Raw genomic sequence first — 109,990 nt, 5'->3', positions numbered from 1 at the left:
GATGTCCCGGCCGTCGGTCCACATCAGGCGGTGCAGCAGCACCAGCACGGTCGTGCCGGCGGTGATCAGCGCGGCCGGGACCGCGAGCTGTGCCGTCAGCCAGCGCGCGGGCGTGACGGACTGGGTCCAGGCGAGGGCGGCCGTGCCGCTCTCCAGCTCGCGGGCGACGAGGGTGGCGCCGGCCCAGGCGGCGACGAGGTAGGGCAGGTAGGCGATGGAGTAGGCGGCGAGCTGGACGACCGCTTCGTAGAAGAGCGTCGCGTGGCCGGTCGTGTCCCCGCAGAGCGTGTCCGTGCCGCACGAGGGCGCCAGCAGATACGGCTCTTTGCGCGCGGCGTCCGCACCGGGGCCGTACGCCCACAGCAGGCCGGCCGCGGTCACCGTGACCAGTGCCACCCAGATCCACAGCGCGGCGCCGTGCAGCCGTAGCGCGGTCCAGACCGTGCCGCGTGGGGTGAGCGGGGAGGGGCGCCGGGCGAGGGGACGCGTGGCGGTGGTGGCCGCGGTCATGCGTGCTCCTTGATGGTGACGGCGGTGGTGGCGCCCGTGTACCGCTTCAGCAGGCGGAACGCGACCAGGGCCGCCAGTGCGGTCACGGTGAGAATGAGGGCGGTCGCGGTGAGCTGGAGGGGCCAGTAGTGGGAGAAGGGGTGGGAGTCGGTGTAGTAACTGACGGCGCCGAGGTCGTCGTACAGGTCGCGGCACGCGCTGAACTGGCTGCTGCCGCAGTACGGGTTGTCGATACGGGCGCCGGTGGCGGTGAGGAGACCCTCGTCGACGGTGAGGCCCAGGCTCTTGGGGCCCTCGCCCGAGAGGTCGGTGACGGTCGTCACCGACGGCCACAGGTGGGGCAGCGCCAGGGAGACGACGGCGCGGACGCCCCCCACCCCCACCAGGGTCAGGACGAGCGCGGCCGGGGAGCGGCGCAGCGCCAGCCCGGCGAGGGCGCCCGCGACCAGGCCGAACAGGGCGAAGGCGACCGTGCTCGGGCCGTTGGCGTGGAAGGTGAGGTCGTCGGTCCAGGGCTTGGCGGTGTCGATCTTTCCGTCGCCCTTGGACCACACCAGGTTGTGCAGCAGCACCAGCACGCTGGTGCCGGCGGCGACGAGCGCGGCCGGGAGGGCGAGCTTGGCGGCCAGCCAGCGGGCCGGGGAGATCGACTGGGTCCAGGCGAGCTGCGCGGTGCCGCTCTCCATCTCCCGGCCGGTCAGCGAGGCACCGGCCCAGGCGGCGACGAGGAACGGGACGAGGTTCACCGCGATGCTCATGTACAGCGTGAGCGACTTGTAGGTGAGGATCGCGTCCTGGTCGTAGGTGCAGGCGGACATGCCACAGCCGTTCCACACCAGCCACGCCGAGGCCGCCGCGTCGGTGAGCGGGCCGTAGAGCCACAGCAGCAGGGCTCCGACGACGAGGAGTACACCGGCCCAGACGTACAGCGCGGGGCGGTGCAGCCGCAGCATCACCCGTGTCGTGGCGAAGGGGGTGATGGCGCTCATGCGACGGGCTCCTGGGCGGCGGTGGGGGTGGCGTCGAGGGACAGCGTGGGTGCTTCGGGGCTGCGCAGATGCGCGAGGACCAGCTCCTCCAGGGACGGCCGGGTGCTCTGCCAGCCGTCGGCGAGGGGTCCGTTCGGGCGGACGAGCGCGGTGAGCTGGCGTCCGGTGGTGCGGGACTCGACGACGGTGTGCGGGGCGAGGTCGCCGACCGGACCGGTGAGGAGGGTGTGCGCGGCCAGCAGGTCGTCCAGGTCGCCCGCGAGGCGGACCCGGCCGCCGCCTATCAGGAGCAGGTGGTCGCAGGAGCCCTCCAGGTCGGAGACGACGTGCGAGGACATCACGACCGTGGTGCCGTGTTCGGCGGCCTCGGCCATCAGCGTGCCCATCAGCTCGTGCCGGGCCAGCGGGTCCAGGTCGGCCATCGGCTCGTCCAGGAGCAGCAGTTCGGGCCGCTTGCCGAGCGCGAGGGCGAGCGCCACGCGGGTGCGCTGGCCGCCGGAGAGAGCGCGGATCCTGCTCTTCGGGTCGAGGTCGCCCTTCGCCACGATCCGTTCGGCGACCGAGGCGTCCCAGCGGGCGGGGTTGAGCTCGTGGCCCACGCGGAGCGTGTCGGCGACGGTGAGCTGCGGGTACAGCGGCTTGGCCTGCGCGACGTACGCGATGCGTTCGCGGGCGGCGGCCGGGTGCGTGCCGAGCACGGTCAGGGAGCCTTCGGTGGGGGCGAGCAGTCCGGCCGCGTGGGCCAGCAGCGTCGACTTGCCCGCGCCGTTCGGTCCGACGACGGCGCAGACGCGTCCGGCGGGGAGCCGGAACGTGCACTCGCGCAGTGCCCAGCCGCCGCGTCGCCCGAACCGCTTGCCGAGTCCGGCCGCCTCCAAGGCGGTGTCCGTCATTCCTGGTCTCCCTTGGTGAACTGTTCATCGAGTACGGCGGTGAAGAGTGCTGCCACGTCGTCGCGCTGGAGCCCGGCCTCGCGGGCGCGAACTGCCCACGCGTCCAGTTCGGCGCTCAGGGGTGAGTCGGCCGGGGCGCTGCCCAGCGAACGCTTGACGAAGGTGCCGAGGCCGCGTCGGGCCTCTACCAGACCCTCGCGCTCCAGCTCGCGATAGGCCTTGAGGACGGTGTTCGGGTTGATCGCGGTGGCTTCCACGACCTCGCGGGCCGTGGGGAGTTTGTCCCCCGGCACGAGCAGGCCAAGGCGCAGGGCCTGCTTGGTCTGCTGGACGATCTGGACGTACGTGGCGACACCGCTGCGCCGGTCGATGCGGTACTCCACCACTACGGCAACCACCCTTTCACTAGTTAACTAGTGAAAGGGTGGTCCATGAGGGTGTACGAAGTCAAGTGCGAGATCTTTCGGCGGGCGTGAACCGATCGAGGGGGCTCGTCCGATGAGGGGGCGTGAGGGAAACGAGAAGCGACGGGGAGCTGCTGCGGGCCATCGCGGCGGACGGTGACCGGCGCGCCTTCGAGGAGCTGTACCGGCGCTACGCGCCGTGGCTGACCGCGCGGCTGCGCGGCCGGTGCGCCGACGCCGGGGTCGTCGACGACGTCGTACAGGAGACGTTCCTCGCCGTGTGGCGCGGCACCGCCCGCTACCGCGAGGAGGGTTCCCCCGGAGATGCGGCCGGCTGGCTGTGGCGCATCGGCTCGCGGCGGCTCATCGACACCCTGCGCGGTGACGGTGCGCGCGGGCGGCTGCGGCAGGCGCTGGCCCGCCTTCGGCACCGGGACGAGGTCTCCGCCGAGGAACGTGTCCTGGCCGGCGTCGAGCACGGTGACCTCGCCGGCGCCCTGACCCGGCTCTCGCCCGAACTGCGCGCGGTGCTCCAGGCCACGGTGATCGACGGGCTCACCACCCGGGAAGCGGCCGTCCTGCTCGGCATTCCGCCGGGCACGGTCAAGACGCGGGCACTGCGTGCGCGCAAGCAGTTGCGGGAGGCGCTGGCATGAGCCGTAGCGACATCACCTGGCATGTGCCGGAGGAGGACCTCCGGGCCTACACACAGGGCGAGTTGACCCCGCCCCGGCTCTGGTCCGCCGACACACATCTCGCCTCGTGCGCGCGGTGCCGCGAGGCACTGGCGGCCGTCAGCGATCCGGTCGCGCTGGACGCGGGCTGGGAGCGGCTCGACGCCGAACTGGACGCGCCGCGCCCGGGGTTGGTCGAGTCCCTGCTCGTGCGGTTCGGCGTCGCCGACCACACGGCACGGCTGCTGGCGGCCACACCCGTACTGCGCCGCTCCTGGCTCCTTGCGGTCACCGCCGTGCTCCTGATGACCGTGGCGGCCACCTACTCGGTGGAGGCCGGGGCCACCCCCAAGCTGTTCCTGGCCCTCGCCCCGCTGCTCCCGCTCGCCGGGGTCGCCCTGTCGTACGGGCCCACGCTGGACCCGACGTACGAGATGGCCGTCGTCTCCCCGACGCACGGATTCCGGCTGCTGCTGATCCGTACGGTCGCCGTGCTCACCGTCGGCCTCGGCCTCAACGGGCTCGCCACCCTCGCCCTGCCCACCTACGGGCTGCGCGCGCTGGCCTGGCTGCTGCCCGCGCTCGCCCTCACCGGCACCGGGCTCGCCCTGACGCCCCGCCTCGGTCCCGTCCTCGCGCCTTCGCTGGTCGGCGGCGCGTGGGTCGCGCTGCTCCTTGCGGCACAGGTGACGGCCGCCGAACACGCCACGCTCGCGCCGTTCACGGCGGCCGGACAGGGGATCGCCGGGGCGGTCGCCGCGCTCGCCGTCGCGCTGCTCTATCTCGTACGGGACCGGTTCGACTCGGCGCCCGCGCACGTTCCCTTCTCCGGCGGGGGCGCCGTATGACCGGCGCCTGCACGGACTTCACCGGAGGGGGCGCGACGTGACCGCCCCCTCCGCACATCACTTCTCCGACCGCCTCTCCGACAGGAGCGCCGTACGTATGACGCCCACCGTCTCCGCCTCCGGGCTGACCCTCCGCTACGGCGGAACCTTCGCCCTCGACGATGTCTCGCTGCGCCTGGGCGAGGGGGTCACCGGGCTCCTCGGGCCCAACGGGGCCGGAAAGACCACCCTGTTGAGGGTGCTCGCCACCGCCGTGCCCGCCGACCGCGGGGCCTTCACGGTGCTCGGGCACGACCCGGGTACCGCGGCCGGGCGCCTGGGCCTGCGGCGCGAGCTGGGTTACCTGCCGCAGACCCCGGGGTTCCACGCGGACTTCTCGTCCTTCGAGTTCGTCGACTACGTGGCGATCCTGAAGGAGATGACCGACCGCACGGCCCGGCACCGGGAGGTGCGCCGTGTGCTCGACGCCGTCGACCTGTCCGACGTACGGAGCAAGCGCATCAAGAAGCTGTCCGGCGGTATGCGGCAACGGGTCGCGCTGGCCGCCGCGCTCGTCGGCGACCCCGGTTTCCTCGTCCTCGACGAGCCGACCGTCGGACTCGACCCCGAACAGCGCATGCGCTTCCGGGAGTTGATCGCCCAGGCGGGAGAGGGGCGGACGGTTCTGCTGTCCACCCACCAGACCGAGGACGTCGCGATGCTCTGCCACCGCGTGATCGTCATGGCCCGCGGACGCGTCCGCTTCGAGGGCACCCCGGCCGAACTGACCGCGCGTGCGGCGGGCCGGGTGTGGAGCAGCACGGAACGCGACCCGGCCGCGCGCGCCGGCTGGCGTACCGGCACCGGCTCCTTCCGCAACGTCGGCGACCCGCCCAAGGACGCCGAACTCCTCGAACCGACCCTGGAAGACGGCTACTTGCTGACCTTGGACGGCGACACGGGCGAGAGCGACGAGACCGCGGAGGTGGCCGCATGAGCAGCACGACCGGACTGGTCAAGGAGGCGGCGCCCACGGGGGTGGAGCCGGCCCCGCGGACCGTGCAGCACAGGGCGGCGGCTGTCATCGCCCTCGCCCGCTTCGAGGCACGCCAACTCTTCCTCCACATACCGGTGTTCGCCTTCCTCGTGCTCTATCTCGGCTTCACCGGCTGGGAGTTGTTCAACGGCCGCGAGGGCATGGACGAGTTCCCGGTCCTCCAGGACGTCGACCGGGCGACCCAGTCCGCCCCGCAGCTCCTCGGCGTCGCGCTGCTCATCGTGGTCAACCGGACCGTCCTGCGCTCCCACCGGCGCGGCACCGACCGGCACTTCGACGTTCTGGTCATGGAACCGTGGCGGCGTACGGTGGCACACGCGCTGTCCGTCGTGCCGTACGCGGTGATCACCGCGGGGGTCGTGGCCTTCCAGATCGTCTGGGCCGGGCACAAGCCGGGCGCCGTCGGCCACCCCTCGCTCGCCGAACTGGCCGTGGGGCCGCTGGCGGTGCTCCTGTCCGGCGTCCTCGGCTTGCTGCTCGCGCGGCTGGTCCGGTCCTCGTTCGCCGCCCCGCTCTTCGTCGTCGGCGTGGCCATCCTTCCCGCCCTGCTGTCCTCCGGCACGGAGAGCCCGCGCTGGCAGCAGTGGCTGTCGCCGGTCGTCACCGAGACGGGCGCCGATCCCTTCCCCTCCGAGCTCATCGGCCGCCCGGCCGGCTGGCACGCGCTGTATCTGGTGGGGCTCGTCGGGGTGTTGGCCTGCGCCGCGGTCCTGCTCAGCGGCGGTCGCAGCCGGATCGTGCAGGCGGCCACCGTCGTCGCCCTCGCCGCCACGGCCGCGGGTGTCGCCGGGCAGTCCCAGGGTGACTCGGCCGCCCTGATCGCGGCCCGCACGAAGGCGTCCGTCAGCCCGGAGAAGCTCCAGACGTGCCACGAGTACGGCAGGTCGACGTACTGCACCTTCCCCGAGTGGGATGCCCGCGCCGCCCTCGACTGGTCCCCGGTCGTCGACCGTGTCCAGTCCCTGGCGGGCGGCGCCGCCGGAGGTGAGCGGCTGACCGTACGGCAGCGGATCGACGCCACTTACGGCCTGACCAGCGACTCCGCGCTCGAAGCGTCCACCACACCGGGCACGGTGACCGTCGGCACCCGCTGGGGCGGCAACAGGGTCCCCGAGTTCGCCGTCGGAGTCGCCTCCGTCCTGGTGGCGGGCAGCGAGGCGGCCGCCGGCGAATGGTGCACCGGGGACGCCCGCGCGGTCACCGTCATGTGGCTGGCGCTGGGCGGCGAGTCCGACCCGATGACCGCGTTCCGCAACGTCCGGCTCGACGACAGCATCGAGGGCTCCGCGGTCGTCCTCTCGCCCACGAGCGGCATCTCCATGTCCGCCGAACAGACCCGGATCGTAAGGGAGTTGCTCCAGAAGCCCCGCTACAGCGTCATCCCCAAGGTGAAGTCGCACTGGACGGAGCTCACGTCCCCGGAGACGTCCACGGCCCGGGTGGCCGAACTGCTGGGCGTGCCGGCCGCGTCCAAGGGGTCGGCCGACGCGACGGAGGACGAGCCGTGCGAGTAGCCACTCCCGGGGAGGGCGCGCGGTCCAAGGCGGCCGGCGCCGGTGGACCGCCCACGAGGCGTACGTACGCCGTGATCCGCGCCCTTCTCCACCCCGTGTGGCGCTCCCTGCCCCGCCGGGCCCTCGCGGCCGGTGCCGTCCTGGGGCTGCTGCTCGCCGGCGCCCCGTGGCTGCTGTCGGTCTCCCCTGACAGCTGGCCTGGCCTCGACCTCCTGCGGGCCGCCGCGCTCGCCTTCGGCCTGGGCCTGGCCTTCCTGCTCGACGACCCCGCCCGGCACACCACCGCGGCGGTACCGACCCGGCGCCCGGTGCGCACCGGCCTCCGGGTGGCGTTCGCCGTCCCGTTCGCCGCGCTCTGGTGGACGGCCGCGCTGCTCCTCGTACCGGAGGATGCCCGGCCGCCGCTCGGTGCGGTGACCCTGGAGGCTGCCGCCGTCGCCGCACTCGCCCTGGCCGGTGCGGCCGTGGTGGTGCGGTGCACGGAAGCGGCCGAGCCCGGGATCGCGGTGTCGGGCGTGCTGCTGGGCGCCGGGCTGTCCGCCGCTCTGCTGGTACCGGACCGGTGGGCGCTCGTCGTGCCGGTGGACGATCCGCGCTGGGGCGGCGCCCATGACCGGTGGACGGTGATCCTGGTCGTGGCGGTGGTGGTGGGGGCCGCGTGCTGGGCGGAGCCGCTGCGGCGGCGGACGGCGATGCCCGTCCGCCGTGCGGCACTGGCGCGCGGGCGCTGACATTCACGGCGCTCGCCGGCACGAGGGTTTTTCGCCCCCTCCGCCCCTACCCGTCCCTTGTTCCTGGGGCTCCGCCCCAGACCTCGCTCCTCAAACGCCGGAGGGGCTGGAATTCTTCAGTCCGTCCGGCGTTTGAGGACGAGGCCGTCCAGGCCGAAAGCGGGGGCCTGGGGGCGGTAGCCCCCAGAAACGGGACGGGAAGGGGCGGAGGGGGCGAAAAAGGCCCCGCCCTTGCCCCGGCTCGGGGTCCGTCGACGGTCAGGATTCGCTGCGGTACATCAGGTCCGTCTCGTGGGTGTGGAAGCCGAGCCGCTCGTAGACCGTGACCGCCGGCTTGTTGTCGGCGTCGACGTACAGCATCGCGGTGGGCAGACCCTGCCCGGCGAGGTGGCGGAGCCCGATCGTCGTGAGCGCCCTGCCCAGGCCGCCGCCCTGGGCGCCGGGGCGCACACCGACGACGTAGACCTCGCCGATCTGCTCTTCCGCGTGCACCTTCGTCCAGTGAAAGCCGATCAGTTCGCCGTCGCGGAAGGCGAGGAAGAAGCCGGACGGGTCGAACCACGGCTCGGCCATCCGGTCGTCCAGGTCGCGTTGGGTGAGGGAGCCCTGCTCGGGGTGGTGGGCGAAGGCCTCCGCGTTCACCGCGAGCCAGCCGGCGTCGTCCCGGCCCGGCACGAAGGCGCGGACGTGCACGCCGTCCGGGAGCTTCGGCTCGGGCAGCTCCGGGCCGGTCAACGGGCGCCGCATCTGGCGCAGTTCGCGGAAGAGGGTGAGTCCGAGGACCTGGGCGAGATGCCGGGCGGCGGAGTGCCCGCCGTGTGCCCACACCCGCAGCCGCTTCCCGGACTCGGCGAGCAGGGCGGCGCCCAGCGCCCGGCCGTGCCCGCGCCCGCGGTGCGCCGGGTGGACAACCAGTTCGGCGGCCGGGGCCTCCACCGGGTCGGTGTCCTCCAGCTGCGCATACCCGACCAGTTCGTCCCCGAGGGTCAACAGCAGATGCCGTACGCCCGGACGGGCCCCGCCCTTCAGCTGTAGACGCCCCTGCTCGGACACCGCCTGCTGACCGTCGGTCCCGGCGGCCTCCGTGAGCAGCCTGAGCACGTCCTCGGCCTGGGCCGGGGAGAGCGCCGAGTAGGTCTCGATGGCGCGGGAGAGGCCGGACTGTGCGGTGTCGTCGCTGGTCATGGATATGAGGGTACGGCGAGCCGCCCGGATGGATCGAGAGGCAGCGGCAAATGGATCGAGCGGCAACAGCCCAAGGACCGAGCGGCAACTGCCAGAAGGACCGAGAGGCAACAGACCAAGGACCGAGGGGCCAACAGCCAGAAGGACCGAGCGGCAACAGCCCAAGGACCGAGCGGCAACTGCCAAAGGATCGAGAGGCAAAGGCAACCTGTCTGTAACCACTAAACCCCTGTTGCGCTACGCGCGTTGATTCTAAAGTGCGTGCAAAACCACAGCCGTCCCACAGTGCTCGTGGCCCTCGCGGCTCGCAGGCGCTCTCGGCTCCCACACTTCCCTGGGGGGAACCCATGCCGCCGACTCCCCGGCACAGACGTACGTATCGCATACTCGCGGGCGCCGCGGCCCTGGCCACCGTCGGTGCCCTGGCCGCCGCCCTGCCCGCGAGCGCCGGCCCGGCCCTGGAGAAGTCCGCCGCCCACAAGCCCGGCAGCGGCCGCTACCAGGACGTACAACTGCTCTCCTTCAACGACCTGCACGGCAACCTGGAGCCGCCGTCGGGCTCTTCCGGCCGGGTGACCGAGGTGCAGGAGGACGGCACCACGAAGACCATCGACGCGGGCGGCGTCGAGTATCTCGCCACCCATCTGCGCGAGGCTCGCGAGGGCAACAAGTACTCCATCACGGCCGCCGCCGGTGACATGGTCGGCGCCTCCCCGCTGATCTCGGGGCTCTTTCACGACGAGCCGACCATCGACGCGCTGAACGGCCTCGACCTGGACGTCACCTCCGTCGGCAACCACGAGTTCGACGAGGGCGCCCAGGAGCTGGCCCGCCTCCAGAACGGCGGCTGCCACCCGACGGACGGCTGTTACGACGACAGCGAGGAGTTCGACGGCGCCAACTTCCCCTACCTGGCGGCGAATGTCACCAAGGAGAAGACCGGCAAGCCGCTCCTCAAGCCCTACTGGGTGTGGAAGCAGAACGGCGTCAAGGTCGGCTTCATCGGCGTGACCCTCGAAGGCACCCCGAACATCGTCTCCGCCGAGGGCGTCAAGGGCCTGAAGTTCGGCGACGAGGTCGCCACGATCAACAAGTACGCCAAGGAGCTCCAGAAGCAGGGCGTGCAGTCGATCGTCGCGCTGATCCACGAGGGCGGCGCGCCCGCCTCGACGTCGTACAACTACGACTGCGACAGCCCCGGCGCCGGTGACGGCATCTCCGGGCCGATCGTCGACATCGCCAAGAACGTCACCCCGGCCGTCGACGCGCTGGTCACCGGCCACACCCACCAGGCCTACGCCTGCACGATCAACGACCCCGCGGGCAAGCCCCGCACGGTCACCTCGGCCTCGTCCTTCGGCCGTCTCTACACGGACACCACGCTGACGTACGACCGCTGGACCGGCGACATCGCCCGTACGGCGGTGAAGTCCGCGAACCACGTGGTCACCCGTGACGTGGCGAAGGCCACCGACATGACCGCCCTGATCGACCGGTGGAAGGCGCTCTCCGCCCCGATCGCCTCCCGCCCCATCGGCTACATCGCGGGCGAGATCCCCAGCACCGGCACCGAGTCCCCGCTCGGCGACCTGATCGCCGACGCACAGCTCGCGCACGCCAAGTCCCTCGACCCGGGAGCCGACATCGCGGTGATGAACCCGGGCGGCATCCGCGCCGGGCTCACCTACCCGGCGAGCGGCAGTGAGGGCGACGGGGTGGTGACCTTCGGCGAGGCGTACACGGTCCAGCCGTTCGCCAACACCGTCAACCTGGTCGATCTCACCGGCGCCCAGGTGATCACGGCCCTCCAGCAGCAGGTCAGCGGTCTGAACGAGGCCGCGCCGAAGATCCTGCAGATTTCGGCGGGCCTGACGTACACGCTGGACCTGACGAAGTCGGGCGCGGCGCGCGTGGTGGTGGACTCCGTCAAGCTGAACGGCGCGGCCATCGACCAGGCCGCCACCTACCGCGTCGCGATGAACTCCTTCCTCGCGGGCGGCGGCGACGGCTTCGCCGAGCTCGGCAAGGGCGGAGACGTCCTCGTCGGCAGCGACGACCTCGCCGCGTTCGAGGCGTATCTGACGGCCAACTCGTCGGCCATGGCGCCGTATCCGGTGCCGGCGGCGAACCGGATCACGATCGTGAAGTAGGAATGAAGTAGGAATGAAGAAGGAATGACGTAGAACAGCGAATAGCCGAGTGGGGCCGGTACGCCTGTGCGTACCGGCCCCATTGCTTTACCCTGATGTGCGCTCCGATAAATTCCATGTGAGGCCTGTAATAAACTCTGTGTGAGTTGTTGGTTGGTTCCAAAGCCGAGCTAAGAATTGTTTTCAGATGCAATTCACGGAGGTCTAAGGCGAATTGGTGATTTGCGGGTTTTCTGTCCCGTAGTGTTCTTCTTGTCGAAAGCGAACGAGGCTTCCGGCAGAAGGAATTCACCACACGACATCGCAGCGGAAGAGGAGAACACCATGAGCTTCCACAAGATCACCCCGGTCAAGAAGACCAGCAAGGCTGCCCCCAAGCCCGAGTCGAAGAAGAAGACGGCGAAGAAGGCTCCGAAGCGTCCGGTGGGTCACCAGGACCGCTAGCAGCCGCAACGAGGCGGGGTCACCGGAATGGGTCCGGTGGCCCCGCCTCGGCCATGTTCCGGAAAGGAAAGGGGAGTTGAGCCGACATGCGGGAAGTCCGGGAGGCATTCGCGCGGTTCTGGCCGCTGACGCGCCGCGACCGTAAATGGCTGGCGCTGATCATTTGCTGCGTGATCGTGGCCGCGCTGGCCGAGACGGCCTCGATCCTGATCTTCGCGGATCTCACCGACCATGCGCTGAAGTTCGGCAGGCTCGCCAAGTTCTGGGGACCGGCCGCCACCTGGCTCGGCGTCGCCGTTCTCGGCGCGGTCGTCGGCTACCTCGGCAACTCGCTCGCCGTGTGGACCGCCGAGAGGTTCGTGCTGCGACTGCGCGCGAACGTCTTCCGGCACGTCCAGGACATGCCCCCCGACTTCTTCCAGAAGCACCGCCAGGGCGACCTGGTCGAACGCCTCACCGGCGACGTCGAGGCCATCGAGCAGATGGTGGTGTCCGGCGTCGTCGGCACCGTCTCCGCCGCCTTCTCGGCCGTCTTCTACGCCGCCGCCGCGCTCTGGCTCCGCTGGGACCTCGCCCTCGTCACCTTCCTCCTCGCCCCGCTCTTCCTCGTCGCGGCCCGCCGCTTCGCCGGCCGCATCAAGACGTCCTCCCAGGAGGAGCGCGCCGCCGACGGCGCGATCACCTCCGTCGTCGAGGAGTCCCTCGGCAACGTCGTGCTGACCCAGGCGTACAACCGCCGCGGCGCCGAGGAGAAGCGGCTCGACCGTGAGGCACGCGCCTGGATGCGGGCGTCCGTGCGCGGGGCGCGCGCCAGTGAGATGTACGAGCAGTTCGTCGAGGTCGTCGAGACGCTGTGCGTGCTCGCGGTGATCGGCATGGGCGTCTGGGAGATCGCCCAACGGCGCATGACGCTCGGCCAGTTGCTCGCCTTCGCCGCGTTCCTCGGCTACCTGTATCCGCCGATCCGCAGCCTCGGCCAGCTCGGCCTGACGCTCACCGCCGCGACGGCGGGCGCCGACCGGCTGGCGGAGATCCTGGACACCGAGCCGGCCGTCACCGACCCCGCCGACCCGGTCAGGGCCTGGCCGGTACGCGGCTGGGTCAGCCTGCACAACATCTCCTTCCGCTACCCGGGCGCCGCCCGCGACTCCCTGCACGACGTGACCCTCACCGCCGCACCCGGCGAACTCGTCATCGTCACCGGCCCCAGCGGCGCCGGAAAGTCGACCCTCTCCAAACTCCTCACGCGCTTCTACGACCCCTCCGCGGGCGTGATCTGCCTGGACGGGGTCCCGCTGACCGCCGTACCCCTGGATTTCCTGCGCGAGAACGTCGCGCTGCTGCCCCAGGAGACCCTCATCCTGAACGGCACGATCCGCGAGAACATCGGGTGCGGACGCCCCGGAGCTTCCCCGGCCGACATCGAGCGGGCCGCGGCCGACGCCTTCGCGCACGAGTTCATCAGCGCGCTTCCCGACGGGTACGACACGGAGATCGCACCCGGCACCGCCACCCTCTCCGGCGGCCAGCTCCAGCGCGTCGCCATCGCCCGCGCCATGCTGCGCGGCGCCCCGGTCCTCGTCCTCGACGAGCCCACCACCGGACTCGACTCGGTCGCCGCGCGCCGGGTGGTGCAGCCACTGCGACGCCTGATGGCGGGCCGTACGACCATCATGATCACGCACGACCTGAGCCTCGCCCCCGACGCGGACCGCATTCTCGTCGTGGACGGCGGGCGGCTGGTGGAGGCGGGCACCCACCAGGAGCTGATGGAGCGGGGCGGGGCGTACGCGCGACTGGCCACGCCGAATCTCGGGCAGTCGGCGGTGGAGTCGGCGGTGGCCTCGGGTGCTTCGGTGACGGGATTGGTGGCCTCGGGTGCCTCGGCGCCGGCGCTGGGGGCGTCGGTGACGGTGCCGGGTGACTCGACCCTGGTGCTGGGCCGCTCGGCGCTGGGACTCGGCGGCTATCTGATCCCGAGCGTGCCGCGTGTTCCGCGCCCCCCGCGGGTTCCGAGCGTGCCGGGCCTCTCCGCAGCACCCCGGATGCCTGCCGCGCCGGGCGACGACACCTCAGGGGCTCGCAGCGTGTAGCCCAGCCCCCGCACGGTGTGGAGGAGCCGGGGTCCGCCAGCGCTCTCCATCTTCCGGCGCAGATACATCACGTACACGTCCAGCCTGTTGGACGCCGGCTCGAAGTCGAAGTCCCAGACCGCCTTGAGGATCTTGGCGCGGCTGAGGACCTTGCCCGGGTGCCGGAGCAGGTACTCCAGCAGGCCGAACTCCGTCTTGGTGAGGTCGAGCGGCCGGCCGTCGCGGGTCACCGTGCGGGCCCGCAGGTTCATGGTGAGGTCCGCGAAGGCGAGCCGCTCGCCGGGACGCGGCGCGGCCGGCTTCCGCTGAGGGCTGCGGCGCAGCAACGCCCTTACGCGCGCGAGGAGTTCCTCGGCCGCGAAGGGCTTGGTGAGGTAGTCGTCGGCTCCGTTGTCGAGGGCGACGATGCGGTCGCCGACGGCGCTCCGGCCGGTGATCATCAGGATCGGCACCGTGGACCCGGAGGCCCTGATCCGCCGTGTCGCGGCCAGCCCGTCGAGACCCGGCATGGTGACGTCCATCAACACCAGGTCGGGCAGGCTGTCCTCCGCGGCGACCAGTTCGAGCGCCTCCCTGCCGTCCCCGGCGAGGACGGTCTCGTACCCCTCGAACCTGAGCAGTCTGCCGAGCCCCTCTCGTACGTCCGCGTCGTCATCGGCCAGCAGGATCTTCCGCGCCATCCGCCCAACGTGTAGCGGAGGCCTGTGGGAGAGCTTGGAGAGGGGTGTGGGGAGGCTGGGGGTCATCTTCCCCCTACCGGTGTCGGGCGGCCGCCGGTGTCCGGTCGCCGCGGCACGCTTGGGTGTCGGTCGTCTGTCGGTGGCTTGTTGACGGGGACTGGCACCTTTCCGGAGACGGCCGCCGGAGATCACCGGGCGGACCCGATCCCGAAGGAGCCACCATGCACACGCCTGTCACGATCATCGGCGTCGGACTCGGCGGATGGTCGCGCCCTCGCCGGGCAAGGAGATCTTCGCCCACCGGGAGAGCGGTGACACCTTGCACGCCTACGTGGCACTGTCCCGGCCGCAGGACTGGTTTGCCGCCATCGATTTCACCGATGCCTCCGCCGCCGCTGCGCGGATTGCGCGCGAGTTCGACGGCTGGGCGCCGGAGCTCACCGCGCTGATCACGGACGCCGATGTCCCGCCCGTTCTGCGCCCTCACCACGCTCTGCCGGCCGGGCACCGGTGGGACCGGGTGCCGGGGGTGACCCTGCTCGGTGACGCCGCCCACCTCGCAGCCCCGAACGGCGAAGGCGCCAACCTGGCCGTGCTCGACGGCGCCGAACTCGGCAAGGCCCTCGCCGCCTGCCCTGACGACATGGAGACCGCGCTCACCTAGTACGAACAAGCCATGTTCGCCCGCAGTGCCGAGGCCGTCACTTTCGAGGGCGCGGAGGTTCACGGGATCGACTCCGAGAACAACACAGCCCGGGCCGTGCTCGACATGATCACCGAGCAGAGGCCATGAGCCACTCGGTCACGACAGCTCGGGCGGCGGCATGGACGCTCCCGGCAGCCGTACCGTCGCCACCGTGCCGCCGCCCGCCGCGGGCGTCAGTGAGACCTCGCCGCCCGACTGCTGCACCGTACGCGCGACGATCGAGAGGCCGAGGCCCGAGCCCGGCAGCGCTCGTGCGCTCGGGGAGCGCCAGAAACGGTCGAAGACGTGCGGGAGTTCCTCGGAGGGGATACCCGGGCCGTGGTCCCGGACGGTCAGTTGGCCGTCCAGGAGGGTGACGTCGATCGTGCCGCCCTCGGGGCTGAACTTCACCGCGTTGTCGAGGATGTTCACGATCGCCCGCTCCAGGCCCGACGGTTCCGCCCGTACGTACCAGGGCTGGACGTCCGCCCTGATCGTCAGCTCAGGTCCACGCAGCCGCGCCCTGCGCAGCGCCGCGTCCACCGTCTCCTGCAGCGCGACCACCTGAAGCCGGTCCGCCTGATGCCCCGCGTCAGAACGCGACAGCGTCTGCAAGTCCCCGATCAGCGAGGCCAGTTCGGTCATCTGCGCCGTGACCGACGAGAGCAGCGCCTTGCGGTCCGCCGGGGGAATGGCCCGGCCCGTCTCCTCGCTGCGGGCGAGGAGTTCGATGTTGGTACGGAGGGAGGTGAGGGGGGTGCGGAGTTCGTGACCGGCGTCGGCGATGAGCTGTTGCTGTAGCTCGCGGGAGTTCGCGAGCGACGCGGTCATCGAGTTGAAGGAGCGGGAGAGGCGGGCGATCTCGTCCGCGCTGTCTTCCTCGACCGGGATGCGGATCGAGAGGTCTTCCGTGCGGGCGACGTGTTCCACCGCCTCGGTGAGCTTGTCGACGGGTCGCAGACCCGCGCGGGCGACCGCGAGGCCGGCGGCACCGGCGCCGAGGACCCCCACACCGCTGACCAGGAGGAGTACGAGGGCCAGTTCGTTGAGGGTGGCCTGGGTGCTCTTGAGGGGGACGGCGATGAGCAGTGCGGCGCCGGGGTACAGCTGCCCCTGCCGGACGCCGGGCTGGATGACGGTCAAGGGGACGGTCAGGACGCGTACGGCATTACCGTCGGTGTCGGTGCCGTTGCGAATGATGCCGTCGCCGCTGGTGGTCGCGTTCTTGATGACATCCGTATCGTGGCCGGTCACCTTGACCGTGCCTTCGGAGGTCGCCGACACGCAGGGCGTTCCGTCGTCCTGGACCAGTTGCAGGTAGAAGGTCTTCTTGACGTCGAAGGTGTTGGTGTTCTGCGGCGGAGTCTGGGTGCAGTTCTGAAGCGCACCCTGGACCTGGCTGATCAGCTGGGGCTGAGCTGCCGCTCGCAGATTGTCGTCAACCTGGCCGTAAAGCTTCCCCTGCACGATGAACCAACAGGTGACCGAAACCGCCGCCACCCCAAAAGCCACCGCCGCGGCGACCAGCATCGACAGCCGAGCCCGAAGAGGAAGGGACCGGATCCGGCGTACCACCGATTTCACTCCGCGCCGCCCGACCGCAGGACGTATCCCACACCCCGCACCGTGTGCACGAGGCGCGGCTCGCCGCCCGCCTCGGTCTTGCGGCGGAGGTACATGACGTACACGTCGAGGGAGTTGGAGGACGGCTCGAAGTCGAAGCCCCAGACGGACTTGAGGATCTGCTCGCGGGTGAGGACCTGGCGCGGGTGGGCGAGGAACATCTCCAGGAGAGTGAACTCCGTGCGGGTCAGTTCCACGGCACGCCCCGCGCGGGTGACCTCGCGGGTCGCGAGATCCATACGCAGGTCGCCGAAGGTGAGGGCGTCGTCGTCGGGAACCCCGACCGCGGCGGCGGCGTACGAGCTGCGCCGCAGCAACGCCCGGACGCGGGCGAAGAGTTCGTCGAGCTCGAACGGCTTGACGAGGTAGTCGTCGGCGCCGGCGTCGAGCCCGGTGACGCGGTCGCCGACGGTGTCGCGCGCGGTCAGCATGAGGATGGGGGTGGTGGTGCCCGCTCCGCGCATCCGGCGGGCGGCCGTCAGACCGTCCATCCTCGGCATCTGGATGTCGAGGACGACCAGGTCGGGCTGGTAGGCGGTCGCCTTTTCGAGGGCGTCCGCCCCGTCGACCGCGACCTGGGTGTCGTAGCCCTCGAAGGCGAGGCTGCGCTGGAGTGCTTCGCGCACAGCCGGCTCGTCGTCGACGATCAGGATGCGCTGGGGTTCACGGTCGCCTTCGGCGGGGCTCATGGGCTCGGGTTCCTCAGGTGCGGTGGGACGGGGCCGGTCGCTTTCAGCCTCGCACGTTTCCGGGCTGCGTCGTAGGGCCGAAAAGGATCAGCCCTGCTTACGAGGGATCAGCCTCGTACGACGGTACGGCGGTGGGCGGGAGTCCGGCGGGACCGCGGGGCGGCAGCCGTGGAGACCTCAGGAGCCCGGTTCACCGGAGCGTGCAGCTCGCGGGCGACCGCGAGGGCCAGGCCGAGACCGGCCGGGTCGTCGCCCGCGACGCAGTGCGAAACCTGCTTGATCGAGAGCTGCTTGGCTGAAGCCTGCGTGGTCTGCTTGATCTGCGTGGTCATGTCGAACTCCTTGCTCACTTACGGCCCCGGAGGGGCGTATCAGCTGTCCGAGCCGCCGGCGCGGAGGGTTGCCAGGTCGGACTTGACGGTGTTGATCGGGATGGCGAAGCCGAGGCCGACGCTGCCCGCGCTCGACGAGCTGGTGGCGTCCGCGGCGGAGTACATCGCGGAGTTGATGCCGATGATGTTGCCGTTCATGTCGATGAGGGCGCCGCCGGAGTTGCCCGGGTTGAGGGAGGCGTCCGTCTGGAGCGCCTTGTAGGTCGTCGTGGACGAACCTGTGTCGCCGTTGAACTGCTGGCCGCCGAACTCGAACGGCCACTGGCCGCTGCCGCCGCCGCCCTGCGGCTGGCCCTGGCTCTCGTCCGTGGAGACGGTGACGTCCCGGTTCAGGGCGGAGACGATGCCGCTGGTGACGGTGCCGGTCAGGCCCTCGGGGGAGCCGATCGCGACGACCTCGTCGCCGACCTGGACGCCGTCGGAGTCGCCGAGTGTTGCGATCGTCAGACCGGAGGGCGCGTCGTCCAGCTTGATCAGCGCCAGGTCCTTCGCGCTGTCGGTGCCGACGACGCTCGCGGTGTACGACTTGCCGGTGCTCAACTGCACCTTGATCGTGGAGGCGCCCGAGACGACGTGATTGTTGGTGATGATCTCGCCGCCGGTCGTGATGATCACGCCGGAGCCGGTGGCCTCACCGGCGCTGGAGGAGGCGGTGATCTCGACGATGCTCGGGCTGACCGCCTTGGCGACACCGGCGACGGTGCCCTTGTCGGCGGTCGGCACCACGCTCGTGCTGGTGCTGCTCGACACGGTGTCGTTGCCGGTCAGTTCCTGGATGCCGTACGCGGTGCCGCCCCCGATGGCCGCGGCGACTATCGCGACGGCGGCGAGGAGGGCCAGCGGACCCTTGGCGCGCTTCTTCGAAGTGTGGTGGGTGGTCGGCGCGGGCTCGGCCGTGAGGACGGCGGTGCTCGCCGCGGCCGGCTCGGGGTAGCCGCCGAAGGCGCCCCCGCCCTGGCCGCCGTCGCCGTTCCCGCCGCTGCCACCCTGACCGGAGCCCGGCCATACGGTGGTGCCCGGCTCCACGGTGACGGGCTGTGCCGGCTGGTGCGCCGGCGGGGGCGGCCACTCGGGGTTCACGGGGGAGGAAGCATGCTGCTGCTGGGGGTACGCGGGCTGTTGGCTGCCCTGCACATACCCGGACTCGTCGCCCTGCTGGGGGTGCTCGTACTCGCCGCTGCGGCGGAAGCTCTCGGTCATGTAAAAGAGACTGGCGCCCCATCATGAGAGCTCCCTGAGCACCTGCTGAGAAGCCCGGCAGAAGCTCGTATGCCCGATATAAAGGCGCAGGGGGCCCGGAAAATCAGGGATCCAGGCAGGCGCGCCCTCAGGTGCGCGGGGACCTGCGCGCCCAGCCACAGCGCACCCGCGGTCAAAAACGGCCGCCCCGGCGGGAGCTGTCGGCGGTCAAAGGTCGGCTGCCGCGGTGGAGCGGCTCGCGGTCCAAAAACGGCCGCCCCGGCGGGAGCTGTCGGCGGTCAAGGATCGGCTGCCGCGGCGTAGCGGCTCGCGGTCAAAGATCGGCCGGCCCGGCGGGAGCTGTCGGCGGTCAAAGGTCGGCTGCCGCGGCGGAGCGGCTCGCGGTCCAAAAACGGCCGCCCCGGCGGGAGCTGCTGGCGGTCAAAGATCGACCGGCCCGGCGGGAGCTGCCGGCGGTCAAGGATCGACTGCCGCGGCGGAGCTACTCGCGGTCAAAGATCGACCGGCCCAGCGGGGGAGCTGCCGGCGGTCAAGGATCGACCGGCCCGGCGGAGCTACTCGCAGCCGCAGGACCGCCGTACCACCAACCGCGACGGGAACAACTTGACCCGCTCGCCCCGCGACCCCGCGACCCGCAGACCCTCGTCGAGTACGAGATCGACCGCCGCGCGGGCCATCGCCGTACGGTCGGTCGCGATCGTCGTCATCGGCGGATCCGTCAGCGCCGCTTCCTTGACGTCGTCGAAGCCGACCACCGCCAGCTCGCCCGGCACGTCGATGCGCAGCTCGCGCGCGGCCCGCAGCACGCCGATCGCCTGGTCGTCGGTGGAGCAGAAGATGGCGGGCGGGCGGTCCGGTCCGGCGAGGAGCTGGAGGCCGACCTGGTAGGCGTCGTAGCGGTTGTAGGGCGCCTCGAAGAGCCGGCCCTCCGTGGAGATCCCGGCGTCCTGCATGGCACGCCGCCAGCCCTCGACGTGGTCGGAGACCGGGTCGCCGACCGTCGGGGTCTCCGCGATACCGCCGAGACAGGCGACGTAGTCGTAGCCGTGCTCCAGCAGATGGCGGGTGGCGAGCTGGGCGCCGCCGATGTCGTCCGTGACGACCGCGACGTCGTCGATGGCCTCGGGCCGCTCGTGCAGCAGCACCACACGGGCGTCCCAGGCATCGATCTCGGCGGCAGCGTTGTCATTGAGGGCGTGGCTCACGAGGATCAGCCCGGAGACCCGCATGCCGAGGAAGGCGCGCAGGTAGTGGACCTCGCGCTCCGCGACGTAGTCGGAGTTGCCGACAAGGACCATTTTTCCGCGCTCGGCAGCGGCCTGTTCGACCGCGTGCGCCATCTCCCCGAAGAAGGGCTGGCGTGCGTCCGGCACGATCAGGCCTATGAGCTCGGTTTTCCGCGAGGCCATGGCCTGGGCGACCCGGTCGGGCCGGTACCCCAGCTCCTTGATCGCGGCGAGAACGCGCTCGCGCGTGGCCGGGGCAACCGGCCTCGGTCCGTTGTTGATGACATAGCTGACCACGGCGGTGGAAGTACCCGCCAGCCGCGCCACATCATCCCGAGTTACCTTGGCCACGCGCGGAGTCTACGCGGATGGACCTACCCCTGGGCAGGCCGTACGGCCACTTCCTGTGCCGGAGCTGTGGTCTCCCCGGCGTCGACGGCGTCGAGGTGCGCCGTCTCGTCCGCATCCTCCGGCTTTGGCTGGGCCGCCTTGGCCTTCGCCTCGTCCGTGGTGCGCTCCACCTTCTCCGGTGTAACGAATCGATAACCGACGTTCCGGACGGTCCCGATCAGCGACTCGTGCTCGATGCCGAGCTTCGCGCGCAGCCGTCGTACGTGGACGTCGACCGTCCGCGTACCGCCGAAGTAGTCGTAGCCCCAGACCTCCTGGAGCAGCTGGGCGCGCGTGAAGACACGGCCCGGGTGCTGCGCCAGGTACTTGAGGAGCTCGAACTCCTTGAAGGTCAGGTCGAGGACCCGGCCCTTGAGCTTCGCGCTGTACGTCGCCTCGTCCACGGAGAGATCGCCGTTGCGGATCTCCATCGGGGAGTCGTCGTTGACGATCTGCTGTCGGCCCATGGCCAGTCGCAGCCGGGCTTCGACCTCCGCCGGACCGGCGGTGTCGAGCAGCACGTCGTCGATGCCCCAGTCGGCGGTGACGGCCGCGAGGCCGCCCTCCGTCACGACGAGGATCAGTGGACAGCCCGGTCCCGTCGAGCGCAACAGCTGGCAAAGGCTGCGCACTTGGGGGAGATCCCGGCGTCCGTCGATCAGGATGACGTCGGCACCGGGGGTGTCGACGAGGGCGGGGCCTTCCGCCGGGGCCACTCGCACGTTGTGCAGGAGAAGGCCGAGAGCGGGAAGCACCTCCGTCGACGGCTGAAGGGCATTGGTCAGGAGCAGAAGAGAACTCATCGCGCCCCACCTGCCTGGGTCGTCGTCACAAGGTCATGCACGGTTCGCTTGCCCATAACGTCGGTTCCTCCTCGGTCCCTGCGAGGACGTTTGCGGCACTGCTTGTCACTCGCGTCTCCCGCGCCCCTGGGAGCCGCTATGCGCTCGTGGCCTTCGTACACCTGCGGTTTCCCGCTTCGTATACAACGGTTAAGAATGCACAAAAGGACTCGGGGGCTACTCTGCCCGAGTCCTCTGCCCGTCAGAATAGCCCACATGAGCTCAGGTCCGGCAGGTCAAGTCACGGGATCTTTCCTTCGTCCATCCCTTGAGACGACCCCGCGCACTCCTTTGCGGAAGTTACTGCGGACGGTCGACGGGATCACGATTGATGCGGCGTACGACCCTGGAACGCGGCCATCCGGTGACCTGGCGATCGTCGTCGCGCACGGTTTCACGGGCGATCTGGACCGCCCGCACGTGCGCCGCGCGGCACACGCGCTGTCCCGGAACGCGGCGGTCGTCACCTTCTCATTCCGGGGTCACGGCAGATCCGGCGGCCGCTCCACCGTCGGCGACCGCGAGGTCCACGATCTGGCCGCCGTGGTCGCTTGGGTGCGCGAGCTCGGACATAAGCGGGTCGCGACCGTCGGCTTCTCGATGGGCGGCTCCGTGGTACTGCGGCACGCGGCGCTGTACGGGGCGGCGGCGCAGGAGCAGGGGCAGGGGCACGGGGGGCGTGCGGAAGCGCGTACGGACGCGGTGGTTTCGGTGAGCGCACCGGCCCGCTGGTACTACCGGGGTACGGCCCCCATGCGGCGCGTGCACTGGCTGGTGACCCAGCCGGTCGGCCGCGCCGTCACCCGCTGCTATCTGCATACCCGGATCCACGGCCGCGGCTGGAACCCGGTCCCGGCCTCCCCGGTCGAATCGGTCCCCCTGATCGCACCCACACCCCTACTGATCGTCCACGGGGACAACGACGGTTACTTCCCCGTCGATCACCCCCGGATGCTGGCCGCGGCGGCCGACGGGCACGCCGAACTCTGGCTGGAGCGTGGCATGGGTCACGCGGAACACGCGGCCGATGACGAGCTCCTGGCCCGTATCGGGGAATGGGCCGCCACCCACGCGGGCTAGCCTGATCGTGTTCACAGCGACCGATGACCGACGACCGACCGAGGAAACGTGATGGCAAAGGGCACGGTGCGTTACTGGGCCGCGGCCAAGTCCGCCGCCGGCCTCGCCGAGGAGCCGTACGAGGCCGAGACGCTCGCCGAGGCACTCGACGCGGCCCGCGAGCGACACCCCGGCGAACTCGTCCGCGTGCTGCGGCGATGCTCGTTCCTCATCGACGGTGACCCCGTGGGCACCCGCGGGCATGAGACGGTACGGCTGGCCGAGGGCGGCACGGTCGAGGTGCTCCCGCCGTTCGCAGGAGGGTGACCGAGACGATGAGCAACCAGCCCTACGATCCGCAGTACGAGCCCCCGTACGAGGGCTACGACCCCCACCAGCAGCCCCCGCAGCCCGCGCCGCAGCCCGACTGGCAGCAGCACACCCAGCAGTGGGAGGGGCAGACCTGGGAGACCCAGACCCACGCCCCCGTGGTGTCCGCGCCGGACACCGCGTACCTGCCGCCGCAGGGATACCAGCAGGCGTACGGCACGCCGCAGGGCGACCAGGGACCGTACGGCGTCCCGCAGGGCCAGGGTTACGGGGAGTCGCCGGCGTACGGGTACGGCGCCGCCACACCGGCAGCCCAGCCTCTCCCGCCGGAGGCCGCGGCGGGATGGGCCCGTGAACCGCAGCCCCGACCGCAGCCCGAGGAGTACGCCCCCGCCGCCCACGACGGCCCCGGCTACGGCCCTCCGACCATCACGGGCAACCCCCGCGTCACCGACGCCCAGCGCGCCCGCGCCGAGGGCCGCTCGCCCATCATCGAACCCGGGATCCAGCCCGCCGGGCTCACCGCGCTGCTCGGGCTGCTGCTCTCCGGTACGGCGGCGATGGGGGAGTACGCCCTCTTCGTGCCCCTCGTAGTGCTGCAGGCCGTCACCGCGGCCGGATGGTTCCGGCTGAACGGGATGTGGCCCGCCCGGCAAGGCATCGCGCTGGCGTTCGCGGGCGCGCTGACCGCCGACGTGGCGTTGCTCGCCGCGGGCCGGGAGAACGCGCCCGCCGCGATCCTCGGCACCCTCGGGGTGTGGGTGCTGCTGACCCTCGTGCTCCAGCTGCGCAGTCACGCCGACGCGGACACGCGGATGTCGGGGCTGATGGCGACCGTCGTCTCGGCGGCGCTGGCGATCATCGCGGCCGGGTATCTCGCGGCCGAGCCGGACGCCGTGTCCGTGGGCGCCGTCGCGGTCGCCGTGGCGGTTGTCGCCCGCGCGCTGCCGCTGCCCACGGCGGCCTCCGTGGTGGTGGCGCTGCTGGCCGCCACCGGCTCCGGAATCGCGGTCGGCGGGATGACGGATGTCGGCACGCAGGGCGCCTTCATCGGCCTCGGCGCGGGCGTCTGCGCGCTGGTCGGCCACCGGGTCGCCAGCTACGACTACCCGTCCCGCTTCGTCCACTTCACCGCGGGCGTGGCCCTTCCGCTGGCCGCCGCGGCCCCGGCCGTCTATCTGCTGGGGCGCGCCTTCGCCTGAACCACCTGACAGCCCGGCGCCCCTCCCGAGTCCCGAGAGGACACCCATGCACGAGGAACCGTTCACGGCAGCGGGCGACGACCTCTTCAGAGCAGCGGATGAGGAACCGTCCACGGCAGTGGGTGAGGAACCCTTCACGGCAGTGGGCGAGGAACCCTTCACCGCAGTGGGTGAGGGGCTGGGCTTCGAGCGGTACTGCGCCGAGATCGTTACGCAGACCGGACTCCTCGCTGCCGTCCTCCCCGGCGCGGACCTCGCCGCCGCGGCGCCGACCTGCCCCGGCTGGACCGTCAACCAGCTGGTGCGCCACCTGGGCGGCGGCCAGCGCTGGGCCGAGGAGATCGTCCGCACCCGGGCCGCGCAGCCGCCGCCCGACCTCGACTTCCGTGATCTCTCCCCGTACGCCGGGGAGGACCCGGTGATGCTCGCCGACTGGCTCACCGAGGGCGCCGAGCAGTTCGCGGCGACGCTCCGGGCCGCCGGTCCCGACGCGGACGGGTGGACGCCGCTCCCCAGAGGCCCGCGGGCCCCCTCCTTCTTCGCGCGCCGCATGGCCCATGAGACCGCCCTCCACCGGGCCGACGCGGTCCTGGCGCTCAAGGGCGTCTACACGCTCGCCTCGGAGGTGGCGGCCGACGGCCTCGACGAGTGGATGGAACTGGGCTCGCTGCCCGAGATGCTCGACTTCCACCCGCGACAGCGGGAGCTTCTCGGCCCCGGCCGCACCCTGCGCTTCGAGGCCACCGATGCACGACGGCCGGCCGACGGCGAGGCATCCTGGCTGGTGGATCTGACCGGCGACGTGCTCGCCTGGCGCCGGTCGGCCGAGCCTGCCGCGGTGACGATCCGGGGTCCGCTGCTCGAACTCCTGCTGGCCGTCTACCGCCGCCGCTCCGTGGCCGACGGCGGCCTGGACGTCGAGGGCGACACGGGGCTGCTCGACTTCTGGCTGGATCGGGTGGCGTTCGGCTGAGTTCAGGGCCCTGAGTCCTGAGTCCTGGGTTCTGAGCCCCGAGGCTGGGCTCTGAGCTGGGCTCTGAGCCCGGAGCCTGAGCCCGGAGCCTGAGCCCGGAGCCTGAGCCCGGAGCCTGAGCCCTGGGCTTCTGAGCCCGGAGCCTGAGCCCCGAGCCTGGGCTCTGCGTCCCGAGTCCTGGGCCGTGGCCGCTGCTCGCCATCTCTGTGCGTCGGCTGTGAGACCTGGCCGCCGCCCGTTCGTCACAGTTGATCGACAACCGTTCGAAAGGGCCCCCAATCCGGTGGTCCTTCGGAGTTAGGCTCGGCGTTCGGCGGCCACTCGGCCGTTTCGGGGATCGTCACGGATCGTCGGCACCGGGCCGAGGTTGGGGAAACAGCGAGCATGCGTGCACTGCGAATAATCCTGGTCGTCGCCGTCATCCTGGGCGGTCTGTTCGTCATCGCGGACCGGGTGGCGGTCGGATTCGCGGAGGACGAGGCGGCGGGCCGGATCAAGACCACCGAGGGCCTGGCCAGCACCCCCGACGTGTCCATCGAGGGCTTCCCCTTCCTCACCCAGGCCCTTGGCGGCAAGCTCGACGACGTGAAGATCGGCATCAAGGACTACGAGGCGTCCACGAGCGGCGCGAACGACACGGCCGGCACCATCCGCATCGACGACCTCAACGCCGAGATGCACGGCGTCATCTTCAGCGGCAGCTACAGCACCGCCACCGCCAACACCGCCACCGGCACCGCGACCATCTCGTACGCGGAGCTGCTCAAGGCCGCCGGGTCCGAGACCACGGACGTCACGGCGGGCGTCACCGCCCAGGTCGTCGGCCTCTCCGACGGCGGCAACGGCAAGATCAAGGTTTCCGTCGAGGCGACCGTCTTCGGCACCAAGCTGCCCCAGCCGGTCTCCGTGCTCAGCTCGGTGAGCGTCGAGGGCGACACGGTGAAGGTGCACGCCGACTCCCTGCCGAACCTGGGCGTCGACCTCGCCGAGGACACGGTCCGCTCGGTCACCGACTTCGAGCAGAAGATCGACGACCTGCCCGGCGGTATCCAGCTCGACAAGGTCGAGGCGGCCAAGGGCGGCGTCGACATCTCGGTGAAGGGTTCGGACGTCAGGCTGGTCGGGTAAGAGGGGTCCCGGGCCGGACGCTCCCGGGGCAGGCCTACGGTCCGAAGAGCGAGACGCCCCCGTCCGTCCTGCAGATGGGTGACGGGTGCAGAATGCGCACGGGTGCCCGGAAACCGTACGAACATTGCCCTGGCGATCCATCCTTCCCACATCGCGGACGATCGCGTCTCAGTATTCGACACGCCGGTGACATCCCCGGCCGTCCGTCCCTACGATCGTGGACATGCAGTGCAATTTGAGCGTCCTCCGGTCGAGAGGACAGGCGGATTTCACGAAGCGGCGGGCAGTGGACCTGTGCCGCGTCGCCGCCATGCTCTGTCGCACTTTCTGAGCGGAAGCGTCGTTACTTCCGCGAGCCGGGCCTCTTGACCTCTCGTGTCAGGGCCACCCCTGCGCCGCCCAGCCGCCATCGGCATGACCGCGCACCCCTCTCCTGAACGCCAACGCCCCGCCCCGCCGCAACTGCCCCGGAGGAGAACGAGCATGAGCCGCAGCGACGTCCTGGTAGACGCCGACTGGGTCCAGGAACACCTGGATGACCCCAGCGTGGCCATCGTCGAGGTCGACGAGGACACGTCAGCGTACGAGAAGAACCACATCAAGAACGCCATCCGGATCGACTGGACGAAGGACCTCCAGGACCCGGTCCGCCGTGACTTCATCGACCAGGAGGGCTTCGAGAAGCTCCTGTCGGCGAAGGGCATCGGCAACGACACCCTCGTCGTGCTCTACGGCGGCAACAACAACTGGTTCGCGTCGTACGCCTACTGGTACTTCAAGCTGTACGGCCACGAGAACGTGAAGCTTCTCGACGGCGGCCGCAAGAAGTGGGAGCTCGACTCCCGCGACCTGGTCGTCGAGGTGCCCGAGCGCGCCGCGACCGACTACAAGGCCAAGGCCCAGAACACCGCGATCCGCGCCTTCCGCGACGACGTCGTGGCGGCCATCGGCTCGCAGAACCTGGTCGACGTGCGGTCGCCCGACGAGTTCAGCGGCAAGCTGCTCGCGCCGGCCCACCTGCCGCAGGAGCAGTCGCAGCGTCCGGGCCACGTCCCGTCCGCGCGCAACATCCCGTGGTCGAAGAACGCCAACGACGACGGCACCTTCAGGTCGGACGACGAGCTCAAGGAGCTCTACGCCGAGGAGCAGGTGGACCTCGCCAAGGACACGATCGCGTACTGCCGCATCGGTGAGCGTTCCGCGCTCACCTGGTTCGTGCTGCACGAGCTCCTCGGCGTCGAGAACGTCAAGAACTACGACGGTTCCTGGACCGAGTACGGCTCCCTCGTCGGTGTGCCGATCGAACTCGGCGCCAACAAGTAATTCGGCAAGAACGGCAAGTCAAGGCCTGAAGGACGGAAACGAAATATGTGTGGAGCGAAGGCCGGCGGTCCCGACGCCTCGACGATCAAGCCCGGTGAGACCACGATCCAGGGCCAGGTGACCCGCGACGGCGAGCCCGTCACCGGTTACGTACGCCTGCTGGACTCGACGGGTGAGTTCACCGCGGAGGTCCCGACCTCCGCGACGGGCCAGTTCCGCTTCTATGCGGCGGAGGGCACCTGGACCGTACGGGCCCTGGTCCCCGGAGGCACCGCGGACCGCACGGTCGTCGCCCAGACGGGCGGCCTCGCCGAGGTCGCCATCGCCGTCTGACACCGGCGGCAACTGAAGGGCCGTACTCCGGGCGCCGGGGTACGGCCCTTCGCCGTGCCCGGGCCTACCCTGGACGTATGTACGCACGACGGCGGCGCGTCTACTTCGCCATGATGGGGACGTGCATCGGGCTCTTCGTCCTGGCCTGGGGAGTCGTACGTCTGTGGTCGGTCCCGGTGGCGGTCGGCATGTGCGTGGTGGCCATGGTCATCCCGCCGGTCGCCGCGATGGCCGCCAACCGGCGCGGCCCGGACGACCGGTGGTGGGACGACCCCTCGGGCGACCCCAAGTCCGACGACTGGTGGGACGAGCTGGACGGGAAGAAACGGCGGCGGCCGTGAGGGCGGGGCCTGTCCATCCGGCCATCCGGCCTCGACTATCGGTCATCTGCTGTCTGTCATCTGTCATACGGGGGTACGTGTGAGCGTGAGGCTGTCGACCGTCGCCTTCGAGGCACCCGACGCGCATGCGCTCGCCGGGTTCTACCTGCGGCTCCTGGGCTATGTGGTCCGCGCGGAGGAGCCCGACTGGATGCTGATCGGCCCACCGGAGGGCGGTACCGCGCTCGCGTTCGAGACCTCGCGCGGCTACGTCCCGCCGGTCTGGCCCGCAGGCCCCGGCGACCAGCGCATGATGCTCCACCTCGACATCGAGGTGGACGATCTGGCCGCGGAGACGGCGCGGGCCCTCGCCGAGGGCGCCAGGCTCGCCGACCACCAGCCGCAGGAGGACGTACGCGTCCTCCTCGACCCGGCGGGGCACCCGTTCTGCCTCTGGGTGCGGGAGCAGCCCGCGCCTCAGTAGACGAGCGCCTGCGTCTCCTCCGCCATCGCCTCCTGCACGAACACCTGCGCGCCCGCGATCCGTACGCCGTCGATGACGTCCTTCTCTGAGATGTCCCGCCGGGCCGCGCACTGTGTGCACAGGGTGATGCGGCCGGCCGCCAGGATCGAGTCGATCAGATCGGGCAGCGGCGCCGCATGCGGCAGCTCGAACTCGGCGGCGCGGCCCGGCAGCGCGAACCACGCGGACTCGCCGGTCAGCCACAGGGACACCTCGACACCACTGGCCACGGCCACCGCCGCGACCGTGAACGCCTGCGAGCACCGCTCGGGGGCGTCGGCCCCCGCCGTCACCTTGATCACGAGCTTCTTCGCCATGCCCGAATGGTAGTCGGGTGGTACTCCGAATCGTGATCAACTCCCGTGCAACCCAAGGTATGGACCATCAGTCTCCTGTGAGCGCGGATATGGAATCCGTGCTTCGCCTTCGTGGGGGACGTTGTGGAAGTACCCGAAGTACCCGAAGAACCGGGGGTGTCCGAGGTGCCTGGAGTGCCCGAGACACCCGAGACGACCGAGATATCCGAGATATCCGAGACATCAGAAGTCGTGCCCGTCCCCGGGCGGCGCCGACGCGGTCGTACGACCCTGTTGATCGCCACTGCCGCTGTGCTCGGCCTCGTCGCCGGTACCTGCGCGGGTTTCCTGGTCCAGGCCGACCGCGAGCCCACCAAGCTGCCGTCGCTCTCGCAGCCGGTGCTGGCGCAGGCCAAGGGCGAGGGGCCCGAGCCTCTGTCGGCCGCGCAGGACCGGAAGGTGAAGTCCGACGGCGACCTGCGCAAGCTGCTGCTCACGAAGCCGAAGGGGGCGAAGGACGCGGAATCCGGTGACGACGGCTGGTTGACCATGGCCGACTACGCGGACCAGCTGCTGAGGTCGGGCGAGATGTTCAGCGACCTCGCCGGTGCCGAGTTCCGGCGTGCGGTCGCCACCGGCTGGGACGTGGGCAGCACGTACAGCGTCGAGATCCGGCTCGTGCAGTACCGCCAGGAGCAGAGCCTCGCCGCGGCGGACAGAACCGGCTTCTGGAACGTGGACGGCGCCAGTGAGTGGCCCGTCCCCGGCACGGGCGACGGGATGGCCTACGTCACCAACAAGCCCAAGATCGACCCCGGCTATCTGCCGTTGTACAGCGCGGAGGCGCACGCCTGGCGCGGTGACATCGCCATGGAGATCTGGATCTACGACAGCAAGCCGATCCCCAAGGCGAAGATCATGGACCTGGCCGAGCGGCAGATGGAGCGGCTGTGAACGAGCAACCGACAACTGTGGAGCCGGTGGACTCCGTAGAGCCCTTGGAGCCCCTGGAGCCTGCGGGATCCGATGTGGGATCTGATGCGGGATCCGATGTGGGATCTGACGCGGAAGCCGCTGCTGAATCCGCGCCCGCGAAGAAGCCCGTACGCCGTGGCCGCATCGCCGCCATCGCCGGTTCCGTTCTTCTGGCCGGTGCCGTCGTCGGCGGTGCCGGCTACACCGTCGTGACCGTCCAGGACGCCGACCGTGATGCGGGCGCGCCCACCTGGAAGTTCCCGAAGGCCGCGAAGGACGACGCCAGGGCGGCGAAGGCCGCCTCCGGGCTCGCCGCCATGCTCGTGCCGTACGACGACGTCAGCTGGAGTCGAGGCCCGGATATCGCCGAGTTCGGCGCGGACGTCTCCCTCAGCGGAGGCCAGGCCACCGCCCTGCGCAAGGAGTCGCTCCGCGACCTGCCCCGTTCTCAGCGGCGGGAGCTGGAGAAGCAGATCGACAAAGAGCCCACCAAGGGCATGGTGATGCGCAGCTATCTGAACGCGGAGAGCGCGACCGACTCCGTGCTCGCCGGCGACAGTGCCTACACCGTGAGCATCGTGCTGGCCCAGATGGAGGACCAGGCGACGGTCCGGGACATGTCGACGTTCCAGAACGAGTTTCTCGACGCCCTCGACATCTTCCGCAAGGGACCCGAGATCGAGGGCCACAAGAACGCCCAGTGCTTCCTTCCGCCCAAGGAGGCCGACGACGAGCTCGACATGATGGTCTGCTCCGCCTACGAGGGTGACGTGCTGGTCAGCGCCACCGCGTACGGGGTCAAGCCACTGGACACCAAGGGGGTTGCGGTGCTGCTGCGTACACAGCTCGACCGCATCACGGAGCCGGGGGAGGCGGTATGACCACCGAGCAGGAGCAGAGTGAACAGGCCGGGCGGAGCGAGCAGGTCGAGCCGCCGACATCGGTAGAGCCGCCGACGCCGGTCGAGGATCAGCCGCCGGTTGAGGATCAGCCGCCGGTCGAGGCGCAGGCTTCCCTGCCGCCGATGCCCGAGGCGCCCCCCGTCACCCCGCCCCCCGTGAAGAAGGACCGCCGAGTCCTTCGTGCCGTCCTGCGCTGGACCGCCGCCGTCGTGGTCTTCGCGGCCGTCGGTACGTCGGCGGCGTACGGCATCACGCGGATGGAGCGGGCCGACGTACCGGGGCTGGCGACCGAGCCGGACGGGCGCTGGGAGTACCCGACGATCAGCAAGCCGCCGCTGCCCACCGGCAGCCCGGGGCCGTTCGCCGAGGTGAACACGGCCGGTGCGCACTACGCCGACCTGCGAAAGCTCGTACTCCCGGCTCCGAAGGGCGCGAAGGCCGACGCGGCGCTGCGCGGCGAGGACGGCTGGCTGGCGACGAAGACCTTCCTGGCGGAGTACGCCACGGAGTACGACCGGGAGACCGTCGGGCAGCTGCTGACCGACTACGGGCTGCGGCACATCGCGGCGGGCGGCTGGACCACGCCGGACGGTACGCACACGCGGATCTACCTGCTGCAGTTCGGCACCGCGGCCGTCGCCGACGACTTGGTTTCCAGCGAGTTGGTCAGCTACGACACCCCGATTCACGCGGCGCGTGGCACCGAGGCGGTCACCACGTACACGGAGTTCTCCGAAGACGCCACGGTCGAGGACGTCACGCGGTACTCGTACGTGGAGACCAAGCCCTACGGCCCCGAGCAGGTCCGGCAGGCGTACCTCTCGGCTGCGGACACCATCGCCGTGGTCCTGCAGTCCCGCAAGGGCACCGCGAAGGCCCTGCCGTTCGAGCAGACGGTGGTTCTGCAGAGCCAGCTGCTCGACTGAGCCGCCAGGGTGCACCTCGCAGAGAACGCCGGGCCCCACCCGACTAGAGTGGGGCCCGGCCCTGTACCGCCTTCACCGTGTCACCCGAGGAGCACCCCGTGCTTGAGGCATTCTTCGAAGCCCTGCTCGCCCTTGTCTGCGTCGGCGTCCTCGCCTTCGCCGGGCTGACCGCGAAGAAGCTGTACCAGGGCCAGCGCTGACCACCACGAAGAAAAGCTGCTCATGATCGAGATCCCGTCCGACCTGCACAAGGACCTGCTCCCACTTGCCTTCCTGCTCGGCAACTGGGCAGGCGCGGGTGTCCACGACTTCCCCGGCTCCGAGAAGTGCAACTTCGGGCAGGAGGTCACCTTCACCCATGACGGGCGTGACTTCCTGGAGTACCACTCGCACACCTGGGTGCTCGACGCCGACGGGAACAAGGTCAGGCCCCTTGAGTCCGAGTTCGGCTTCTGGCGGATCGACCCCAGCCGCAAGGTCGAGGCCGTCATGACCCGCGACGACGGTGTCGTCGAGATCTGGTACGGCGACCTGGCCGCCAAGCAGCCGCAGATCGACCTGGTCACGGATGCCGTGGCGCGCACGGCCGCGGCGGGTCCGTACACCGGTGGCAAGCGGCTGTACGGGTACGTGAAGAGCGACCTCATGTGGGTCGGCGAGAAGCAGACCCCCGAGGTCGAGCTGCGCCCCTACATGTCCGCGCACCTGAAGAAGGTCGTCACCCCGGAGGACGTCGAGCGCTGGGCCAAGGCCCTCCCGGACGACATGCCGGACGACGGCATCGCCTTCTTCAAGTAGGCCTCCGAGGCTGCCGACCGGCGGTCTTAAGCATCACAAAGACGAACTTCACGCTGTTCTGATCCGGGTCGGTCACTCTGCTGGTGTGACCGGCCCCACAGCTGTTTCCCGCAGTACCCACGGCGCTCACAGCGCCCCCAGTGCCCCCAGCTCCAAGGTGCTCGTCGTCGACGACGAGTACGGCGTCCGCGAGCAGCTCACGGAAACGTTCCGCCTGGCCGGCTTCGACGTCACCGCCGTCGCCAGTGGTGTCGCCGCGCTGAACACCGCGTACGCCGAGCCGCCCGACCTCGTCGTCCTCGACGTCCGCCTGCCGGACTTCGACAGCCTGGAGGTCGCCCGCATCCTGCGCGACGACGGCCACGACGTCCCGGTGGTCTTCCTTCCCAAGCCCTTCGTCCTCGAGAACATCGTCACGCGCGTGCGGCAGATCCTGACGCCCTAGACCCGGCCTACACTGGGCGGCGTGGTGAGCACCGACTGGAAGAGCGATCTGCGGCAGCGCGGTTACCGGCTGACTCCGCAGCGGCAACTTGTGCTCGAAGCGGTGGACGCGCTGGAGCACGCCACCCCGGACGACATCCTGGTCGAAGTACGCAGAACGGCCTCGGGTGTGAACATCTCGACGGTCTACCGGACGCTGGAGCTCCTCGAGGAGCTCGGCCTGGTCAGCCACGCGCACCTCGGGCACGGCGCGCCGACGTACCACCTGGCCGACCGCCACCACCACATCCACCTGGTGTGCCGGGAGTGCAAGAACGTCATCGAGGCCGACACCAAGATCGCCGCCGAGTTCACCGCGAAGCTCCGCGAGACCTTCGGCTTCGAGACGGACATGAAGCACTTCGCGATCTTCGGTCTCTGCAAGGACTGCTCGCTCAAGAATTCAACTTGATTCTTTCGAAGAATCCCGGCGGCTGCGTCGCGGCAGCCTCGTTTGGTAAGGGCGCGGCGCGCATCGGCGTCGGGCCCGGCGGAGCCGAGCACAAGCTGGCCATGCCGGAGGCGTGAGAATACGCGCATGTGTACCCGCCGTCGCTGATTCGGTGAAGCCTCTCAGGTTGAGAGTGTGGGCTGATCGTCGGACGGTAGGTTCGGGTGCTGTGAAGCTGGTGGTGAGGGTGAAGCCGCTGCCAACGCCCGAGTAGGCGTTGGCACTTGAGGCGACCTTGCACGCCTGCGACGAGGCGGCCAGTTGGCTGTCCGGCCAGGCGTACGGCCATCAGGTGACCTCCCGCGCCCGGCTGCAGGTGATGGCCCACACGGCATTGAAGGCGCGGGGCCTGTCCGCGCAGCCCGCGCTGCATGTGCTGCGCAAGGTCGCCGACGCCTACAGCACGCTGAAGGCGAACCTGAAGGCCGGAAATCTTGGTAAGCCCGGCTCGAAGCGGTACACCAAGGCGACCGGTAAGCCGATCTCCTTCCGTAAGGACGCGGCCCAGCCGTATGACGACCGCTGCCTGTCCTGGCGGACTGCCGACCGGACCGTGTCGCTCTGGACTGTGACCGGCCGGATGAAGAACCTCTCCTTCACCGGCCAGGACGATCAGCTCGCTGTCCTGGCGGCGCACCGCAAGGGCGAGTCGGACCTGCTGTGCCGAGGCGGTCAGTGGTACCTGACCGCTACGTGCGAGATTGACGAGGCGGAGCTGAACGCCCACCCGGCGTCCTTCCTCGATGTGGACCCGGGGATCGTGAACATCGCCTCCACCTCCACCGGCAAGCGTCACTCCGGACGGCATCTCAACCGGCGCCGGGAGACGGACCGGAAGCTGCGCTCCAAGCTGCAGAAGAAGGGCACGAAGTCGGCCGGGCGGCGGGCGAAGAGGCATGCGGGGAAGGAAGCCCGCCGGGCCCGGGACATTAACCACAAGATCAGCAAGAGCATCGTGGCGGAGGCTGAACGCACCGCCCAAGGGATCGCCCTGGAAGACTTGGGCGGGATCCGCTCACGTCGACAAACGCAACCGGCCATCCCAGGCCGTCTTCACCTGCAGGTCCTGCGGTTTCGTTGAGCACGCCGACCTGAACGCGCCCCACAACATTGCCGATCGCGGCTGGATGGCGTGGGTCCGCGGGGCCGAGTCACAGGCCCCTGCCCTCACCCTCATCGCGTGAGAGCTGGACGCAGCCGGGCCTCATCACCACCAGTGATGACCTGAGCAGCAAGCCCGGGGACCTCAGTCCCGGGCAGGTGACTTACCACGTCGTAGGCTAGGCATATGAAGAGCCCTCTGTTGTCCCTGCCCGGCGCCGTCTCCGCCGAGGGTGTGGACGAAGGCGTCGCCGCCCACTACGGAGACCTGTTCCGCGAGCAGCGTGCCCTCGCCGACGGCGCCGGCTTCGTGGACCTCTCGCACCGCGGCGTCGTCACGGTCACCGGAGACGACCGGCTCACCTGGCTGCACCTGCTGCTCACCCAGCATGTGACGGACCTCCCGGTGGGCCTGGCCACCGAAGCGCTGATCCTCTCCGCGCACGGCCACATCGAGCACGCGCTGTACCTCGTCGACGACGGCACCACGACCTGGATCCACGTGGAGCCCGACAGCCAGGACGCGCTGATCGCGTACCTGGAGTCGATGAAGTTCTTCTACCGCGTCGAAGTCGCCGACCGGACGGCCGAGTTCGCGCTCGTGCACCTGCCGGCGGGATCGATCGCCGAGGTCCCGGAGGGCGTCGTCGTACGCGAGACGCCGTACGGACGTGATCTCTTCCTCCCGCGTACGGAACTGGAGTCGTACGCGGAGAAGAGCGGCCCCGCGGCCGGGCTCCTCGCGTACGAGGCCCTGCGCGTCGAGGGCCACCGGCCCCGCCTCGGCTTCGAGACCGACCACCGCACCATCCCGCACGAGCTGGGCTGGATCGACAGTGCGGTGCATCTGCAGAAGGGCTGCTACCGGGGGCAGGAGACCGTCGCCCGGGTACAGAACCTGGGCAAGCCCCCCCGCCGACTCGTCTTCCTCCACCTCGACGGCACCGAGGTCCTCCTCCCGCCGCCCGGCACCGAGTTGCGCCGCGCGGACGAGGGCCCCGACGGCCGCAAGATCGGCGTCATCACCACCTCCGTACGCCACCACGAGCTGGGCCCGATCGCCCTGGCGGTCATCAAGCGGAACGTGCCGCTGGACGCGCCGCTCCTCGCGGACACGACGGCGGCGGCGCAAGAAGTCGTGGTCGAGCCGTAGTGGACAGGTCCTAGATCTCGACGAGGACGGTGAACGGGCCGTCGTTCGTCAGTGAGACGCGCATCTGCGCGCCGAACCGGCCCGTGGCCACCGTCGCGCCCAGGGCGCGGAGTTGGGCGACCACCTCGTCGACCAGGGGCTCGGCGACATCGCCGGGGGCGGCCGCGTTCCAGGTGGGGCGGCGGCCCTTGCGCGCGTCGCCGTACAGCGTGAACTGGCTGATGACCAGCAGCGGCGCGTCGACGTCCGAGCAGGACCGCTCCTCGCTCAGCATGCGAACCGACCAGAGTTTGCGGGCGAGTTGGGCCGCCTTCTCCTTGGAGTCGTCGTGAGTGACCCCGACGAGGACACACAGTCCCTCGCCGCTGATCTCGCCGACCGTCTCGCCCTCGACGACGACGCTCGCGCCGTCCACTCTCTGCACCACCGCACGCATACGGACCATCATGCCGTGCGCGCGGACGGGGGCTCGGTGCGGGCCCTTCGTGTGATTTCCCGGTTCGCCAAACCCCCATCTGGGGCCGATCGGGGGCACTCGGTCACATAGCGACCACTCGGGGTGGCACCATGCGGGGTGTTGCGGTGCATTCATGGGCGCATTCATGGCGCATGCATGGGACGGACCGCGCCGGTCGAGGGGACGGTAGAGGCACATGAGCACACCGATTAGTGGGCAGCCGCCCGGGGTCGTGTCACTGATCCGTACGAGCCCGCGGGCGGGACGGACAGCACAGGTGGCGGGAATGACGGTCCGGCCCCCGGTGCAGCGCACCGACAGCCCGCTGTCCCCGGAGGGTCCCCGGCACGACCTGGTCGTGCTGCGGCTGCCCGAGCTGCGCGTGCTGCGCCGGGACGCCCAGCGGGACGAGGCCGACCTCAGCTATGTGCGGCGGCTGCTCCAGGGGCGCATCGACATCCTGCGGGCCGAGCTGGCGCGCCGCGGGGGACTGCGGGCACCCGGCACGGGGCAGCCGCGGGTGGTCGGTTCCGGGGAGCTGTCGGTCGTCGAGCGGCTCTCGGAGATCCTCACGGACGCGCCCGCCCGGCACCGTTCCTCGGCCCGTCATGTGACCGTGGGCACGCCGCACGGCGAGGAGTACCGGCGACTGGCCTCGGACATGCTCTCCGAGGTGGAACTGTCCGACCTCGACGCCCGTACGGACGAAGAGCTGGGCACGGGAATGGGACGGCTCGTACGGTACGAGCAGCAGGTCTCCCGGCGCCGTCAGCAGCTCCAGCGCACCGCCGACGACTGCAGCGCGGAGATCGCCCGCAGATACCGCGAGGGCGAAGCGCAGATCGACGACCTGCTCGTGTGACGGGGCCCGCCCGTAGACCTTGCCCGAGCCGGAGAGAGTTTTTCGCCCCCCGTCGCCCCCCTTCGCCCCGCTGCACCGGTTTCAGCCCGTCCGGCGTTTGAGGACGAGTGCGTTCAGCGCGATGCGGGGGGTCTGGGGGCGGCAGCCCCCCGGGACAAGGGACGGACAAGGGACGGACAAGGGACGGACAAGGGACGGACAAGGGCGGGCAGGGGCGGAGGGGCGAGAAAAATCCCCGCGACACCCCCACCCCCGTACACCTAGCGTGGCCTCATGACCGACCGCGACGCCATCGATGTACGAGCGATCACCGAGGCCGAGATACCGGACTGGATCCGCGCGCTGAACACGGGCTTCCTACGCTCTCCCGCGGTGGCGGAGGCGGAGATCCGGGACCGGAGTTCGTACATCCTCCCGGAGCGCACCCTCGCCGCGTTCGACGGCGGCCGCTGTGTCGCGACCTTCAGGTCGTTCCCGCAGGAGCTCACCGCGGTGGGCGGCACCCCCCTCCCGGCAGACGCGATCTCGAACGTCACCGTCACCGCCACCCACCGCCGCCGGGGCCTTCTCACTCGCATGATGGCGACGGATCTCGCGGCGGCGAAGGAGCGGGGCGACGTGGTGGCGACCCTGATCGCCGCCGAGTACCCGATCTACGGCCGGTACGGCTTCGGCCCCGCCACCTCCACCGCCGAGTGGACCATCGAGGTACCCAGGACAGGCCTGGACCGGCGCTGGTCGGGCCCGGCCGACGGCGGCCGTATCGACCTCGTCGACGCCGAGGACGTCCGCAAGACCGGCCCCGAACTGCACGAACGGCTCAGGCGAGCGCAGCCCGGCGCGGTCAGCCGCGACGAGCGCTGGTGGCAGATCAACACCGGTGTGCTGCAACTGGACAGCTCGGCGTGGACGGAACCGTTCTACGCCGTGTACCGCTCGGCGGCCGGCGAGGTCGAGGGTCTCGTCTCGTACGAGTCGGACGACACCTGGCACGACAAGCAGCCGCACAACACGGTGGACGTGAACTGGCTGATCGCGGTGACGCCGGCGGCGGAGCGCGCCCTGTGGCAGTACCTCTGCTCGATCGACTGGATCACCAAGGTCAAGACGGGCTGGCGGGCCCCGGACGACCTGCTGGCGCAGTTCCTGCCCGACCCGCGGGCCGCCCGCATCACCACACAGTCGGACTGGCTGTGGGTGCGGATCCTGGATGTCGTACGGGCTCTGGAGGCGCGTACATACGGGGGTACGGGGACGCTGGTGCTGGAGGTGACCGACCGGGACGGGCTGTCGGCCGGGCGGTACCGGCTGGACGCCGGGCCGGACGGGGCGTCCTGTGCGCCGACCACGCAGGATGCCGAACTCACGCTGGGTGTGGGCGAGTTGGCGAGTCTGTGGCTGGGTGACGAGTCGGCGGTGCGGCTCGTGGCGCTGGGCCGGATCCGGAAAGAACGAGCGGGCGCCGGCTCCGTGGCCGACGCCCTGCTGCGAACGTCCAGGCGACCGTGGTGCCCGGACATCTTCTGAACCAGTTGAACCAGTTGAACCAGTGCGGCCGTGCTCCTTGCGCGGGCTCCTTTCCTGCCGGTGGTGGCCGTTGATCCGTAGCTACGAGCTATTCAGTTGTGGTGGTGGGTGGTGCTGACTGACCGAGCTTCCGGCTCCCCTCCAGGGGGAAGCCCAGTCAGCCGGACTGTCCGGACGGTGGCGCCCGATCAGCCGGACTGGGCGAGCAGCATCACGATGATCACAGCTCCGATGCCGCTGAGCATGGTGTTCTTGGCCTTGATGCCGATGGTCAGCGCGACGAACGCGATGATTCCCATCGGCCCGTACTTCCACTGGATGAGCTGTTCGAATCCGATGGCGAGGGCGGCGATTACGAGGGCGACGAGCGGCATGACGGTCCCTCCTTGGGGACGGGGAGGCGAACCTCGGCTGGGAACCGCTGGGAACCGTCCACCTGGTCGACGCTTGCGACTCTGGCGGCCAACCCCCTGGAAGTTTGACCATGTTGCTTAAGTTGGCGACCAACTTATCCATAGTTATCTCCGCGTTGGGTCGACTCATAACCACCTATCCCGTAACTGCCAAAAGATGGCGGGAAGTTGTAGGGTTTGGTTGTGGACCCGGAACACGCCGCGGTCAATGGGCGAGACAGGTCACCACGGCCACTGGCATCGCATCGCGAGGTGGCCGACGAGCTGCGCAGCCGGATCAGGTCCGGTCAGCTGCGGGCCGGTCAGCGCATGCCCACCCAGGCCAAGCTGGCGGACGAGTTCGGCGTAGAGCGTGGGGCCGTACGGCAGGCGCTGCGGATCCTGCAGTCGGAGCAACTGCTCGTCAACTTCTCCAAAGGGAGCCCGGCGACCGTCGCGGATGACCTGGGAAGGGCTCTGACTGGGCCCGGAGCTCCGCCGCAGCCCACCACGGTGGCACTCGGCGCGAGGATAACGGAGGCCTTCGCGGCCCCTCATGTGGAGATCGACGCGCTGTGCCTGACATCGATCTCACTCACCCTCGCCATGGGCGAGCCGCTCCGTCAGATCCACGCCGAGCGAATAAAACCGGCCAGGATCGACGTCCGGGTACTGCTCCCCAGCAGCGATATCCCGCTCGCCTTCCCGACTCCGGTGGATGCGTCGGCCGACGGCGGGATCGGCGACGACCGGCTCCAGCGCAACTGGCTGGCCAACCGCAACGCCCAGGGTCAGGTCCTGCGCCACAACCTGTTCGCGCTGCGTGCCACGCACGGCATCGAGGTCAATGTCACCTTCCGCGCGCTCCCCTTCACGCCGCCCGTGAAGCTGTATCTGCTCAACGGGTCCGAGGCGCTCTTCGCGTACTACACCCTCGCCAAGCGCGAGGAGGAGATCGACCATGTGCACCTGGAGATGTACGACGTCCAGGGCACCCAGTCCATGCTCTTCCCCTTCATGCAGGGGGCCGGGCTGCGGGACACGACCTTCGTCGAGCAGTCCCACCTGTGGTTCAACGCGCTGTGGGAGACCATCAGCTCGGAGCTGCTGCTCACGAGCTGAGGCCTCCTGGGCGGGGGGTTTTCCGGAGCGGATTCATGCGGGTCAGAGGGCGGGGCCCGTGACCATCAGGGCCAGGACGACCGCCCCGATCGAGCTGCAGGTGGGGCTTTTCGCCTTGATCCCGATGGTGAGCAGCAGCAGTCCGACGATGCCCGTGGGGCCGTAGTGCCATTGGACGAGCTGCTCGAAGCCGACGACGAAGACGGCGGAGAGGAGGGCGATGACAGGCATGGTGGTTCCTCCTGCTTCTGGGGGAGGTAAAGAGGGAAGCAAAACGTCCGCCAACTTGGCTAAGTTGGCAACCAACTACCTTAAGTTGTCCCCACTTGGCTGGTACTGATAAACAACTTTCAAACAACTCCCCGTAGATGGATGGGAGTTGTAGCGTTTGGTCGTGACCCAGGAGAACGTGGCAGTGAACGGTGACAGAAGGCTCTCGCCCCAGGAGATCGCCGGCGTCCTGCGGGACCGGATCCGTGCCGGGCACCTCAAGGCGGGCGACCGCCTGCCCACCCAGGCGGAGCTGGCGGACGAGTTCGGCGTCGAGCGCGGCACCGTCCGCCAGGCCCTCAGCTCACTTCAGAGCGACGGGCTGCTCAGCAACACCGGCAGGGGCAGCCCGCCGCGGATCGCGGACGTATCACCCACCCGCGACGAACCCCAGACGACGATGGTGGGCCTCGCGCCGCGCCTCGCCGAGGCGTTCGCGACCCGGCACGTCCGTATAGACGCGGCGTGCCTCACCGCGGAGACTTTGATGCTGGCCCTCGGCGAACCGGTACGCCTGATCCACGAGGGCAGCATCTGCCCGGAGTCGATCGACGTCCGGATCCTGCTGCCCTCCCGGGACATCACCCTGGCGTTCCCGGTCCCGGTCGAGGGCCGCACCGACGACGACGCGGTCCACAGGCGCTGGCTCGCCCAGCGCAACGCCCAGGGTCACGTCCTGCGCCACAACCTGCAGACCCTGCGCCACTCGCACGGCATCGACGTCCATGTGACCTTCCGCGCCCTGCCGTTCACCCCACCGGTGAAGCTGTACCTCCTGAACGAGTCGGAGGCGCTGATCGCGTACTACATGATCACCAGACGCGAGGAGACGGTGGACAGCGGAGGAGTACTCGACATGTACGACACCGTCGGCTCCTCGTCGCTCCTCTTTTCCTTCGAGAAGACGACCGGCCAACGGGACGCCTCGTTCGTGGAGGAATCCCAGAAGTGGTTCAACGCCCTCTGGGAAACCATCACCACGGACCTGACACTCTCCTAGTGACTCCTCATACAGCGCAGACTGAACCGGTGGCGACAGAGACAGAGAACCTGCGGGAAGTGATCGACCGCGCTCGCTTCGTCCTCTTCGACTTCGACGGGCCGATCTGCCGGCTGTTCGCGGGGCATTCGGCGGAGGACGTGGCGAGGAACCTGGTGGAGTGGCTGGAGGAGCAGGGGCTGCGAGGGCTGCTGAGCGAGGAGGAACGGGTCCATCCCGATCCGCATGTCGTGCTGCGCGTGGTCAACAAGCGGCATCCGCACAGCGACCTGGTGGCCGAACTCGAGGAGCTGCTCACCCAGCACGAACTGAAGGCGGTACCGTCCGCCTGGCCCACCGCGTTCGCCGATCCCCTGATACGGACCTGGACCGCCGTCGGCGTCCGCCTCGCGGTAGCCACCAACAACTCCCCCCGCGTGGTGGCCCGTTACCTGGAGAACCGCGGTCTCACCGAGTGCTTCGCCCCCAACGTCTACGGCCGCACCCGCAACCTCGACCACCTCAAGCCCCACCCGCACTGCCTCAACCGCGCCCTGAGCACCCTGGGTGCCGCCCCGTCGGCCGCCCTCATGATCGGCGACACCCCCTCGGACTTCCTCGCCGCCCAGCGCGCCGGGGTTCCGTTCCTGGGCTACGCGCGTAACGGACACAAGGGCGAGCTGCTGCGGGATGCCGGGGCCGAGGACGTGGTGGAGTCGCTGGAGCCGGTTCTGCGGGTGCTGCGCGGCGAACTCTGAGTTCTCGACGCGTTCTCGCTCACAAAGGTGGCGGTCACCATCCGATGAAACGGCTCTGACACGCTACGACTCATCGGGGGAGTAGCGTGCCTCCACTTCCCGCCGACTGGACTCAGAGAGACGGGGCGATGGCGCCCGAAGCACCCGAGACCCCACCGCGTGTCGCAGCTGTGAGTGCTGCCGTCGACGCGGTCGAGGGCCCCCTCAGCGGATACCACCACGAGACGTATGTGTTTCCACTGGCCGCCACGGCGGGACCGGGCTTCCAGGGGCGCTGGAAGTGCCGCGAACCACGCCAGAACCTGCTGTGGTTCGACCGGCGTTGCTTCGAGTCGGAGGAACGCCTGCTGTTCGACCTGCAACGGCGTATCGACGTCATCCCCGAGGTTGCCCGGATGGGTGGCGTGGACCTGCAGCGGTTCATCGAGGGTTCGACGCTGGGCGCGTTGCATCCGTCCGGTCGGGCCGTCCCGGCCCCGCTCTTCGAACAGATCCTTGGCCTGTTCGGTCAGTTGGGCAGCGTCACCGCGTCCATGCTGAGCGTGGAGCGGAGGTGCAAACCGCAGGACCGCGCGGAGGAAGGTGACAGTGCGGCATTCCTCGACAGGCTCATCTGCTTCACCCAGGAGCAGGTGTACGAACGGAATCTGATCGCGTACGAAGGCCTGTTCGCCGGCCTCGGTCTTGATCCAGATGCCTTTCGGCAGCTCAGGAAGAGGGTGGCCGGACTTCGGGACCGGCCCTTCTGTCTCCTCCATGCGGATCTGCATCGCGAGAACTTCATCGTCGGCCCGGACGGGAAACTCTGGGCCATCGACTGGGAGTTGGCGATGTTCGGCGATCCGCTCTACGACCTGGCCACCCATCTGTACCTGATGCGGTATCCGCCGGCGCAGGAACGGTTGATGATCCGGCGATGGTGCGGGATCGTCGAGGAGATCCGGCCGGGCAGTTCACAGGGCTGGTGTGAGGATCTGCCGCGGCTGCTCGACTTCAAGAAGGCTCAGTCGGTGTTCACCGATGTCATCCGGGAGTCGCAAGCCCTGGACGTCCGGGGGGAGCTCGATCACCAACGGCTCCGCCGGGCGGCCTGGAAGCTGCGAGGCGTGCTCACGGCTGCCGCCGAGCCGTTGGGACTGGAGTCCGCTCCCGGCCTGCTGGAGACCGAGGCGGCGTTGGCTCGCTGGCGTAGTGACCAGGCACCTGCCTGAGCTGTTCCGGAGGCCAGGGGCTTAGGGGACCGGCTCCGAGCGTCCGTCCGAGGGCGGGGTGACGTCCTCCGTCGTCGGTCGACGGGCCCCGCTCCGCAGCTGCGCGGAGCGCCGGACGCGGAGCCAGTTCCTCAGGGCCTCGAACGCCCACTGCATCACCAGTGTCATGGCGACCGCGACGGCATTCCACAGTAGTTGAAGGACCATGGACCCCCACCCTTCTTGCCACTTTCAGTGAAGCGATCAACTGGCCGACCAATTGGACTGGTTGCCCTGAATTGGTTTTCCCCGTGCGCGTAGATCCCTTAACTGACAGTCGTGTTGGGCTGGTCACCTGACTGAAATTGGTTTGCCTGTCGTCCGGAAGCGGTACGGTCCATCCGTGAGCGGAGAGGGCGTCGCGGACAGCGGCGGCAGGGAGTTCGAGAGGGTTTCGGACGTGCTGCGGGAACGCCTGGCCGCCGGCGCCTACCCGTTGGGAACGCTGCTGCCACCCCAGCGCTTTCTGGCCGCCGAACTCGGAGTCTCCCGGGACACCGTGCAGCGCGTCCTGAAGGCGCTGCGCAACGAGGGGTGGATCGAGACCCGTCAGGGCAGTGGCTCCAGGGTGATCAAGGCGCAGCGAATCCACTCCTCGGGGACGCGGACCGCGCGCCCCGCGCAAGGAGTGACGCTGCGGTCATTCATCAACGAGGCCTTCGAGGCGCCCGAGGTGACCTTGGACGTCTACACGCTGACCTCGGAATCCCTGGACGCGCACATTCGTATGCAGGCCGAACGCATACGCGACCGGGAGATCTCCCCCCAGCGGATTGCTCTGCGCATGCTGCTGCCGTCCGACGACCTGAGGCTGCCCTACCCGAGTACCAAGGGTGCTCCGGACGATCTGCGCCTACAGGAGCGGCTGCGCGGGATCACGGCGCGGCACTCGGCCTCGCTGAGAAGCGCCCTGCGGGACCTGCGGGTCGACGGCCTGGTCTCCTTCGTCGATGTCGAGATCCGTCATGTGCCCTTGGCGCCGACCTTCAAGCTCTACCTCCTCAACAAAACTGAGGCGCTGCACGGTCCGTACGAAGTGATCGAGCGGACCATCGAGCTGGACGACAGGGAGGAGATCTTGGCGCTGGACGTCCTCGGGCTCGGGGCGACGCTGACGTACCACAGGAAGACTGACGACTCGGAGTCCACGGGAAGCGTCTTCGTCAGCAGCATGCAGTCCTGGTTCGACTCGATTTGGGGCACGCTCGCGGAGTGAGGGAACCGGTCGGCGGGTGCCCATCCCAGGCGTCCCGTACACCTCGGTTATCTCATTGAGACCAACCTGTTCCGGTCTCCGCTCGTGAGAGATCCACGACCCGGCTAAGGTGTGCTCACCTTCACTTCCAGGGGTGGCCATTGGGCGCGTCTCCTGCGCCCGGGCCTGTGCCCAGGGAGCAACGTATCGCCAACGATGCCTACGACACGTTCGTACGGTTGGCGAAACAGCACGGAGTGATGAGCGGCGGCCATCACAACCGGAACCACGTACTGCCACTGACCGAGGCCATGGCGCGCCACGTGAGCCGCGATCCGGGTACCTCGGTGATCGTACGGACGCGCAGGCTGGAAGCGCTTCCGGTGGTCATCCGGACCTGGCGCGAAGTGGACATTCTCCGTGCCGTCGAGGGCACTCTGCCGCATGTACCGCGCTGCGTCGCCAGCCGTGGCCGCACCGCCGTGCACAGCTATGTGGACGGCCTGCCGCTCTCCGCGGTCTGCCCGAACGGCAAGCCTGTGGACACCTTGCTGGTCAAGGCGATGGCAGGTCTGCTGGCGCAGATGTCGAAGGTGCGCAAGGAGGCGTTACCGCCGCTCCCGGACGGATGGCCGCCCAGCAACAAGGACAGCCAAGGGTTCCTGCGTACGCTGGCGCATCTCACCGACCGGCAGATCCGTCGGCCCAATTGGCCTGACTTCGGCGGACTGTTCGCCGCTCTGGGCATCCCCGAGGACGCCCTGGTCCGGCTGGCGGACCGGGTGCCCGTGATGGCCCGCCGCCCGCACAGCCTGCTCCACACCGATCTGCACCGCGACAACATTATCGTCACCTACCGTGGCGACCCGCCCCTGATCTGCGTCGACTGGGAACTCGCGACCTATGGCGACCCGCTGCACGACCTGGCCACCCACCTCGTCCGCATGCGCTATCCGGAATCCCAGTGGGACGAGGTCGTCGATGCCTGGGCGAACGCCGTTCACAGAGTCAGGCCCGCGGCAACGGCCGGCCTCACCAACGATCTCGGTCACTACGTCGCCTTCGAACGCGCGCAGTCCGTGTATCCGGATGTGATACGTGCGGCGAAGTCGCTGGAGGTGTCGCTCGACCAGAAATGCCTGGAGACGGCGACCCACGCGGTGCGCCGTGCGCTGGAGGCAGCGGCCCAGCCGCTGGGTCTCGTCAACATGCCCGACGAGGCCGAGATCGAGCGGGCCCTGCGCCGTTGGCAGATTTCCCGGAGCGAATGGCACGACGACCGGCAGGCCGTCACGGCCATCGGCTGGCAGCCCGACAGAAGGCTGCCCGAGCCTTCCGACTTCCCGCACTCCGCGGTGCTCGACGCCCTGCGTGCGGAGGGCGCGGCGCCGGCCGCTCAGGTGTTCAAAGGCACCGGGCATCTCAACACGGTGGTGCGGGTGCCGGGTGTCGGTTTCCCCGTCATGGTGCGCCGCAAGGTGGCTGCCGTCAGCCGTCGCGAGCCCACGTTCCTCAGTGAGCACGCCGTCCTGCGGGCCATCGAGCGGTCCGGAGCCAAGGTGGCGGCGCCGCGGGTGCTGGCGCTGGGCACCAGCCACACGAACGACCCTTTCGCGATCCACACGTATGTCGGCCCGCACGACAGCGACCAGCCCCCCAGCCATCCTGTGCACGGCCTGCTGCCGCACGAGGCGGACGGACTGGTCGACCAACTCTGGGCTCTGACCTACGTCGACTACCGGCCGTTGGACCCCACCGCGGACGACGTTCGCTTCTTCGACTGGCTGAGTGAGCTACTCGTCCACCTGGTGGACGAGCTGCCCAAGGAGACCCAACACGCGGCTGGTGTGCTGGGGTTGCCCAATGCACAGCGCCTGGAGGAGATGTTGGCCCGTCATCGAGTGACGCCACGCCGGTCGACTTTGCTGCACGGCGATCTGAACCCCTGGAACATGGTGCGACGGGGCGACAAGCTTGCCCTCACCATCATCGACTGGGAAATGGCGATGGTCGGCGACCCTCTGTACGACTTGGTCCGTCACGTGCATCTCACCCCCACGCGTCCCGAGATCCGGGACCGGTTGTTCACTCGGTGGGACCGTTGTCTGCCGGAAGAATGCACCAGGGGCTGGCGGGACGACTGGAGGGTGTACCGCTGGATCGAGCTCGTCCGTTCAGCCTATGTGGACCTCGACCGCCTCGTGACCGGCGACAGTCTGGATGCTCCCAACGTCCGCCGAGCGGTGGGTGCCTACGCCATGACCCTGGCCGCCGCCACGGCGGCGTTGGGGCTTCCAGGTAAAACGATGGTGACCCCCTATCTTGCCCGTGCCCTGCCACGCGGCGACCATGGAGGCCAACGGACAGCCGGGGTCTCCGCGGACATCTGACCTGCCGCCAGGCTTCGGCACGGGGGAGGGGACTGCGGATGTCCGCGGACGAAAGCATGGGCGAGCGCCTGAAGAGGTTCCAGGCTCGCCTTGAGCCGGTGTTCACGCGGATTCTGCTGATGACGATCTTCTTCGTCGGGGTGACCGCCCAGTTTGTGAAGCCGGTAGGAGACGCTCTGGAGGGCAAGGCGTATCTCGGCGGCGCACTGCTCAGCCTGGTCGGCTACGTGCTGTACGACGCGGTGAAGGACCTGGCTGCGTCGCATCGGCTGCCGGCGCGTGTCCAGGTCCAGTCGCGGGAACTGGGCCGGTTCGTGAGCGAGGCGTTCCAGGATCGAAAGGTGGAGATCCGCTTTCTCGGTTACACCGGTGAGACGCTCTACCACGAGCTCCATGCCCGACTTGAGGGGCTCCTCGTCGACCCTGGGCATACCAGGAGCGTCTCCATCAGGGTGCTGATTCCGGACTTCAGGCAGCCGATGACCGTTCCCTCGAGAGTGGGGTCTGACGGCGCACCGCTGGACGACCCGGATTTCCGAAAGCGCCTGGAGCGGCAATGCCAGGAGTACGAGCAGGAACTGTCGGCGATCGCGGAGCGGCTCACCCGGGAGGGGCCAGTGACGGTGGAGTGCGAGTACCGCCTTTACCCCGGCATACCCAGGGACAAGATCTGCCTCTTCAACCAGAAACAGGTGCTGCACGGTCTCTACAACGTGGCCGCCCGGACCGTGCCGCGTAGTCCGGATCCCGCGTTCTACGATCCCAGGGGCTACAGCACCGACCTCAGTGTCTGGGCTCGGGAGGGCAACGACGACGCCAAGGCCGTCGTTGCCACATGGAACAAGCACCTCGACGACCTGTGGAGTCTGGCTGCATTACCGCACTGGCGCCGAGGCGCGGCGGCGTGAGCGGTGCCCAGGCACGGTATTGGCGGAGTGAGGTCTCGATCGCCCTCACACCTCCAACACCACCTTCCCCACCAACCCCCGCCCCTCCACAGCCGCATGCGCATCCCCGGCCCGCTCCAGCGGAAACACCTCGCCGATCACCGGTCGCAGCCGCCCGGCCGCGGCCTCGGCGAGTGCGGTGGAGGTGAAGCGGTGGAGGTCGGTGGGGGTGAACTGGACGTCGGCGATGCCGAAGAGGGTGATGTCCAGGCGGGCGGCCTCGGCCGGGTCGATGGGGGAGAAGCCGCCCGAGGGGGCGCCGTGGGCCGAGAAGCGACCGCCCTTGGCAGTCAACGGGAAGGCCGAGGCGCCGAGTTGGCCGCCGACGCCGTCCAGGACGACATCGGCGGCCGCGACGGATCCGCCGAGGGCGTGCCGGGCGGCCGTGGGCCAGTCGGCGTCGGTGGCATCGATCGCCGCATCTGCCCCCAACTCCCTTACCAGGGCGAGTTTCGCGGCGCCCCGGGCCACTGCCACCACGCGTGCGCCGCGCGCGTGGGCCAGCTGGACAAGGAGCGTGCCCATGCCTCCGGAGGCGCCGAGGACGAGGACGCGGTCGGTGGGGCCGATGCCGGTGAGTTCGATCAGGCCGGTGGCGGTGAGGCCGTCGTGGACCAGGGCCGCGGCCGTGAGGAGGTCGAGGGAGTCCGGTACGACGGAAAGGGCCGAGGTCGCGGCGACGGCCCGCTCCGCGTAGCTGCCGGTCACGGAGGCGGTGACCCGGCGCCCCAGCCACTCGTCGGGGACATCCGCGCCGAGGGCGCTGACCACACCCGATACGCCGCCTCCGGGGACGTACGGCGGTGTCATCGGGAAGTACTCCCGGCCCCAGCCGCTCCGCAGCTGGGCCTCCACGAAGATCGTGTCCGCGTAGGCGACTTCGATCATCACCTCGCCGGGTCCCGGGACCGGGTCAGGGATCTCCACCTGCACGAGAACCTCGGGGCCGCCGAACGCCTTTACCTGCGCTGCTCGCATCGTTCACTCCTGGCAAGAGGGGTAGCAAGAGGGGCAATCAAGAGGGGTAATCAAGAGGGGGTAATACCGCGCAACAGTCTTCAACCTCGAGCTTGGTTGAGGTCAAGGGGTGGATGGTGCCGTGCGTAGGCTCGGGGCATGGCTGAGATCGGGCTCCGGGAGCGCAAGAAGCAGCGGATGTACCAGGAGGTGTCCGACATCGCGATCGGGCTCTTCCTGGAGAAGGGGTTCGATGCCGTGTCCGTCGCCGAGGTGGCGGCTGCCGCCGAGATCTCCAAGCCGACCCTCTTCCGGTACTTCCCGGCCAAGGAGGATCTGGTCCTGCACCGCTTCGCGGATCACGAGTCGGAGGCCGCGCGGGTCGTGGCCGGGCGGGCGGAGGGGCAGTCGGTCGCGGACGCCCTGCTGGAGCACTTCCTGGACGGGCTCCGCCGTCACGACCCCGTGACCGGGCTCAACGATCACCCGAACGTCCTCGCCTTCCATCGGCTGCTCTACGGGACACCGTCGCTGGCGGCACGGGCGTACGCGTACGTCGAGCGTTCCGAGGCGGCGCTCGCCGTGGCCTTGGGCGGCGACCTCGACGCCCGGCTCGCCGCCGGTCAGATCACCGCCGTACGGCGCATCCTCGCCCTGGAGAACTGGCGGCGGATCGCGGAGGGGGAGCGGGTGGCGGACGTGCGGCGGGATGCCGTGGCTGCTGCCCGGCGGGCGTTCGCGGGGCTGCCCGACGTACGACCTTCTGGTGATGCTGAGTAAAGAATATAACTCGGTTACGTTATTCCGCTACCCTGGTTGGAATGACGTCACCCGACCCCGTCCTCGCCCGGCCCCGGACGCTCGCCCGGTCCCTCACCCGTGAACGCGCCTACCACGACACCTGCCGGACGGCCCTCGCCGCCATGGTCGCCGGTGCCGAGGAACATGTCGTCACCGGCGAGGACGTCTCCGCCTCCGGTGCCGACGCCGAAGTGCTCGGCCACCGCCTGCGCGGCAGGGCCAAGGAGATGCGGGAGTTGCCCGAAGGTCCCTTGTTCTTCGGGCGGTTGGACTTCGGGAGCGCGGGTGGGGCGGCCGGCGAGCACGCCGGGCAGAGCTATCACATCGGGCGGCTGCGGATCACCGAGCACCCCTCCGCACCGCCCCTCGTCGTCGACTGGCGGGCCCCGGTCTCCCGCGCCTTCTACCAGGCGAGTGCCCGTGCGCCGCAGGGCGTTGCCGTCCGGCGGCGGTTCGGCTGGGCGCCGGGGAGCACGGGGGACTCCGCGGACCTCACGGGCCTGGAGGACGAGCACATCGGGCAGGCCCACCCCCAGCAGCCGAGCCGCATCCTCGCGGGCGAGATCGAGCGCCCCCGTGTCGGCCCGATGCGCGACATCGCCGCGACCATCCAGCCCGAACAGGACGATCTCGTACGAGGTGATCTCGCGTCCTCGGTCTGTGTGCAGGGCGCCCCTGGCACCGGCAAGACGGCCGTCGGACTGCACCGCGCCGCATACCTCCTCTACACCTACCCGCAGCGCATCCGCCGCGCCGGCCTGCTGATCCTCGGCCCCAACCGCACCTTCCTGTCGTACATTTCGGAGGTCCTGCCCGCGCTCGGCGAGACGGGCGTACGGCAGTCGACCGTCGGGGACGAGATCGCCCGCCATCCGGTCACGGGGGAGGACGACGAACGCGCCGCCGTCGTCAAACACGACGCGCGGATGGCGGAGGTGCTCCGCCGGGCCCTGTACGGACGTGTCGGCGGTCCCGGCTCCGCCAACTCCCTTGCGGTGCTGGACGGTTCGTACCGCTGGCGCGTCCCGGCCGACGGGCTCCGCCGCATCGTGGACGGCGTACGCGCCGAGGAACCCCCGTACGCCGTCGGACGTGAGCGCGTACGGACGCGGGTCGTGGGGTGCATGCGGGAGCAGGCGGAACGGCGCGCCGGACCGCGTACGAACGCCTGGGTGCGGAAGATCTCGCGGGCCAGGCCTGTCAGCGCATACGTCGACGCGGTGTGGCCCAAGGTGCTTCCCGAGGAGGTGCTCGCCGAACTCCTCGCCGATGCGGACGTGTTGGCGGCCGCGGCGGAGGGGCTCCTGGACGCGGACGAGCAGAAGGCGATCCTGTGGGCGAAGCCGCCGCGCTCGTACAAGTCGGCACGCTGGTCGGCCGCCGACCTCGTCCTTCTCGACGAGGTCGCCGGGCTTGTCGAACACCCCGAGGGATACGGCCACTTGGTGATCGACGAGGCCCAGGACCTGTCGCCGATGGAGTGCCGGGCGATCGCGCGCCGGGCGCCGTTCGGGTCGCTGACCGTGCTCGGCGACCTCGCGCAGGGCACGACTCCCTGGGCGGCACGGAGTTGGGACGAACTGCTCACGCATCTGGGCAAGCCGGATGCCGCGGTCGTCCCCCTGACGGTCGGCTTCCGGGTTCCGGCAGCCGTCGTCGGACTCGCCAACCGGCTGCTGGCCCGTCTGGACGTGCGAGTGCCTCCGGCTCAATCATTCCGGACCGACGGGGAGTTGAACGTCCGGCACGTGCCCGACGTCCTTGCCGCGACCGTCGACGCGGTGCACGGAGCGCTCACGCACGAGGGGTCGATCGGCGTGATCGCCGCCGATGCCGATGTCGCATGTGTGCGGGAGGCGCTCCGTGCCGCGGGTGTCGAGACCGCCGGACCCGCTGAACTGGGCGCACGGGTCACGGTGTTGCCCGCCACCCTCGCCAAGGGACTTGAGTACGACCACGTCGTCGCCGTCGAACCCGCGGCCGTCGCGGAGGCGGAGGCGCGGGGGCCGCACCGCGTGTATGTGGTGCTGACGCGGGCGGTGTCGCGGCTGGACGTGGTGCACGCGCGGCCCCTGCCGTGGTGAGCTGTCAGACCGGTTCTTCCACCGGGGTCAGGAGAGGGATCAACTGCTCCTCCTCGTAGGTCAGATGGGCTTCGAGCGCGGCCGTGAGGTGTTCCACCTGGGCGAGTACCCGGCCGGGTTCCGCCTGCTCGGCGGCGGCCAGCACTTCCCGCAGCTGTCCGAGCAGTTCGGCGATCGTCTCGTGCTCCTGGCGCAGGCGGTCGAGGGTCGGGCCGAGTTCGGGGTGGTGGCCGGCGAGCAGTGGGAAGATGCCGAGGTCCTCGCCGGTGTGGTGGTTGTGCAGGCCCTGGCAGAGGGTGAGGCAGTTGACGCGGAGCTGACCGCCCAGCGCGGAACCCGTCTTCTTGAACTCCTCCCGGATAAGGGCGAGTTCGCGTCGGAATGCGTCGTGGACGACCTTCAGACCCTCGGCCATGGATCTCGCGTTCACGTTCGGCGGACCGCCCTGCGCGATGGCGTGGAGGGCTACGACAGGGATCACCCGATCCGTCTTCGCCTGGTACTCGGCCCACCCCGAGTCGGCCTCCACGGCACGGGCGAACGCGACGTCCCGCTCGGCGGGTTCGAGTACGACGGCCTCCGCCTCGTACGTGAAGACGCCGTCCTCGACGGTCACCCGGGGGGTCGCGACGAGATTGCGGAACCAGTCCGGATGTCCGGGTGCGCCACCGGCCGAGGCGATGACGAGAACCCGCTCGCCGCCGTCGGGGTAGTAGCCGACGGGGGTCGTGTGCGGGGTTCCGGTGCGGCGGCCGGTGGTGGTGAGGAGGAGCAGACGGGCTCCCTCGAAATAACCGCCGACCCGTCCGTGGTTGGCCCTGAATTCTTCGATGACCTGTTGATTGAAGGGGTTGGGCATTCGCTGCTTTCTTTTGTTTTTGGGCAGGGGGAATCCCGGGGGTGGGAATGGGTGCAAGGGGATGCACAAAAGCACGCGCTCGCGCGCTCGCGCGTTTACGCGGGCGTGCGGGATTCCGGGCGCCGGGGCGCCCAGGCATGCAGGTGTGGATGAAGTCGCACGAGGATCGCGTACAGGGATCGCCTACAGGAACCGTGTACAGGGATCGCGTGGGATCGTGTACAGGGATCACGTGCGAAGATGTCGTACGAGGATCACGTACGAGAATCGCGTACGGAGATTTCGTACGGGAATCGCGTACGGAGATGTCGTACGAGCACGTCGTACGAGGTAACGGCGGGCGGGGCTCTACCCCGCCCCGGCCTCACTCGGAGGCCGGGTGCCCAACTCGTTCACGGCGCAAGGCCGACCCGGCAGTCATAGGCGTAACCGTAATGCCTGGGCGAGCGCGGAGGCAATACCCAATTCCCTCCCCGCTTCGTCCCCGGCTGATTTCCGGTGCTGCGCGTGGCGATTTTTGTTGCGGCGCCCTGGCCTCGTAGACCTCCCGATCGAAATCGCCATGCGCAAGCACGAAGAGAGGAGAGTTGCATGATGTTCACCGTCGAAGAGCGGGACAGCATCCGAGACCGGCTGCTCGCGCACGCCGAAGCCGACGAGGCCGTCGTCGGTGCCGCGTTCACCGGGTCGCATGCCGTCGGAGTCGGTGACCGCTGGTCGGACACCGATATCGTCCTCGCCGTCCGCGGCGATCTCACCGAAACCCTGAACCGCTGGACGAGTTGGCTCTACGACGAACTCGGCACGCAACACCACTGGGACCTGCAAGTCGGTGCAGGCGCCATCCGCGTCTTCCTCCTGTCCGGGTGGCTTGAGATCGACATGACCTTCGTGCCGGAGGCCGAGTTCGGCCCTCGGGGCCCGCAATGGCGGACGGTCTTCGGCCTGCCGCAACCGCTCGAACCCTTTGCGGACCCCGACCGCAACACCCTGGTCGGACTCGTCTGGCACCATGCCCTCCACGCCGGAATCTGTATCCGACGCAGGCGCTGGTGGCAGGCCGAGCACTGGATCAGTGCCATCCGCGACCACGTGATCACGCTGGCCTGCCTGCGGCTGGGTCACCCCACCGCCTACGCCAAGGGCGCCCACCTGCTGCCCGATGACCTGACAGCACCGCTGGAGACGACCCTCGTCCGCTCACTCGCCGAAGCGGAACTCCACCGCGCGCTGGGCGCAACCATCACCGTGGTGACGGGCGAACTGGAACGAACCGATCCCGCACTCGCTGCACGACTCCGCCCCATGCTCGGGGAACTCCTGGCCGAGTTGAGCGAGCGTCCGCCGAGTCCCGAACAGGGGAGGCAGGGTGATGGTTCACCCGCGGAGCCAAGTCGGCAGGCGCCGTGAAGTCGGTCGCCATGTGCCGGCCGGCCTGGATCGGGGAGCCGCTTGGCTCTCGGGATCTGCTGGGCGAGGCGGTAGTCGTCCGCCTCTTGGATGAGTGCGTGAGGGCGGATCCGGCGCAACGCGGAGAGAACCCGTTGGATCTCGTCGGTCGCCGCGACGGTCGACAGACCGTCGGAGCAGAGCAGGTATCGGTCGTGCGGCTGGGCGTCTTGGAGGCGTATGTCGGGGGTGGCATCGGCTCCTTGGCCCAGGGCTCGTATCAGCAGCGACCGCTGGGGGTGGGAGGCGGCTTCTTCCGGGCTGAGGCGTCCGTCGTCGACCATCGACTGCACCACGGTGTGGTCGTGGGTGATCTGGAACAGCTCCTGGCCGCGTAGAAGGTAGACGCGGGAGTCACCGATGTGGACGAGGGCGAGCTGTGATCCGGTCCAGAGCATTGCGGTGAGTGTCGTACCGGCTTCTTCGGCCGAGGAGCCGGTCCCGGCGACGCCGTGGACTGCCTGCTTGGCCTGGTCGACGGCGTCTTCGAGGACGTTGAGGAGGTTGCCTGCCGGGATGCCGCCGGCTTCGAGGTGCTTGAGCGCCGCAACGGCGGCCGCGCTTGCGGGGGCTCCTGCGCTGCCGAAGCCGTCGGCGACGGCGAGCAGACGGGACCCGGCGTAGGCGGTGTCCTGGTTGCTCTCGCGGACCAGGCCCGTGTCGGAAAGGGCGGCGTAACGGATTCCCAGGGGCTTCGCGGTCGGGGGCATGGCTGGGTCCTTCCAGGTCAGGTGGTCGATGAGGAAGGTGGCCAGGTCCCGCCGTGCGGCGGTGTCGGCTTCGACGTGGGCCCAGAACGCGCGGATCTCCCGGGCCGCCGGGCCTGCCTCCAGCGTGCAGATGCGCTGGATGCGGGCCAGGGGCATTCCCAGGCGGCGGAGCCACGCGACCAGGCGGGCCTGGTCCAGTTGCTCCGGCGCGTAGAGGCGGTAGCCGGTCACCGGGTCGACGCGAGCGGGGGTCAGCAGGCCGAGCTCGTCGTAGAGACGCAGTGCCTTCGGCGACAGCCGGGACGCCTTCGCGAACGCCCGATGGTCAGCAACCCCATGGTCACTCCTCCTCATACCGAGCACGTCGCCCGGCCCCACCGATGCTGTGGCCTCCCCCAAGGTGAAGGTCAACCCGTGCAATTCGGCGATGACTTGTTCGACGACGACGAGGAGGAGGAGGTCGTAGCTGAGGAGCGATCATCTTCGATGGTCCGGTCCGGTCCGGACTGGACTGATCCGGCGGGATATGTCGTTTGTGCGCTGGCGCGGGATGAGCCGTCCACCGGTATGGCCCGTCCACAGCTATGGCCCGTCCACGGGGACGGGCCCGTCCACCGGGATGGTGGACGGGCCGTGAGGTGGTCGGAAGCCGGGTCACCCGGGGTGAGATTCTTCGGCGACCCGGATTGTCACCGCGCATGTGGCAGGCCACTTACCGTGCCAGTGGCGTTCCGACAGTGTTGATCAGTGTTGATCAGTCGGTTCGGGTGGCTGGCGTGGCGGCGCTGACCGCGGTGCAGGGCAGGGTGCCGGCGCGCAGTGCGTGTCCGTCGTCGTTGCTGTCGTCGGACCACACGACCGGCTTGTGGCCGTCGGTGCAGGCCGCCTGCGGTGCGATGGCGAAACCCTCGTTGTTGTAGTTGGGCATGCCGGTAGGGCGGTCATGGACGGCGGTAGCGGTGAACCGGCCCTGCGCGTCGATGTCCAGGGTCGCGGTACGGCCCTCGCAGGTGTCGTCGCAGACGGCCCACAAGTGACCGGTCTCGGGCTCGAATTCGAGGTCCATCACTCCGGGGAAGCCGCTGGAGAACGTGGCGATCCGGGTGTATCCACCGCCGGTCTGGTCCAACGCGTAGGCGTAGACGGTCCCGTTGGCCTCAAGCCCGACGAAGAACAGGCCGCTGCCATGGCCGGGATAGGCGGCCGGGTCGTAGGCGGCGCCGGTGTGCTCGTCGCTGAAGCCGTGTGCGGTGAGGTAGCTGTCCGGGATCCAAGAGATGGCCTCGGGACCGCTGTTGGCCGCTACGGCGGGCAGGTCGGAGGTGAGGTCCCACTCCGCGGACGCGTTGAGGGAGCCGGCCGTGGAAGAGGTGTCGAAGCGGACGACCTCCGGCTTGCTGACGCCGCTGTTGCTGTTGTCTCGCTCGGTGGAGGCGAATATCCCGTCCTGGGTGGAGACCACGCCTTCCGTGTCGGGGTCGCCGCTGCCGGTGCCGAAGTGCAGCGACTTGCCCGCAGACCAGCCGTTGGCCGGGTCGGGGACCCACGTCGCGCCGTTGGGCACCAGGCGGTAGAGCTTGCTCGGGCCGTTGTCCACCGCCCAGAGCACGCTGGGGCTTTCGAAGGAAAGGCCGCTGAGGTTCTCGCCGAAGACGTTCGAGCCGTCGGCGATGCTGACCGCGGCGTCCCCCGGCCACGGGGTGGTTGAGGGCTCACCGCCTCCACCGTCGCTGCTGCCGCAGGCGTTCGCCGCACCCCGGGTCGACGCGGTCGTCGTGGTGAACGCGCCCGTACCATCCGCGCAGCGGCCGTACGTCGTCGTGGCGTGAGCGGTCCAGCTGTAGGAGTCGACCAGCGTGGCGCCGTCGGCCCCGAACAGCCGGGCCGAGTCGGAGCTGCCCAGGCCGAACGAGCTCTCGACGTCCAGCACCAGGTGCGCGCCCGCAGCCAGCGAGGTACCCGACGGGATCTTGTACGAGTGGGAGTCGTCGTTGTCCTTCACGACCCAGTTGGACACATCGGCCGAGGTGGAGCCGGTATTGACCAACTCCACCCAGTCGCCTGGTGTGCCGCCACTCGACTCCACCTCGTTGATCCGCACGGCCGACTGCTCCTGCGCCACGGTTGGCACACAGGACAGACCGAGGGCGAGAAGGGACAGGGCGGCAGTGGTGAGTGCGGCTCTTCCACACCAATGCGTACGCAAAGTAGCCAGTCCTTTGATCGGGGGAACTACCGGCAGGAGGCCGACGAGAACGTCCTCTCCCAGAAGGGTCTGGCACGTTGACGATCATTGCAACGGCCGGAGTGTCATCTCTCTCCCAAATACATCCGGGACGCGTTGGCTGGAACTGACCCTCTTTTTGCGTGGCTTGGAGGCGTAGTAGCGGTGTCCGTACGGGGTACGGAGCGTGAACAGCTGATGTGACGGGGCGGCGGGGGCACTTGGTCCTTGCGTGAAGGAGGCGTGGCGGCAGGCGAAAAGGCCACGGCTGCACCCGACGTCACGAATGCGAACTCGGTAGTCGACTCGGCGATGCGTGAACGAGCGCACCATTCCCGTGCATTGCCAGTCGGACTGAACCACACCGGAATATTTGCCGTGGATCACCGACTCGTTACCGACTCCTTCAAGCCTGAGCGCGGCGACTGAGATCATCGCTTCCGCGGCGGGCCCTCTCGACCTCGGGCCGGCTCTGGTCGTCGGGCACTCGCTCGGCGGATACGCCTCGCCGGAGTTCGCGCGGCGACGCCCGAAGCAGCTGCATGGGCTGGTCCTCGCGGGGGCCAGTGCCTCAACTCGTGGCCCGTGCACAACTCCCTGTCGGTGGGTCGCCGGGCTCGCCCCTCGGCTACCGGCGGACCGGTTGGCCCGGTGGAACGGCCTGGTTGGGCCTGTCTCTTGACTACCGGGGCGAGGCTGGGCGAGGGGCTTTCGGTAAGAGCTGAGTCTCAGGCCGGCGGCTGGGTGAGTTTGGCGGCCACGGCGTCGAGGACCCAGTCCAGGCCGGTCGCGAAGGATGCCTCGGCATCCATGTCCGTGCCGTCGTACACGGCCTTGGCCAGCGTAGGGGAAGCGGCCCGTGGCCAGCATTTTTGTCACATGCGGGCCGGAGGCGCGCTGCCATTGGCGCTTGGACAGGCCCGTGGCGCGCTCGGCCCGCAGGTGCGCGGCCTCGCGCCTGATCGCGCCGGTGAAGTAGGCGCTGACAGTCTCCACGGCGCGCATGACGGTGTCGATGTCGGCGAGGCCGTCGAGGGCGGCCAGCGTGGCCTCGGTCACGGCGAGGCCGTTCGGGCCCAGGGTCGGGCGGCCGCCGAGCAGGTCGGCCAGCCATTCGTGACGGAGAACGGCCTGCCTGGTGCGGTGGGCGAGGATGCGCAGCGCCTCCCGCCAGTCACCGGGCTGCTCCACGGGGAGAATCTCGGCGTGGACCTCGTCCACCATGAGGTCGAACAGCTCCTGCTTGGTGGAGATGTATCCGTACAGCCGCATCGGGCCGGCGTTCAGCCGGGCGGCAACCTTGCGCAACGACACCGCCTCCAGGCCGCCCTCGTCGGCCAGCGCGATGGCGGCGGCGACGATCTGCTCCCGGTCAAGGGGTGGAGTTGGCGTTCGAGTCCGGTGCCGACGGGGTGAGAGCCGACGGTCATGGTGGGCCTGGTCAGCCGAGCTGTCGCGACGGCGTCCTGTATCTGCTCCCGACGGGCCTCGACCGGTCGGCAGCCCACGGTCCCGCACGACAGGGCTGATCACCCGGCGCGTGGACCCCAAGGACAACCGGTACACCCTGACGCCTGACGCCTGACGCCTGACGCCCGACGCCTGCCGGCGAGGCCGCCTCCGCCGAACTCGCACAGATCCACCAGACCTACCAGGAGCAACTGCTCGACGGTATCGCCACGCATGAGCGGGAGGCCGTACTGCGGGCCCTCCGGCGCCGGGACACCAACGTCAACAGCATTGAGCGCGACCACGCGAGCCCATATCCACCAACAGCCCGCAGCGGCCGTCCGCTCATGCCGCCCTTGCCCACCAGGAGAGACTGAGATGACAGACGGCCCCAGAGTCATTGGCCAGCGCATCTACACGGCATTCAATACACGCGATCTTGCAGCGGTCGAGACAATCTTCGCCGCGGACTTCGTGAGCCACCCACTAGGAACAACCGGTCCCGACGCCGTGACGCGGTCCTGGTCCAAGATGATCGCGACCTACCCCGACATACATGTCGTCGTTGAGGACATGCTCGTCGATCGCGATCGAGTCGCCGTACGCTCGACCCTGCACGGGCTCCCGGCAGGTGCCGGAGACCAGCACGCACCCACGATGATGGAGATCTTCCGTGTCCAGGGCGGACGGATCGCCGAGCTGTGGGGACTGTCCAGCCTCACCCGCCCTGGCCGCTGACTGAGAGCTCGTGCCGATTCGCGGCGAGCCTTGGCCTCGCCTGCCGATCGTTTCACTCGACCCGCCCGGTGCCGCGCCAACCCGCCAGCCGAAGCGCAATCATCGGGTCCCGGGTCCCTTCGCGGATCAGATCCGCCGGGACTCGATCAGTCCGCCGATCAGATCCAGCGGGACTGGTCACCTTTGCTGGGAACGGACGATGGTTATCGCTGCGAGTCACACTCGGCCACAGTGGCGTAGCGCACTTTTGCAAGCGGCTGCTTGCAATTGTTAGCAAGGGTGCGGCAGGGTGGAGGCATGACATCGCTCAACGTCGGCAATCTTGGTGAGTATCTCCGTGAGCAGCGGCGCAATGCGCAGCTGTCGCTGCGGCAGCTCGCCGATGCCGCCGGGGTGTCCAATCCGTATCTGAGCCAGATCGAGCGCGGGCTGCGCAAGCCGAGCGCGGAGGTGTTGCAGCAGGTCGCCAAGGCGCTGCGGATCTCCGCCGAGACGCTGTACGTGCGGGCCGGGATCCTCGACGCCGAGCGGGATCGGGACGAGGTGGAGACGCGTGCGGCCATCCTCGCCGATCCCACGCTGAACGAGCGGCAGAAGCAGGTGCTGCTCCAGATCTACGAGTCCTTCCGCAAGGAGAACGGGTTCGAGATCACCCAGGTGGACGAGGGCGATCAAGGTGTTGGCGCCGATGTGCGGCACGCTGACGTGCAGTACGCCGACGTGCACATCGATCAGGACAGTGATCTGGATATTCAGGACAGTGATCTGGATATATCGGATGCCGAGCATCCGCGGAGCGCAGCGGACACCGGCGTCCGTGGCTCCCGTACCACCGACGGCAGTGATGCCGATCCGCAGCAGACCGCCAGTTGACGAGCACGACCAGCAGCATGATCAGTAGCAGGACCCGTACTACGACTTCTAGTACGACTCGTAGTACGACAGCAACACGATCAGCAGCATGAACACCGCACGCAGCACCGCCGACAGGCCGGTCTCGCCGCGGACCACCCAAACCCTCAGCTGAACGCGAATCCGGGAGGACCATCGCATGGCCATCACCGACGACATCCGCAAGGCCGCCACGGACCCGACGCCGCTCTACTTCCTCGCCGGCACCGCCGACCTGGCCGTTCAGCAGGCCAAGAAGGTGCCCGGCATCGTGGAGCAGATCCGTATCGAGGCCCCGGCGCGGATCGAGACGGTCCGTAGCTTCGACCCGAACGCCGCTCAGGAGAAGGCCGCCTCCCGCGCCAAGGAGGCGCAGGAGACGCTCCAGTCCAAGGTGACGGAGTTCGTCAGCACCCTCGACACCGACCTGAAGAAGCTCGGTGAGTCCGCTCAGGATCTCGCCCTGCGCAGCATCGGCGTCGCCGCCGAGTACGCCGTGAAGGCGCGGGAGACGTACGAGAAGGTCGCCGAGCAGGGCGAGCAGGTCGTGAAGACCTGGCGTGGCGAGGCCGCCGAGGAGATCGAGGAGCTGGCCATCGCGGTCGAGCCGAACGCCGAGCCGGTCGAGGCCAAGGCCGCGCCGAAGCCGGTCGCTGTCGTGACCGAGCCCGCCCCGGCCAAGAAGGCCGCGCCGAAGAAGGCTCCGGCCGCCAAGAAGACGACCGCCGCGAAGAAGACCACCCCGCCGGCGAAGTAGGCGGAACCCCGCGACGTACGCGGGAGCTCCGCGAGGTATGCGGAATCCCGCCAAGTCAGCGGGAGTGGGCAGTGGCAGTAAGCGGCCGCGTCAAGCCGACGACAACGGGCCGGGCACTCTCAGAGTTCCCGGCCCGTTCTCCGGGTACGGTGGCGTAGAGACGACTCGAATCGGGCGGTGGGCATTGTGCTGTTGACGGCATTCAGCGGCTTCATGTCGGTGATCTTCCTTGCCATCCTGGCGCTCGCCGTGGTGGCACTCGTGATGGCCGCACTGGCCCGCGACGACGCGTACCGCGCCGCCGACAAGCAGAACAAGATGTTCTGGCTGATCATCCTGGGCATCACGGTGGCCGTGAACCTGCTGGTCCCGATGATTTTCCTGCAGATCGCGGGCCTGGTCGCCACGATCGTCTTCTTCGTGGACGTACGCCCCGCGATCCGCCAGGTCTCCGGCGGTGGCGGTCGCCGCGGCGGAAACAGCAGCGACGGGCCGTACGGCCCCTACAACGGCGGCCGGTAGGCCCCCGTACTAACCGCTCCTACAGGAGTCGGCTCCTGTACGACGGCTGCGGCTGCGGCTACGGCTGCGGTGTGCGGTCCAGCAACAGCACCGCCACGTCGTCCGTCAACTCTCCGCCGTTGAGTTCGCGCACCTCGTTCACCGCCGCGCGCAGGAGCTCCTCGCCCTGGAGTCCCTGGGCGAGCTGGCGGCGGACCATCTCCACCATGCCGTCCTGGCCGAGCCGCTCCTTACCTTCGCCGATGCGGCCCTCGATCAGGCCGTCGGTGTAGAGCATCAGACTCCAGGCACCGCCCAGCTCCACCTGCCGGCGCGGCCAGCGGGCGCCGGGCAGCAGGCCGAGCGCCGGGCCGCCGTTCTCGTACGGCAGCAGTTGGGCGGGTCGGCCCGGGCGGGCGATCAGCGGGGATGGGTGGCCGGCCAGGCAGAGCCCGGCATGGCGGCCGTCCGGCGAGATGTCCACCGTGCAGAGCGTCGCGAAGATCTCCTCGCTGTCGCGCTCGTGCTCCAGGACCTGCTGGAGGGTGGAGAGCAGTTCGTCACCGCACAGCCCCGCGAACGTCAGCGCGCGCCAGGCGATGCGCAGCTCCACGCCCAGCGCCGCCTCGTCGGGCCCGTGCCCGCAGACGTCGCCGATCATCGCGTGCACGGTGCCGTCGGGCGTACGGACCGTGTCGTAGAAGTCGCCGCCGAGCAGGGCGCGGGAGCGGCCGGGGCGGTAGCGCGCGGCGAAGCGGAGCGAGGAGCCCTCCAGGAGTGGTGTGGGCAGCAGCCCCCGCTCCAGGCGGGCGTTCTCCTGTGCGCGCAGCCGGGACTCGGTGAGGCGTCGCTCGGCCTTGTCGGAGCGCTTGCGCTCCACCGCGTACCGGATCGCGCGGCTCAGCAGCCGGGCGTCCAGCTCGTCGCGGAACAGGTAGTCCTGGGCGCCGACACGCACCGCCTCCGCGCCGCGCTCGGCGTCACCGGACGCGGTGAGCGCGAGGACGGCGTGCTGGGGCGCGAGCCGCAGTACGTGCTTGAGCGTGGCCAGCTCGTCGTCGGCCTCGGCTGTCCGGCCCGCGGGCGGCAGTGCGAGGTCGAGGAGAATGCAGTGGACGTCGTCGGTGAGCAGCCGCTCGGCCTCGGTGAGGTTGCGGGCGCTGCGGATCCGGATCGCCTTGCCCGTGGCGTCGAGCATTTCGGGCACGCTGAGTGAACCCGCCGGGTCGTTCTCGATGACCAGCAGGGTCAGGTGAGTCGCGGCGGCCGTGTCGGCAGGGGCCGCGGCGCCGGCCGCCGGTCCCGAGCCGGCGGGGCCGCCGGGTTCGAGTCCGGGTGGGCCGCCGGGTGAGAACGCGTCCGGAGCCGGACCACTCTCCGCGGCCGGGATGGCTCTCTGCCGCGGTACGGGTACGGGCATCGTCTGGGTTCCTTCCCTCCCCCGAGGGCGAGGCGCGGCGAAATGCTCGCACCACCGACCGGGACCATAGCGTCAGCGGGTGCCGAAACGGAATGGTGTGCCGCGCGGGGTCCGGCAAACAGCCACCGTCATATGCCGCATCCTGTAACGCAGTTGGACACGACGGGGCTCCGCGAGGGATGACGAAGGTCACGTCCCCGCGGTTGCGCGGGGAGGGCAACCGTGCGCTGAGTCACGTGGGGCAGGTCACGCCCGGTGGGGCAATTCGGGCAAGTCGCCTCGCGTTGCCTCGCGTGGGCCCGGGCGTGGGGCGGCGGGCCGCTTCGGACTGGTCGAAGCAGGCCCGGTCACGTACGTCCGGTCGCGTACGCCCGGTCGCCTACGCCCGGCGACGTGCGGTAGGCAGCCTCGGCCTGGGCGTGTAGACCCGGCGACGTGCGGTCGGCCACCTTCGGCCCGGACCCGGACACCTGGTCGGGCACGTCCGGCCACGTAAGCCCGGCTACGTACGTCCGGTCACGTAAGCCCGATCACGTACGTCCGGTCACGTAAGCCCGATCGCCTATGCCCGATCGCCTACGCCGATCACCGACGCCCGCTCCCGCGCGGCAGGCCCCCGGGGCGCCCCCGGGGCACCCCCCGGACAGCTCACCCACCCCGCGTGCGCCCCGCCCGCCTCACGCGTCCGGCCGTACGACCCCCAGAATCGGCATCGAACCCGCTCCCGCGACCGTCACGGTCCGCCCGGGTCGGGGCGCGTGCACCATGGCGCCGTCTCCTATGTACATCGCGACATGGCTGGCGTCGGCGAAGTAGATGATCAGGTCGCCGGGGCGCATGTCCTGGACGTCGACGTGGGTGAGCTGCTTCCACTGCTCCTGCGAGGTGCGCGGAATCGCGTCTCCGGCGGACGCCCAGGCCTGCGAGGTCAGCCCTGAGCAGTCGTACGACTTGGGGCCCTCGGCCCCCCACTCGTACGGCTTGCCCGTCTGCGCGGTCGCGTACGCCACGGCCTTCTTGCCGTGCTCGGACGCCGTGCCGTCGCTCTGCGGGACGAGACCAGAGTTCAGCCAGGCCGTCTGCGCCTGGTACGCGGCGTCCTCCTCCAGCTTCGCCAGCCGCTCCTTCTCGTCCTTCTCCAGCTGGGACTCCAGCTTCTTCGCGGCGGAGATCTGCTGCTCGACCTTCTTCTTGGCCTCGGCCTTGGCCTTGCGGTTGGACTCCAGCTTCGTCCACTGCGTGGAGGCGTCCTTCGCGTACTGCTCCAAGTCCTGCTGGGTGCGCGTCAACTCGGCGAGCAGCCCCTCGGTCGCGTGTTCGCCCTGGCGTACGCGGCCCGCGCCGTCCAGGAACTCCTGCGGGTCCTCACTCAGCCACAGCCGGGCCTCGGGCGGCAGCCCGCCGCTCCGGTACTGCTCGCGGGCGGCGGCGCCCGCCAGGTCTCTCAAGTCGTCCAGTTTCTGCTGGCCCTTGACGATCTCGCGGGCCAGGCCGACGATCTCGGCGGACTGCTGCTGGGTCTGCTCCTCCGCCGCGTTGTACGCGTCGGTGGCCACCGACGCCGAGTGGTAGAGGGCGTCCAGCTTCGTGCGTACGGCTTCAAGTTCCTCGTTGCTCACGGATGGTGGCGTCGCACCGGGGGGCAGCGTCAGATCCGGATCCGAGGTCGGGGCTGAGGACGGAGTCGGTGTCGGAGCCGGACTCGCGTACGCCGCGCCGGGTACCGCCGCCAGTACCGCGCAGGCACAGGCGCATGCGCAGGCCAGGGCCATCGTCGTCGTGGTCAGGCTCCGCTTGCCGGATCCCATTTCTCCGCCCCCAACTGATTGACCGTCAGTAACTTACGGACGCCTGGGGGATCGTGCCATGTCGGCGCGCAACACGACAGAGGAGGGCAAGAACTCCTTTCCCCCTCTCCACCCCCGCACGACGATCTCCCCACGTGTGTGACGAACGGCTCACGCCCGACGTTCCCCACCTGGTCAGCTCGCCCCCGGAGCCAACACCTCCTGGCGCACCCTCACTTCGCCCGCGGAGCTGACGCCTCCTGGCGCACCCTCACTTCGCCCGGGGAGCCGACGCCTCCCAGCGAGCAGCCTCATCTCGCCCCCGGAGCCGACGCCTCCCAGTGCAGCCTCACTTCACCTCCGGAGCCGACGCCTCCCAGTGCAGCCTCACTTCACCTCCGGAGCCAACGCCTCCCACCGCAGCGTCACTTCGCCCTGCCGCCAGCGGGATATGTCGTCCGTCACCGGCCAGTCGGCCGTCAGGGTGCGGACCGTCCGTATCCAGCGCTGCCTGGCGCCGTACGAGGCGTAGGGCGCGGCGGCGGCCCAGGCGTGGTCGAAGTCGCGCAGGAAGGCGTGTACGGGCTCGCCCGGGATGTTCCGGTGGATGAGGGCCTTCGGGAGGCGCTCGGCGAGGTCGGAAGGACGGTCCAGGGAGCCGAGGCGGGTGGCGAAGGTGACCGTGCGCGGCCCCTCAGGGCCGAGGGCCACCCAGACGTGCCGGCGGCCGATCTCGTCGCACGTGCCCTCGACCAGCAGGCCGCCCCGCGACCCCGCCGACGGGTCCGCCGGTGCGAGGCGGGCGCACAGGCGCTCCCAGACCGCGGCGACCTGCTCCTCGTCGTACTGGCGCAGCACGTTCGCCGCCCGGATGAGCCATGGGCGGCCCCGCACCGGGACCTCGAAACCGCCGTGCCGGAAGGCGAGACCCTCGCGCTCGTACGGCCGCGCGGCCGACACCCTCGCCGGTTCGATCTCGACGCCCACCACGCGTGTGCGTGGAGCGGCGGTGCGCAGGCGCTGGAGCAGTTCGACCGCGGTCCAGGGCGCGGCGCCGTAGCCGAGGTCGACCGCGACGGGGTCGGTCGCGCGGCGCAGTTCGGCTCCGTGCGTCGCCGCGATCCAGCGGTCCATGCGGCGCAGGCGATTGGGGTTCGTGGTCCCGCGCGTCACCGTTCCCACGGGGCGGGACGCTGCGCGGGCTGTCATGCGTACGAGGGTATGCGGGCGCGGCGGAGCCCGTGCGAGCCTGTGGATAACCTCCCCGCGCACCCTGGTACGCAGACAACCCTCGAACGGTTGAGCGATCAGCGGTAATGATTCGGCAAAGTGGAAATGGAGCAGACCGCTTCGGCGTTCTCCATCTCCGGAGGGTGCCCCCCATCCTCCGGCAGGCCTGCCCGCAGCAAGGAGGAACGCCACGTGAGCCAGTACATCAGCAGGCTCGGGCGGCTCTCCCCGGCGGCGTCCGGACGGCTCAGGCTGCACCGCAAGCCCCGCCGCGTCGCGATGCTCTCCGTGCACACCTCACCCCTGCACCAGCCCGGCACGGGCGACGCGGGCGGCATGAACGTGTACATCGTCGAACTCGCCCAGCGGCTCGCCGCGATCAACATCGAGGTCGAGATCTTCACGCGCGCCACTACGGGCGCCCTCCCTCCGGCCGTCGAGCTCGCGCCCGGCGTCCTCGTACGCCATGTCGACGCGGGCCCCTACGAAGGCCTCGCCAAGGAAGACCTCCCGGCCCAGTTGTGCGCCTTCACGCACGGCGTCATGCAGGCCTGGGCGGGCCACCGCCCCGGCTACTACGACCTCGTGCACTCCCACTACTGGCTCTCCGGCCAGGTCGGCTGGCTCGCCGCCGAACGCTGGGGCGTCCCCCTGGTGCACGCGATGCACACCATGGCCAAGGTCAAGAACGCCGCGCTCGCCGAGGACGACTCCCCCGAGCCCGCCGCCCGCGTCATCGGCGAGACCCAGATCGTGCGCGCCGCCGACCGGCTCATCGCCAACACCGCCGAAGAGGCCGACGAGCTCGTACGCCACTACGAGGCCGAGCGTGACAGGGTCGCCGTCGTCCACCCGGGCGTCAACCTCGAACGCTTTCGCCCCGCCGACGGCCGCGCCGCCGCCCGCGCCCGCCTCGGGCTCCCGCAGGACGCCCTGATCCCCCTCTTCGCGGGCCGCATACAGCCCCTGAAGGCCCCCGACGTGCTCCTGCGCGCGGTCGCCGTGCTGCTGGACGAGCGCCCCGACCTGCGCTCGAAAATCGTCGTCCCCGTAGTGGGCGGCCCCAGCGGCAGTGGCCTCGCCAAGCCCGAGGGGCTGCAGAAGCTCGCTGCCCGGCTCGGCATCGCGGACGTCGTCTGTTTCCGGCCGCCCGTCGGCCAGGAACAGCTCGCGGACTGGTTCCGTGCCGCGTCGGTGCTGGTCATGCCCTCGTACAGCGAGTCGTTCGGACTGGTGGCCATCGAGGCGCAGGCGACCGGTACGCCGGTGCTCGGGGCCGCGGTCGGCGGGCTTCCCGTCGCCGTGCGCGACCAGGAGACCGGCTTCCTGGTGAAGGGCCACGATCCCGCCGCCTACGCGCGCGTGCTGCGCGATTTCGCGGACGACCAGGAGCTGTCCACCCGGCTGGGCGCCGCCGCCGCCCGGCACGCGCGGGGCTTCGGCTGGGACGCCTCGGCCGCGGCCACGGCGGACGTGTACACGGCCGCGATGCAGGAACACAGGCGTCGCGTACCCTCCCACCATGGCTGACGTACGGCAGGCGGCACAGGTCATCGAGGGGGTCCTCAAGGACGCCGAACTCGACTGGGAAAGCCCCGGGCCCGGCAACTACGTGGTGAAGCTCCCCGGCACCCGGAAGCTTTCGACGACCGTCTCGCTGATCGCCGGCAGGCACTCACTGTCACTCAACGCCTTCGTGATCCGCCACCCCGACGAGAACGAACCCGGTGTGCACCGCTGGCTCCTGGAGCGCAACCTCAAGCTGTACGGGGTCAGTTACGCCGTCGACTCGCTGGGCGACATCTACGTGGCCGGGAAACTGCCCCTGGCCGCGGTCACGCCGGACGAGATCGACCGCCTGCTCGGCTCGGTCCTGGAGGCCGCCGACGGCTCTTTCAACACCCTCCTTGAGCTCGGTTTCGCCTCCGCGATCCGCAAGGAGTACGCCTGGCGGATGTCCCGCGGCGAATCGACCCGCAACCTGGACGCGTTCAGCCACCTGACCCAGCGCCCCGCCAACTGACCTACCCTGCTCCCCAATCAGGCCCTGCACACCCCCTTCCCTGCCTGGGACCTCCATGGCATGCTCACCGCCGACGCAGATATGAACGTCGTTCATATCCATGAAAATCAGCGGAGGGCGGGCGGGTATGAGCAACCAGCACATGGGGGTCAGCAGACGCGGCCTGCTCGGCAGCGCCATAGCGGTGGCGGCCGCAGCCGCGACCGGCGGAACGGCGACGGCCGCCACGCCCGCAACCCAGAGGGGCGAAACCCCCGCCCTCTGGCGCGAGTTCACCCGCACGCCCTTCACCCACCCGCAGATTCCCTACGTCGGCAGCGCCGGCTACCGCGCGGGGACGGAACGTTTCCCCCGGCGCCGCGTGGTGGCCGACGTACGCGACTACGGAGCCGTGGCGGACGGCGTCACCGACTCCGCCCCCGCGATCAACCGTGCCATCGCTGCTGCCGGCAGGGCCGGCGGTGGCACGGTTCTCATCCCACCCGGCACCTTCCGCATCGACGACCTGATCCGTATCGGGTACTCGAACGTCGTCCTGCGCGGCGCAGGCAGCGACGTGACGAAGCTGTACGCGACCAAGAACCTCACCGAGCTGATCGGCGTCTACGGCTCTCGTTACGGCGGCGACAAGTCGTCCTGGTCCTGGGCGGGCGGCCTGGTCTGGCTCTGCCCGACGGACCGCTTCACGACCCTGACGAACGCCATCAAGGCGAAGGCGTGGCCCTTCGAGGGCTGGACCGGCAACAAGCGCGACGAGTGGCAGACGCTGACGACGCTCGAACCGGCGCGTCAGGGCTCGCGGTCGGTGCGCGTAGCGGACGCCGGGAAGCTGAAGCCCGGCCAACTCGTCCTCCTCCGCCTCGCCGACGACGCCGACCACACCCTCCTGGAGCACATGTCGGGCGGCGGCCCGGGCACCGAGGCGTACGTCTGGGACGACAAGACGAAGCTGACGAGCTATGTCCCGTACGAGTGGCCCGTACGCATCACGCGCGTGCAGAGCGAAAAGGTCACCCTGGAGAGGCCACTTCCGCTGGACGTACGCCCGGAGTGGGACCCGCGGCTCACCACACTCGTGGAGCCGCTGACCGGCTCCGGCGTCGAGGGGCTCACCCTGGAGGCGGTGGAAACCCCGCAGAGCCTGCACCTCCTCGACAAGGGCTACAACGGCGTCACCTTCCAGTGCGCGTACGACTGCTGGGCCGACGACGTGGTCGTACGCCACGTGGACAACGGCTTCGGGCTCGTCGCCGCCTCCGCCTGCACCCTGCGCCGCACACGCGTGGCGGGCCGCGGCTCGCACCACCCGTACTTCTGCCGCGAGGGCTCGCACGACAACCTCGTCGAGGACTTCACGGTCGAGCAGCGCACGGTCCCGGCGCCCGCCGGAACCCAGCTCCACGGCATCAACGTGGAAGGCCTCTCCTCCTACAACGTCTGGTCCCGCGGCGACATGAAGATGGGCACCTTCGACTCCCACCGCGGCCTTCCCTTCGCCAACGTCCGCACCGACATCACGGTCGACAACACCGGCCAGCACGGCGGCGACTACTCGGCAGGCCCCCTCTTCGGTGCCCGCTTCACCCACTGGAACATCCGCGTCACCAACTCCCGCGCCGGCCTGATGAAGATCGACGGCCTCGCGCCCTACAGCGCCACCGTCGGCGTCAACGAAGTGACGGAGTTCGGCCAGATCGACGTACCCGACTTCACCGGCGACCTTCACGCGCGCGTGGAGCTCTACGGCACGACGGACGTCGTACGCCCAAGGAACCTGTACGACGCTCAGCGGGACCTCTAGGCCGCCCGGAGCCCCGCCCGTGCGTACCGCCCCGGCGGCACCCCCACCAGCTTCCTGAAGTGGCGGGTGAGGTGGGACTGGTCGAAGAAGCCGGTCGCCGGTGCCACCTCGCCCGGCGGCCGGCCGTCGAGCAGCAGACGGCGGGCGCGTTCGACGCGGCGGGACATCAGGTACTGGTGCGGGGCGATCCCGAAGGCCGCGCTGAACGCCCGTACCAGGTGCGCGGGATGGGCCTGGAGAAGCCGGGCGGCCTCCTCCAGGGAGACGCCTTCGACGAGCCGGGCGTCGAGGAGTTCACGCAGCCGGCCGGCGAGGGTGCGGTCGGGGCGCGCGGGCTCTCCGGGCAGCCGGGGCCGCAGATGCCCGCGCAGCCGTTCCCCCACCAGCGTCAGCCTGCTCTCGGCCTCCAGCTCGTCCCCGGGATGCGCGAGCGCGCTGTGCACCTGCCCGACACGCCGCCGCAGTACGGGATCCACCAGGTCCGGTGCGTCCACCGCGGGCCCGATGAAGCTCTCGTCGAGCCGGCTCAGGTCCAGATACAGGACGCGCTTGCGGAAGCCGTGCTCGGTGACCGGGGAACCGTTGTGCGGGACGTGCGGCGGGAGCAGCGACACCGTGTCGTGCGGGGTGCCGTGCTCGTGCCGGGCGAGGTCGTACCGTACGGCCCCGTCGTCGACGATCAGCAGCGTCCACGCGTCGTGTACGTGCATCGGGTACGCGTACTCGGTGTAGTGGGCGTGGAAGACCTCCACGACGCCAGGGGCCGGCGGGCGCCACGCGGAGATCTCCCGCTGGGGGCGCGGCGGGCGCGGCGGGCGGTGCTGTGGGGCCATGCAAAGAACGTACAAGACGATGTCGTACGGCGGTCGGCAGTCTCGACGCATGAGCGCCTCGACCCCTGAACCCCTTGAACCCATCCGCTTCGACACCAAGATCGCCGTCCTGCTGCGGGACGACCTGGAGCCCTGGCAACGACTCAATGTGACAGCTTTTCTGGTCAGCGGCCTGGGGGCGGCGGTTCCCGAGGTGATCGGCGAGCCGTACGCCGATGCGGACGGCGTCCCGTATCTGCCGATGTTCCGCCAGCCCGTACTGATCTTCGAGGGTTCGAAGGAGACCCTGACCGCCGCGCACGGCCGGGCGCTCGCGCGGGTGCTGCCGCGAGCCGTCTTCACCTCGGACCTGTTCACCACCGGCAACGACCGGGACAACCGCGCGGCGGTACGGGCCGTGTCGACCGGCGAGCTGGACCTCGTGGGGCTCGCGGTGTACGGGCCGCGGAACGCGGTGGACAAGGTCCTGAAGGGTGCGCGGATGCATCCGTGAGGTGGGTGGCTGTCGCGGGGCGGGCTCGCGGGCTCGCGGGCTCGCGGGCTCCGGGTCTCTCAGGTTGGTGAGGGGGGTGTATTGGCATGCACTCGTCGACGTAACGAATCCCGGTACGTGGGCGTCAAGTCACCACGCACCGGGGACGTACTCGCCCCGCCTCACGCCACGACGGTGAACAGCCCGGTCTGGGAGCCGAGTTTGCTGAGGGTGATCTTGCCGGGGATGCCGTTGGCGTCGTCGCCGGTGTAGCCGAGGTGGCGCTGCCACTTGGCGTACGCGGCGACGGTCTTCGAGCCGAAGGAGCCGTCGCCCGAGTAGGTCTTGGCGAGGTAGCCGAGCTTGACCAGGGCGGCCTCGGTGAGGTTCGTGCCCGTCATGTAGCTGACGTGGCCCTGCTTGGCGGCCGGGTCCTTCTTCGCGGCGCCGATGAGCAGGGACAGATCGACACGGGGCTTGGACGCGGTACCGGTGCTGGGCTTGGTGGGTTTGGGGCTGCCCGGCTTGGCCGGGGTGTTCTTGACGGGCGTCTCCGCGAGCTGCTTCTTCACGTCGGCCCGGAAGTCGTCCATGTCGAAGCTGGGGTCGATCTTGCCGGGCTGGACCTCCTTGTGCCCGGCGACCGACTTCTCGGTCCAGCCGTGGGCCCGGCACAGGGCCGCGGCCCACAGCACGGCCTTGCGGTACTGCGCGTCCGGATAGGGGTCCTTGCCGTTGCCGAGGTTCTCGATCTCCAGGCCGTACAGGACGTCGTTGCCGTCGGAGTTGGCCTCGTTGTCCTTCGGGAGCGGGGCTTCCTCGCGCAGCGCGTTGAGTACGTCGAGATCGACGGACCCGGCGTGGTTGGAGCGGCCGTGGCCGATCAGCCACAGACCGTCGGTCTTGCCGAGCCAGGCGTGGCAGAGCGGGCCGGGAAGGTCGGACCTGCCGTTGTAGCAGAGTTCCTTGTCGTTGTGCCCCGCGGTGTGGTGGATGAGCACGCCGATCACAGGGCCGAACTGCTTACCCGTCGCCGATTCGCGGTTGTGGGTCTTCCAGCCGCTGTGTTCGTGGAAGGCGAGGCCTTCGGCTTTCAACGCGGCGAGGGTTTCAGCAGCGGTCAGAGGTGTGGCCATGGCTGTGTTCCTTTCGGGTCGGCGTGTTCGGCGTGGTCGGCGGGCGGTGCGGCCATACGGGGGCGGGCTGTGCCCCGGGCCGGTAAGTGGTCTTCCCAGGAAGGGAGTTGAGGCGCCTACACCTGGGACGCGATGGGTGTCGCGTCTGGTTCAGCATCGCTGAAGCTATGCGCCGCGCGGGGCGAAACCCGACCACTGGCCTCCTGTGGGGCGACGGGTCGCCAGCCACACACCGCGGCCCAGCGCCCAAAGGACCAGCCCGGCCACCGCCGGGACCATGAAGAAGACGACCAGCCCGGCACCGATATTGGCGCCGATGACACCCGCCGTCAGGATTCGCCAGCCTGTCCCGACCAGCAGTCCGGCCATGACCAGCGGCGCCAGTACCCCCCACCAACGCTTGTCCAGCCCGCCGCTCCGCGAGGCCCGTACGAGCAGCGCCGCGCCAACTCCCGCCAGCAGCAGGGCCGTCGCGCCGAGCACGCCGGCCGGCCCGTCCGAGATCCCCAACGGTTGGAAGGCGTAGTCGAGTTGCGAGGCAGGCAGCTCCGTGGAGTTCTGCTGTCCCATCAGCCCCCATGCGGCCACCGGCACGGCCGCGACCAGGACGGTGGCGGCGGTCGGAAGCGTTCCCCGATTCGTCATGCGTCCAGCGTGGCGGCGGGGGGTCGGGGGGACATGAGCATGCGTACTCATGCCGGGTGGGTGGGGGACCCAGGTGGGGGGTGTGCGTTGGCTCAAGCCGTGCGGGGTCCTGCCGTCGTGTCGGTTCCTGCCGTCGTGCGGGCTTCCGTAACTGTGTCGGTTCCTGCCGTCGTGCGGGGTCCCGCAGTCGTGTCGGTTCCCGCAGTCGTGCGGGCCTACGCAACCGTGTCGGTTCCCGCAGTCGTGCCGGCACGGTTGCGGAGGGGGCCGGCCCCCTCCGCCTTCGCGGTGACGGACGAGGGAGTGGCCGTGGCCGTGGCCGTGGCCGTTGCCATGGCCCACGACTCCTCCGCCGGAAGCTTTCGCATCATCACCCCGTACCCCACCCCCGCCACCGTCCCGACCACCGCGCACAGCCCCCACAGCCACTCCGCGCCGAACCGGTCGATGACGAGGCCGGAGATCAACGGTGCGACGAGCGAGGCGAGGGCCCAGGACAGGGTGTACATGCCCTGATAACGGCCGCGGCCGTGTACCGGGGAGAGCCGGACGACGAGCCCCGTCTGGGTGGGCGCGTTGACGATCTCCGCCAGGGTCCACACGCACACGGTGAGCGCGAAGACGCCGACCGACCCGGCGAAGGCGGTGAGCCCGAAGCCGTACCCCGCGAGGATCGACGAGATGACGAGCAGCCGCTTGGGATCCCGGTGCTCGATGAAACGGGTGACCGGGATCTGCAGAACGACGATGAGCACGCCGTTGACGGCGATCGCCATGCCGTAGTCGGCCGGGGTGAAGCCGGCCTCGCCCATCGCGACCGGGAGGCCGACGGACCCCTGCTGGAAGACGACGGCGACGAGGAAGGACAGGCCGACGACGGTCATGAAACGCCGGTCGCGCAGCACGGTCCCGAGCCCGACACCGTCCTTGTCCGCGGTCTCCTTGGCGACCTGGACCGGTCGGGACTCCGGGATCCTCGCGAAGACGACGAGTGCGCAGACGAGGGTCATTCCGGCCTCGATGAGGAAGCCCGCGAGGTAGCTGAACTCGGCGATGAAACCGGCGGCCACGGAGGAGACGGCGAAGCCGAGGTTGATGGCCCAGTAGTTGATCGAGAAGGCCCGTACGCGGTCCTCGGGCCGCACGATGTCGGCGATCATCGCCTGCACGGCGGGCCGCGAGGCGTTCGACGTGGCCCCCACCAGAAAGGCGACGCTCGCGATGGCGACCGGGCCGTGCATGAACCCGAGCAGTGCGACGGAGCCCGCCGTGGACACCTGTGCGATCAGCAGCGTGGGCCGTCGCCCGAGCCGGTCGGTCATCACGCCCGCGCCGAGCGAGGAGACGACACTGCCGAGGCCGAGCAGGGCGGCGACGAGACCGGCGTACGAGGCGGAGTAGCCGCGGTCGATGGTCAGGTACAGGGCCATGAAGGTAGCGACGAAAGCACCGAGCCGGTTGACGAGGGTGCTGGTCCAGAGCCACCAGAACTCGCGGGGGAGTCCGGAGACGCTCTCGCGGACGGCACGTCTCATGACGGCGATTGGCATCGGGACCCCACGGATGTAAGCGGCTCGGGCGGTAGGCGTAACTTACAAATGACGGCCCTCGCATGGCCACTCAATTAACAGAAGCAGTCAACTGTCCGCTCCACTGCCTGTCCGCCGTCCGCTCCACGGCCCCGGGGCTCACGGCCCCACGGGTTGGATTACGCTCGGAGCCATGGCCGACGCACCGTACAAGCTGATCCTCCTCCGCCACGGCGAGAGCGAATGGAACGCGAAGAACCTGTTCACCGGCTGGGTGGACGTCAACCTCAACGAGAAGGGCGAGAAGGAGGCAGTACGCGGCGGTGAGCTGCTCAAGGACGCCGGCCTGCTGCCCGACGTGGTCCACACCTCGCTCCAGAAGCGCGCGATCCGCACCGCCCAGCTCTCACTGGAGTCCGCGGACCGCCACTGGATCCCGGTCCACCGCTCCTGGCGCCTGAACGAGCGCCACTACGGCGCCCTCCAGGGCAAGGACAAGGCCCAGACCCTCGCCGAGTTCGGCGAGGAGCAGTTCATGCTCTGGCGCCGCTCGTACGACACGCCGCCGCCCGCCCTTGAGGACGGCACGGAGTTCTCCCAGTCGGCCGACCCGCGCTACGCGTCGATCCCGCCGGAGCTCCGCCCCCGCACGGAGTGCCTGAAGGACGTCGTCGTCCGCATGCTCCCTTACTGGTACGACGGCATCGTCCCCGACCTCCTCACCGGCCGTACGGTCCTGGTCGCGGCCCACGGCAACTCCCTCCGCGCCCTCGTCAAGCACCTCGACAACATCTCCGACGCCGACATCGCGGGCCTGAACATCCCCACGGGCATCCCCCTCGCCTACGAACTGGACGCCTCCTTCAAGCCCCTCAACCCCGGCGGCACCTACCTCGACCCGGACGCCGCAGCGGCCGCGATCGAGGCGGTCAAGAATCAGGGCAAGAAGAAGTAAGCAGTCGCCGACAAGCCCCCTACCTGCGGGTTTTCCGCTGGTAGGGGGCTTGTTGCTGTACTGGGGTCCTCCCTGACTCGTGAGCTGCTCGCCGGGCCGTCAGGTGTTTCTGTCGCGCCGCCATACGTAGGCGCCGGATGACGTCTCGATGACCTCGCGGGGATAGACGTCAAGTACGTGGGTGAGTAGGGCCCGCTGTTCGCCGACCCACCCCGTCGGCAGCACGAACAACGGGAGGGTGACGGTGACCCCTGAGGCAGGTCCGTCGTGCACGGAAACCGACATTCGCTTGTGGCCGTCGGGCTTGAACTCCAAGGACGGAGTCCGTCCGGAGGTGAGCCATGTGGCGAATCGCTGCGACTCCAAGGTCGCCAGGGCGTCCTCCCAGTCCTCCAGGTCCTCAGGGAGGAGGGTTACTGAGAGGGTGGCGCTGAGGGACTCCGCCACGAGGACGATCTCGCAGTCGAGGAAGTCATGGCCGAGCAGGATGCCGGGCTGCGAGCGCCCCAGCACTCGCACGGCGACGCTGTGCCCGCTGGTTCCCGGCCTGTCGGCCAGGCAGATCAAGTCGATGACGTCGTCCGTCGAGTCCATGGATTCCCTCCCCAATGACAAGGCCCGAGCATCTTGCCGGACTGCCCGTGGATGTCACGGCCCGGGGTTCAGCTGTCGGAGGTAGCCGCCTGCCACGGCTTTGCTCGTCCGTTCCCGGCTGGAGGGCGTCGGGCTCGTCGCACTCCAGGACCTGGTTCCGGCAGGCCCTGCGGATGAGACCGGACCGACTGGTCGTCGGCGAGGTGCGCGGGCCGGAGGTCGTGTCCCTGCTGGCGGCGCTGAACACCGGCCACGAGGGTGGCTGCGGGATGGTGCAGACGAACGCGGCAGCGCAGGTGCCGGCCCGCCTGGAGGGGCTGAGCACGGTCGCCGGGCTCGACCGGGCCGCGCTGCACAGCCAGTTGGCGGCGGCGTTGTCGGTCGTCCTGCATCTCGTACGCGACCGGGCCGGGCGGCGGCGGATCGTCGAGGCGTAGAAGTGGCGGAGGGCCTGCATGCCGTTCTCGCGGGACGCGGCGTACGACTCGCCCTGCTCCCGCTCGGGGATCACCCCGGCCGAAGCCGACGCCCGCTTCTCCACCTCCTCGTTCAGAGACGCACGCCAGATATGCCCTCCGTGGCAACCCCGCTTTCCGCGTACTGCTGAAACGTGATCCGGGCCGCGAGGAGTGGAGAAGGGGCGTCTGCCGATCTTGGCACGGCGGCCCGATCTGGCCGAGGCACCTTCGCTAGGATCTCTGTCATGGACACCAAGGGCGGGGATTCCTCACAACAAGGCGCGGACCGTGGTACCGCCGTGGAATTCAACTACCGGCTGACGGCTGCGGACTTCGAGGAGGCGCTCCGTGCGCGAGCCCGTCGGTCGCCGGCGGCCCGGGCTCAGCTGCTTATGGGGCCGCTGATCGCGGTAGTCGCTGGGGTCGTCTTCTCGATCGTCCAAGATGCCACGCTGCCCGTGTTGATCATCACGCTGGTGCTCGTTGTGGTAGCCACGTCCTGGGGTGCTGTACGAGGGCTGCGCACCATGGCCCGCCGAATGTTCAGCGTCATGGAGACGTACGGGCAGTGCCGCATGGTGGCCGACGGCCAGGGCACGGCCATCACCGGCGAGCGGGCGTCTCTCACCATCGAGTGGACGGCGTTCCGGGAGTATCTGGAGACACCCGGGCTCTTCGTGCTGCTGGGCGGCGACCGCGCGGTCGGAGTCGCGGTACTGCCCAAGAGGGGAGGCCAGGATCTCGCGGACGTGGATCGGCTCAGGGCGATCCTGGACCACAACCTGAAACGGCTTTGAGGCTCAGACGTCAAGAGATCAGCCCCCGCCCATAAAACTTCGTGCGAAGACGGAGGCGAGTCGTACTGTTCGCGTGCCAGAACCTGCGGGGACTCACCGGGAACAGCGGGGACCTGGGCACGGATCACCGTAGTTGACGCAGGACGGCAGCGATCTCACCTTCTTCTGCCTGCCCTCAACCGCCAAACGGACTGCAGCCGCAACTGCCTCCCGCATGGCTCTCTCCGCGTCGGTCAACCCGCCACCGTGTGCGTACCTCACGCTCCTTGCCTTACCGAACCCGAACGGCCGACGTCAGGCGAACGGCCCCGACATCACCCGATCAAGTTCAGTGCCGGACTCACTCTGGACCTTTGAGTGAAAGCCTGGTCAGAAAAGCTCCAGCAGTTCCGTCAAAGTCGCGATGGACGGGACGGGCGCAACGTCCGGGAGCGGACGGTCCCGGCGGATCGCGCGCCCCGCATAACCGAGGTCGATGGCCGCTTGAACCAGGTCGGGATCGTCGTCGATGAACAGGCATTGCTTGGGGGGCAGGCCTAGCGCCGTGCTGGCGTGGTGGTACATGCGCGGATCCGGCTTGTTGCAGCCCAGCTCGGCGGAGATTGCGTACGCCTCGAAGAAGTGGTGGATGCCCAGTGCCGTGTGCAGGCCGGGCAGGTCGGGCCAGGCATCGGAGACCACGGCCATCCGCACCTGGCGCCGGCTCAGCTCCTCCAGGGTGTTCGTCACGTCCGGGTACAGCTCCAGCACTCTGTCCACGGGGACTTCACGACGCAGATCGGCCAGGAGCTGTGAGGTGGCCTCTGTCCCGAGGTTGCGTAGCACCACACGGTGGTAGTTGTCGTAGTCGGGGGTCGAGGACAAGGCGGCGAAGAACCGGTCCCCGGCGGCGATCGCCGCGGCGAACCGGTCATTCGTGATCGACGGATCGTGAGCGAGGACGGTCTCCTCGAAGTCCGCACGCGGGTTCCAGCGGCCTCCGATCGGACGCATCAGCACACCACCGGAGTCGAAGAGAATGGCCTGAACATCCCCGGAAGCGGGAGATCGTCTCGTCATCTGTCCAGTCTCACGTTCACTGGATCGTCCTGTCGATCCGCAGTATCCGGCCGGTCTGCCCAAGCAGCGCCCAGACGCCGCGCACTTCGCCGGCCCGACATCACGATTTCAAGTTCAGTACTGCGTCAAACGATATGTTCGTTGATTCGCTTACGAGCCTTCTCGTAAAGAAAATTCGGCACTGGATCATCTGCGGCTCGGCCCGCAGAGGGCGACTGGCCTGTGTTCGTCCTGCTGGCCGGCACGGATGCGCCGCTGCGGGCCAAGCAGATGTGCGAGCAGGTCGAGGAGACCGTCGACCACCGGCACATCGAACCGCTGAGGATGCGGCTGAAGCGAATGGTGCGTCACGGCGCGTCCGCTCCGCCCACGCAAAACGCTCGACCGGGAAACCCCGGCCGAGCGTCTCGCCAAGCTCCTGGCAACAGTCAGTTGATCACTACGGCTTGCCCATCCAGACCATGTCGTCACCGTCGTTGCCGTGCGAGACCCACCATTCGTAGGTCTTGTTCTCGTTCAGGTTCTTGGTGCCGGTGGCGCACTTGCCATTGCTCAACGCCCGCACCTTCAAGAGCGGCGTGGTGCCGCCCTTGTTCACGACGTAGACCATCACCGAATGGCCGTCCGCGCGCTTGTCACACACCTTCAGCTTGTCACCGGTGTCGGTCCACTTCGCCGACCCGATGACAGGGCCATTGCCGAGCGTCTCGTCCTGCTGGATGTTCTTGACCTCCCACGAGGCCGCCTGTGCGGAACCGGACGTTGCTATCAGCAGCGCGGCACATGCAGCCGCCACCGCCCCCGTCTTCAGCAAATTGCTCATGATCGAATCATATGAGCAGTGCCGTCAAGTGGGCAAATTCTGACGGTTGTTGGTCGGTTTAAGGGACTCTGATCATGCCGCGAGTTCGAGGGCGTCTGCCGGCATCTGATCGGTGACCGGCTCGACATCACCACAAGACAGGGCGTACGTGTTCGGTGGGCAGGTGATCGGCCTGGCTCAGGGCTGTGGTGTCTACATCGCTGCCGTATCCAGCGAACCCATGAACCTCTGGAAGTGAAGGAATTTTCGCCGGACGGCAGTTGGACGGTGACAGTGACCTCTCCCCCTCTCGGACACCGCTTGGACACCGCTTGGAAGCGAAGGTCCTTTCCCTGGAAATCGACGGCCGCAGTGTAGGCAAGTTGCCGAAGTCTCCCGCTGACCAGCCTGCGGCTACGGCTCTTACCGGCCGGCCGAGGTGCAGCACGGAAGTACACCGACCGTGGCGTCCAAAGGTGACCGTCCCGAGTCGACCAGCATCCTCGTGTCCGGACCGGGAGACCTCGGCGACCGTCGCGCCCGAAGTCCGCATCAACGCGCCCGAAGTTCGCGTCAAGTGGTATCACCTCAGGGTCCCGGTCAGCCCCGGAGCTCATCACCACCCTGGATGATCGCGTGCACGTGACCGCTGAATGAGGCTAAAACGCGCCCTACTGGGATCCAGTCAGATTCGCTCACACTCGAACCCATGGGGGCGATAAGGGATCGTGACCGGCATCTGTGCCATTGGTGCGGGGAAGTGGCCCCCACCGTGCGCGATCGCGGGCGGATCAACCTCACCATTGCGGCCAATGCTGCAGGGTTGCGCGACCTGGCTCAGCGACTCATGGGGCTCGCACCAGTACCGTCTGGCAACGGCAGACGCGCCGGATACGGCGAGAAGGCGGAACCGGCCGGATTCGAACCGGCGTCCTCGCGATTTTGGAGACCGCGCGCGACGACCTCTGCGCTACAGCTCCGCCCCCACGACCATCCTAAGGAGTCCCGCTGCTGCCGAAGCGGTGCCCGTGCCCTTCCCGTCCCGTTCGGCCAGGAACCGACGGAACCGCGGTTGCCGACGGACAGTTGACTTGCCCCCATTGAGACTCCGCCGAGCCATAGCGACCGCGCGCACCGCGGCCGCCGTGTCACTGCGCGGTGCCGAGGGCGAACAATCCCGCTCCGCCGCCGAGAAGCAGTAGCTGCACGGTGCCGGAGATGCGCCATCCCAGGGCAAGCAGACCACCGCCGGTCAGCACCGCACCCCCGGCCAGGAACCACATCGCTTGCCGAGCGAACTGAGGCGCATCCGGTGGATTGGACTCGTCGTAGCTGTCGGCCCACCCTGTGATCCCGTAGCCGTACACCAACCAAGCGATCACCATCAGGTCGACCAGGAGCAGCGCCAGACTGACTCCCACCTGCTGACCGGTCGACGGCTTGCTCGGACGTCTCATTTCCACCACTGTCCCGGCTGTCGCCAATTCTCTGCCATCCGCATGGAACGCAGCATGCGGCCTCAGCCCGCACCACGCATGAGTACGCCTACTCAAGCGGCTTCAACGACGACCGCGGGATCGCGCTCACCCAGTCCGGCGCCCCTGTACGTCTACGAGTTGGAAAGCGTGCGCAGTGGGCCATCACGTGGCAGTGCCGGAAAGCCACATGCGCCAGACATGTCGGGTGTTCGGTATCTCAGGGCGGTCGAGGAGCAGGACAGCGCCCTCTCGGATGCTCTCCAGCGGGCTGCGGGCGCGGCCTAGTACCAGCCGGTGCAGGTGATCGTCGTGTTGTAGCCGGAGTCGCCGCAGGCCCGCGTCAGTTGGCCGTTGCGGTCGCGCCAGGCCTCGGAGTGGACGCTGGTTCCCGAGTGGACCTCCCGTCGGCCGAGCTGCGGATCCCAGGTGCGGCCGCCGTCGCCGCTGCGGTCCACCCGGACGTGCGTGCCGGTGGCGCCGTTGGTGACGCGGCCCCAGGCGCAGGTGTTGTCCCCGGAGTCGTTCACCCGCTCGAAGAGCTGGCCGCGGCCGCCGGTCGCCGACCGGGCGGTCCCGCTGTTGTCGGTGGTGCAGCCGTCCGCGGCACCGGCGGTGGTGGATCCGGCCATGGTCGGCAGACCGGACATCATCACCACCGCAGAAGCCGCGGCGGCCATCTTCTTGTTCACGCGCATGTTCTGTTTCCCCCTACAAACGCCTGAGGCGCTCTGCGGTCGAGGTCTGAATTCCGGTCGGCACAAGGGGCCCGACCACCTCGGACAACAGAGGTCGACCTGCGCGCGATACGCGTGCCGGCTCACGTTTCTCAAGAGAACGAGGGTGCCAGGGCAGCAGCTCGGCTACCGCGGTGGCTGTCATCATGGGTCGGATGGCAGACGGGCAGCTACCGGCAGGGTGGACTCTGGAGGAGATCCGCAAGGTCTCCGGCGATCGGGAGGCCACGGTTCTCGACACCGATCGTGTCGTGACGTGGCTGGGCTGGCCGGCGGCACAGGACGAACGGCTCTGCCCCGACATCGTCCTGGGGTTCCATGGACTGTGTCTGGTGAAGCCGGTCAACGACGACGACTGGTACATGGGCAGTCTGAACGACGACGGCAGTATCGGCTGCTGGTGCGCCCACGACAATCTCTACGAGGCGCTTCGTGGCCTCTAGCGCCGAAGGCATCCGCTCCATGACAGAAGGCCCAGGTCATCGACCCGGGCCTTCTTTGCTGTCCTAGATGATCAGTTGTTGCCTGCCGCATACCCCGCGAGCTCCTCGCGAACGGCACGTCCCCCGCAGACGTCAGAACACGCCCTTGTACGCCTGCCAGCCGGTGGCGATCTTCGTACGGCCGCCGAAGGAGCCCTTGCCGTTGCCGTTGTTGCGCCACACGTTGCCGGAGGTGTCGCGGGAGATGATGTCTGTCCTGCCGTCGCCGGTGAGGTCGCCGACGCCGACGATGGTGTTGTAGGACCCTCCCCAGGCCGAGAACAGCTTGACGCGCGCCTTGAAGGTGCCCTTGCCCGTGCCGAAGTACCGGTACAGGTTGTTGGACTTGTCCTGGGCGATCAGGTCGCCGACACCGTCGCCGTTGAGGTCGCCGACGCCCACGATCTTCTTGTACGTCTTCCAGTTGTCGTAGAGCTTCACGCGCGCCGAGAGCTTCCCGGAACTCGTCCCCTTGTAGAGGTAGACGGCTCCCGTGGCGGAGTTGCGGGCGATGAGGTCGGGGCGGCCGTCGCCGCTGACGTCGCCGGGCGAGGTCAGCACGTCGTACTGGTTCCAGCCCTTACCGAGCGAGGTGTACGGCGTGCTCGTGGTGAAGGCCTGCCCGCGCCTGGTCCGGTACACCCGGAGTTCGCCGCTGCTGAACCGGACGAGGACGTCGTTGCGGCGGTCGCCGTTGAGGTCGCCGAACGGGACCGGCGTCACGGAGGAGGGCCATCCCGAGGCCGACACGCCGGCGCCGAGGGCGCCCGTTCCGTTGCCCGGCCGGTAGCTGATGACGCCGGACGAGCTGAGAGTCAGGGCGTCGCCGGTTCCGTCGGGTGCCCAGGTGGCGCTGTTGGTGAAGTCGTGGCGTACGGCGGCTCCGTTGGACACCTTCACCGTCTGGGACACGGTCAGCGGCGTTCCTGAACCGTCGGCGGGCGGGGCCGTCAGCTTGAAGGTGTACGTGCCGTTGGGGACGAACGCGCCCTTGGTGTCGCGCGTGTCCCAGCGCGCGGTCAGGTTGCCGCTGACCTCTCCGCCGGAGAGCGTACGGACCACGGCGCCGGTGGTCTTGCTGGTGAGCGTGGCCGTCCAGGAGGCGGCGGGCTTGGAGAGCAGCCCGCGCCACTGCCACCACGGGCTGCCGGCCGAGTCGCTCTCCTCCGCGTTGTCGGTCACCTCGGACTCGGTGACCGCGAGCCGCTGGGTGGCCACCTCGCTGGGCACCAGGTGGATTCGCTGGTCCGCGTCGACGTAGGCCGCGGGTCCGCCGAACTTGTCCACGGTCCAGGTCACCCCGCGCAGACTGGAGGCGCCCGCCGCGAGGTCGCCGATCTTGCGGGTGGCCGCGGTGCCGTCGGCGAAATCGGTGAGCAGGAGCGCCCCTGCGGACGTGTCGTGCCGGACGAGGTAGCCGTCACCGAGCAGGGCCTCGCCGGACGGGACGGGGATGTTCTTCTTCGCCGTACGGTCCCAGACGCCCGCCGTCGAGGCGGTGCCGCAGGACCAGTAGATCCAACGGCCCACCGCCTGGAGCTCCTTGGGGGCACACGGAGCGCCGGTGCTGACGGTTTCGGTGGTCTTACCGGTCTTGAGGTCCCTGGCCGTGACGACACCGGTGCCGGAACCCGGTGTCCACAGGCTGGTCCCCCAGACGGAGGCGGCCGTGACGGAGCGGGTGAGGATGGGCTGCAGATCGCTGTAGACGCCGAGGTCGCCGACGTACTGCTTGGCGGGGGACGAGCCGTTGACGATGGCGTAGCGGCCGGTGATGTCGAGGACGGTTCCGGCGGCCGAGGGCAAATAGAAGAAGCCGGCCTCGTCGGTCTTGTCGAGGGATCCGACGTACGAGCCGACGGTGGGGTCGGAGTCGGCCGTGAACGTCACCGCGCGACCGTCCCCCGTCGTGTACGGGCCCACGTCGAAGCCGTCCCAGTCTCCCCAGGTCGGCGCCCCCGGCGTTCCGTCGGCGGCGATCCGCCGCGTGTAGTAGGCGCCCAGGAAGCTGCTGTCGGCCTCGTCGGTGGCCAGGGTCCCGTTCTGCAACGACAGCCGGTCGATCCTCGCGGGCACCGACGGTACGGCGGTCAGCTCTGTCAGCGTCGGGGTGTCCGCCCCCGTGTCGGTGACCCGGCGTACCGCCCAGTGCCCTGCGTCGGCGCCGCCGACGGCCAGCAGGCTGCCGTCCGGTGCCGTGACGAGGGAACTGTTCGCGTGCCGGAGCAGGGTGATCGGGTCACCGCCCGTGAGGGGGACGGCCATCAGCCGCTCGCCGGAGTCGTTGGCCAGGTCGTGCGAGCCCGACGGCACGGAACGGGCCACCACCAGCCAGCGCCCGGCGATGCCCACGTACGGAGTGCCGCCCTCCGTGCTGGGCAGCGTCACCGTCGTCTCCGCGGCGGAGAGGTCGGAGCGGTCCAGGACGTGTGCCAGCGTGCTGCCGGACCACCAGACCAGCCGGTCCGCGCTCAGCGCGACGCCGGTCGGGGCGGCAGGGACGACCACATCGCCGGTGACCCTCGCGGCGGCCAGGTCCACCAGCGCCAGGTGCCGCTCGCCGTTCGCCGACGCATAGCCGATGACGGCGCTGCCGCTGTCGCCGCCCAGGACGGTGAAGTTGGTCGTGATTCCGGTCGGCCATCCGTCGACGAGGGTGCCGTCGGCGGGGGCGCCGTCGCCGTAGAGCCACAGCACGCGGTTGCCTGCGGTGTCCCGGGCCTGGGTCAGCACATGGGTGCCGAGGGTCGCCCAGTACGTGCCGTGGGTGAGGGCGACGTCCGTGGCGGTACCGGCGGAGAGGTCCCTGAGGACGACCTTCTGCGTGGGCGAGACGACATCGGCCACGACGTCGGACGACGATCCGAGGTATGCGGGGAGTTCGAGTCGGGCCAGGTCGCCCAACTCGGTCGTCGTACCGGTGTCGTACGACGTCCACAGGTAACCGGAACGCCCCTCCTGGGCATGCAGATAGCCGCTGGGTCCTGCGGTGTGGATCCGGTCCTTGCGCGGTATGTAGCGGTCCGCCTGGAAGACCTTCTCCGCCGCGAGGGCGGTGCCGCTGACACTGTTGGTGCCGCTCACGGCGTTGGTGTCCCCGACACCGTTGTCCGCGTCGGCCGTGACGGCGAGCGGGCCGGGACCGGCGGTCACGGCTAGGACTGCCAACGCGGCGACGACGCCACGGGCGGTAGTACGACGGGCCATCGTCGCCTCCTGGGATGCCGAACAGAAAAGGCGTGACGGGATGGCGGCGGCCGATCAGGCGCGCGTCGACGGTGCTGCGAAAATGTCCAGCCCCCCAGCTGCCCCCCATGCACAGCGCCATGAGAGTAACAGCAGGCTCAGGCGCCTCAGAAGCACCGGGGACGGCGGAGAAGGCAGCCGCGGCCCGGCCCCGCCGGGCCGCACCCGCCCCGCCCCACTCTCCGGGGAGGATCAGACAGGGGGCAGGGTGGGACCGGAGAGGGATCAGAGCGGAACAGCCACGCCGTTGAACGTCGTGTCCGGCAACTGCGGGCTCGTGAAACGGGCGTTGACGAGGTAGAGGCGGTTGCCGAAGCGGGCGGCCGTGGTGGGTACGTCGAAGCGCGGGTCGGTGATCGTGCGGCGCAGGGTGGCGGTGGTGGCCTTGGCGTCGAGATCGAACACGGTGACGAGGTTGAGGCGGTTCTGTACGACGTACAGGGTGCGGCCGATGCGGACGAGGCCGTCGCCGTTGACGACGGTCTCCGCGCCGACCAGCGTGATCCTGGTGGCGTACCCGGTTTTGAGGTTCACGTTGTAGAGCTCGCCCGGGCTGCTCTTGACGACGATCAGGCCGCGGCCGTCCGGGGTGCCGACGATGCCGTTGGCGTTGTTCACGTCCGGTGTCTGGACCCAGTCGCCGGTGAGCGGCAGGGCGCGGACCGCTCCGCCACGGCCGCGCGGTACGCCGTGCAGCACCGCGTCGCGCGAGTCGGTGAACCAGGCGCGGTCGCCGAGCAGGATGACGTCGTTGATGAAGTGGCCTGTCGCCTCCGTCAGTTGGTGCGTGGTCACCAGTTCGCCGGTGCGGGAGTCGTGGATCCGCGCGATGCCCGTGCCTCCGGCGACGTAGAGCAGGCCGTCGTCGTCCAGCTTCAGGCCGACGGACACCAGGCCGGTGCCGCCCGCGAATATGACCTCGCCCTCGCCGGTGCGCAGGTCCGTGCGGAGGATGGCGCCGTTCGCACGCGAGCCCATGTACGCGTACGGCTTTCTGCCGATGGTGATCCCCTCGGGGAGGAAGCCGTCGGGAAGCGGGAACTCGGTCGGCCACGAGGCCTCCGGGGTGGCAGCGGCGGCGCTCGCCGTGCCGGCGCCGGTACCGGCCGCCACCGCGAGTGCGGCGACGGTGGCGCCGCCGAGAACGGCACGCCGGGACGGCTGGGGACGGTGGTTCTGGGTCATGGTTCCAGGCCTCCGTGAAGAGTGGGGGTGGGACTCCGCGAACTGCGAACTCAGCAACGCAGTAACTCAGTAACTCGCTTTACCGTTCCTTTAGTTCGCAACGGACCGCCCCCTTCCGGGGTTCCCGGCACCCCAGGGCGAGGGCACACGAGGCGAGCACACGCAAAGAGGCCCCGTCATGACGACGGGACCTCTTCTACGTACGTATATGTACGTGTCTACGCGATCAGCCGCACTGGCAGGGATTGCCGGACTGGCATCCGCATCCGCACCCCGAGCCGCAGCCGCAGGCGCCGAACAGTGGAAGGTTCTTGATCTCGGCGGGCTGCTGGGTGTCGCTGTCCTGTGTGGGGTCGGGCGTGCTGGGGGATTCGGCCATGGGTCCCTCCTTCAGGCACGAGGTGTGCGAGGCACGCTGCACCGCACAGCTCCTGTCGCCCATTTCATGCCCACTCCGGCGGGCGCATCAACGGCGCATGCTCGGCGCACCGAGTCTTTCGCGCGCCCCCGGAGTGCGGCCCGGAGTTCGGGACGAGCCAGGCACCGGGGCCGGATCAGGCCCCCTCGACCCCCGTCACCGGCTGAATGTCGGGCTGGATCTCGTCCGCGTGCTCGCCCGTCACGAGGAACACGACGCGCTTGGCGACGGACACCGCGTGGTCGGCGAAGCGCTCGTAGTAGCGGCCCAGGAGGGTGACGTCCACGGCGGTCTCTATGCCGTGCTTCCACTTGTCGTCCAGCAGGTGCTGGAAGAGCGTGCGGTGCAGCAGGTCCATCTCGTCGTCGTCCGACTCCAGCTGGAGCGCGAGGTCGACGTCCTTGGTGATGATGACCTCGGCCGCCTTGGCCATCAGGCGCTGGGCGAGCTGGCCCATCTCCAGGATGGTGGCGTGAAGGTCGTGCGGGATCGCCCGCTCGGGGAAGCGCAGCCGGGCCAGCTTCGCGACGTGCTGGGCCAGGTCGCCGGAGCGCTCCAGGTCCGCCGACATACGGAGCGAGGTGACCACGATCCGCAGATCCGTCGCCACCGGCTGCTGGCGGGCCAGCAGGGCGATCGCCCGGGCTTCCAGCTCGTGCTGAAGATCGTCGACCTTCTCGTCGGCGGCGATCACGCTCTCCGCGAGCTTCAGGTCGGAGTCGAGGATGGCCGTCGTGGCGCGTCCGATCGCCGACCCGACGAGCCGGGCCATCTCGACCAGGCCCTCGCCGATCGAGTCAAGTTCCTCGTGGTACGCGTCCCGCATCAGGTTGTCCCTCTCTCACGTCAGCTTCGGGGTTCCGGAGGCTGGATCCTGACCAGCGGAATTGGCCACCGAACAGGCCCCGTGAACCCCACGCTCCCACGGTCCGGCCTGTACGCGTCCGTTTCCGGCCCCCCAAATGAACCATCACTGGCTCCTGGGTGAACTCTGGGCGACGAGTGTTCGAGGTCGCACCCGGATGGCTGTGGCCCGGGCTGACGACATGCCTAACCTGGAGGCATGGACGTGAACGCGGCGGTCGCCGCAGCGGCAGCGATCGCCGGAGTGCTTACCGGTGTCATCGCCATGCTGGCGTTCCGCTGGAGCGAGCGCGACCTGAAACGCCCTACCCGCACCTCGCTGCATACGGATCCAGTGCTTCCGCCCGGCGTGGACACGGTGCTGTCCGTGCTCCGCTCCTCCGCCGTCGTACTCGACGAGGCGGACGCCGTGGTCAAGGCCAGCTCGGCCGCGTACGCCCTGGGACTGGTGCGCGGCGGCAAACTCGCCGTCGAACCGATGCTCCAGATGGCACGTGACACCCGCCGTGACGGGGAGATACGGCAGGTGGAGCTGGATCTGCCGCGGAGGGGGACGGGACGCGGGGAAGCCCTCGCGGTCTCCGCCCGGGTGGCGCCGCTCGGCTCCCGGCTCGTACTCCTCCTCGTCGAGGACCTCACTGAGGCGCGGCGCATCGAGGCCGTACGGCGCGACTTCGTCGCGAATGTCAGCCACGAGCTCAAGACCCCCGTCGGCGCGCTCAGCCTGCTCTCCGAAGCTGTCATGGACGCTTCGGAGGACCCGGAGGCGGTGGAACGATTCGCCGGGCGGATGCAGATAGAGGCCACCCGGCTCACCAACCTCGTACAGGAGCTCATCGACCTCTCCCGGGTCCAGAACGACGACCCTCTGGAGGACGCCGAGCCGGTACGGGCCGACGACCTCGTCGCCGAGGCGGTCGACCGCTGCCGCCACCAGGCCGGCACCAAGCAGATCACCATGGCCGCGGGTGGCACCGCCGACCTGAGAATCTGGGGCAACAGGGGTCAGCTGGCCGCCGCCCTGGGCAACCTCGTGGAGAACGCCGTCAACTACTCGCCCGCCCGTACCCGGGTGGGCATAGCCGCGCGCCGGGTGACCGGGCCCGGCGGAGACCTCATCGAGATCGCCGTGACCGACCAGGGCATCGGCATCTCCGAGAAGGACAGGGAGCGCGTCTTCGAGCGCTTCTACCGCGTCGACCCGGCCCGTTCCCGTGCCACTGGTGGTACGGGGCTGGGGCTCGCGATCGTCAAACACGTGGCCGCCTCGCACGGCGGGGAGGTCACGGTGTGGAGTGCCGAGGGTCAGGGCTCCACGTTCACCCTGCGGCTGCCGGAGGCGGGTGCGGCCCGCGACCGCGTGACCACACACCACATGCCCGGCCTCGACGAAGAGGACGAGCAGCCCACCGACGGGACGACCACCGTCACATCCCCGTATGACCCGCTTCCTGCCCCGGAGGTCCTTCCGTGACCCGTGTGCTCGTCGTCGAGGACGAGGAGTCCTTCTCCGACGCCCTGTCGTACATGCTTCGCAAGGAGGGCTTCGAGGTCGCCATCGCGACCACCGGGCCCGACGGACTGGACGAGTTCGAGCGCAACGGCGCCGACCTCGTCCTCCTCGACCTGATGCTGCCGGGCCTGCCCGGCACGGAGGTCTGCCGTCAGCTGCGCGTTCGCTCCAACGTTCCGGTGATCATGGTCACCGCCAAGGACAGCGAGATCGACAAGGTCGTCGGACTGGAAATAGGGGCTGACGACTACGTCACCAAGCCTTTCTCCTCCCGCGAGCTGGTCGCCCGTATCCGCGCCGTGCTCCGCCGCCGCGGGGAGCCGGAGGAGGCCAGCCCGGCCGCTCTGGAGGCCGGGCCCGTCCGGATGGACGTCGACCGCCATGTGGTCACCGTCTCGGGCTCCAAGGTCGACCTCCCGCTGAAGGAGTTCGACCTCCTGGAGATGCTCCTGCGCAACGCGGGCCGCGTCCTGACCCGTATGCAGCTCATCGACCGCGTATGGGGCGCCGACTACGTCGGTGACACCAAGACGCTCGACGTCCACGTCAAGCGTCTGCGAGCGAAGATCGAGCCCGACCCGGGGGCACCGCGCTACCTGGTGACGGTGCGCGGCCTGGGATACAAGTTCGAGCCGTAAACCGACCTCGTACAGCGACCTCGTACAGCGATGTCGTACGTCGGTCGTCTCTCGTACGTCGGGTCTCCTGAGTCGGGTCTCTTCCGCCGACTCCCACACGTCGGGTCTCTTCCGCCGACTCCCCTACGTCGGCTCTCTCGCGTCGACTGCTTGCGCACGACGAAGGGCGGTACCCCTCGGGGTCCCGCCCTTCGTGCGTGCGTGGCTCGGTCGGCGGCCGACTACTCCGTGGGGGAGGCCGTCACGCTCGCCGAGGCCGAGTCGGTGGGGGTGGCCGACGCGGTGTCGGACGGCGACTCCGAGACCGAGGCGGACGTGGAGGCGGACGGCTCGGTGCTCGCGGTGGCCGTGGCGTCCGGCGTCGCGGGCACCGCGCTCGGGCCCCACCCGGCGAAGTAGCTGTCGGCCGGCACGACGAACGCGCGCAGGCTCACATCACCCGTCTGGCTGAAGCTGAAGGTGATTTTCTGGGCGTTGCCGTCCGTGATGGCGTCGTTGCCACTGGCCAGCACCGCGGCGGCGTTGTCCTTGCCGCCGAGGATGACGTAGCCGCCCGCCGGGATCGTCAGTTTGCCGGTGCCCTTGGCGGGCTTGATCTTGGCGGTCTTGCCGCTGCCGGCGACGGTGATGGAGTCCAGCGTCTGCGCGGAGTCACCGTTGTTGAACACGGTCGCCGAGATCGCGGCCGGGCCCGTCGCCTCCAGGTCGGGCTGGGTGATGACGACGGCGTTCTGGATCTTGATGCTGCCAACGGAAGTCGCGGCGTTGTCCGGCTTCACTTCCAGGGTCTGTGCGTTGTTGCCTGCGGCGCACGCGGCGAGTGAGGCGATCGAGAACGCTAGGGCGGCGGCGGCGAGAGCGCCGCGTCGAAGGCTGCTGCTCACGGCTGCGGCAACTCCTTGAACGTGGGAAGAAACAGAGCGGCTCAGTTGTAAAGCCGCCCTAAGGGTCTGTCAGCGGCCTTAGGTTACCGAGCCGTTCCCACGCCGCCGCACCCGACCCGCCCCTACGCACCGACGGGCTCTCGTGCGCCGTGCGCGCGCCCCGCCCGTCACGCCAGGCTCCTCCGTCGCTTCTGCTCCTTTGAGGGCGTACTCGTCCGCCATTCACATAACTGCCACTGACTGCCGCTTGCGGATTTCACACAGGGAATGTCCGGCTGTCCAGAAAAATTGATCATCAGTAGATCATCGGCAGTTCACCGACTGGATCAGCTGATGTTCATCGACAGTCGTGATCAATTCCGGATTCACCCCGCACCCGACTCCGGTCACCGAACGGAGTAGCGGAAGTCGAGCTCTTGGGTCCGGACAAAACGGGACGTTCAGACCCTGGTCAGGTGCTTCGGGGGTGTGTAACGTGCGGGTTTCACTTCCCCTGGACAGCGGCTCCCACCTGCGAATACCCTCTTGCGCTCGCCCCTCGCAGCACGTTCCTGTTGCGGTTGTCAAGCCCCGAGATATGCCCTGACCTGCGAAAACGCCATTCAGAAGACGCCGTTTCCGTGTTACGCTGGATAGCCACGGAAGGGGTACCTGTCACATGACGTTCAAGGTTGGCGACACCGTGGTCTATCCCCATCACGGGGCCGCGCTGATCGAGGCCATCGAAACTCGCCAGATCAAAGGCGTGGACAAGACCTACTTGGTGCTGAAGGTCGCCCAGGGCGACCTGACGGTGCGTGTGCCAGCGGACAATGCGGAGTTCGTCGGCGTGCGTGATGTGGTCGGTCAGGACGGACTGGACCGGGTCTTCGAGGTGCTGCGCGCGCCGTACGCCGAGGAGCCCACGAACTGGTCACGTCGTTACAAGGCAAATCTGGAGAAGCTCGCCTCCGGCGATGTCATCAAGGTCGCGGAAGTCGTACGTGACCTGTGGCGTCGTGAGCGCGAGCGTGGACTCTCCGCCGGTGAGAAGCGCATGCTCGCCAAGGCCCGGCAGATCCTGGTGAGCGAGCTCGCCCTCGCGGAGAACACGAACGAGGACAAGGCCGAGGCCCTGCTCGACGAGGTTCTCGCGTCCTGACGCCGGTCGCCGAGACGGTAATCGTTGTGACGACGGTAATCGCCCCGACGTACGCAATCGCCGAGACGGCTGTCGTCTTGACGTACGCATAAGCCTGCGCAGTGCAATTGAGATGCGTGCAATGAATGCCGCGGTGCCCGATGACGCATTAGCTGTCGCCGGGCGCTGCGGCATGTTCATGCCCGCACCCACTCTTGGTCGTGTTCATACCCGCACCCAGTTCGGGAAGCGGTACTGCCCGGTGCCAGAATTGCGATGGCCCCGCACACCTGCTTGGTGCCTGCCTACCTGCGTGCTCCGAACCCGGGCAGCTGCCTCGACCGGATGTCACGGAAGGGGTCCGGTCAAGGTTTCGCTCGAGCAGCGGGTACGACCAGGCCATACCCACCTCGGCCGAGCACACAAACCTGACAGGAACCGATGTCTGACGATTCGCGTCTCTCGCCTCCGGGAGCACGTACCGCCGCCGTGATTCCCGCCGCCGGCCGGGGCGTGCGCCTCGGTCCGGGAGCCCCCAAGGCGCTCCGCGCGCTGAACGGCACACCGATGCTCGTCCACGCGGTCCGTGCGATGGCCGCGTCCCGTGCCGTCTCGCTGGTCGTCGTCGTGGCCCCGCCGGACGGCGCCGCCGAGGTGAAGACCCTGCTCGATGCGCACGCCCTGCCCGAGCGGACCGACTTCCTCGTCGTCCCCGGCGGGGAAAGCCGTCAGGAGTCCGTGAAGTACGGCCTGGACGCGCTGCCTCCCGGCATCGACATCGTCCTCGTGCACGACGCGGCCCGCCCGCTCGTGCCCGTCGACACCGTGGACACGGTCATCGAGGCCGTACGGGACGGCGCCCCCGCCGTCGTACCGGCTCTGCCGCTCGCCGACACCGTCAAGGAGGTCGAGCCCGCGACCGTTCCGGGCGCGCCCGAGCCTGTCGTGGCCACGCCCGAGCGGGCGCGGCTGCGGGCCGTGCAGACTCCGCAGGGGTTCGACCGCGCCACCCTGGTACGGGCCCACGACACCGTCACCGACGATGTGACCGACGACGCGAGCATGGTCGAGCAGCTCGGGCTGCGGGTGGTGGTCGTGCCCGGGCACGAGGAGGCGTTCAAGGTGACGCGGCCGCTGGATCTGGTGCTGGCGGAGGCGGTTCTCGCGAGGCGGAGGGCCAACGATGGGTTCTGAGGGGTCTGAGAAGTTCGGGGCTCCCGTGTTGCCCCAGGTCGGAATCGGTACCGACATCCACGCCTTCGAGGACGGGCGTGAGCTGTGGTGCGCCGGGTTGCTCTGGGAGGGGGAGGGGCCCGGGCTCGCGGGGCACTCCGACGCGGACGTCGTCGCACACGCCGCGTGCAACGCGCTGTTCTCCGCCGCCGGGCTCGGGGACCTCGGTGCCCACTTCGGTACCGGGCGGCCGGAGTGGTCCGGGGCGTCGGGCGTGACGCTTCTTACGGAGGCTGCCCGGATCGTCCGAGCGGCGGGGTTCGTCATCGGGAACGTCGCCGTGCAGGTGGTCGGGGACCGGCCGAAGATCGGCAAGCGGCGGGACGAGGCGCAGAAGGTTCTGTCGGATGCGGTGGGAGCGCCGGTGTCGGTCTCCGGAGCCACGACCGACGGGCTCGGGTTCCCGGGGCGGGGGGAGGGGCTGATGGCGGTGGCTACGGCGTTGGTGGTGCGGGGCGGTTGAAGGCGGGTTCGTTTCGCCCCCTCCGCCCCTACCCGTCCCTTGTCCCTGGGGGCTGCCGCTCCTGGATCCCTGCTGTCGGCCTGAACGGCCTCGTCCTCAAACGCCGGACGGGCTGAGATGTCACGAATACGTGCCCCATGGCCAGGAAGGGTCGCGGGGCACTACCCACCGCCCACTACCCTGGAGTGGTGACGATTCGCCTGTACGACACCAGCGCCCGGCAGATCCGTGACTTCAATCCGCTCGTCGCGGGCTGTGTCTCGATCTACCTCTGTGGTGCCACCGTGCAGGCCGCACCGCACATCGGGCACATCCGCTCGGGCCTCAACTTCGACATCATGCGCCGCTGGTTCGAGTACCGCGGCTATGACGTGACGTTCATCCGGAACGTCACGGACATCGACGACAAGATCATCACGAAGTCGGCCGAGCAGGGCCGCCCCTGGTGGTCGATCGGCTACGAGAACGAGCGCGCCTTCAACGACGGCTATGACGTGCTCGGCTGCCTGCCGCCCACGTACGAGCCGCGCGCCACCGGGCACATCACCGAGATGGTCGAGATGATGCGCGGCCTCATCGAGCGAGGGCACGCGTACGAGGCGGACGGGAACGTCTACTTCGACGTGCGGTCGTACGACGGGTATCTGGAGCTGTCCAACCAGGAACTGGACAATCTCCAACAGCCGTCCGGTGTCGGCGAGACCGGCAAGCGCGACCCGCGTGACTTCGCCATGTGGAAGACCGCCAAGCCCGGCGAGCCGACGTGGGAGACGCCCTGGGGGCGGGGCCGGCCCGGCTGGCACCTGGAGTGCAGCGCGATGGCGCACAAGTACCTGGGCCCCGCCTTCGACATCCACGGCGGCGGGCTCGACCTGATCTTCCCGCACCACGAGAACGAGATCGCGCAGGCCAAGGCGTTCGGCGACGAGTTCGCCAAGTACTGGGTGCACAACGCCTGGGTCACCATGAGCGGCGAGAAGATGTCGAAGTCCCTCGGGAACTCGGTGCTCGTGAGCGAGATGGTGAAGAACTGGCGGCCCATCGTGCTGCGCTACTACCTCGGCACCCCGCACTACCGCTCGATGATCGAGTACAGCGAAGAGGCCCTGCGCGAGGCCGAGTCGGCGTTCGCGCGCATCGAGGGCTTCGTACAGCGGGTGGTGGAGAAGGCGGGGGGCGTTGTCGAGCCCGCCGCCGAGGTCCCGCCCGCCTTCGCCGAGGCGATGGACGACGACCTGGGCGTGCCCCAGGCGCTCGCCATCGTGCACACGACGGTCAGGCAGGGCAACAGCGCGCTGGCCGCCGACGACAAGGAAGCCGCCGTCGCACGTCTCGCCGAGGTGCGGGCCATGCTCGGTGTCCTCGGGCTCGACCCGATCGACCCGCACTGGGCCGGTGAGGGAGAGCGCGGCGAAGATCTGCACGGCGTCGTCGACACCCTCGTACGCCTGGTGCTCCAGCAGCGCGAGGCGGCGCGCGGCCGCAAGGACTGGGCCACCGCCGACGCGATCCGCGACCAGCTCAACCAGTCGGGGCTCGTCATCGAGGACGGTCCGCAGGGGCCGCGCTGGACGCTCGGGCCGCGCTGAGGGCCCCCGGCCGACCCCGTCGACCTTGATCGATTGTGCCGCTCGGGCCTCCGGGCGGCACACTGCATATACGTATGTACGCACGCTTCACGCTTTCCAATGAGCAGAGACAGGTAGGTCATGGCCGCTAACAACCGCCGCATGTCCGGCAAGAAGGGCGCGCAGGTCGGCAGTGGCGGCCAGCGACGCCGGGGTCTGGAAGGCAAGGGCCCGACCCCGCCCGCCGAGGCGCGCAAGGGTCACAAGAAGAACCGCGTCGTCAACGCCAAGGCGAAGCAGGCCGTACGCCGTCCCGCGGCGCGCGGCCGTGGTGGCAAGGGCACGTCCGAGATGGTCGTCGGGCGCAACCCCGTCGTGGAGGCGCTGCGCGAGGGCGTCCCCGCGGTGACGCTGTACGTGCAGCAGTTCATCGACAACGACGAGCGGGTGCGCGAGGCGCTCCAGCTGGTCGCGGACCGCGGTGGCGTCCACCTCATGGAGGCGCCGCGCCCCGAGCTGGACCGGATGACCAACGGCCTCAACCACCAGGGTCTCGTCCTCCAGGTCCCGCCGTACGAGTACGCACACCCCGAGGACCTCTCGTCCGCCGCGTACGACGCCGGCCAGGACCCGCTGATCGTCGCCCTCGACGGTGTGACGGACCCCCGGAACCTGGGCGCCATCGTCCGCTCCGCCACCGCCTTCGGGGGCCACGGCGTGGTCGTGCCCGAGCGGCGCGCGGCCGGCATGACCGCCGGCGCCTGGAAGTCGTCCGCCGGCACCGCGGCCCGTACCCCCGTCGCCCGCGTCACCAACCTGACGCGCGCCCTGGAGGCGTACAAGAAGGCGGGCATCGCCGTCGTCGGTCTCGCCGCCGACGGCGAGGTCGAGGTCGGCGAGCTGGCGGCCCTGGGCGGTCCCGTCGTCATCGTCGTCGGCAGCGAGGGCAAGGGGCTGTCCCGGCTCGTCGGGGAAACCTGCGACTTCCGGGTGCGGATTCCGATGCCGGGTGGCGCGGAGTCGCTGAACGCCGGTGTCGCGGCCGGTGTTGTCCTGTATGAGGCGGCTCGGCGTCGGGCGTGACGCCGACGGACGGAGTCCGGCGCAGGCGCTCGAAGCGGTGAAGCATGCGACGGCGGCAGCGGGATGGGTCCTGTGGCCACCGGGTGCGGATTCCGACGCCCGGTAGGAGCAGGTCGCTGAATGCCGGTGTCGCGGCGGGAGTTGTGCGCTACGAAGGGGCACGGCGACGCGCCTGAACACCTGTCCGGGTAGTCACCCCCGTGGGGTAATCACGATGCTCCGGATGCCCTTGACGGGGTCCGGACACATCGGCGAGGTCAAAGCAGTGTCCTAAACACATGTCACTCGGTTAGATGAGTGTGGACACCAGAACACCCCGCACACCCACGGGGGACCTCTCGTCGGGATTCGACGACGCTCCCGCGCTGAGCATGGTGAAGGTGCCGAGCGATCCGGCGCAGGTCATCGTCAATCATGCGAGCTTCCGCGTGCAGCTAGGCGCCCCGCCGCGGACCCAATCCCCGCGCATCGCGCGGCACTTGAGTTCCACCGACGACACCGCGCGCATCCCCGTCGTCGGTGCCGCGGGCAGAGCGGGCGCGGCCGGTGGGGCCACCGCCGCCGGCGCCCGCCGCCGCGCGCCCGTCGTCTGGAGCGGGAAGTCCGCGCCGGACGACACCGGCGCGCACCGCCTGCTTCAGGCCGTACGGAGCACGAGCGTGGGCCACGGCGCCCCCGACCCGGCGGCCGACGCCGGAGCGACTCAGGTCATCCCGCGCATCGACGAACACCATGAACACGACGAGTACGACGGCAACATGACCGTCGAGACCGTCGAGACGCCCATCGTCGGCAGCCAGCGCAGTCACGACACCGGCGGCACCCGCCTACTGCCGAACATGCGCACCGTGGGCAGCGCGTACGACGAACCCGGCTACGCGGACGACGAGTTCGAGGACGACTCCCGCTTCCGGGACGACGCCCGCTTCGACGACGGCGACGCCCCCACCAGGCGGCACGGCGCCGACCCGGTGCGGCACGCGTACTACCCCGGCCGCCGGATGAACCTCGGCGTCGTCCTCCTCCCGCTGCGCGTCTTCCTCGGCTTCATCTCGGTCTACGCCGGCATGGGCAAGCTCTGCGACCCCGTCTACTTCGACGGCGGCGAGCGCGGCTCCATGGTCAAGTGGCTCAACACCCTGCACCCCTGGGAAGTCGCCGAGCCACTGCGCCAGTTCGCGCTCCAGCACCCCGTCGGCGCCGGGCTCGTGATCGCCTTCCTCCAGGTCATCGTGGGCGTCCTCACGGTGCTCGGCCTGTGGCAGCGGGTCGCCGCAGTCGTCGGCGCGCTGCTGTCGGCCGCGCTCCTGCTCACCGTCAGCTGGAAGACGGTGCCCGCCTACGACGCGCCCGACATCATCTACCTCGCCGCCTGGTCCCCGCTGATCATCGCGGGCGCCCCGGTCTACTCCGTCGACGGACGTCTCGCCGGCGAGGCCTGGCGCACGCTCGGGCCGCGCGCCGAGATCTGGGAGCTGCGCCGACGGGTGCTGCGCAGGGGCGCGCTCATCGCGGCCATCGCCGTCGGCGTCACCCTGCTCGTCGGCTCGCTCCTGGGCGGCGCCGTCCGCGACGCCGACCGCATCGTCGTCCCGGGCCCCGGCGAGGCCCCGCGCAACGAACTGCCCGGCTCCCCGCTCCCCGAGACGCCCGGCAAGCGCAGCGACAAGCCCTCCCCGTCGGCCTCCGAGGCGCCCACCCAGGGCGCCTCCTCGGCCCCGCCGGAGGCAGCGGCCGGCACGCCGGGCGCCGCCCGCGACACCGGCACGGGCACCGCCAGCAGCGGCCCCAGCCAGACCCAGGGCAGCGGTGGCGGGCAGGCCCCGCCCCAGCAGTCCTCACCGGCCCACCAGGCCCCGACCACCAGCGCGGGCCCGACGTCCAGCGGAGGTACGTCGGGCGGCTCCACGGGCGGCTCCGGCTCGACGGGCGGCGGCTCCGACAGCGGAGGCTCCACCGGCCAGCCGGGCCTGGTGGGCGGCCTCCTGGGGTAATTCCCTTCGGACGGTACGAGGATGGGGCCCCGCACGTGTCATGTGTCATGTGCGGGGCCCCATCGACGTACACCCGGAGGACTGGCTCGACGAGGACTGGCTCGACGAGGACTGGCTCGACGAGGACTGGCTCGACGAGGAGTGGCTCAGCGCCCCAGCGCGGCAAGCTCCTTCGCCGCCTCCGTGAGGTCCTTCGCGGTGTCGATGGCGCGCCAGTAGGCGCCCTGGGGGAGGGAGAAGCCGGCCAGGCGGCGTTCGCGGGCCAGGTGCGGGAACGTGGTGCGCTCGTGGTCGCCGCGCTCCGGGAGCAGATCGGCGAACTCGGCCGAGAAGACGTACACGCCCGCGTTGATCTCGTACTGCGTCGGCGGGGACTCGATGAAGTCCGTGATGCGCCCGAAGCCGTCCGTCTTGACGGCGCCCCACGGGATGCGCGGACGGGCCAGCGCGAGGGTCGCGACGGCGTCGCGCTCGGTGTGGAAGTCCGCCATGTCGCGCAGCGAGAAACGGGTCCAGATGTCGCCGTTCGTCGCGAACCAGGGCCGGTCCGGGTGAGGGAGGCGTGCGGCGGCGTACTTGAGGCCGCCACCGCGGCCGAGGGGCTCCGACTCGACGACCGTCGTGACGTTGACCGGGAGGTCGGCGGAGTCCAGCCACTTCTGCAGGACATCCGCGAGGTGGCCGCAGCTGATGACCACGTCGGTCACGCCCTCTTCGGCGAGCCAGGTCAGCTGATGGCCGATGATCGGAGTCCCGGTGCCGGGGATCTCGACCATCGGCTTGGGCCGGTCGTCGGTGTAGGGACGCAGCCGGGAGCCCTGGCCGCCGGCCAGGACAACAGCTTGAACGGGGCGCGACGCGGCGTTCGGATCGGTCATGCCCGAACTGTACGTGGCGCCCCGCTCGCGGCTTTGGTCAGCAACCGTTCCGTAACCAGCCGTACTTGGACAGTCGTCCTCGGGTCGTTCGCGGGTCGTTTCCAGGTCGTTCTCGGATAGTCCTCGGGTACTCCTCTGGTCAGAAGTGCGTGGCCGCGACCCCCGAGGCGAAGGACGTGTCGCAGACCGGTCGCGCGAACGACTGGGCACGCGTCGGGCCGTACGCACGGACCGCTGCGCGGCCCAGTGCGCGGGCGATGGAGACGCAGTGCTCGGCGAGCGAGGGGCGTTCGTTCACCGCCTCCTGGAGGTGGGTGAGGGCGACGCCGGGGTTCTCCTCCTGCAGCTCCAGGAGGAGCTTGTCGCGCAGGATGTCCTGTGGGGTGCGGGACACAGCGCGGGTGGAGACATCCGCGGAGGACGCTTCGGCCGCGGTGAGCACCGAGTTCGAGGTGGTCCCCGACCAGTTGACTCGGGTGACCGCGAGGGTCCCGGAGAGAACCAGGACGACAGGCAGAACGAGGGCGAGGGTGCGGCCGACCCGACGGGCGGGGCCACGGCCACGCCGGGTCCGTTGGTTAGTGGTGGAGTGCTTCACGCGAGTGAGGGTAGCGCGGGGTGATGATTTGGCGACATTTAGTCACCGGTTCGGGGGACGGGGAAGCGGCGAATTCGCGGTGGCACGTTGACGTACACGTATCGAAATGACCGGTCTGCCGGGGTATTTGTCGACATGAAAGAGGGCCCCGCAGCCTGCTGCGGGGCCCTCTTCGTCAACTTGGGTGAATTCACCCCGTACGGGGGTGTTGAACGGCTGCGGCTTGCCTCAGTCGGAGAGGCGCTCGCCCGTGGAGGTCGAGAACACGTGGAGCTCGCCCGGGCGCGGCACGACGTGCAGCGTGGAGCCCTTGTCCGGGACCGCGCGGCCGCTGACGCGGACGACCAGGTCCGTGAGGTTGTCGTCGACCTTCGCGCTGCCGTAGACGTAGCCGTCGGCGCCGAGCTCCTCGACGACGTTCACGGAGACGGCCAGGCCGGCCGGGGCGTCCTCGGTGTCCTTCGACAGCGACTTGGCGGCCTCGCCGTCGTGCTCGACGATGTCGAAGTGCTCGGGGCGGACGCCGACGGTGACCGTGCGGTCGCCCTTGTCGGCCGCGGCGGACAGCGCCTCGCGGCTGACCGGCACCACGCTGTTGCCGAACTTCACGCCGCCGTCGGTGATCGGGACCTCGACGAGGTTCATGGCGGGGGAGCCGATGAAGCCGGCGACGAAGAGGTTCTTCGGGCGGTCGTACATGTTGCGCGGCGAGTCGACCTGCTGGAGCAGACCGTCCTTGAGTACGGCCACACGGTCGCCCATGGTCATGGCCTCGACCTGGTCGTGGGTGACGTACACGGTGGTGATGCCGAGGCGGCGCTGCAGCGACGCGATCTGCGTACGGGTGGAGACACGGAGCTTGGCGTCGAGGTTCGACAGCGGCTCGTCCATGAGGAACACCTGGGGCTCACGCACGATGGCGCGACCCATGGCCACACGCTGACGCTGACCGCCGGAGAGGGCCTTCGGCTTGCGCGCGAGGTAGTCCGTGAGGTCGAGGATCTTCGCCGCGTCCTCGACCTTCTGGCGGATCTCGGCCTTGTTGACGCCGGCGATCTTGAGCGCGAAGCCCATGTTGTCGGCGACCGTCATGTGCGGGTAGAGCGCGTAGTTCTGGAACACCATGGCGATGTCCCGGTCCTTGGGCGGCAGATGCGTGACATCGCGGTCACCGATGTGGATCGAGCCGCCGTTGACGTCCTCAAGACCCGCGAGCATGCGCAGGGAGGTGGACTTTCCGCAGCCCGAGGGGCCGACGAGGACGAGGAACTCGCCGTCCGCGACATCGAGCTCAAGCTGGTCGACGGCGGGCTTGTCGCCACCCGGGTAGATGCGGGTCGCTTTGTTGAACGAGACAGTGGCCATGGTGAGGGCCCCCTTCTACCGGCAGGAACGTGCCGGACGATCCGTTGTGGAAGGTGGTGGACCACTACGGGGCGCTGTGAACGCGTCGAACGCATCGAGTGTGCCGAGCGCGTCGAACGTTCCATAGTGGTGTAGTCCACATGAGTGAACTGGGTCAGGACGCTACCCCGCGTTCACCGGATCTGTCAGTACTCGCGCGCCGATGAAGTTCAAGGAAATTTCCGGCAGGCCCCGCCTGTGACGTGGGTACACTGCACGGGCGCGCCTGCCCGTTCCGCCGGACACAGACGCGTCCAGGCCTCCTTAGCTCAGCTGGCCAGAGCAACGCACTTGTAATGCGTAGGTCGTCGGTTCGAATCCGACAGGGGGCTCAACTAGAGGGCAGGTCAGGGGAGGTTTCGCCCCCGTCCTGCCCTTCGTCATCGGGCCCCTGCGTGAGCGATGCGTGAGCGGCAGTGTCAGAGACCGGCTTCCGAGCGCGGGGGACAGCCGCCGCCGACTTCTCCGCGAGGTCCTCCTCGTACTCCTCGAACAACTCCATGTACGTGTCCGACGTCAAGCTGATCGTCGAGTGGCGGAGCTTCGCCTTCGCGTCGTGGATGTCGCCGCCGCCGGCCTTCACCAGGGCAGCCGCCCCGTGCCTCAAGTCCCGCAAGTTGATGGGCGGCAGGTCTGCGGCGGCGACGATCTCACGGAACCCGTCGCTGACCATCTCCGGGTGCAGCCACGTCCCGTCCTCCTGCACGAAGATCTTCCCTGTGTCCGTCCATGGCAGCCGCTTCTCCACCCGGGCGGCCCGCTCGGCAGCCTGCCGCTCGCGGTGCGCCAGAAGGACAGTCACCGTCTCCCGGTCCAGCTTCACGGCCGCCGCCGACCCGTCCGTCTTCGGGTCCGTCTCGATGGGTGTCCACCCGTCCGTCACGATCTCCTTCGCCACCGCGATCGTGCGGACCTCCCAGTCGACGTTCACCCAGTCCTGGCCCACCCCCTCACCGCGGCGCAGTCCGTGGTGCGCGACCAGGTGGTAGAAGGCGTACAGCCGATGCGGCTCGGCCGCATCCAGGAACGCACCCAACTGGGCCGGCGTCCACACCATGACCGGGCCCGGCTTCACCCCGGTCTCACGCCAGCGCGCCACCCTCTCCGCCGTCCACAGCATCCCCTTCGGCCGCTTCGCCGAGCCGATGTCGACGTGGGCCGCCGGGTTGAAGGTGATGTACTGCCGGCCGATCGCGAAGTTGAGCGCGGTCCGCAGGGCCCGGCGGATGTCGTGCTTCGTTGCGTGCCCGGTGATCCGGCGGAACGGCGGCATGTCCGCCAGCACGGCCCGCTCTTCGGCCAGCCGCCGCGCCTCCGCAGCCGGCGGCCGGGACCGCCTGCCCCACGTGGCTTTCGCGGCCTGCTCGCGCCGCGCCTCGTTCTCGGCACGGATCACTTCGTTGCGGTCGTCGATGCCGTCGAAGAAGTCCTGCACATGCCCGACGTTGAGGCGGTCCAGGCGGTGGTGGCCGACGCCGTCGCGCAGGTGGTAGTTGACCCGCGACCTGTACCCGTTCACGGTCGTCGCCCGGCGCGACTTGCCCTTGGCCTCCAGCCACTCGTCGAGCAGGGCCGCCACGGTCATCACGTCCGTCAGCTTCAGCCCGGTACGGAACCGGCGGCGCGTCTCCTCGATGCCAGGCAGTGGCGCCTTCTTGTTCTTGGAGACCTCTTCGAGCAGGTCGCCGATCCGGACCTGGCCCTCGGCGTCGTCGCCGTCAGGCAGGTCGAGCAGGCCGCGCACCTTGTCGAGGTCGGCCTGCGCGTCCTTGGCCGTGTCGTAGCCGGAGCGGGAGAACGAACGGCGGGTGCCGTCCTGCCGGTTGGGGAGCTCCTGACGCACCGCCCACACACCATGCCGCCTGGACGACAACTGCGGGCAGGCCTTGCCCAGTGCCCTGCCATCCTCGCCGCGGCAGTAACAGCGGCGGTACGTAGAACCCTTCACGTTAACCGTCCCTCGACTAGATCAATTAGCGGCCAAGGCGGAACTTACGCTTTCGGTGTACACCCCTGGCTGCGGGGGTGTCATCAAAATCGACTTCCCGATCGGGATGCCTTACTCGCATAGCCTTCTCCCGCCACTCCGCAAAGGCCTCGTCAGTGCCAAGCGATTGGTCCAACTCCTCGTAGACGTCCACCACCTCATTCCAGCGCCGGTCAATCTCTGCCTGAATCTCTTCGATCAGCTCGCGCGTCACGTGGCCACGCGCGCTTTGCAGAGCGCGTTTTGTCTCATAAGTTCCCCTGGCCGCCGTTCGCGCATCTCTCTCATCGCCGATGTTGCGACCCCACATGCCCAATGCAAACGCTTGAATCAACTGCCTCTTCGGCTTGAATCCATCCGGCATCGTGATGCGCTCAGCTACCCGACTCGCGACCTCCATGCCCACGGTAAGGCCAGCCCACGGCGTATCAGCCCTGTTGGGCCAGAGCTCTCGGAACATCACTTCGTACACCACGACAGACTTGGCAATTTCCCGTTGAAGCTCCGGACTGTCGGAGCTTTGGTGTTCAACTCCACCAAGCAGGACGGTCTCCTCCTCTTCGAGGGCAACCGCATCTTCGGGGATTTTCTCTGGCCGAGCTGTGGGCGCCAGCAGCGAAAAGACGTGAGACGGGATCTGGCTGGCGGACATCCAAAGATTCTCATTGATCATTACGCGAGTATCTGGGGGGATCAGTGGCTGATCCCACCCGCCTAGTTTCTTGATCATAGAGGGAATGAGTAGTAGCTCGTTGATTGATAGATCCCTATTGCCCGCCTCCAGGGCAGCGACACTACTGCGCCCCCAGGCGAAGCCGTATTTGCGTGCCTCGTCCGCTAGATCCTCTTGCCGGATCCCGCGGCTCTCCCGGAACTTGCGCACACTCTCGCCCACCACTTCCGATAGTGGCCGTGCCTTTTCATCAGTTGCCATAGCTTCACGGTAAGCGGTCTGGAGCGTTGGGCGCCAGACGCCCCAGGCGGGATCTGGACAGGTTGCAGCGTCCAGCTTCTGACGCTTGACACTGTCGAGGCGCGTGTTGCAGGGTGTGCAGCGTCCAGTACAAAACTCTGCAGGACGGCAAGTGATGCGAACTCAGGAACATGCTGTGGCTGCACCGTCGGGCAAGCGCTGCGACCACTCGTGGGTCTCTGTCGATGACTTGGCCGACGAGCTGAAGATCCCGAAGTCCACGATCTACGGCTGGAAGACCCGCGGTGTGGGTCCTCGGTGGACGCGGGTGGGGAAACACCTGAGGGCTCGCCGCGTCGAGGTTGACGCGTGGCTCGACGGCCTCGGCGCCGTCGCATGACCGCCCCGGCCCTCACCATCGCCGAGATCCTCGACCAGCCCGCGCTCGTCCCTCTGTGGCCGATCGTCGGCCAGGCCCTGGGTCTGGCAGAGAGCACCACGTATCAGCTCGCGGCCCAAGGCCGCCTGCCCATCGAGGTCATTCCGCTCGGGCGACGACGGGTCGCCCGGACCGTAGACCTCCACCGCTTCCTCGGGCTCGTCCCGCAGGAGAACGGCGCCGGTCCCAGGTCTCAGCTGGGATCGCTCGCCGGAAACGACGAAGAGGCCGGGTCTCAGCCGGCCTCTCCTGTCGAGCAATCCGCACCTACCGCTAAGTAATGGAACGGAACACGCTCATGAACAGAGTATCCGCGGCGCCGACGGCGACGCCGACTCCGGTAGAGCAGAGCATCAGCGCCACCTTCCACATCGAGGTCATGAACGATCTCGAAACCGGCCAGCCCATGCTGCTCGGCAGCAGCGACACCAACCTCGGCGACCTTCAGGTGGTCACCGCGGCGCAGGTCGTCGCCAAGGCCGCCGAACAGCACCGAGTGATCACCGAGGCTGTTCGCCTCGCCGTCGACTTCGAGGCCGCCACCCGTAAGTCCTCCGCACCGAAGACCCCGAGCTGGACTGTCGCGGACCGCGGCACCGGGATGCCGCTCAACGTCACCTGCATGAGCGGCTGCAGCGGCTTCCATCTGGAGGCGGCTGCGGGTACGGCCCCGGCAGCAGAAATCTGGTGCACCCAGTTCGACACGGCCAACACCACCGAGCTGGTCATCGGCTGTGGAAGCGACAAGGGCACGGACTGGGCCACGCTCAGCGTGCAGATCAGTTCCTTCCCGGTTCACCCGGACCCGGCCAAGCGGATCCCGCATGCCGCCGTCGAGGTGACCGAGGACCACTACATCGAGGATCTCGACCCCGACGGTCTCGCCGCCGTGATCGACGCGATCGAGCGCCGCGCCGCCGAGATGCGCGTCCGACACGCGGAGCTGGTACGCATCCGCGCCGCCTACCAGGCGGCCCAGGCGTGAGCGACCAGACCAACGCTTCGACGCCCGGGGGTGTAGCTACACCCGACACCCCCGGGCGCCCGGCCTACAAGGAATGTCGCCACTGGATCGGCCCTGAGCGTCGCCACTGCAAGGAGATCGACGGCGTCCGGCTGTACGTCACCGGCCACCGCTGCCCGACCCACACCCCGGCCGCCCTGCAGGGCAAGCCCGAGACCCCGCCTGGCCCCGGCTGGCCCATCTTCCGCACGGAGGAGCCGTGACCAAGCACCGCACCGGCCAGTGGCCCGTGGCCGAGCCTGCCGACCTCGACGCGGTCGAGGAGTCGAACCAGGGCGAGCTGTACACGCAGCGCGCGGCCGAGATCGCTCTGCGCGAGCTGGTCATGGACAGCATCAAGCACGCGCTGCGACAGCAGCCGACAGCGAGCTGCGTCCTGAGCGCGACCCGGCGGTTGTGCAGCGACATCACCGCCGCCGGCGACGAGATCGCGAAGGGGCTGCGGGGCGGCGGCTAACCGACGGGCGGGCGCCGTAGGGGATGACGGCGCCCGCCCGCCACACGAACCACTGATCCAGCTCGTAGAAGAGAGCACGTTCGTGACCGACACCATCGCCTTCAACCGGCTGGCCGATCTCCTCACCGGCATGGGCGAACCCACGCGCTACCAGGGCGGCGCCCTCCGCACCCGCGGCATCTGCCACGACGGCACCTCCCCGGGCACCGTCGCGATCCGGCGCGGCAGCAACGGCGGCGTCGTCATCCACTGCCACAAATGCAACGACAACCGCGGCTTCCTCGACGCCATCGGCTGGACCGAACGCGACCTGTTCGACGAGCCCCTCGAACTCCAGCGCGACCGGCCCGCAGACGACACGTGGATCCCCTGCCGCGAACGCGGACACAAGCGGGTCGCCCAGTACCTGTACCGCGACGAGAACGGGACCACCGTCCACGGCGTCACCAGGTGCGACCACAAGTGCTTCGCCCAGTGGCGACCCGACGACAGCACCAAGTCAGGACGCCGCTGGAGCCTCAACGACAAGGACGGCAAGCGGCTCGTCAGGGTCGTACCGTTCCGCCTCCCCGAGTTGCTCAAAGCCAAGATCGAGGACCGGGTCGCGTTCATCTGCGAGGGCGAGAAAGATGCCCTGGCCCTCATCGACCACGGGCTCGTCGCCACCTGCAACGCGGGCGGCTCGGGCAAGTGGACGGCCGAACATGCCCGGCACCTCGAAGGCATGGACGTCACCGTTGTCGCAGACCGCGACGACAAGGGACGCGACCACGCCGTCGTCGTCGTCGACACGCTGCGCGGTATCGCCCGCTCCATCTATGTCGTCCAAGCCCTCGCAGGCAAGGACGCCGCCGACCACTTCGCAGCCGGGCACACCGACTCGGAGTTCAACCAGGTGTGGGCGCCCGTCCCGTACCCCGGAGACCCGGCGGTGTCGGCATGAGCAGCGCGCCCAACTGGGCCCCGAACGTCGAGTCACCGTCCTGGGACAAGGGCGTCCACGCGGAAGACCTCAGGGGCTGGGAGGAGCCCGTACCGCTCGACCCACCCCCGGCCCCAGCGCTGAACGCGTCCAAGCTGCGAGGCGTCGGCGTCATGGCGCAGGCCGTGTCCGACAGCTTGCAGGTGCCCGTCGACCTACCCGCCTGGCTCGGCATGGCAGTCGTCTCAACCGCCATCGGCGGGCGCCGCACCGTCAGCCCCAAGCCGGACTGGGTCGAGCCCGTGACCCTCTACACGATGCCCGTCGCCGCGCCCGGCGAGATGAAGTCACCCGCCCTCGGTCTCATGGCCAAGCCGATCTTCGAGGAGCAGAAGCGGCGCCGCCTGGAGGACAGCTCGGCCGTGGCAAGGGACCAGCAGGACCGGCGCATCGCCGAGGCCTGCGTCTCAGACGCCGAGGCCAAGGTCATCAAGGCAGGCGACCCCACCAAGCGGAAGTCCATGCGGGCCCTGCTGGACGCCGCCCGCGACGACCTCGAATCCCTCGGCGAACCCAAGGTGTTCACGCAGCTCATCGCCGACGACACCACCCCCGAGGCGGCCACCGACGTCATCGCCGAGCAGGGCGAGCGTCTCGCCGTACTGTCCACCGAGAGCTCGTTCCTGGGCAACGTCGGCGGCCGGTACAGCAAGAACGCCAACCCCGAGATCGTGCTGAAGGCGTGGAGTCAGGAGCCCCACGCGGTCAACCGCAAGAGCGGCCGGCCGCTACTGCTGGAGCGCCCCAACCTGTCCCTCGGCCTGGCCGTACAACCCGGCTTCCTCACCGGCATGGGCGAGACCGGCGACGTCTTCGAAGCACGCGGGCTGATGGCCCGCTTCATCTTCTCCATGCCCGTCAGCCGGGTTGGAGACCGCGTGTACGACACCGACCCCATCCCGCCCGAGACCAGCCAGGCATGGGGCGCGCGGGTCGAAACGATGATGGCCGCGATCTGGGACAACGACGAGCCGCAGGAGATGCAGCTCGACCGCAAGGCGAAGGAATCGTTCCGCTCGTTCTGGGAAGCGCTGGAGCCCCGGCACAAGTCGCACGGCGACCTCGCCGCCATCGAGGGCTGGGCAAAGAAGCTGCCCGGCCAAGTCCTGCGCATCGCCGCGGTCCTGACCCTGTTCGAGAACCCGGAGGCGCTGATCGTGCCGGGCGAAGTGATGGACGACGCCGTATCGCTCGTCCCGTACCTGATCGCGCACGCCCGACTGGTGTCCGACCTGATGTCGGCCGAGCGCCAGTCGAAGCTCGGACCCGCACGGGCAGTGCTCGCCTGGCTGCGCCTCAAGGAAGTCGCGGGCCGCTTCTCCGCCGGAGATGTCGAGAAGGGCGTGCGCGGCCAGGCCTGGTGCACGGAGATGGCGGACGTCGACGACGCGCTGGACGTGCTCGTGCGAGCGGGATGGGTCCGCCAGATCGATCCGCCGGAGCGCAAGGACGGGCAGAAGGGCCGCCCGCAGAAGCGCCGGTTCGTGACCCACCCGGACGTGACGAGCAGGACCGAGAGCCGGGTTATCTCCATTAATTCCATGCCTCGGGGTGCTGCTTGAGAGGCCCCGGCATTACTTCCAGAACTCCCCGTAAGCCTATTTCTAACTAATTATTACTCTGCGTAACCAAGAGCCAACCCCAGGGTCACCACTAGTAAGCCCATCCCTCACCTCGAACGTCCCCATCGCATGGAATTAATGGAGGAAAGCCATGATCTCCGCCGCCGGCTACGAAGCCAGCTACCGCCACGAGAACAACGGGCAGTCACACTTCACCACCATGCCCGTGATCGCCTGGCGCGACGACGGCGCCGCCCTCGTCGCCGACATGAAGACGGGCCGTCTCCGTGACGCCGACGGCTGGGCCAACTTTGCCGGCCTCCGCAAAGCTGACGTACCGATCATCGGCGTCATCCCGGGCGAAGGGTGGCGCGCCGAGGTCAAGACCGACACCGGGGACACCGACTCCCGCCCCATCCTCGCCTGGACGCTCGACGCCGAGGGGACATGCACTCCGCTCGTCGCAGACTCCGACGGCTACACCGAGGACGCCACTGGCGGCGTGAACTTCATCCGCGTCTACCAGCCGGGCGAGATGCCGTGAACGTCAACGACATAGTCGCCGCCAAGATCGCCGCCGCCCGCGCCCGAGCCGAGGAGACCAAGCGCCGGCGCGCAGCCCTCAACGCCGCCCGGCAACGCGGCCTCGCCCACCGCCACGCACAGAAGCTCCGCAACCTTTCCGCCCGCACGACGGACGGAACTGCGACTCCGACCGACGGAGCCGCAAACGACACCACCGAGGAGAACTCATGAAGCTCAGCATCGGCAGCACCGTCAACATGACCCCCGCCCCCAACGGCGTGTGGTCCGCCGTGTTCCAGCTCGCCCCCGACTCCGACATCGAGCTCTGCCCGGTCATCGGCTGGGCCACCGTCGTCGTCGCCCACCTCAAGGACGGCACGGTGAGCACTGAGGTGAAGCCGGCGTTCGTCTGGGGCGACATGGTCTGGACGGAGAACGAGCTGCGCGAGCACTCGCCCGAGCTGACGGCCTTCGACATCCGCCGCCTCTCGGACCACATCCCCGCCTGACCCGCACAACAGCGGCCGGGCCCGCAGGAATCGGGCCCGGCCACCCGCCCAGCATCCCAGGTGTTCCAAATGGAACACCTCGCCCAAGAAGGAGGCCTCCGTGTCCGGAGAGACCGTCATCACGATCGTCGGCAACCTGGTCGACGACCCCGAGCTCCGCTTCACCCCCGCCGGGGCCGCCGTCGCGAAGTTCCGCATCGCCTCCACACCCCGGATCTTCGACAAGCAGACCAACGAGTGGCGCGACGGCGAGAGCCTGTTCCTCACCTGCTCGGTGTGGCGGCAGGCCGCCGAGAACGCCGCCGAGTCCCTCGCCCGCGGCACACGGGTCATCGTCCAGGGCCGGCTGAAGCAGCGGTCATACGAGGACCGCGAGCAGGTCAAGCGCACGGTCTACGAGATCGACGTCGACGAGGTCGGGCCCACCCTCGCCCGCGCCACAGCCAAGGTCGTCAAGAACCCGAGCGGTAGCGGGCAGTCGCAGGGGTCTAAGGAATCCACAGACCCTTGGGCCGAAGCCAAGCCCGCACCGGCAGCTCCCGGCCAGTCCACCGGCGGCGGGTGGTCAACCACCCCGCCCGCACCGGCCACCGCCGGACACCCCGAGCAGCCCCCGTTCTGACCTGAAGGGACACGACCATGAGCGAGAACGACATCCAACTGCTCGCCCTCGGGGCCACGCTCGGCGTGTACCTGATGCTCGCCTTCCAGATCGCCTTCGGGATCCTCGACGACCAGCGCGACCGCAAAGTCATCCGCGCCGCCGAGGCCAGCCTTGAGGCCGCACAGCAGACGGCCGACGCGTGACCGCCAGCTGCGGCCTGTGCGACCGCGACCTGCCCGACGGGTACCTGTGCCACGGCTGCACCCTGGGCGCAGCCCGCACCCTCGACCGCATGCCGCGGCTGTACGGAGCGCTTGCCGCGTTCCTGCAGCCCGGCGGGCGGCGCCCCGAGCTCGGCCGCACCCGCCCCATCGAAGCGCCCCTGCCGCTCTCCGAGCCTGCGTTCAATCTGCGCGGCCCCGGGGGCATGGTGAGCGTCTTGGAGGATTGGAGGAGTGCCCTTCAGTCCGATCGTGGCTGGGGTGAGCCCGTCATCGCCGGCACCACCGAGCGCCGCGTCGTCGTCGCGGCCCGCGCGCTCGGCATGAGCCTGGAATGGGTGGCGTCTAGGGCGTGTTTGAAATATTGATCACTAGAGCGCCCGAAGCCTCGATCGGGGCT

At 69.3% G+C, this 109,990-nt stretch carries 111 protein-coding genes, 2 tRNA genes and 6 pseudogenes (1 of these 119 cut by a window edge); 73 read left to right on the top strand and 46 right to left on the bottom strand.

The genetic code is table 11. The features are described 5' to 3' along the window. The 4 genes in view from ACFWP7_RS13795 to ACFWP7_RS13780 are tightly spaced (each overlapping or abutting the next) and all read right to left on the bottom strand, a layout consistent with a single transcriptional unit that may run on beyond the window. Positions 1-510: the 5' portion of a hypothetical protein gene (locus ACFWP7_RS13795; protein ID WP_384380923.1), read on the bottom strand. Its footprint begins 498 nt before the window's first position; only the first 510 of its 1,008 coding nucleotides appear in the window; the start codon lies at positions 508-510; its stop codon lies off the left edge, out of view. Then, positions 507-1,499: an ABC transporter permease gene (locus ACFWP7_RS13790; protein ID WP_384380920.1), complete on the bottom strand. Its 993-nt coding sequence runs from the start codon at positions 1,497-1,499 to the stop codon at positions 507-509. Before ACFWP7_RS13790 ends, ACFWP7_RS13795 begins: the two co-directional genes overlap by 4 nt. Beyond that, entirely contained in the window at positions 1,496-2,392 is an 897-nt protein-coding gene (locus ACFWP7_RS13785; RefSeq protein WP_384380917.1) for an ABC transporter ATP-binding protein, read from the bottom strand. Before ACFWP7_RS13785 ends, ACFWP7_RS13790 begins: the two co-directional genes overlap by 4 nt. Beyond that, positions 2,389-2,778 (bottom strand): GntR family transcriptional regulator, encoded by a 390-nt coding sequence (locus ACFWP7_RS13780; protein WP_384381022.1) that lies wholly within the window; start codon positions 2,776-2,778, stop codon positions 2,389-2,391. Before ACFWP7_RS13780 ends, ACFWP7_RS13785 begins: the two co-directional genes overlap by 4 nt. Before the next feature lie 122 nt (positions 2,779-2,900). On the opposite strand from ACFWP7_RS13780, the gene ACFWP7_RS13775 reads away from it, so the two are divergent. The 5 genes from ACFWP7_RS13775 (at position 2,901) to ACFWP7_RS13755 (ending at position 7,599) form a co-directional block, all read left to right on the top strand. Then, positions 2,901-3,452, top strand: coding sequence for an RNA polymerase sigma factor (locus ACFWP7_RS13775; protein ID WP_384380914.1), 552 nt, complete (start codon positions 2,901-2,903; stop codon positions 3,450-3,452). Further along, positions 3,449-4,318: a zf-HC2 domain-containing protein gene (locus tag ACFWP7_RS13770; protein WP_384380911.1), complete on the top strand. Its 870-nt coding sequence runs from the start codon at positions 3,449-3,451 to the stop codon at positions 4,316-4,318. Before ACFWP7_RS13775 ends, ACFWP7_RS13770 begins: the two co-directional genes overlap by 4 nt. Before the next feature lie 97 nt (positions 4,319-4,415). Continuing rightward, positions 4,416-5,294: an ABC transporter ATP-binding protein gene (locus ACFWP7_RS13765; RefSeq protein WP_384381018.1), complete on the top strand. Its 879-nt coding sequence runs from the start codon at positions 4,416-4,418 to the stop codon at positions 5,292-5,294. Next, on the top strand, positions 5,291-6,868 hold the full coding sequence (locus ACFWP7_RS13760; protein ID WP_384380909.1) for an ABC transporter permease: 1,578 nt from the start codon (positions 5,291-5,293) through the stop codon (positions 6,866-6,868). Before ACFWP7_RS13765 ends, ACFWP7_RS13760 begins: the two co-directional genes overlap by 4 nt. After that, a complete protein-coding gene (locus ACFWP7_RS13755; RefSeq protein WP_384380906.1) occupies positions 6,859-7,599 on the top strand; it encodes an ABC transporter in 741 nt (246 codons plus the stop codon). Before ACFWP7_RS13760 ends, ACFWP7_RS13755 begins: the two co-directional genes overlap by 10 nt. Before the next feature lie 258 nt (positions 7,600-7,857). On the opposite strand, the gene mshD is transcribed toward ACFWP7_RS13755, so the two are convergent. Further along, complete coding sequence (mshD, locus tag ACFWP7_RS13750) at positions 7,858-8,784, bottom strand: mycothiol synthase (protein ID WP_384380902.1); 927 nt, start codon at positions 8,782-8,784, stop codon at positions 7,858-7,860. A gap of 347 nt (positions 8,785-9,131) precedes the next feature. Between mshD and ACFWP7_RS13745 the strand changes: the two genes are divergently transcribed. Together ACFWP7_RS13745 and ACFWP7_RS13740 are read left to right on the top strand one after the other, a co-directional pair. Further along, entirely contained in the window at positions 9,132-10,934 is a 1,803-nt protein-coding gene (locus tag ACFWP7_RS13745; RefSeq protein ID WP_384380899.1) for a bifunctional metallophosphatase/5'-nucleotidase, read from the top strand. Positions 10,935-11,464: 530 nt separating this feature from the next. Beyond that, complete coding sequence (locus ACFWP7_RS13740) at positions 11,465-13,471, top strand: ABC transporter ATP-binding protein (RefSeq protein ID WP_384380896.1); 2,007 nt, start codon at positions 11,465-11,467, stop codon at positions 13,469-13,471. 50 nt (positions 13,472-13,521) lie between these two features. On the opposite strand, the pseudogene ACFWP7_RS13735 reads toward ACFWP7_RS13740, so the two are convergent. After that, positions 13,522-14,151 (bottom strand): annotated as a pseudogene (locus ACFWP7_RS13735) (response regulator transcription factor); the annotation flags it as partial. 262 nt (positions 14,152-14,413) lie between these two features. Here ACFWP7_RS13735 and ACFWP7_RS13730 point away from each other — a divergent pair. Further along, positions 14,414-14,944 (top strand): annotated as a pseudogene (locus ACFWP7_RS13730) (FAD-dependent oxidoreductase); the annotation flags it as partial. 9 nt (positions 14,945-14,953) lie between these two features. On the opposite strand, the gene ACFWP7_RS13725 reads toward ACFWP7_RS13730, so the two are convergent. From ACFWP7_RS13725 to ACFWP7_RS13700, 6 genes are all read right to left on the bottom strand, one after another. After that, complete coding sequence (locus ACFWP7_RS13725; protein ID WP_384380893.1) at positions 14,954-16,420, bottom strand: sensor histidine kinase; 1,467 nt, start codon at positions 16,418-16,420, stop codon at positions 14,954-14,956. Further along, positions 16,417-17,148 carry a response regulator transcription factor gene (locus tag ACFWP7_RS13720; protein WP_384380890.1) on the bottom strand — a complete coding sequence of 244 codons (732 nt, stop codon included), beginning with the start codon at positions 17,146-17,148 and terminating at the stop codon, positions 16,417-16,419. The genes ACFWP7_RS13725 and ACFWP7_RS13720 overlap by 4 nt, the downstream gene beginning before the upstream one ends. A 107-nt stretch (positions 17,149-17,255) precedes the next feature. Next, positions 17,256-17,480: a hypothetical protein gene (locus ACFWP7_RS13715; RefSeq protein ID WP_384380887.1), complete on the bottom strand. Its 225-nt coding sequence runs from the start codon at positions 17,478-17,480 to the stop codon at positions 17,256-17,258. A gap of 39 nt (positions 17,481-17,519) precedes the next feature. Then, on the bottom strand, positions 17,520-18,740 hold the full coding sequence (locus ACFWP7_RS13710; protein ID WP_384380884.1) for a S1C family serine protease: 1,221 nt from the start codon (positions 18,738-18,740) through the stop codon (positions 17,520-17,522). 554 nt (positions 18,741-19,294) lie between these two features. Then, complete coding sequence (locus ACFWP7_RS13705; RefSeq protein ID WP_384380881.1) at positions 19,295-20,317, bottom strand: LacI family DNA-binding transcriptional regulator; 1,023 nt, start codon at positions 20,315-20,317, stop codon at positions 19,295-19,297. Between the two features lie 23 nt (positions 20,318-20,340). Next, complete coding sequence (locus tag ACFWP7_RS13700) at positions 20,341-21,159, bottom strand: response regulator transcription factor (RefSeq protein WP_384380878.1); 819 nt, start codon at positions 21,157-21,159, stop codon at positions 20,341-20,343. Between the two features lie 255 nt (positions 21,160-21,414). Here ACFWP7_RS13700 and ACFWP7_RS13695 point away from each other — a divergent pair, with 255 nt between their 5' ends. The 9 genes from ACFWP7_RS13695 to ACFWP7_RS13655 all read left to right on the top strand — a co-directional run bounded on the left by ACFWP7_RS13695 (position 21,415) and on the right by ACFWP7_RS13655 (position 28,350). Continuing rightward, complete coding sequence (locus ACFWP7_RS13695; RefSeq protein WP_384380875.1) at positions 21,415-22,278, top strand: alpha/beta hydrolase family protein; 864 nt, start codon at positions 21,415-21,417, stop codon at positions 22,276-22,278. Positions 22,279-22,329: 51 nt separating this feature from the next. Beyond that, on the top strand, positions 22,330-22,584 hold the full coding sequence (locus ACFWP7_RS13690) for a MoaD/ThiS family protein (RefSeq protein ID WP_384380872.1): 255 nt from the start codon (positions 22,330-22,332) through the stop codon (positions 22,582-22,584). Between the two features lie 8 nt (positions 22,585-22,592). Next, a complete protein-coding gene (locus tag ACFWP7_RS13685) occupies positions 22,593-23,789 on the top strand; it encodes a hypothetical protein (RefSeq protein WP_384380869.1) in 1,197 nt (398 codons plus the stop codon). Positions 23,790-23,835: 46 nt separating this feature from the next. Then, positions 23,836-24,762, top strand: a complete 927-nt coding sequence (locus ACFWP7_RS13680; protein WP_384380866.1) for a maleylpyruvate isomerase family mycothiol-dependent enzyme — start codon at positions 23,836-23,838, stop codon at positions 24,760-24,762. A 384-nt stretch (positions 24,763-25,146) separates the two neighbouring features. Next, positions 25,147-25,890, top strand: coding sequence for a DUF2993 domain-containing protein (locus ACFWP7_RS13675; RefSeq protein ID WP_384380863.1), 744 nt, complete (start codon positions 25,147-25,149; stop codon positions 25,888-25,890). 483 nt (positions 25,891-26,373) lie between these two features. Beyond that, the gene (locus tag ACFWP7_RS13670) at positions 26,374-27,213 is read left to right on the top strand and encodes a sulfurtransferase (RefSeq protein ID WP_384380860.1); all 840 of its coding nucleotides are present in this window, start codon (positions 26,374-26,376) and stop codon (positions 27,211-27,213) included. A 45-nt stretch (positions 27,214-27,258) separates the two neighbouring features. Beyond that, the gene (locus ACFWP7_RS13665) at positions 27,259-27,546 is read left to right on the top strand and encodes a DUF1416 domain-containing protein (protein WP_054232391.1); all 288 of its coding nucleotides are present in this window, start codon (positions 27,259-27,261) and stop codon (positions 27,544-27,546) included. Between the two features lie 77 nt (positions 27,547-27,623). Then, positions 27,624-27,887 carry a DUF3099 domain-containing protein gene (locus ACFWP7_RS13660; RefSeq protein ID WP_384380856.1) on the top strand — a complete coding sequence of 88 codons (264 nt, stop codon included), beginning with the start codon at positions 27,624-27,626 and terminating at the stop codon, positions 27,885-27,887. Positions 27,888-27,966: 79 nt separating this feature from the next. Then, positions 27,967-28,350, top strand: coding sequence for a VOC family protein (locus ACFWP7_RS13655; RefSeq protein WP_384380852.1), 384 nt, complete (start codon positions 27,967-27,969; stop codon positions 28,348-28,350). On the opposite strand, the gene ACFWP7_RS13650 is transcribed toward ACFWP7_RS13655, so the two are convergent. Next, the gene (locus ACFWP7_RS13650; RefSeq protein ID WP_384380849.1) at positions 28,344-28,706 is read right to left on the bottom strand and encodes a DsrE family protein; all 363 of its coding nucleotides are present in this window, start codon (positions 28,704-28,706) and stop codon (positions 28,344-28,346) included. The genes ACFWP7_RS13655 and ACFWP7_RS13650 overlap by 7 nt on opposite strands. Before the next feature lie 174 nt (positions 28,707-28,880). Between ACFWP7_RS13650 and ACFWP7_RS13645 the strand changes: the two genes are divergently transcribed. The 9 genes and pseudogenes from ACFWP7_RS13645 (at position 28,881) to ACFWP7_RS13605 (ending at position 35,474) form a co-directional block, all read left to right on the top strand. Then, positions 28,881-29,639, top strand: coding sequence for a hypothetical protein (locus tag ACFWP7_RS13645; protein ID WP_384380846.1), 759 nt, complete (start codon positions 28,881-28,883; stop codon positions 29,637-29,639). Positions 29,640-29,737: 98 nt separating this feature from the next. Then, complete coding sequence (locus tag ACFWP7_RS13640) at positions 29,738-30,541, top strand: hypothetical protein (RefSeq protein WP_384380843.1); 804 nt, start codon at positions 29,738-29,740, stop codon at positions 30,539-30,541. Further along, entirely contained in the window at positions 30,538-31,488 is a 951-nt protein-coding gene (locus tag ACFWP7_RS13635; protein WP_384380840.1) for a hypothetical protein, read from the top strand. Before ACFWP7_RS13640 ends, ACFWP7_RS13635 begins: the two co-directional genes overlap by 4 nt. A 222-nt stretch (positions 31,489-31,710) precedes the next feature. Beyond that, the gene (locus tag ACFWP7_RS13630) at positions 31,711-32,286 is read left to right on the top strand and encodes an FABP family protein (RefSeq protein WP_384380837.1); all 576 of its coding nucleotides are present in this window, start codon (positions 31,711-31,713) and stop codon (positions 32,284-32,286) included. A gap of 85 nt (positions 32,287-32,371) precedes the next feature. Next, a complete protein-coding gene (locus tag ACFWP7_RS13625; RefSeq protein WP_384380834.1) occupies positions 32,372-32,731 on the top strand; it encodes a response regulator transcription factor in 360 nt (119 codons plus the stop codon). A gap of 21 nt (positions 32,732-32,752) precedes the next feature. After that, positions 32,753-33,181: a Fur family transcriptional regulator gene (locus ACFWP7_RS13620; protein WP_384380831.1), complete on the top strand. Its 429-nt coding sequence runs from the start codon at positions 32,753-32,755 to the stop codon at positions 33,179-33,181. 358 nt (positions 33,182-33,539) lie between these two features. Further along, a pseudogene (locus tag ACFWP7_RS13615) lies at positions 33,540-34,136 on the top strand (RNA-guided endonuclease TnpB family protein); the annotation flags it as partial. Next, a complete protein-coding gene (locus ACFWP7_RS13610; RefSeq protein WP_384380828.1) occupies positions 34,117-34,404 on the top strand; it encodes a zinc ribbon domain-containing protein in 288 nt (95 codons plus the stop codon). The pseudogene ACFWP7_RS13615 and the gene ACFWP7_RS13610, both read left to right, overlap by 20 nt. A gap of 104 nt (positions 34,405-34,508) precedes the next feature. Next, entirely contained in the window at positions 34,509-35,474 is a 966-nt protein-coding gene (locus ACFWP7_RS13605; protein WP_384380825.1) for a YgfZ/GcvT domain-containing protein, read from the top strand. 10 nt (positions 35,475-35,484) lie between these two features. Here the strand turns inward: ACFWP7_RS13605 and dtd are convergent, their stop codons facing one another. Continuing rightward, positions 35,485-35,910: a D-aminoacyl-tRNA deacylase gene (dtd, locus tag ACFWP7_RS13600; protein WP_384380822.1), complete on the bottom strand. Its 426-nt coding sequence runs from the start codon at positions 35,908-35,910 to the stop codon at positions 35,485-35,487. A gap of 217 nt (positions 35,911-36,127) precedes the next feature. Here dtd and ACFWP7_RS13595 point away from each other — a divergent pair, with 217 nt between their 5' ends. Continuing rightward, the gene (locus ACFWP7_RS13595; protein ID WP_384380819.1) at positions 36,128-36,793 is read left to right on the top strand and encodes an AmfC protein; all 666 of its coding nucleotides are present in this window, start codon (positions 36,128-36,130) and stop codon (positions 36,791-36,793) included. 273 nt (positions 36,794-37,066) lie between these two features. Continuing rightward, positions 37,067-38,320 (top strand): GNAT family N-acetyltransferase, encoded by a 1,254-nt coding sequence (locus ACFWP7_RS13590; RefSeq protein WP_384380816.1) that lies wholly within the window; start codon positions 37,067-37,069, stop codon positions 38,318-38,320. 188 nt (positions 38,321-38,508) lie between these two features. On the opposite strand, the gene ACFWP7_RS13585 is transcribed toward ACFWP7_RS13590, so the two are convergent. Further along, positions 38,509-38,694 (bottom strand): hypothetical protein, encoded by a 186-nt coding sequence (locus ACFWP7_RS13585; protein WP_384380813.1) that lies wholly within the window; start codon positions 38,692-38,694, stop codon positions 38,509-38,511. 216 nt (positions 38,695-38,910) lie between these two features. Between ACFWP7_RS13585 and ACFWP7_RS13580 the strand changes: the two genes are divergently transcribed. Further along, positions 38,911-39,834 carry a winged helix-turn-helix domain-containing protein gene (locus tag ACFWP7_RS13580; protein WP_384380810.1) on the top strand — a complete coding sequence of 308 codons (924 nt, stop codon included), beginning with the start codon at positions 38,911-38,913 and terminating at the stop codon, positions 39,832-39,834. 42 nt (positions 39,835-39,876) lie between these two features. On the opposite strand, the gene ACFWP7_RS13575 is transcribed toward ACFWP7_RS13580, so the two are convergent. Continuing rightward, positions 39,877-40,065, bottom strand: a complete 189-nt coding sequence (locus ACFWP7_RS13575) for a hypothetical protein (protein ID WP_365443023.1) — start codon at positions 40,063-40,065, stop codon at positions 39,877-39,879. Between the two features lie 157 nt (positions 40,066-40,222). Here ACFWP7_RS13575 and ACFWP7_RS13570 point away from each other — a divergent pair, with 157 nt between their 5' ends. From ACFWP7_RS13570 to ACFWP7_RS13560, 3 genes are all read left to right on the top strand, one after another. Continuing rightward, the gene (locus ACFWP7_RS13570; protein ID WP_384380806.1) at positions 40,223-41,104 is read left to right on the top strand and encodes a GntR family transcriptional regulator; all 882 of its coding nucleotides are present in this window, start codon (positions 40,223-40,225) and stop codon (positions 41,102-41,104) included. After that, positions 41,104-41,841 (top strand): HAD family hydrolase, encoded by a 738-nt coding sequence (locus tag ACFWP7_RS13565; RefSeq protein ID WP_384380803.1) that lies wholly within the window; start codon positions 41,104-41,106, stop codon positions 41,839-41,841. The genes ACFWP7_RS13570 and ACFWP7_RS13565 overlap by 1 nt, the downstream gene beginning before the upstream one ends. A gap of 128 nt (positions 41,842-41,969) precedes the next feature. After that, on the top strand, positions 41,970-43,052 hold the full coding sequence (locus ACFWP7_RS13560; RefSeq protein ID WP_384380800.1) for a phosphotransferase family protein: 1,083 nt from the start codon (positions 41,970-41,972) through the stop codon (positions 43,050-43,052). Between the two features lie 21 nt (positions 43,053-43,073). Here the strand turns inward: ACFWP7_RS13560 and ACFWP7_RS13555 are convergent, their stop codons facing one another. Next, positions 43,074-43,259 (bottom strand): hypothetical protein, encoded by a 186-nt coding sequence (locus tag ACFWP7_RS13555; RefSeq protein ID WP_384380797.1) that lies wholly within the window; start codon positions 43,257-43,259, stop codon positions 43,074-43,076. Between the two features lie 175 nt (positions 43,260-43,434). Between ACFWP7_RS13555 and ACFWP7_RS13550 the strand changes: the two genes are divergently transcribed. From ACFWP7_RS13550 to ACFWP7_RS13540, 3 genes are all read left to right on the top strand, one after another. Beyond that, positions 43,435-44,307 carry a GntR family transcriptional regulator gene (locus ACFWP7_RS13550; RefSeq protein WP_384380794.1) on the top strand — a complete coding sequence of 291 codons (873 nt, stop codon included), beginning with the start codon at positions 43,435-43,437 and terminating at the stop codon, positions 44,305-44,307. Between the two features lie 239 nt (positions 44,308-44,546). After that, on the top strand, positions 44,547-46,676 hold the full coding sequence (locus ACFWP7_RS13545) for a phosphotransferase (RefSeq protein ID WP_384381015.1): 2,130 nt from the start codon (positions 44,547-44,549) through the stop codon (positions 46,674-46,676). Positions 46,677-46,714: 38 nt separating this feature from the next. Continuing rightward, complete coding sequence (locus ACFWP7_RS13540; protein WP_384380791.1) at positions 46,715-47,584, top strand: hypothetical protein; 870 nt, start codon at positions 46,715-46,717, stop codon at positions 47,582-47,584. Positions 47,585-47,629: 45 nt separating this feature from the next. On the opposite strand, the gene ACFWP7_RS13535 is transcribed toward ACFWP7_RS13540, so the two are convergent. Continuing rightward, complete coding sequence (locus tag ACFWP7_RS13535) at positions 47,630-48,601, bottom strand: zinc-binding dehydrogenase (RefSeq protein WP_384380788.1); 972 nt, start codon at positions 48,599-48,601, stop codon at positions 47,630-47,632. Positions 48,602-48,739: 138 nt separating this feature from the next. Here ACFWP7_RS13535 and ACFWP7_RS13530 point away from each other — a divergent pair, with 138 nt between their 5' ends. After that, on the top strand, positions 48,740-49,360 hold the full coding sequence (locus ACFWP7_RS13530) for a TetR family transcriptional regulator (RefSeq protein ID WP_384380784.1): 621 nt from the start codon (positions 48,740-48,742) through the stop codon (positions 49,358-49,360). A gap of 41 nt (positions 49,361-49,401) precedes the next feature. Continuing rightward, on the top strand, positions 49,402-51,465 hold the full coding sequence (locus ACFWP7_RS13525) for a HelD family protein (protein ID WP_384380781.1): 2,064 nt from the start codon (positions 49,402-49,404) through the stop codon (positions 51,463-51,465). A gap of 4 nt (positions 51,466-51,469) precedes the next feature. On the opposite strand, the gene ACFWP7_RS13520 is transcribed toward ACFWP7_RS13525, so the two are convergent. The 4 genes from ACFWP7_RS13520 to ACFWP7_RS13505 form a co-directional block, all read right to left on the bottom strand. After that, a complete protein-coding gene (locus ACFWP7_RS13520; protein WP_384380778.1) occupies positions 51,470-52,324 on the bottom strand; it encodes a nitroreductase/quinone reductase family protein in 855 nt (284 codons plus the stop codon). Positions 52,325-52,741: 417 nt separating this feature from the next. Then, positions 52,742-53,449: a hypothetical protein gene (locus ACFWP7_RS13515; protein ID WP_384380775.1), complete on the bottom strand. Its 708-nt coding sequence runs from the start codon at positions 53,447-53,449 to the stop codon at positions 52,742-52,744. A gap of 8 nt (positions 53,450-53,457) precedes the next feature. Then, positions 53,458-54,837: a MerR family transcriptional regulator gene (locus tag ACFWP7_RS13510; protein WP_384380772.1), complete on the bottom strand. Its 1,380-nt coding sequence runs from the start codon at positions 54,835-54,837 to the stop codon at positions 53,458-53,460. 400 nt (positions 54,838-55,237) lie between these two features. Next, on the bottom strand, positions 55,238-56,605 hold the full coding sequence (locus ACFWP7_RS13505) for a lamin tail domain-containing protein (protein ID WP_384380769.1): 1,368 nt from the start codon (positions 56,603-56,605) through the stop codon (positions 55,238-55,240). A 505-nt stretch (positions 56,606-57,110) separates the two neighbouring features. Between ACFWP7_RS13505 and ACFWP7_RS13500 the strand changes: the two are divergent. Continuing rightward, positions 57,111-57,365: pseudogene (locus tag ACFWP7_RS13500) on the top strand (alpha/beta fold hydrolase); the annotation flags it as partial. A gap of 70 nt (positions 57,366-57,435) precedes the next feature. On the opposite strand, the pseudogene ACFWP7_RS13495 reads toward ACFWP7_RS13500, so the two are convergent. Then, a pseudogene (locus ACFWP7_RS13495) lies at positions 57,436-58,069 on the bottom strand (TetR/AcrR family transcriptional regulator). Positions 58,070-58,534: 465 nt separating this feature from the next. Here ACFWP7_RS13495 and ACFWP7_RS13490 point away from each other — a divergent pair. The 4 genes from ACFWP7_RS13490 to ACFWP7_RS13475 all read left to right on the top strand — a co-directional run bounded on the left by ACFWP7_RS13490 (position 58,535) and on the right by ACFWP7_RS13475 (position 61,064). Next, the gene (locus tag ACFWP7_RS13490) at positions 58,535-58,894 is read left to right on the top strand and encodes an ester cyclase (RefSeq protein ID WP_384380766.1); all 360 of its coding nucleotides are present in this window, start codon (positions 58,535-58,537) and stop codon (positions 58,892-58,894) included. A 297-nt stretch (positions 58,895-59,191) separates the two neighbouring features. Then, positions 59,192-59,767 (top strand): helix-turn-helix domain-containing protein, encoded by a 576-nt coding sequence (locus ACFWP7_RS13485; RefSeq protein WP_384380763.1) that lies wholly within the window; start codon positions 59,192-59,194, stop codon positions 59,765-59,767. Positions 59,768-59,945: 178 nt separating this feature from the next. Then, complete coding sequence (locus ACFWP7_RS13480) at positions 59,946-60,542, top strand: hypothetical protein (protein WP_384380760.1); 597 nt, start codon at positions 59,946-59,948, stop codon at positions 60,540-60,542. A gap of 213 nt (positions 60,543-60,755) precedes the next feature. Continuing rightward, positions 60,756-61,064 carry a DUF2516 family protein gene (locus ACFWP7_RS13475; RefSeq protein WP_384381012.1) on the top strand — a complete coding sequence of 103 codons (309 nt, stop codon included), beginning with the start codon at positions 60,756-60,758 and terminating at the stop codon, positions 61,062-61,064. Between the two features lie 58 nt (positions 61,065-61,122). On the opposite strand, the gene ACFWP7_RS13470 is transcribed toward ACFWP7_RS13475, so the two are convergent. The 3 genes from ACFWP7_RS13470 to ACFWP7_RS13460 all read right to left on the bottom strand — a co-directional run bounded on the left by ACFWP7_RS13470 (position 61,123) and on the right by ACFWP7_RS13460 (position 65,459). After that, the gene (locus ACFWP7_RS13470) at positions 61,123-62,463 is read right to left on the bottom strand and encodes a PP2C family protein-serine/threonine phosphatase (protein ID WP_384380756.1); all 1,341 of its coding nucleotides are present in this window, start codon (positions 62,461-62,463) and stop codon (positions 61,123-61,125) included. A 677-nt stretch (positions 62,464-63,140) separates the two neighbouring features. Beyond that, the gene (locus tag ACFWP7_RS13465) at positions 63,141-64,271 is read right to left on the bottom strand and encodes an NlpC/P60 family protein (RefSeq protein ID WP_384380754.1); all 1,131 of its coding nucleotides are present in this window, start codon (positions 64,269-64,271) and stop codon (positions 63,141-63,143) included. A 366-nt stretch (positions 64,272-64,637) separates the two neighbouring features. Next, on the bottom strand, positions 64,638-65,459 hold the full coding sequence (locus ACFWP7_RS13460) for a class I SAM-dependent methyltransferase (protein WP_384380750.1): 822 nt from the start codon (positions 65,457-65,459) through the stop codon (positions 64,638-64,640). 213 nt (positions 65,460-65,672) lie between these two features. Here ACFWP7_RS13460 and mshA point away from each other — a divergent pair, with 213 nt between their 5' ends. The 3 genes from mshA (at position 65,673) to ACFWP7_RS13445 (ending at position 69,304) form a co-directional block, all read left to right on the top strand. Continuing rightward, on the top strand, positions 65,673-67,010 hold the full coding sequence (gene mshA / locus ACFWP7_RS13455; RefSeq protein WP_384380747.1) for a D-inositol-3-phosphate glycosyltransferase: 1,338 nt from the start codon (positions 65,673-65,675) through the stop codon (positions 67,008-67,010). Beyond that, positions 67,003-67,503, top strand: coding sequence for a YbjN domain-containing protein (locus tag ACFWP7_RS13450; RefSeq protein WP_384380744.1), 501 nt, complete (start codon positions 67,003-67,005; stop codon positions 67,501-67,503). Before mshA ends, ACFWP7_RS13450 begins: the two co-directional genes overlap by 8 nt. Positions 67,504-67,630: 127 nt before the next feature. Continuing rightward, on the top strand, positions 67,631-69,304 hold the full coding sequence (locus tag ACFWP7_RS13445) for a glycosyl hydrolase family 28-related protein (protein ID WP_384380741.1): 1,674 nt from the start codon (positions 67,631-67,633) through the stop codon (positions 69,302-69,304). Here the strand turns inward: ACFWP7_RS13445 and ACFWP7_RS13440 are convergent. After that, complete coding sequence (locus tag ACFWP7_RS13440) at positions 69,301-70,137, bottom strand: AraC family transcriptional regulator (protein WP_384380738.1); 837 nt, start codon at positions 70,135-70,137, stop codon at positions 69,301-69,303. The genes ACFWP7_RS13445 and ACFWP7_RS13440 overlap by 4 nt on opposite strands. Before the next feature lie 49 nt (positions 70,138-70,186). Between ACFWP7_RS13440 and ACFWP7_RS13435 the strand changes: the two genes are divergently transcribed. After that, complete coding sequence (locus ACFWP7_RS13435) at positions 70,187-70,630, top strand: DUF2000 family protein (RefSeq protein ID WP_384380735.1); 444 nt, start codon at positions 70,187-70,189, stop codon at positions 70,628-70,630. A 161-nt stretch (positions 70,631-70,791) separates the two neighbouring features. On the opposite strand, the gene ACFWP7_RS13430 is transcribed toward ACFWP7_RS13435, so the two are convergent. The 3 genes from ACFWP7_RS13430 to ACFWP7_RS13420 all read right to left on the bottom strand — a co-directional run bounded on the left by ACFWP7_RS13430 (position 70,792) and on the right by ACFWP7_RS13420 (position 73,940). Next, on the bottom strand, positions 70,792-71,745 hold the full coding sequence (locus ACFWP7_RS13430; RefSeq protein ID WP_384380732.1) for an N-acetylmuramoyl-L-alanine amidase: 954 nt from the start codon (positions 71,743-71,745) through the stop codon (positions 70,792-70,794). Between the two features lie 165 nt (positions 71,746-71,910). Next, complete coding sequence (locus ACFWP7_RS13425) at positions 71,911-72,390, bottom strand: hypothetical protein (protein WP_384380729.1); 480 nt, start codon at positions 72,388-72,390, stop codon at positions 71,911-71,913. A gap of 215 nt (positions 72,391-72,605) precedes the next feature. After that, the gene (locus ACFWP7_RS13420) at positions 72,606-73,940 is read right to left on the bottom strand and encodes an MDR family MFS transporter (protein ID WP_384380726.1); all 1,335 of its coding nucleotides are present in this window, start codon (positions 73,938-73,940) and stop codon (positions 72,606-72,608) included. A gap of 172 nt (positions 73,941-74,112) precedes the next feature. On the opposite strand from ACFWP7_RS13420, the gene ACFWP7_RS13415 reads away from it, so the two are divergent. Next, the gene (locus ACFWP7_RS13415; RefSeq protein ID WP_384380723.1) at positions 74,113-74,874 is read left to right on the top strand and encodes a phosphoglyceromutase; all 762 of its coding nucleotides are present in this window, start codon (positions 74,113-74,115) and stop codon (positions 74,872-74,874) included. Positions 74,875-74,973: 99 nt separating this feature from the next. Here the strand turns inward: ACFWP7_RS13415 and ACFWP7_RS13410 are convergent, their stop codons facing one another. Next, positions 74,974-75,468, bottom strand: a complete 495-nt coding sequence (locus ACFWP7_RS13410; protein WP_384380720.1) for a DUF5959 family protein — start codon at positions 75,466-75,468, stop codon at positions 74,974-74,976. Positions 75,469-75,589: 121 nt separating this feature from the next. Here ACFWP7_RS13410 and ACFWP7_RS13405 point away from each other — a divergent pair. Beyond that, positions 75,590-75,899: pseudogene (locus ACFWP7_RS13405) on the top strand (ATPase, T2SS/T4P/T4SS family); the annotation flags it as partial. 272 nt (positions 75,900-76,171) lie between these two features. Then, entirely contained in the window at positions 76,172-76,723 is a 552-nt protein-coding gene (locus tag ACFWP7_RS13400) for a YcxB family protein (protein ID WP_384380717.1), read from the top strand. 369 nt (positions 76,724-77,092) lie between these two features. Here the strand turns inward: ACFWP7_RS13400 and ACFWP7_RS13395 are convergent, their stop codons facing one another. The 5 genes from ACFWP7_RS13395 to ACFWP7_RS13375 form a co-directional block, all read right to left on the bottom strand. Further along, positions 77,093-77,782 (bottom strand): HAD family hydrolase, encoded by a 690-nt coding sequence (locus tag ACFWP7_RS13395; RefSeq protein ID WP_384380714.1) that lies wholly within the window; start codon positions 77,780-77,782, stop codon positions 77,093-77,095. 439 nt (positions 77,783-78,221) lie between these two features. Further along, entirely contained in the window at positions 78,222-78,605 is a 384-nt protein-coding gene (locus ACFWP7_RS13390) for a hypothetical protein (RefSeq protein ID WP_384380711.1), read from the bottom strand. An 884-nt stretch (positions 78,606-79,489) separates the two neighbouring features. After that, positions 79,490-79,564: transfer RNA gene (locus ACFWP7_RS13385), tRNA-Trp, on the bottom strand. Between the two features lie 168 nt (positions 79,565-79,732). Next, entirely contained in the window at positions 79,733-80,041 is a 309-nt protein-coding gene (locus ACFWP7_RS13380; RefSeq protein ID WP_384380708.1) for a hypothetical protein, read from the bottom strand. A 302-nt stretch (positions 80,042-80,343) separates the two neighbouring features. After that, the gene (locus tag ACFWP7_RS13375) at positions 80,344-80,757 is read right to left on the bottom strand and encodes a hypothetical protein (RefSeq protein WP_384380705.1); all 414 of its coding nucleotides are present in this window, start codon (positions 80,755-80,757) and stop codon (positions 80,344-80,346) included. A 194-nt stretch (positions 80,758-80,951) separates the two neighbouring features. Between ACFWP7_RS13375 and ACFWP7_RS13370 the strand changes: the two genes are divergently transcribed. Next, positions 80,952-81,239 carry a hypothetical protein gene (locus tag ACFWP7_RS13370; protein WP_384380702.1) on the top strand — a complete coding sequence of 96 codons (288 nt, stop codon included), beginning with the start codon at positions 80,952-80,954 and terminating at the stop codon, positions 81,237-81,239. A 132-nt stretch (positions 81,240-81,371) separates the two neighbouring features. On the opposite strand, the gene ACFWP7_RS13365 is transcribed toward ACFWP7_RS13370, so the two are convergent. The 4 genes from ACFWP7_RS13365 to phoU form a co-directional block, all read right to left on the bottom strand. After that, positions 81,372-84,485, bottom strand: a complete 3,114-nt coding sequence (locus tag ACFWP7_RS13365) for an FG-GAP-like repeat-containing protein (RefSeq protein ID WP_384380699.1) — start codon at positions 84,483-84,485, stop codon at positions 81,372-81,374. Positions 84,486-84,749: 264 nt separating this feature from the next. Next, complete coding sequence (locus tag ACFWP7_RS13360; protein WP_384380696.1) at positions 84,750-85,709, bottom strand: SMP-30/gluconolactonase/LRE family protein; 960 nt, start codon at positions 85,707-85,709, stop codon at positions 84,750-84,752. Between the two features lie 226 nt (positions 85,710-85,935). Continuing rightward, a complete protein-coding gene (locus ACFWP7_RS13355; protein ID WP_365445923.1) occupies positions 85,936-86,088 on the bottom strand; it encodes a hypothetical protein in 153 nt (50 codons plus the stop codon). A 175-nt stretch (positions 86,089-86,263) separates the two neighbouring features. After that, entirely contained in the window at positions 86,264-86,953 is a 690-nt protein-coding gene (gene phoU, locus ACFWP7_RS13350; RefSeq protein WP_384380693.1) for a phosphate signaling complex protein PhoU, read from the bottom strand. Between the two features lie 237 nt (positions 86,954-87,190). On the opposite strand from phoU, the gene ACFWP7_RS13345 reads away from it, so the two are divergent. Next, positions 87,191-88,465, top strand: coding sequence for a sensor histidine kinase (locus ACFWP7_RS13345; protein ID WP_384380690.1), 1,275 nt, complete (start codon positions 87,191-87,193; stop codon positions 88,463-88,465). After that, positions 88,462-89,142: a response regulator gene (locus ACFWP7_RS13340; RefSeq protein ID WP_384380687.1), complete on the top strand. Its 681-nt coding sequence runs from the start codon at positions 88,462-88,464 to the stop codon at positions 89,140-89,142. Before ACFWP7_RS13345 ends, ACFWP7_RS13340 begins: the two co-directional genes overlap by 4 nt. A 221-nt stretch (positions 89,143-89,363) precedes the next feature. On the opposite strand, the gene ACFWP7_RS13335 is transcribed toward ACFWP7_RS13340, so the two are convergent. Further along, positions 89,364-90,026 (bottom strand): DUF461 domain-containing protein, encoded by a 663-nt coding sequence (locus ACFWP7_RS13335; RefSeq protein ID WP_384380684.1) that lies wholly within the window; start codon positions 90,024-90,026, stop codon positions 89,364-89,366. Between the two features lie 658 nt (positions 90,027-90,684). Here ACFWP7_RS13335 and ACFWP7_RS13330 point away from each other — a divergent pair. The 7 genes from ACFWP7_RS13330 (at position 90,685) to ACFWP7_RS13300 (ending at position 97,674) form a co-directional block, all read left to right on the top strand. Continuing rightward, entirely contained in the window at positions 90,685-91,167 is a 483-nt protein-coding gene (locus ACFWP7_RS13330) for a CarD family transcriptional regulator (protein WP_003953493.1), read from the top strand. A gap of 420 nt (positions 91,168-91,587) precedes the next feature. Continuing rightward, positions 91,588-92,340: a 2-C-methyl-D-erythritol 4-phosphate cytidylyltransferase gene (gene ispD / locus ACFWP7_RS13325; protein ID WP_384380681.1), complete on the top strand. Its 753-nt coding sequence runs from the start codon at positions 91,588-91,590 to the stop codon at positions 92,338-92,340. Next, positions 92,330-92,842: a 2-C-methyl-D-erythritol 2,4-cyclodiphosphate synthase gene (gene ispF, locus ACFWP7_RS13320; RefSeq protein ID WP_384380678.1), complete on the top strand. Its 513-nt coding sequence runs from the start codon at positions 92,330-92,332 to the stop codon at positions 92,840-92,842. Before ispD ends, ispF begins: the two co-directional genes overlap by 11 nt. A gap of 188 nt (positions 92,843-93,030) precedes the next feature. After that, positions 93,031-94,431: a cysteine--tRNA ligase gene (gene cysS / locus ACFWP7_RS13315; RefSeq protein ID WP_384380675.1), complete on the top strand. Its 1,401-nt coding sequence runs from the start codon at positions 93,031-93,033 to the stop codon at positions 94,429-94,431. A 120-nt stretch (positions 94,432-94,551) separates the two neighbouring features. Then, positions 94,552-95,493 carry a 23S rRNA (guanosine(2251)-2'-O)-methyltransferase RlmB gene (gene rlmB / locus ACFWP7_RS13310; RefSeq protein ID WP_384380672.1) on the top strand — a complete coding sequence of 314 codons (942 nt, stop codon included), beginning with the start codon at positions 94,552-94,554 and terminating at the stop codon, positions 95,491-95,493. A gap of 293 nt (positions 95,494-95,786) precedes the next feature. Continuing rightward, a complete protein-coding gene (locus ACFWP7_RS13305; protein ID WP_384380669.1) occupies positions 95,787-97,487 on the top strand; it encodes a DoxX family protein in 1,701 nt (566 codons plus the stop codon). A gap of 49 nt (positions 97,488-97,536) precedes the next feature. Beyond that, on the top strand, positions 97,537-97,674 hold the full coding sequence (locus tag ACFWP7_RS13300; protein ID WP_384380667.1) for a hypothetical protein: 138 nt from the start codon (positions 97,537-97,539) through the stop codon (positions 97,672-97,674). Here ACFWP7_RS13300 and ACFWP7_RS13295 read toward each other — a convergent pair. The 3 genes from ACFWP7_RS13295 to ACFWP7_RS13285 form a co-directional block, all read right to left on the bottom strand. Next, positions 97,634-98,365, bottom strand: a complete 732-nt coding sequence (locus tag ACFWP7_RS13295; RefSeq protein WP_384380664.1) for an NDP-sugar synthase — start codon at positions 98,363-98,365, stop codon at positions 97,634-97,636. The genes ACFWP7_RS13300 and ACFWP7_RS13295 overlap by 41 nt on opposite strands. A gap of 139 nt (positions 98,366-98,504) precedes the next feature. After that, the gene (locus ACFWP7_RS13290; protein ID WP_384380661.1) at positions 98,505-98,963 is read right to left on the bottom strand and encodes a hypothetical protein; all 459 of its coding nucleotides are present in this window, start codon (positions 98,961-98,963) and stop codon (positions 98,505-98,507) included. 228 nt (positions 98,964-99,191) lie between these two features. Then, positions 99,192-100,328, bottom strand: a complete 1,137-nt coding sequence (locus ACFWP7_RS13285) for an ABC transporter ATP-binding protein (protein WP_384380658.1) — start codon at positions 100,326-100,328, stop codon at positions 99,192-99,194. A 297-nt stretch (positions 100,329-100,625) separates the two neighbouring features. Between ACFWP7_RS13285 and ACFWP7_RS13280 the strand changes: the two genes are divergently transcribed. Further along, positions 100,626-100,699, top strand: a tRNA-Thr gene (locus ACFWP7_RS13280). On the opposite strand, the gene ACFWP7_RS13275 is transcribed toward ACFWP7_RS13280, so the two are convergent. Both ACFWP7_RS13275 and ACFWP7_RS13270 read right to left on the bottom strand, forming a co-directional pair. Further along, the gene (locus ACFWP7_RS13275) at positions 100,699-102,315 is read right to left on the bottom strand and encodes a tyrosine-type recombinase/integrase (RefSeq protein WP_384380655.1); all 1,617 of its coding nucleotides are present in this window, start codon (positions 102,313-102,315) and stop codon (positions 100,699-100,701) included. The two genes, ACFWP7_RS13280 and ACFWP7_RS13275, sit on opposite strands and share 1 nt — an antisense overlap. A 25-nt stretch (positions 102,316-102,340) precedes the next feature. Then, the gene (locus ACFWP7_RS13270) at positions 102,341-103,288 is read right to left on the bottom strand and encodes a helix-turn-helix domain-containing protein (RefSeq protein ID WP_384380652.1); all 948 of its coding nucleotides are present in this window, start codon (positions 103,286-103,288) and stop codon (positions 102,341-102,343) included. A gap of 175 nt (positions 103,289-103,463) precedes the next feature. Between ACFWP7_RS13270 and ACFWP7_RS13265 the strand changes: the two genes are divergently transcribed. The 13 genes from ACFWP7_RS13265 (at position 103,464) to ACFWP7_RS13205 (ending at position 109,958) form a co-directional block, all read left to right on the top strand. After that, positions 103,464-103,667: a helix-turn-helix transcriptional regulator gene (locus tag ACFWP7_RS13265; protein WP_384380649.1), complete on the top strand. Its 204-nt coding sequence runs from the start codon at positions 103,464-103,466 to the stop codon at positions 103,665-103,667. Then, on the top strand, positions 103,664-103,987 hold the full coding sequence (locus ACFWP7_RS13260) for a DNA-binding protein (RefSeq protein WP_384380646.1): 324 nt from the start codon (positions 103,664-103,666) through the stop codon (positions 103,985-103,987). The genes ACFWP7_RS13265 and ACFWP7_RS13260 overlap by 4 nt, the downstream gene beginning before the upstream one ends. Positions 103,988-104,004: 17 nt before the next feature. After that, positions 104,005-104,691 carry a DUF6907 domain-containing protein gene (locus ACFWP7_RS13255; protein ID WP_384380644.1) on the top strand — a complete coding sequence of 229 codons (687 nt, stop codon included), beginning with the start codon at positions 104,005-104,007 and terminating at the stop codon, positions 104,689-104,691. Next, complete coding sequence (locus ACFWP7_RS13250; protein WP_384380641.1) at positions 104,688-104,933, top strand: hypothetical protein; 246 nt, start codon at positions 104,688-104,690, stop codon at positions 104,931-104,933. Before ACFWP7_RS13255 ends, ACFWP7_RS13250 begins: the two co-directional genes overlap by 4 nt. Beyond that, positions 104,930-105,187, top strand: a complete 258-nt coding sequence (locus tag ACFWP7_RS13245; RefSeq protein WP_384380638.1) for a hypothetical protein — start codon at positions 104,930-104,932, stop codon at positions 105,185-105,187. Before ACFWP7_RS13250 ends, ACFWP7_RS13245 begins: the two co-directional genes overlap by 4 nt. Before the next feature lie 82 nt (positions 105,188-105,269). Beyond that, entirely contained in the window at positions 105,270-106,130 is an 861-nt protein-coding gene (locus ACFWP7_RS13240; protein WP_384380635.1) for a toprim domain-containing protein, read from the top strand. After that, positions 106,127-107,731, top strand: coding sequence for a YfjI family protein (locus ACFWP7_RS13235; protein WP_384380632.1), 1,605 nt, complete (start codon positions 106,127-106,129; stop codon positions 107,729-107,731). The genes ACFWP7_RS13240 and ACFWP7_RS13235 overlap by 4 nt, the downstream gene beginning before the upstream one ends. Before the next feature lie 151 nt (positions 107,732-107,882). Then, on the top strand, positions 107,883-108,275 hold the full coding sequence (locus ACFWP7_RS13230) for a hypothetical protein (RefSeq protein ID WP_384380629.1): 393 nt from the start codon (positions 107,883-107,885) through the stop codon (positions 108,273-108,275). Further along, positions 108,272-108,487 (top strand): hypothetical protein, encoded by a 216-nt coding sequence (locus ACFWP7_RS13225; RefSeq protein WP_384380626.1) that lies wholly within the window; start codon positions 108,272-108,274, stop codon positions 108,485-108,487. Before ACFWP7_RS13230 ends, ACFWP7_RS13225 begins: the two co-directional genes overlap by 4 nt. Continuing rightward, the gene (locus ACFWP7_RS13220; RefSeq protein WP_384380623.1) at positions 108,484-108,765 is read left to right on the top strand and encodes a hypothetical protein; all 282 of its coding nucleotides are present in this window, start codon (positions 108,484-108,486) and stop codon (positions 108,763-108,765) included. Before ACFWP7_RS13225 ends, ACFWP7_RS13220 begins: the two co-directional genes overlap by 4 nt. Before the next feature lie 100 nt (positions 108,766-108,865). Further along, positions 108,866-109,387 (top strand): single-stranded DNA-binding protein, encoded by a 522-nt coding sequence (locus ACFWP7_RS13215; protein ID WP_384380620.1) that lies wholly within the window; start codon positions 108,866-108,868, stop codon positions 109,385-109,387. Between the two features lie 17 nt (positions 109,388-109,404). Next, positions 109,405-109,572 (top strand): hypothetical protein, encoded by a 168-nt coding sequence (locus tag ACFWP7_RS13210; protein ID WP_384380617.1) that lies wholly within the window; start codon positions 109,405-109,407, stop codon positions 109,570-109,572. Continuing rightward, positions 109,569-109,958, top strand: a complete 390-nt coding sequence (locus ACFWP7_RS13205) for a hypothetical protein (RefSeq protein WP_384380614.1) — start codon at positions 109,569-109,571, stop codon at positions 109,956-109,958. The genes ACFWP7_RS13210 and ACFWP7_RS13205 overlap by 4 nt, the downstream gene beginning before the upstream one ends. Positions 109,959-109,990 lie beyond the last annotated feature (32 nt).

The organism is Streptomyces sp. NPDC058470, assembly GCF_042721055.1.
Lineage (GTDB): Bacteria > Actinomycetota > Actinomycetes > Streptomycetales > Streptomycetaceae > Streptomyces.
The sequence above is the reverse complement of the archived record's forward strand: the minus strand, read 5'-3'. Positions and strand labels throughout refer to the sequence as shown.

What these genes read in the sequence shown, in the direction of transcription:
- ACFWP7_RS13790 (WP_384380920.1), bottom strand. Translation starts at nt 1,499, where the DNA reads ATGAGCGCCATCACCCCCTTCGCCACGACACGGGTGATGCTGCGGCTG.
- ACFWP7_RS13785 (WP_384380917.1), bottom strand. Translation starts at nt 2,392, where the DNA reads ATGACGGACACCGCCTTGGAGGCGGCCGGACTCGGCAAGCGGTTCGGG.
- ACFWP7_RS13770 (WP_384380911.1), top strand. Translation starts at nt 3,449, where the DNA reads ATGAGCCGTAGCGACATCACCTGGCATGTGCCGGAGGAGGACCTCCGG.
- ACFWP7_RS13765 (WP_384381018.1), top strand. Translation starts at nt 4,416, where the DNA reads ATGACGCCCACCGTCTCCGCCTCCGGGCTGACCCTCCGCTACGGCGGA.
- ACFWP7_RS13760 (WP_384380909.1), top strand. Translation starts at nt 5,291, where the DNA reads ATGAGCAGCACGACCGGACTGGTCAAGGAGGCGGCGCCCACGGGGGTG.
- mshD (WP_384380902.1), bottom strand. Translation starts at nt 8,784, where the DNA reads ATGACCAGCGACGACACCGCACAGTCCGGCCTCTCCCGCGCCATCGAG.
- ACFWP7_RS13745 (WP_384380899.1), top strand. Translation starts at nt 9,132, where the DNA reads ATGCCGCCGACTCCCCGGCACAGACGTACGTATCGCATACTCGCGGGC.
- ACFWP7_RS13740 (WP_384380896.1), top strand. Translation starts at nt 11,465, where the DNA reads ATGCGGGAAGTCCGGGAGGCATTCGCGCGGTTCTGGCCGCTGACGCGC.
- ACFWP7_RS13720 (WP_384380890.1), bottom strand. Translation starts at nt 17,148, where the DNA reads ATGAGCCCCGCCGAAGGCGACCGTGAACCCCAGCGCATCCTGATCGTC.
- ACFWP7_RS13715 (WP_384380887.1), bottom strand. Translation starts at nt 17,480, where the DNA reads ATGACCACGCAGATCAAGCAGACCACGCAGGCTTCAGCCAAGCAGCTC.
- ACFWP7_RS13710 (WP_384380884.1), bottom strand. Translation starts at nt 18,740, where the DNA reads ATGACCGAGAGCTTCCGCCGCAGCGGCGAGTACGAGCACCCCCAGCAG.
- ACFWP7_RS13700 (WP_384380878.1), bottom strand. Translation starts at nt 21,159, where the DNA reads ATGAGTTCTCTTCTGCTCCTGACCAATGCCCTTCAGCCGTCGACGGAG.
- ACFWP7_RS13695 (WP_384380875.1), top strand. Translation starts at nt 21,415, where the DNA reads ATGAGCTCAGGTCCGGCAGGTCAAGTCACGGGATCTTTCCTTCGTCCA.
- ACFWP7_RS13690 (WP_384380872.1), top strand. Translation starts at nt 22,330, where the DNA reads ATGGCAAAGGGCACGGTGCGTTACTGGGCCGCGGCCAAGTCCGCCGCC.
- ACFWP7_RS13685 (WP_384380869.1), top strand. Translation starts at nt 22,593, where the DNA reads ATGAGCAACCAGCCCTACGATCCGCAGTACGAGCCCCCGTACGAGGGC.
- ACFWP7_RS13680 (WP_384380866.1), top strand. Translation starts at nt 23,836, where the DNA reads ATGCACGAGGAACCGTTCACGGCAGCGGGCGACGACCTCTTCAGAGCA.
- ACFWP7_RS13675 (WP_384380863.1), top strand. Translation starts at nt 25,147, where the DNA reads ATGCGTGCACTGCGAATAATCCTGGTCGTCGCCGTCATCCTGGGCGGT.
- ACFWP7_RS13670 (WP_384380860.1), top strand. Translation starts at nt 26,374, where the DNA reads ATGAGCCGCAGCGACGTCCTGGTAGACGCCGACTGGGTCCAGGAACAC.
- ACFWP7_RS13665 (WP_054232391.1), top strand. Translation starts at nt 27,259, where the DNA reads ATGTGTGGAGCGAAGGCCGGCGGTCCCGACGCCTCGACGATCAAGCCC.
- ACFWP7_RS13660 (WP_384380856.1), top strand. Translation starts at nt 27,624, where the DNA reads ATGTACGCACGACGGCGGCGCGTCTACTTCGCCATGATGGGGACGTGC.
- ACFWP7_RS13650 (WP_384380849.1), bottom strand. Translation starts at nt 28,706, where the DNA reads ATGGCGAAGAAGCTCGTGATCAAGGTGACGGCGGGGGCCGACGCCCCC.
- ACFWP7_RS13635 (WP_384380840.1), top strand. Translation starts at nt 30,538, where the DNA reads ATGACCACCGAGCAGGAGCAGAGTGAACAGGCCGGGCGGAGCGAGCAG.
- ACFWP7_RS13630 (WP_384380837.1), top strand. Translation starts at nt 31,711, where the DNA reads ATGATCGAGATCCCGTCCGACCTGCACAAGGACCTGCTCCCACTTGCC.
- ACFWP7_RS13610 (WP_384380828.1), top strand. Translation starts at nt 34,117, where the DNA reads ATGCGGGGAAGGAAGCCCGCCGGGCCCGGGACATTAACCACAAGATCA.
- ACFWP7_RS13605 (WP_384380825.1), top strand. Translation starts at nt 34,509, where the DNA reads ATGAAGAGCCCTCTGTTGTCCCTGCCCGGCGCCGTCTCCGCCGAGGGT.
- dtd (WP_384380822.1), bottom strand. Translation starts at nt 35,910, where the DNA reads ATGCGTGCGGTGGTGCAGAGAGTGGACGGCGCGAGCGTCGTCGTCGAG.
- ACFWP7_RS13595 (WP_384380819.1), top strand. Translation starts at nt 36,128, where the DNA reads ATGAGCACACCGATTAGTGGGCAGCCGCCCGGGGTCGTGTCACTGATC.
- ACFWP7_RS13590 (WP_384380816.1), top strand. Translation starts at nt 37,067, where the DNA reads ATGACCGACCGCGACGCCATCGATGTACGAGCGATCACCGAGGCCGAG.
- ACFWP7_RS13585 (WP_384380813.1), bottom strand. Translation starts at nt 38,694, where the DNA reads ATGCCGCTCGTCGCCCTCGTAATCGCCGCCCTCGCCATCGGATTCGAA.
- ACFWP7_RS13575 (WP_365443023.1), bottom strand. Translation starts at nt 40,065, where the DNA reads ATGCCTGTCATCGCCCTCCTCTCCGCCGTCTTCGTCGTCGGCTTCGAG.
- ACFWP7_RS13560 (WP_384380800.1), top strand. Translation starts at nt 41,970, where the DNA reads ATGGCGCCCGAAGCACCCGAGACCCCACCGCGTGTCGCAGCTGTGAGT.
- ACFWP7_RS13555 (WP_384380797.1), bottom strand. Translation starts at nt 43,259, where the DNA reads ATGGTCCTTCAACTACTGTGGAATGCCGTCGCGGTCGCCATGACACTG.
- ACFWP7_RS13545 (WP_384381015.1), top strand. Translation starts at nt 44,547, where the DNA reads ATGAGCGGCGGCCATCACAACCGGAACCACGTACTGCCACTGACCGAG.
- ACFWP7_RS13540 (WP_384380791.1), top strand. Translation starts at nt 46,715, where the DNA reads ATGTCCGCGGACGAAAGCATGGGCGAGCGCCTGAAGAGGTTCCAGGCT.
- ACFWP7_RS13535 (WP_384380788.1), bottom strand. Translation starts at nt 48,601, where the DNA reads ATGCGAGCAGCGCAGGTAAAGGCGTTCGGCGGCCCCGAGGTTCTCGTG.
- ACFWP7_RS13530 (WP_384380784.1), top strand. Translation starts at nt 48,740, where the DNA reads ATGGCTGAGATCGGGCTCCGGGAGCGCAAGAAGCAGCGGATGTACCAG.
- ACFWP7_RS13525 (WP_384380781.1), top strand. Translation starts at nt 49,402, where the DNA reads ATGACGTCACCCGACCCCGTCCTCGCCCGGCCCCGGACGCTCGCCCGG.
- ACFWP7_RS13520 (WP_384380778.1), bottom strand. Translation starts at nt 52,324, where the DNA reads ATGCCCAACCCCTTCAATCAACAGGTCATCGAAGAATTCAGGGCCAAC.
- ACFWP7_RS13510 (WP_384380772.1), bottom strand. Translation starts at nt 54,837, where the DNA reads ATGAGGAGGAGTGACCATGGGGTTGCTGACCATCGGGCGTTCGCGAAG.
- ACFWP7_RS13490 (WP_384380766.1), top strand. Translation starts at nt 58,535, where the DNA reads ATGACAGACGGCCCCAGAGTCATTGGCCAGCGCATCTACACGGCATTC.
- ACFWP7_RS13485 (WP_384380763.1), top strand. Translation starts at nt 59,192, where the DNA reads ATGACATCGCTCAACGTCGGCAATCTTGGTGAGTATCTCCGTGAGCAG.
- ACFWP7_RS13480 (WP_384380760.1), top strand. Translation starts at nt 59,946, where the DNA reads ATGGCCATCACCGACGACATCCGCAAGGCCGCCACGGACCCGACGCCG.
- ACFWP7_RS13475 (WP_384381012.1), top strand. Translation starts at nt 60,756, where the DNA reads ATGTCGGTGATCTTCCTTGCCATCCTGGCGCTCGCCGTGGTGGCACTC.
- ACFWP7_RS13470 (WP_384380756.1), bottom strand. Translation starts at nt 62,463, where the DNA reads ATGCCCGTACCCGTACCGCGGCAGAGAGCCATCCCGGCCGCGGAGAGT.
- ACFWP7_RS13465 (WP_384380754.1), bottom strand. Translation starts at nt 64,271, where the DNA reads ATGGGATCCGGCAAGCGGAGCCTGACCACGACGACGATGGCCCTGGCC.
- ACFWP7_RS13460 (WP_384380750.1), bottom strand. Translation starts at nt 65,459, where the DNA reads ATGACAGCCCGCGCAGCGTCCCGCCCCGTGGGAACGGTGACGCGCGGG.
- ACFWP7_RS13450 (WP_384380744.1), top strand. Translation starts at nt 67,003, where the DNA reads ATGGCTGACGTACGGCAGGCGGCACAGGTCATCGAGGGGGTCCTCAAG.
- ACFWP7_RS13445 (WP_384380741.1), top strand. Translation starts at nt 67,631, where the DNA reads ATGAGCAACCAGCACATGGGGGTCAGCAGACGCGGCCTGCTCGGCAGC.
- ACFWP7_RS13440 (WP_384380738.1), bottom strand. Translation starts at nt 70,137, where the DNA reads ATGGCCCCACAGCACCGCCCGCCGCGCCCGCCGCGCCCCCAGCGGGAG.
- ACFWP7_RS13435 (WP_384380735.1), top strand. Translation starts at nt 70,187, where the DNA reads ATGAGCGCCTCGACCCCTGAACCCCTTGAACCCATCCGCTTCGACACC.
- ACFWP7_RS13430 (WP_384380732.1), bottom strand. Translation starts at nt 71,745, where the DNA reads ATGGCCACACCTCTGACCGCTGCTGAAACCCTCGCCGCGTTGAAAGCC.
- ACFWP7_RS13425 (WP_384380729.1), bottom strand. Translation starts at nt 72,390, where the DNA reads ATGACGAATCGGGGAACGCTTCCGACCGCCGCCACCGTCCTGGTCGCG.
- ACFWP7_RS13420 (WP_384380726.1), bottom strand. Translation starts at nt 73,940, where the DNA reads ATGCCAATCGCCGTCATGAGACGTGCCGTCCGCGAGAGCGTCTCCGGA.
- ACFWP7_RS13415 (WP_384380723.1), top strand. Translation starts at nt 74,113, where the DNA reads ATGGCCGACGCACCGTACAAGCTGATCCTCCTCCGCCACGGCGAGAGC.
- ACFWP7_RS13410 (WP_384380720.1), bottom strand. Translation starts at nt 75,468, where the DNA reads ATGGACTCGACGGACGACGTCATCGACTTGATCTGCCTGGCCGACAGG.
- ACFWP7_RS13400 (WP_384380717.1), top strand. Translation starts at nt 76,172, where the DNA reads ATGGACACCAAGGGCGGGGATTCCTCACAACAAGGCGCGGACCGTGGT.
- ACFWP7_RS13395 (WP_384380714.1), bottom strand. Translation starts at nt 77,782, where the DNA reads ATGACGAGACGATCTCCCGCTTCCGGGGATGTTCAGGCCATTCTCTTC.
- ACFWP7_RS13390 (WP_384380711.1), bottom strand. Translation starts at nt 78,605, where the DNA reads ATGAGCAATTTGCTGAAGACGGGGGCGGTGGCGGCTGCATGTGCCGCG.
- ACFWP7_RS13380 (WP_384380708.1), bottom strand. Translation starts at nt 80,041, where the DNA reads ATGAGACGTCCGAGCAAGCCGTCGACCGGTCAGCAGGTGGGAGTCAGT.
- ACFWP7_RS13375 (WP_384380705.1), bottom strand. Translation starts at nt 80,757, where the DNA reads ATGCGCGTGAACAAGAAGATGGCCGCCGCGGCTTCTGCGGTGGTGATG.
- ACFWP7_RS13370 (WP_384380702.1), top strand. Translation starts at nt 80,952, where the DNA reads ATGGCAGACGGGCAGCTACCGGCAGGGTGGACTCTGGAGGAGATCCGC.
- ACFWP7_RS13365 (WP_384380699.1), bottom strand. Translation starts at nt 84,485, where the DNA reads ATGGCCCGTCGTACTACCGCCCGTGGCGTCGTCGCCGCGTTGGCAGTC.
- ACFWP7_RS13360 (WP_384380696.1), bottom strand. Translation starts at nt 85,709, where the DNA reads ATGACCCAGAACCACCGTCCCCAGCCGTCCCGGCGTGCCGTTCTCGGC.
- ACFWP7_RS13355 (WP_365445923.1), bottom strand. Translation starts at nt 86,088, where the DNA reads ATGGCCGAATCCCCCAGCACGCCCGACCCCACACAGGACAGCGACACC.
- phoU (WP_384380693.1), bottom strand. Translation starts at nt 86,953, where the DNA reads ATGCGGGACGCGTACCACGAGGAACTTGACTCGATCGGCGAGGGCCTG.
- ACFWP7_RS13345 (WP_384380690.1), top strand. Translation starts at nt 87,191, where the DNA reads ATGGACGTGAACGCGGCGGTCGCCGCAGCGGCAGCGATCGCCGGAGTG.
- ACFWP7_RS13330 (WP_003953493.1), top strand. Translation starts at nt 90,685, where the DNA reads ATGACGTTCAAGGTTGGCGACACCGTGGTCTATCCCCATCACGGGGCC.
- ispD (WP_384380681.1), top strand. Translation starts at nt 91,588, where the DNA reads ATGTCTGACGATTCGCGTCTCTCGCCTCCGGGAGCACGTACCGCCGCC.
- ispF (WP_384380678.1), top strand. Translation starts at nt 92,330, where the DNA reads ATGGGTTCTGAGGGGTCTGAGAAGTTCGGGGCTCCCGTGTTGCCCCAG.
- rlmB (WP_384380672.1), top strand. Translation starts at nt 94,552, where the DNA reads ATGGCCGCTAACAACCGCCGCATGTCCGGCAAGAAGGGCGCGCAGGTC.
- ACFWP7_RS13305 (WP_384380669.1), top strand. Translation starts at nt 95,787, where the DNA reads ATGAGTGTGGACACCAGAACACCCCGCACACCCACGGGGGACCTCTCG.
- ACFWP7_RS13295 (WP_384380664.1), bottom strand. Translation starts at nt 98,365, where the DNA reads ATGACCGATCCGAACGCCGCGTCGCGCCCCGTTCAAGCTGTTGTCCTG.
- ACFWP7_RS13285 (WP_384380658.1), bottom strand. Translation starts at nt 100,328, where the DNA reads ATGGCCACTGTCTCGTTCAACAAAGCGACCCGCATCTACCCGGGTGGC.
- ACFWP7_RS13270 (WP_384380652.1), bottom strand. Translation starts at nt 103,288, where the DNA reads ATGGCAACTGATGAAAAGGCACGGCCACTATCGGAAGTGGTGGGCGAG.
- ACFWP7_RS13260 (WP_384380646.1), top strand. Translation starts at nt 103,664, where the DNA reads ATGACCGCCCCGGCCCTCACCATCGCCGAGATCCTCGACCAGCCCGCG.
- ACFWP7_RS13255 (WP_384380644.1), top strand. Translation starts at nt 104,005, where the DNA reads ATGAACAGAGTATCCGCGGCGCCGACGGCGACGCCGACTCCGGTAGAG.
- ACFWP7_RS13235 (WP_384380632.1), top strand. Translation starts at nt 106,127, where the DNA reads ATGAGCAGCGCGCCCAACTGGGCCCCGAACGTCGAGTCACCGTCCTGG.
- ACFWP7_RS13230 (WP_384380629.1), top strand. Translation starts at nt 107,883, where the DNA reads ATGATCTCCGCCGCCGGCTACGAAGCCAGCTACCGCCACGAGAACAAC.
- ACFWP7_RS13220 (WP_384380623.1), top strand. Translation starts at nt 108,484, where the DNA reads ATGAAGCTCAGCATCGGCAGCACCGTCAACATGACCCCCGCCCCCAAC.
- ACFWP7_RS13210 (WP_384380617.1), top strand. Translation starts at nt 109,405, where the DNA reads ATGAGCGAGAACGACATCCAACTGCTCGCCCTCGGGGCCACGCTCGGC.